The sequence below is a fragment of the Paenibacillus sp. 2KB_22 genome, from assembly GCF_052115745.1.
GTDB lineage: Bacteria > Bacillota > Bacilli > Paenibacillales > Paenibacillaceae > Paenibacillus.
Genome location: NZ_JBFRHG010000001.1, coordinates 749728 through 865070 on the forward strand (window position 1 = coordinate 749728; position 115343 = coordinate 865070).

84 protein-coding genes, 1 pseudogene and 1 riboswitch (2 of these 86 only partly in view) are annotated in these 115343 nt (G+C 46.0%); of the genes and pseudogenes, 20 read left to right on the forward strand and 65 right to left on the reverse strand.

The annotated features are described in order from the left end of the window. The 14 genes from AB4111_RS03085 to AB4111_RS03150 form a co-directional block, all read right to left on the reverse strand. Positions 1 to 1416 carry the 5' portion of a bifunctional aldolase/short-chain dehydrogenase gene (locus AB4111_RS03085; RefSeq protein WP_442030390.1) on the reverse strand. The gene continues 654 nt to the left of window position 1, outside the view, so the window shows 1416 of its 2070 coding nt (coding positions 1-1416); it begins with the start codon at positions 1414 to 1416; its stop codon lies off the left edge, out of view. Positions 1417 to 1594: 178 nt separating this feature from the next. Beyond that, a complete protein-coding gene (locus tag AB4111_RS03090) occupies positions 1595 to 2527 on the reverse strand; it encodes a glycoside hydrolase family 5 protein (RefSeq protein ID WP_442031565.1) in 933 nt (310 codons plus the stop codon). Positions 2528 to 2885: 358 nt separating this feature from the next. Then, positions 2886 to 5252, reverse strand: a complete 2367-nt coding sequence (locus AB4111_RS03095) for a beta-galactosidase (RefSeq protein ID WP_442030392.1) — start codon at positions 5250 to 5252, stop codon at positions 2886 to 2888. Between the two features lie 52 nt (positions 5253 to 5304). Next, entirely contained in the window at positions 5305 to 8643 is a 3339-nt protein-coding gene (locus AB4111_RS03100) for a DUF5107 domain-containing protein (protein ID WP_442030394.1), read from the reverse strand. A 173-nt stretch (positions 8644 to 8816) separates the two neighbouring features. After that, complete coding sequence (gene treR / locus AB4111_RS03105; protein ID WP_413409215.1) at positions 8817 to 9527, reverse strand: trehalose operon repressor; 711 nt, start codon at positions 9525 to 9527, stop codon at positions 8817 to 8819. Between the two features lie 127 nt (positions 9528 to 9654). Next, positions 9655 to 17163 (reverse strand): fibronectin type III domain-containing protein, encoded by a 7509-nt coding sequence (locus tag AB4111_RS03110; protein ID WP_442030397.1) that lies wholly within the window; start codon positions 17161 to 17163, stop codon positions 9655 to 9657. Positions 17164 to 17318: 155 nt separating this feature from the next. Then, positions 17319 to 18341: an SDR family oxidoreductase gene (locus tag AB4111_RS03115; protein WP_442030399.1), complete on the reverse strand. Its 1023-nt coding sequence runs from the start codon at positions 18339 to 18341 to the stop codon at positions 17319 to 17321. Positions 18342 to 18438: 97 nt separating this feature from the next. Further along, complete coding sequence (locus AB4111_RS03120; RefSeq protein WP_442030401.1) at positions 18439 to 18867, reverse strand: cupredoxin domain-containing protein; 429 nt, start codon at positions 18865 to 18867, stop codon at positions 18439 to 18441. Between the two features lie 205 nt (positions 18868 to 19072). Continuing rightward, positions 19073 to 20026 carry an EamA family transporter gene (locus AB4111_RS03125; protein ID WP_169481772.1) on the reverse strand — a complete coding sequence of 318 codons (954 nt, stop codon included), beginning with the start codon at positions 20024 to 20026 and terminating at the stop codon, positions 19073 to 19075. 107 nt (positions 20027 to 20133) lie between these two features. Next, positions 20134 to 20244: riboswitch (purine riboswitch) on the reverse strand. A gap of 83 nt (positions 20245 to 20327) precedes the next feature. Continuing rightward, complete coding sequence (locus tag AB4111_RS03130; RefSeq protein ID WP_442030403.1) at positions 20328 to 22541, reverse strand: DEAD/DEAH box helicase; 2214 nt, start codon at positions 22539 to 22541, stop codon at positions 20328 to 20330. Next, positions 22538 to 23881, reverse strand: coding sequence for an ATP-binding protein (locus AB4111_RS03135; protein ID WP_442030405.1), 1344 nt, complete (start codon positions 23879 to 23881; stop codon positions 22538 to 22540). The genes AB4111_RS03130 and AB4111_RS03135 overlap by 4 nt, the downstream gene beginning before the upstream one ends. A 6-nt stretch (positions 23882 to 23887) precedes the next feature. Next, on the reverse strand, positions 23888 to 25465 hold the full coding sequence (locus AB4111_RS03140; protein ID WP_442030407.1) for a TerB N-terminal domain-containing protein: 1578 nt from the start codon (positions 25463 to 25465) through the stop codon (positions 23888 to 23890). Between the two features lie 209 nt (positions 25466 to 25674). Further along, positions 25675 to 28215 carry a diguanylate cyclase domain-containing protein gene (locus tag AB4111_RS03145; RefSeq protein ID WP_442030409.1) on the reverse strand — a complete coding sequence of 847 codons (2541 nt, stop codon included), beginning with the start codon at positions 28213 to 28215 and terminating at the stop codon, positions 25675 to 25677. 229 nt (positions 28216 to 28444) lie between these two features. After that, positions 28445 to 29041, reverse strand: coding sequence for a biliverdin-producing heme oxygenase (locus tag AB4111_RS03150; protein ID WP_442030411.1), 597 nt, complete (start codon positions 29039 to 29041; stop codon positions 28445 to 28447). Positions 29042 to 29388: 347 nt separating this feature from the next. Here AB4111_RS03150 and AB4111_RS03155 point away from each other — a divergent pair, with 347 nt between their 5' ends. From AB4111_RS03155 to AB4111_RS03170, 4 genes are all read left to right on the forward strand, one after another. Continuing rightward, entirely contained in the window at positions 29389 to 30186 is a 798-nt protein-coding gene (locus AB4111_RS03155) for a Nif3-like dinuclear metal center hexameric protein (RefSeq protein WP_442030413.1), read from the forward strand. Positions 30187 to 30715: 529 nt separating this feature from the next. After that, on the forward strand, positions 30716 to 31141 hold the full coding sequence (locus tag AB4111_RS03160) for a DMT family transporter (RefSeq protein WP_442030415.1): 426 nt from the start codon (positions 30716 to 30718) through the stop codon (positions 31139 to 31141). Between the two features lie 34 nt (positions 31142 to 31175). Next, positions 31176 to 31874, forward strand: a complete 699-nt coding sequence (locus AB4111_RS03165) for a helix-turn-helix domain-containing protein (protein WP_442030417.1) — start codon at positions 31176 to 31178, stop codon at positions 31872 to 31874. 14 nt (positions 31875 to 31888) lie between these two features. Beyond that, the gene (locus tag AB4111_RS03170; protein WP_442030419.1) at positions 31889 to 32395 is read left to right on the forward strand and encodes a DMT family transporter; all 507 of its coding nucleotides are present in this window, start codon (positions 31889 to 31891) and stop codon (positions 32393 to 32395) included. 81 nt (positions 32396 to 32476) lie between these two features. Here the strand turns inward: AB4111_RS03170 and AB4111_RS03175 are convergent, their stop codons facing one another. The 4 genes from AB4111_RS03175 to AB4111_RS03190 all read right to left on the reverse strand — a co-directional run bounded on the left by AB4111_RS03175 (position 32477) and on the right by AB4111_RS03190 (position 37683). After that, complete coding sequence (locus AB4111_RS03175; RefSeq protein ID WP_442031566.1) at positions 32477 to 33196, reverse strand: YebC/PmpR family DNA-binding transcriptional regulator; 720 nt, start codon at positions 33194 to 33196, stop codon at positions 32477 to 32479. A gap of 278 nt (positions 33197 to 33474) precedes the next feature. Further along, a complete protein-coding gene (gene cysI, locus AB4111_RS03180; protein WP_442030421.1) occupies positions 33475 to 35196 on the reverse strand; it encodes an assimilatory sulfite reductase (NADPH) hemoprotein subunit in 1722 nt (573 codons plus the stop codon). 56 nt (positions 35197 to 35252) lie between these two features. Then, positions 35253 to 37088: an assimilatory sulfite reductase (NADPH) flavoprotein subunit gene (locus tag AB4111_RS03185; RefSeq protein WP_442030423.1), complete on the reverse strand. Its 1836-nt coding sequence runs from the start codon at positions 37086 to 37088 to the stop codon at positions 35253 to 35255. A 217-nt stretch (positions 37089 to 37305) separates the two neighbouring features. Next, the gene (locus tag AB4111_RS03190) at positions 37306 to 37683 is read right to left on the reverse strand and encodes a winged helix-turn-helix transcriptional regulator (RefSeq protein ID WP_442031567.1); all 378 of its coding nucleotides are present in this window, start codon (positions 37681 to 37683) and stop codon (positions 37306 to 37308) included. Between the two features lie 188 nt (positions 37684 to 37871). Between AB4111_RS03190 and AB4111_RS03195 the strand changes: the two genes are divergently transcribed. Then, on the forward strand, positions 37872 to 38432 hold the full coding sequence (locus AB4111_RS03195) for an NAD(P)H oxidoreductase (RefSeq protein ID WP_091016753.1): 561 nt from the start codon (positions 37872 to 37874) through the stop codon (positions 38430 to 38432). Between the two features lie 167 nt (positions 38433 to 38599). On the opposite strand, the gene AB4111_RS03200 is transcribed toward AB4111_RS03195, so the two are convergent. Then, a complete protein-coding gene (locus tag AB4111_RS03200) occupies positions 38600 to 43801 on the reverse strand; it encodes an S-layer homology domain-containing protein (protein WP_442030425.1) in 5202 nt (1733 codons plus the stop codon). Positions 43802 to 44224: 423 nt separating this feature from the next. Continuing rightward, positions 44225 to 45781, reverse strand: coding sequence for an ABC-F family ATP-binding cassette domain-containing protein (locus tag AB4111_RS03205; RefSeq protein WP_442030427.1), 1557 nt, complete (start codon positions 45779 to 45781; stop codon positions 44225 to 44227). A gap of 197 nt (positions 45782 to 45978) precedes the next feature. On the opposite strand from AB4111_RS03205, the gene AB4111_RS03210 reads away from it, so the two are divergent. Further along, a complete protein-coding gene (locus AB4111_RS03210; protein WP_339242197.1) occupies positions 45979 to 46452 on the forward strand; it encodes an SET domain-containing protein in 474 nt (157 codons plus the stop codon). 226 nt (positions 46453 to 46678) lie between these two features. On the opposite strand, the gene AB4111_RS03215 is transcribed toward AB4111_RS03210, so the two are convergent. From AB4111_RS03215 to AB4111_RS03230, 4 genes are read right to left on the reverse strand one after another with little or no spacing between them, the layout of a single operon-like run. After that, on the reverse strand, positions 46679 to 47299 hold the full coding sequence (locus AB4111_RS03215) for a DUF1349 domain-containing protein (protein WP_442030430.1): 621 nt from the start codon (positions 47297 to 47299) through the stop codon (positions 46679 to 46681). A 36-nt stretch (positions 47300 to 47335) separates the two neighbouring features. Further along, positions 47336 to 48682, reverse strand: coding sequence for a dihydrolipoyl dehydrogenase family protein (locus tag AB4111_RS03220; RefSeq protein ID WP_442030432.1), 1347 nt, complete (start codon positions 48680 to 48682; stop codon positions 47336 to 47338). A 50-nt stretch (positions 48683 to 48732) separates the two neighbouring features. Continuing rightward, entirely contained in the window at positions 48733 to 50247 is a 1515-nt protein-coding gene (gene opuFB, locus AB4111_RS03225) for an osmoprotectant update ABC transporter permease/substrate-binding subunit OpuFB (protein ID WP_442030434.1), read from the reverse strand. Beyond that, positions 50240 to 51214, reverse strand: a complete 975-nt coding sequence (locus tag AB4111_RS03230; RefSeq protein ID WP_442030436.1) for an ABC transporter ATP-binding protein — start codon at positions 51212 to 51214, stop codon at positions 50240 to 50242. Before AB4111_RS03230 ends, opuFB begins: the two co-directional genes overlap by 8 nt. 395 nt (positions 51215 to 51609) lie before the next feature. On the opposite strand from AB4111_RS03230, the gene AB4111_RS03235 reads away from it, so the two are divergent. Together AB4111_RS03235 and AB4111_RS03240 are read left to right on the forward strand one after the other, a co-directional pair. Next, the gene (locus tag AB4111_RS03235) at positions 51610 to 51972 is read left to right on the forward strand and encodes an iron-sulfur cluster biosynthesis family protein (RefSeq protein ID WP_339260815.1); all 363 of its coding nucleotides are present in this window, start codon (positions 51610 to 51612) and stop codon (positions 51970 to 51972) included. A 239-nt stretch (positions 51973 to 52211) separates the two neighbouring features. Further along, positions 52212 to 52985: a M15 family metallopeptidase gene (locus AB4111_RS03240; protein ID WP_442030439.1), complete on the forward strand. Its 774-nt coding sequence runs from the start codon at positions 52212 to 52214 to the stop codon at positions 52983 to 52985. Between the two features lie 133 nt (positions 52986 to 53118). Here the strand turns inward: AB4111_RS03240 and AB4111_RS03245 are convergent, their stop codons facing one another. Continuing rightward, positions 53119 to 53358, reverse strand: a complete 240-nt coding sequence (locus AB4111_RS03245) for a hypothetical protein (RefSeq protein ID WP_253434749.1) — start codon at positions 53356 to 53358, stop codon at positions 53119 to 53121. Between the two features lie 130 nt (positions 53359 to 53488). On the opposite strand from AB4111_RS03245, the gene AB4111_RS03250 reads away from it, so the two are divergent. Next, a complete protein-coding gene (locus AB4111_RS03250) occupies positions 53489 to 54121 on the forward strand; it encodes a nitroreductase family protein (protein WP_339242177.1) in 633 nt (210 codons plus the stop codon). A 50-nt stretch (positions 54122 to 54171) separates the two neighbouring features. On the opposite strand, the gene AB4111_RS03255 is transcribed toward AB4111_RS03250, so the two are convergent. Then, a complete protein-coding gene (locus AB4111_RS03255; RefSeq protein ID WP_442030442.1) occupies positions 54172 to 55332 on the reverse strand; it encodes a leucine-rich repeat domain-containing protein in 1161 nt (386 codons plus the stop codon). A 156-nt stretch (positions 55333 to 55488) separates the two neighbouring features. Here AB4111_RS03255 and AB4111_RS03260 point away from each other — a divergent pair, with 156 nt between their 5' ends. Continuing rightward, positions 55489 to 55947: an AraC family transcriptional regulator gene (locus AB4111_RS03260; RefSeq protein WP_442030444.1), complete on the forward strand. Its 459-nt coding sequence runs from the start codon at positions 55489 to 55491 to the stop codon at positions 55945 to 55947. A gap of 277 nt (positions 55948 to 56224) precedes the next feature. On the opposite strand, the gene AB4111_RS03265 is transcribed toward AB4111_RS03260, so the two are convergent. The 3 genes from AB4111_RS03265 to AB4111_RS03275 all read right to left on the reverse strand — a co-directional run bounded on the left by AB4111_RS03265 (position 56225) and on the right by AB4111_RS03275 (position 60433). Further along, positions 56225 to 57469, reverse strand: coding sequence for an aminopeptidase (locus tag AB4111_RS03265; protein WP_442030446.1), 1245 nt, complete (start codon positions 57467 to 57469; stop codon positions 56225 to 56227). Between the two features lie 115 nt (positions 57470 to 57584). After that, positions 57585 to 59177: an acyl-CoA synthetase MbcS gene (gene mbcS / locus AB4111_RS03270; protein WP_442030448.1), complete on the reverse strand. Its 1593-nt coding sequence runs from the start codon at positions 59175 to 59177 to the stop codon at positions 57585 to 57587. A 251-nt stretch (positions 59178 to 59428) separates the two neighbouring features. After that, complete coding sequence (locus tag AB4111_RS03275) at positions 59429 to 60433, reverse strand: aldo/keto reductase (protein ID WP_442030450.1); 1005 nt, start codon at positions 60431 to 60433, stop codon at positions 59429 to 59431. Between the two features lie 201 nt (positions 60434 to 60634). Here AB4111_RS03275 and AB4111_RS03280 point away from each other — a divergent pair, with 201 nt between their 5' ends. After that, the gene (locus AB4111_RS03280; RefSeq protein WP_442030452.1) at positions 60635 to 61480 is read left to right on the forward strand and encodes an AraC family ligand binding domain-containing protein; all 846 of its coding nucleotides are present in this window, start codon (positions 60635 to 60637) and stop codon (positions 61478 to 61480) included. A 61-nt stretch (positions 61481 to 61541) separates the two neighbouring features. On the opposite strand, the gene AB4111_RS03285 is transcribed toward AB4111_RS03280, so the two are convergent. The 13 genes from AB4111_RS03285 to AB4111_RS03345 all read right to left on the reverse strand — a co-directional run bounded on the left by AB4111_RS03285 (position 61542) and on the right by AB4111_RS03345 (position 77512). Next, positions 61542 to 61940, reverse strand: a complete 399-nt coding sequence (locus tag AB4111_RS03285; RefSeq protein ID WP_442030453.1) for an Asp23/Gls24 family envelope stress response protein — start codon at positions 61938 to 61940, stop codon at positions 61542 to 61544. A gap of 28 nt (positions 61941 to 61968) precedes the next feature. Continuing rightward, the gene (locus AB4111_RS03290; protein ID WP_105598509.1) at positions 61969 to 63048 is read right to left on the reverse strand and encodes an AI-2E family transporter; all 1080 of its coding nucleotides are present in this window, start codon (positions 63046 to 63048) and stop codon (positions 61969 to 61971) included. Between the two features lie 35 nt (positions 63049 to 63083). Beyond that, positions 63084 to 64541: a sensor histidine kinase gene (locus AB4111_RS03295; RefSeq protein WP_442030454.1), complete on the reverse strand. Its 1458-nt coding sequence runs from the start codon at positions 64539 to 64541 to the stop codon at positions 63084 to 63086. Beyond that, positions 64519 to 65226, reverse strand: coding sequence for a response regulator transcription factor (locus tag AB4111_RS03300; RefSeq protein ID WP_442030455.1), 708 nt, complete (start codon positions 65224 to 65226; stop codon positions 64519 to 64521). Before AB4111_RS03300 ends, AB4111_RS03295 begins: the two co-directional genes overlap by 23 nt. Positions 65227 to 65433: 207 nt before the next feature. Beyond that, positions 65434 to 66882, reverse strand: a complete 1449-nt coding sequence (locus AB4111_RS03305; RefSeq protein ID WP_442030456.1) for a 4-hydroxyphenylacetate 3-hydroxylase family protein — start codon at positions 66880 to 66882, stop codon at positions 65434 to 65436. Between the two features lie 173 nt (positions 66883 to 67055). Continuing rightward, the gene (locus tag AB4111_RS03310) at positions 67056 to 69014 is read right to left on the reverse strand and encodes an FtsX-like permease family protein (protein WP_442030457.1); all 1959 of its coding nucleotides are present in this window, start codon (positions 69012 to 69014) and stop codon (positions 67056 to 67058) included. After that, positions 68989 to 69759 carry an ABC transporter ATP-binding protein gene (locus AB4111_RS03315; protein WP_442030458.1) on the reverse strand — a complete coding sequence of 257 codons (771 nt, stop codon included), beginning with the start codon at positions 69757 to 69759 and terminating at the stop codon, positions 68989 to 68991. Before AB4111_RS03315 ends, AB4111_RS03310 begins: the two co-directional genes overlap by 26 nt. 304 nt (positions 69760 to 70063) lie before the next feature. Next, positions 70064 to 71047, reverse strand: a complete 984-nt coding sequence (locus AB4111_RS03320; RefSeq protein WP_442030459.1) for a sensor histidine kinase — start codon at positions 71045 to 71047, stop codon at positions 70064 to 70066. Continuing rightward, positions 71044 to 71748 carry a response regulator transcription factor gene (locus AB4111_RS03325; RefSeq protein WP_442030460.1) on the reverse strand — a complete coding sequence of 235 codons (705 nt, stop codon included), beginning with the start codon at positions 71746 to 71748 and terminating at the stop codon, positions 71044 to 71046. Before AB4111_RS03325 ends, AB4111_RS03320 begins: the two co-directional genes overlap by 4 nt. Before the next feature lie 41 nt (positions 71749 to 71789). After that, the gene (gene nagZ, locus AB4111_RS03330; RefSeq protein WP_442030461.1) at positions 71790 to 73118 is read right to left on the reverse strand and encodes a beta-N-acetylhexosaminidase; all 1329 of its coding nucleotides are present in this window, start codon (positions 73116 to 73118) and stop codon (positions 71790 to 71792) included. Between the two features lie 409 nt (positions 73119 to 73527). Beyond that, on the reverse strand, positions 73528 to 74631 hold the full coding sequence (locus AB4111_RS03335; protein ID WP_442030462.1) for an NADH:flavin oxidoreductase: 1104 nt from the start codon (positions 74629 to 74631) through the stop codon (positions 73528 to 73530). A 335-nt stretch (positions 74632 to 74966) separates the two neighbouring features. Further along, positions 74967 to 76280 carry a hypothetical protein gene (locus AB4111_RS03340; protein WP_442030463.1) on the reverse strand — a complete coding sequence of 438 codons (1314 nt, stop codon included), beginning with the start codon at positions 76278 to 76280 and terminating at the stop codon, positions 74967 to 74969. Between the two features lie 182 nt (positions 76281 to 76462). After that, entirely contained in the window at positions 76463 to 77512 is a 1050-nt protein-coding gene (locus tag AB4111_RS03345) for a 2,3-butanediol dehydrogenase (RefSeq protein ID WP_339242147.1), read from the reverse strand. 388 nt (positions 77513 to 77900) lie between these two features. Between AB4111_RS03345 and AB4111_RS03350 the strand changes: the two genes are divergently transcribed. After that, positions 77901 to 78938 (forward strand): LacI family DNA-binding transcriptional regulator, encoded by a 1038-nt coding sequence (locus AB4111_RS03350; protein WP_442030464.1) that lies wholly within the window; start codon positions 77901 to 77903, stop codon positions 78936 to 78938. Positions 78939 to 79119: 181 nt separating this feature from the next. On the opposite strand, the gene AB4111_RS03355 is transcribed toward AB4111_RS03350, so the two are convergent. Both AB4111_RS03355 and AB4111_RS03360 read right to left on the reverse strand, forming a co-directional pair. Next, complete coding sequence (locus AB4111_RS03355) at positions 79120 to 80088, reverse strand: D-2-hydroxyacid dehydrogenase family protein (protein WP_442030465.1); 969 nt, start codon at positions 80086 to 80088, stop codon at positions 79120 to 79122. 150 nt (positions 80089 to 80238) lie between these two features. Then, on the reverse strand, positions 80239 to 80829 hold the full coding sequence (locus AB4111_RS03360) for a TetR/AcrR family transcriptional regulator (RefSeq protein ID WP_442030466.1): 591 nt from the start codon (positions 80827 to 80829) through the stop codon (positions 80239 to 80241). Positions 80830 to 81057: 228 nt separating this feature from the next. Between AB4111_RS03360 and AB4111_RS03365 the strand changes: the two genes are divergently transcribed. Beyond that, the gene (locus tag AB4111_RS03365; RefSeq protein WP_442030467.1) at positions 81058 to 82278 is read left to right on the forward strand and encodes an MFS transporter; all 1221 of its coding nucleotides are present in this window, start codon (positions 81058 to 81060) and stop codon (positions 82276 to 82278) included. A gap of 1 nt (position 82279) precedes the next feature. On the opposite strand, the gene AB4111_RS03370 is transcribed toward AB4111_RS03365, so the two are convergent. The 13 genes from AB4111_RS03370 to AB4111_RS03430 all read right to left on the reverse strand — a co-directional run bounded on the left by AB4111_RS03370 (position 82280) and on the right by AB4111_RS03430 (position 97510). Next, positions 82280 to 82441, reverse strand: coding sequence for a hypothetical protein (locus AB4111_RS03370; RefSeq protein WP_442030468.1), 162 nt, complete (start codon positions 82439 to 82441; stop codon positions 82280 to 82282). Between the two features lie 23 nt (positions 82442 to 82464). Next, a complete protein-coding gene (locus tag AB4111_RS03375) occupies positions 82465 to 82929 on the reverse strand; it encodes an SRPBCC family protein (protein WP_442030469.1) in 465 nt (154 codons plus the stop codon). A 174-nt stretch (positions 82930 to 83103) separates the two neighbouring features. Continuing rightward, the gene (locus tag AB4111_RS03380) at positions 83104 to 84195 is read right to left on the reverse strand and encodes an HD-GYP domain-containing protein (RefSeq protein WP_442030470.1); all 1092 of its coding nucleotides are present in this window, start codon (positions 84193 to 84195) and stop codon (positions 83104 to 83106) included. A gap of 283 nt (positions 84196 to 84478) precedes the next feature. After that, positions 84479 to 86314: a UbiD family decarboxylase gene (locus tag AB4111_RS03385; protein WP_442030471.1), complete on the reverse strand. Its 1836-nt coding sequence runs from the start codon at positions 86312 to 86314 to the stop codon at positions 84479 to 84481. Between the two features lie 213 nt (positions 86315 to 86527). Next, positions 86528 to 87859: an ATP-binding protein gene (locus AB4111_RS03390; RefSeq protein ID WP_442030472.1), complete on the reverse strand. Its 1332-nt coding sequence runs from the start codon at positions 87857 to 87859 to the stop codon at positions 86528 to 86530. A gap of 2 nt (positions 87860 to 87861) precedes the next feature. Beyond that, entirely contained in the window at positions 87862 to 88530 is a 669-nt protein-coding gene (locus tag AB4111_RS03395) for a response regulator transcription factor (protein WP_210107957.1), read from the reverse strand. A 28-nt stretch (positions 88531 to 88558) separates the two neighbouring features. Then, the gene (locus AB4111_RS03400) at positions 88559 to 90523 is read right to left on the reverse strand and encodes an ABC transporter ATP-binding protein/permease (RefSeq protein WP_442030473.1); all 1965 of its coding nucleotides are present in this window, start codon (positions 90521 to 90523) and stop codon (positions 88559 to 88561) included. Positions 90524 to 90715: 192 nt separating this feature from the next. After that, positions 90716 to 92644, reverse strand: a complete 1929-nt coding sequence (locus AB4111_RS03405) for an S-layer homology domain-containing protein (protein WP_442030474.1) — start codon at positions 92642 to 92644, stop codon at positions 90716 to 90718. Between the two features lie 91 nt (positions 92645 to 92735). Continuing rightward, on the reverse strand, positions 92736 to 93785 hold the full coding sequence (locus AB4111_RS03410; protein ID WP_442030475.1) for a dockerin type I domain-containing protein: 1050 nt from the start codon (positions 93783 to 93785) through the stop codon (positions 92736 to 92738). 192 nt (positions 93786 to 93977) lie between these two features. Next, on the reverse strand, positions 93978 to 95270 hold the full coding sequence (locus tag AB4111_RS03415; RefSeq protein WP_442030476.1) for an amidohydrolase: 1293 nt from the start codon (positions 95268 to 95270) through the stop codon (positions 93978 to 93980). A 78-nt stretch (positions 95271 to 95348) separates the two neighbouring features. Further along, positions 95349 to 95642 carry a hypothetical protein gene (locus AB4111_RS03420; protein WP_076214685.1) on the reverse strand — a complete coding sequence of 98 codons (294 nt, stop codon included), beginning with the start codon at positions 95640 to 95642 and terminating at the stop codon, positions 95349 to 95351. A 73-nt stretch (positions 95643 to 95715) separates the two neighbouring features. Continuing rightward, the gene (locus tag AB4111_RS03425; RefSeq protein ID WP_442030477.1) at positions 95716 to 96819 is read right to left on the reverse strand and encodes a saccharopine dehydrogenase family protein; all 1104 of its coding nucleotides are present in this window, start codon (positions 96817 to 96819) and stop codon (positions 95716 to 95718) included. After that, positions 96803 to 97510 (reverse strand): class I SAM-dependent methyltransferase, encoded by a 708-nt coding sequence (locus tag AB4111_RS03430; RefSeq protein ID WP_442030478.1) that lies wholly within the window; start codon positions 97508 to 97510, stop codon positions 96803 to 96805. Before AB4111_RS03430 ends, AB4111_RS03425 begins: the two co-directional genes overlap by 17 nt. A gap of 129 nt (positions 97511 to 97639) precedes the next feature. Here AB4111_RS03430 and AB4111_RS03435 point away from each other — a divergent pair, with 129 nt between their 5' ends. After that, the gene (locus AB4111_RS03435; RefSeq protein ID WP_442030479.1) at positions 97640 to 98749 is read left to right on the forward strand and encodes a helix-turn-helix transcriptional regulator; all 1110 of its coding nucleotides are present in this window, start codon (positions 97640 to 97642) and stop codon (positions 98747 to 98749) included. A 176-nt stretch (positions 98750 to 98925) separates the two neighbouring features. On the opposite strand, the gene yidC is transcribed toward AB4111_RS03435, so the two are convergent. From yidC to AB4111_RS03450, 3 genes are all read right to left on the reverse strand, one after another. Further along, on the reverse strand, positions 98926 to 99813 hold the full coding sequence (gene yidC / locus AB4111_RS03440; protein ID WP_442030480.1) for a membrane protein insertase YidC: 888 nt from the start codon (positions 99811 to 99813) through the stop codon (positions 98926 to 98928). Continuing rightward, positions 99750 to 100100, reverse strand: a complete 351-nt coding sequence (locus AB4111_RS03445) for a hypothetical protein (RefSeq protein ID WP_210107946.1) — start codon at positions 100098 to 100100, stop codon at positions 99750 to 99752. Before AB4111_RS03445 ends, yidC begins: the two co-directional genes overlap by 64 nt. A gap of 92 nt (positions 100101 to 100192) precedes the next feature. Further along, on the reverse strand, positions 100193 to 101812 hold the full coding sequence (locus tag AB4111_RS03450; protein WP_442030481.1) for a DUF4153 domain-containing protein: 1620 nt from the start codon (positions 101810 to 101812) through the stop codon (positions 100193 to 100195). Between the two features lie 134 nt (positions 101813 to 101946). Here AB4111_RS03450 and AB4111_RS03455 point away from each other — a divergent pair, with 134 nt between their 5' ends. Continuing rightward, on the forward strand, positions 101947 to 103764 hold the full coding sequence (locus tag AB4111_RS03455) for an ABC transporter substrate-binding protein (RefSeq protein WP_442030482.1): 1818 nt from the start codon (positions 101947 to 101949) through the stop codon (positions 103762 to 103764). A 43-nt stretch (positions 103765 to 103807) separates the two neighbouring features. On the opposite strand, the gene AB4111_RS03460 is transcribed toward AB4111_RS03455, so the two are convergent. Both AB4111_RS03460 and AB4111_RS03465 read right to left on the reverse strand, forming a co-directional pair. Further along, the gene (locus tag AB4111_RS03460; RefSeq protein ID WP_442030483.1) at positions 103808 to 105145 is read right to left on the reverse strand and encodes an FtsW/RodA/SpoVE family cell cycle protein; all 1338 of its coding nucleotides are present in this window, start codon (positions 105143 to 105145) and stop codon (positions 103808 to 103810) included. Next, positions 105142 to 105477 (reverse strand): PadR family transcriptional regulator, encoded by a 336-nt coding sequence (locus AB4111_RS03465; RefSeq protein WP_167483549.1) that lies wholly within the window; start codon positions 105475 to 105477, stop codon positions 105142 to 105144. The genes AB4111_RS03460 and AB4111_RS03465 overlap by 4 nt, the downstream gene beginning before the upstream one ends. Before the next feature lie 245 nt (positions 105478 to 105722). Between AB4111_RS03465 and AB4111_RS03470 the strand changes: the two genes are divergently transcribed. From AB4111_RS03470 to AB4111_RS03490, 5 genes and pseudogenes are all read left to right on the forward strand, one after another. Further along, positions 105723 to 106307: an AAA family ATPase gene (locus AB4111_RS03470; protein WP_442030484.1), complete on the forward strand. Its 585-nt coding sequence runs from the start codon at positions 105723 to 105725 to the stop codon at positions 106305 to 106307. A 333-nt stretch (positions 106308 to 106640) separates the two neighbouring features. Continuing rightward, positions 106641 to 108677: a serine hydrolase gene (locus tag AB4111_RS03475; RefSeq protein WP_442030485.1), complete on the forward strand. Its 2037-nt coding sequence runs from the start codon at positions 106641 to 106643 to the stop codon at positions 108675 to 108677. Between the two features lie 386 nt (positions 108678 to 109063). Then, a complete protein-coding gene (locus tag AB4111_RS03480; protein WP_442030486.1) occupies positions 109064 to 111142 on the forward strand; it encodes a sensor histidine kinase in 2079 nt (692 codons plus the stop codon). Between the two features lie 47 nt (positions 111143 to 111189). Continuing rightward, positions 111190 to 111438 (forward strand): annotated as a pseudogene (locus AB4111_RS03485) (response regulator); the annotation flags it as partial. Between the two features lie 197 nt (positions 111439 to 111635). Then, a complete protein-coding gene (locus AB4111_RS03490) occupies positions 111636 to 111776 on the forward strand; it encodes a LuxR C-terminal-related transcriptional regulator (protein WP_442030487.1) in 141 nt (46 codons plus the stop codon). Positions 111777 to 111911: 135 nt separating this feature from the next. Here the strand turns inward: AB4111_RS03490 and AB4111_RS03495 are convergent, their stop codons facing one another. The 3 genes from AB4111_RS03495 to AB4111_RS03505 all read right to left on the reverse strand — a co-directional run. Next, positions 111912 to 112877: a sugar phosphate isomerase/epimerase family protein gene (locus tag AB4111_RS03495; RefSeq protein WP_442030488.1), complete on the reverse strand. Its 966-nt coding sequence runs from the start codon at positions 112875 to 112877 to the stop codon at positions 111912 to 111914. A gap of 288 nt (positions 112878 to 113165) precedes the next feature. Continuing rightward, positions 113166 to 114884, reverse strand: coding sequence for a hypothetical protein (locus tag AB4111_RS03500; RefSeq protein ID WP_442030489.1), 1719 nt, complete (start codon positions 114882 to 114884; stop codon positions 113166 to 113168). A 244-nt stretch (positions 114885 to 115128) separates the two neighbouring features. Next, on the reverse strand, positions 115129 to 115343 hold the end of the coding sequence (locus AB4111_RS03505; protein ID WP_253434624.1) for a carbohydrate ABC transporter permease. The gene runs 658 nt beyond the window's last position; 215 of the gene's 873 nt are visible here — the last part of the coding sequence; its start codon lies beyond the right edge, outside the window; the stop codon is at positions 115129 to 115131.

The following is a 115343-nucleotide window of genomic DNA, read 5'->3' on the forward strand; positions in this document are numbered from 1 at the left end:
ATTAATTTCCTGTGCTACCTTCTGTGCGCCTTCCAGATTAAGATCAGCGAGCACCACATGCGCGCCTTCGGATACCAATCTACGCGCTGTTTCACTACCGATACCACCTGCGCCGCCTGTAATAAACGCCACTTTGCGGGAGAATTCGGTTTCTGCCGGAGCGAGAGACAATTTGTATAGTTCCAGCGGCCAGTACTCCACATTGTAAGACTCGTTTGCACTGAGCGATACGAATTGACCCAAGCTAGTAGCTCCACGCATAACAGCAATCGCTCTATGATACAACGCTCCGCTTACTTGGGAAAGCGCCCAACTCTTGCCTGTGTTAATCATGCCCACACCAGGAATGAGAATAACACGTGGTGCCGCTTCGAACATGACATCACCTTCGTTTTTGTTGCTCTCAAAATACTGTTGATATTGCTCTTTGTAGGCAGCTACACCTTCTATCAGCTTGGCTTTTAAGCCTTCAATATCTTCCGCATCCGGTGTCCAATCGATGAACAGTGGTACCACTTTGGTATGTACCAGATGGTCCGGGCAAGCTGCACCCACCTGAGACAAATCCGGGGAATCTGCTCCGCCTACAAAAGCAATTACGTCCTCCTGATCATCAAAGGACAAAATCATTTTTTTGCTATCTGATACCGCTCCACGAATCGTTGGCATCACACGTGATACGATCTGACGACGAACATCAGCGGCAAGTGCCGGGTGCTTCACACCACCAAACAGACTTTCTTCGTTCACCCGTGCTTCGATGAAAGCTTCTGCTTCATTGATAATCTTGATCGTTTGAGCGTAACATTCCTCGGATGTTTCTCCCCAAGTCACAAGTCCGTGTTTTTCCATCAGTACGAGCTCTGCATTAGGATTCGAGAATACGCTTTCAGCAATCATTTTAGATAACGTAAACCCTGGACGTACGTAAGGCACCCACACAAAACGATCACCGTAGATCTCTTTCGCCAATTCCTTGCCGTTATCCGCACAGCACAGGCTGATAATCGCATCCGGATGAGTATGATCCACATGCTTATATGGAAGGAACGCATGCAGAAGAGTCTCGATAGAGGCGCGCGGGTGCTTGGCATCAATCATGCAATGTCCCAGATATTCAACCATCTCTTCATCCGACATGGATTCACGTTCAATTAATGGTCTGATATCTTCAAGCCCAAGTCCGGTAAAATGCTTCGCTTCCATGGAACCCAGATCTGAGCCGCTGCCTTTCACATACATTACTTCTACATCACGACCACGAAAATCCTTCACTGTCGTTTTGGTAGACGTATTACCACCGTATATGTTACATACACTGCGATCAGAACCAATGAGATTGGATCTGTAAACCAGCTGTTCAAGTCCTGTTGTTTTCTCAGAAGCCTGCGGTGCATTCCATAAACTCTGTACCATTTGTTTCCCTCCGATAATGTTTGTTTTATTCCTGATACGAGTTTAACATCTTTGTTTTATTTTGAAAACAAAATATTTTAAAACCAAACGGAAATATTCAAAAGTCATCAACGATTGAGCCATTTTATTAAAAAAACACCCTGACGTGAACGTCAGAGTGTTCTGTTTCATCGGGGGATTAGAAAATCCCCGCTTTTTGGGAAGTGTTTTTAATACCGTAGGTATCATTAACTACAGTGTTTCCAAAGCTCGTTAAGCTTCCATTCGGACCTGTGGCCATGTCCAGATAGTTCAGACCAGAACTGTTTCCGTACCAAGACCAGGCAAGCCAGCCTACCCCTTTTTCCTGACCATATCTCATGATGGCATACTCGTCCACATCACCGTTTGTGTGATAGCCGCCGAATTCACCAATGATCAGAGCCAATCCTTTGTTCAGCACATTCTCCATATTGGCTTTGACCGTTGCAGCATCTTTACCAGCATACTCATACATATGAATGGAGAAGACAGTATTTTTCTGAGAGTCAGCTGCAAATACACTTTGTCCATAATCCACGATGGATTGAGGGAACTGTCCCCATCCGGCTGCATCCACAATTAGCGTATTTTTGATTCCCGCATTTCTTAGTTTAGGAATGGCTTGTTTGTAACCATCAGCCCACGCACTTCCATTCCACGTTCCATACCATTCATTAGCGATATTAACGATTACCCGATCTTCTTTGCCAATCAAAGCTTCCTTAATGCTAATCCAGTAGTTCACCGCCGCATCCAAAGAATTATAATCATCCTTCCCTGTGGCGTCATGTACTTCGAGTACAGCAATCATTTTATTTTGGTTAACCACATTAATAATATTTTTAACTGCGTTCAGATCATCTTTGGTGTACAGGCTACCATTCGATAGAACAATACGTACTGTATTGGCCCCTGTTTTGGCGATTGCAGGGATAGCGGTATTCAAATCATTCTTGAACCAGGAATGTCCGTGATTAACACCTCTCATGACAAAAGGCTTGCCTGTGGAATCATATAACTTGTTTCCGCTTACATAAAATCCTGTTGCAGCAGATGCTTTAGGGGCTGCACTCCCCAATGCCATAAACATGAGAGCAGCAATAACCGTGAAGATTGTACACTTTTTCAGATTAACCATTCGTTTGGAACCTCCTGAATTTGATTTTTTTTATTTCAATTAACCCTGCTCTAGGCAATAAGTTAACTAAAATCATTGGTAATAGAGGTTTTAATGGGTAGAAAAAAAACAACAAATAACCTTATTTAGTTATATAACTTAATTAAAATAAACTTTATCGATAAGGTTATGAATTTATAATAAAATGAAAACACTTACTAAGCAAGTCTTTTTTACCATTGAATAGAAATCTTTTCTTTTTACACCACACATCAAAAAAGGCTCTTCCCCTCACAACCGTTCGGAGAAAGAACCCTCAGTATTATAAATGTCAGTTAACTCTTGTACTCTTTGGTTTCGATGAAGTGTCTTCCCTACCTGTTATTATCAGACCAACCCGGTAATGCGGTCTCACCCGGATCTCATTAAACTTCCCGATCTCCACACCCTCAAACCGCTCCACATAAGCCTGATTCACATAACTCTCAATCGTTCCTCTTCGAATTGGAGTTATGGACAGACGAAGCGCGTGATCGGCCAGCAAATGACGGGATTGCTTCAAACCAAGCATCCAGCTATGCCCATAGTGAATATGGTCTGTTAACATCTGATTATGAATATGTGCTGCTGCAACGTCTCCTTCATAATCAATCTCAACCCATACGTCATCTACTTGTTCCGGCCACGCTGTATCCAATCTCAATGTTGCTGCATACGCTTTGGGATAATCAACCTCAACAGCAGGCTCGTAAGGCGAAACTTGTAATGTGTACGTGACGAAAATTCCCTGCTTTGACTGGGATGACACAGCATATTTTGAAGGTGAAACATGCTCTGGAGCCGGATAGAAGGATACCTCAAACTCTGAATGCTCCAGGGAGTTGCATATAAGCATCTCATTCTGCACATACAGATGACTGCTGCTAATCACAAGCCTCTCTTCTCCGCCCACACGGAAACGGTAGGCATGCAATGCCTCTTCACGAGTCAATGTAATGATACGTATGACCATACCGTCCGATGTGGTGATTCGCAGATGATGGTCCTTGCCTGCCATCGGGTGAATAACAACTTCATTCCCCTGCTCGGTTACAGTACCTTCGGGCATATCCACATTCGTAACAGACGATATATCCATAACATACTCAGGTTTCATGCCTTCATGAGCATAAAAGACAGCCGTAAGCTCCTGATTTACCATAAACCGGGTCAGTGGCTGAACGGTAGCACTAATGATCTTCATTCCATTCAGATTCATATGGAAAGGCAGAATGGCTGCCATGCCGGATTTCAGCTGCATCGTTCCTTCTCTTGGATAATAAGCAGTCCCTTTGCCGGTATGCAGCTCCAATTGTATATCTCGATCAGGCAACACCACATGATCCTGATAATTATTCATGAACAGGAATCCTGAGCCATCTTGTTGACGAACAGACCAGCGCAGATCCATCGTGTTCTCTGGTGTTATCGAATGTTGCTCTTCCGGTATAACACTGCCCATTGGCGCAAGCAGCTCACCGTATGCTTCCAGAAACATCGACAAGGTTCGAATGCGGTCATACGATTCACCAATACGTCCAAACTCCCCGAGCGGGGCTTGGTAATCATACGTCATTTTGGGCAATGCCTGTTCATTCATATACGTTTTTTGCCCTACCGGATTGGTTCCACCGTGATACATATAATATCCAACCAGATTACTGCCATTCGCTAGTTTTACAATGGTCATTGCCTCAACACTATCCGCATCTACAACCGGCCGAGCGTGATAACTGACCTGCATGCCGCCAGCAAGTTCGCAATACGAAGCAGGATACTCCAGACTGGAATAATCCACTTCTTCAACAGGATTCATATGCAGATCCCGGAATAAATACTCTCGGCTTGGAGGCTGATTGGGAATCCATGGTGTGTACGCATACCCCGCGAGCATGGGCAACGTTCCTTCTTCAGGCACCGCAGCATTACCCCAGGCCGTGGCAGTATAGAACATGGGATGTATACCGACTTCTTCAGCAATACTGCGAAGCACCTTCAGATGTTCACGACCGTCCCGACCAGAGGAAATGTATTTGTCACGTGTATAACCCCAGGCATCCATGGGTGCCCCAGCGTGCATATACTCATTTTCCAACTGTACGGCTATTACGGGGCCACCCTCCTGATAGAAACAACCGTTAAGCTGACGAGCAATCTCACGATATAATCGCTTGGCGTAATACAGATACCCTTCATCATTCGATCTCATTTCAAATGGATAACTGAATAACCAATCTGGCATCCCTCCATTACGAACTTCCCCATGACAGAATGGACCAATCCGCACGATCAGTGGCAGCTCATGTTTGCCACACAGATCCACGAAGTGCCGCAAGTTCAGGTTTCCTGACCAATTAAACTCGCCTTCCTGCTCCTCGTGAAAATTCCAGAACACATACGAAGCGACGATGTTCACCCCGCCTGCCTTCATCTTCAGTAATTCTTCTTCCCACTGTAAGTAAGCGAATCTGGAGAAATGAAATTCACCTACCACGGGAATATGAGGTTTATCATTACGAAGCATATAATAGTTGGTAAAGTCATAAGACTCCCCTCGTGGATTCTTGCCGCCACTACCCGTCATGCGACCCGCACGAATCTCTTTATCTTTTGCATCCAGTATAAAACGAATCTGGCTTCCTGCTATACTATCGTTCATGGATTATATAACTCCTTTGGTATATATGGGATAGGGTTGAGTCGATTAGCAATTATCTATGGATGACTGCCCCTTGATGATTGGGGTTCTTCTCCAGAACCCGCTCCAACTCAAGTTCGGCTTCATTTGTCCGACCTAGGCCAAGAAGACCTAATGCTCGCATGTATCGGCAATGTTCTTCATTACGCTGGTTGAGATCATCGTCAAACACCAGGAAATCGGGCAGAGATACCGCAAAATAATCCATTCGGATGTGATCATGCATATGTCTTTCCGCATAGTCAATGAGTTTGTTAAAGCGTCGGTTGGCTTCCTTCACATTGCCAAGTTTCTGCCAGGCCAGACCCTGATAATAGATGGATTCCGGCGGTTGATCATTATAAAACATCGCGCTTGCCGGTTCATTAAGACCGATCGATGCTCTGTGGAAACTCTTCTCTGCAGCCTGATTATTCTTCAATTGCTGGTAGGCACAGCCAAGATAAAAGTAAACGGGATTGTCTCCGGCTCCCTCTAGCTTACCTTCACCTAAGTTCTCTGGGTAAACCAAAGCCTTCTGCAGCAGCTCCAATGCCAGCTCCGGTTGTTGTTTCCCCAGGTTTTGCTTCGCCAGTTCCGTCAGTGCCGTAACATACTGTCCTGTAACCTTGCCTTCTCCGCCCTCCCAAGGATGAAACCGCCGTGCCTGAAGAGCATCCCATGCTTCCTGATGACTACCCTGCATATTCAATAGAGTTACCCACTCGATATACAGATCATCACGGTGGTGAACCAACTCCATATGCTGTTCCAGCAATTTGATTCGACGCCCGCAAGAATACCCTATCTTCTTGTGCAATTGATCCAACTCGTAGAAGATTCGGGCATCCTGTGAATCCAATCGGAATGCTTCCTCTAATGAAGCCAGTGCAAGATCGGGGCGATTCAGCTTGTTATAATAAGCCAGTCCCAGATTCCGATGTACAGTCGAAAATGCAGCATTCTCCTCGCGTGAAGCTTCCCAATGGGTAATTGCTTCCTCATAGCGTTTATGATCATACAACCAATTTCCCAGGTAATAGTGAGCACGGGCATCATTCGAATCCACCGCTAATGCATCCTGAAGCACCATGAATTCAAATAACGTGTTAGGAAAGCAATAATCCGTTGGAGCAGCTTTCCCTTGTTTTTGACATTCCCGGGCCTGTTCCAGATCCCCCAGTTGACGATGCAGGTAGGCTTGAGCATAACCAACCATAGGATACGGCTGTAAATTTTCGGATTCAACATACGATAGTACCGTCAGTGCTTCTTCCCACAATCCACAATCCGCGTAATCTGCGGCTAGGTTTAGATAATTATGAACGTCTCCTCGCATCAGACGATGGAAATGCTCACGTGCTTGCTCCGCTTGCTCTCTCTCTGAAGGTGCAGTCGCTCTGTTATAGATCAGGGCTAATTCATGTGCGGCTCCAAATTCAACCGGGTCCAGTTCCAACGTTTCATACGCATATTGGATGGCCCGTTTATCTTGACCCAATCTGCGCAACAGAGCCACCTTCAGATGCCGAGCCTTGTAGTTTCGAGTGTTACGGATCAGCGAACGTTCGATATGATCCAGCGCTTCCATGTCCCGATGTAGCGCCGTATCGATCTGAGCTAGCATGTAATAACCCGTATCCTGAAACTGTACGGACCATACGGCTTTATACAGTGCTGTGTAGGCTTCTTCCTGTTTCCCCTGTAGTTTCAAGCTCAGACCGAGTTGGTAAAAAGCTTCACTATCATATGGATTCGTATTTTTCCATGTCAGCGATTGTACGGCCTGTCTGAAATGCTTCTCTGCATCTTGAAACAATCCTCTACGCAGAAGCAATGTGCCATACGCAATATTTAGACGAATATCCGTTGCATCACGCGTCAAGCCTTCCAGATAATAAGGTTCTGGTTCATACGTGGCATGCCGATATTGCTCCAAATGAAGACCAGCCAGATATAGTTGTTCATTCGTACGAATCTCGGATGGTAGCGGGAGTGGTGTGGCCGGGTCTGGGACTTCCTGAATCTCAGAACGTTCAGGCTGATAGGCCACAAGTACTTTTCCTTCCGCAGTTCGAACACTTAACTTTAATTGATGCCATTCATCTTGTCCGCTCCACGGGAATGAAGACTGATACAGTTGCGTAGGTGAGATATTGCATCTCTCATGGAGATATACCGTAGTTGGTCCAATCACTTCAATGGTCACTTGTTCAAAAACCGACGTCGCATATACCATAACGGTTACCGCTCCGTTCGTTTCGTCCATTTCCAGATTAACTGCGGCATCAATCGTTGCATTTTTGACCATGCCAATTCCTTTATACGGCATAAAATACTGCGAAAATGATTTGGCTTCATAGGGCTGCAACCACGTAAAATCAGGCTGATTATCAGTATAGATCCCGGTCATTAATTCAATATAAGGTCCATCCTCGTCCGTTAACTGGCGATCCCAGGCTTGCCCGAATTCCCCGTTACCCCAGGTCCATTGTTTCTTGCCCGGAGAAATATGATGATTGGCTACATGTAGCAGCCCTGCCTGAACCCCGTGGTCATAACCCCCTACAAAATTATAATCCGACTTATATGCCATATAGGATGTTGGAACCGGTATGTTTTTGTATCGCGAGATATCCACACCTTCGGAATAGTCCATCTTGTAATAGGTGCCGGTTGCGATAGGAAAGCGGGATACGTCCCGTTTTCCATGGTCCAGCACAGCCGTTACATCCGGTGGAAACACGGATTGTGTATGATCGTTGACGGCTACAGCCGGGTTGGCCCACCATAGAAAAGTTTGAGGTGCGCTGGTGCGATTGTATACCTCGGCATGGATTTCAAGATAGGCTTTGCCGGGATGTAATGTGAAGCCAGCGGTCATTTTGGTACCATACATGCGATCAATCTCACCCACCCACACGGTAGCGCTTCCATCTTCATTACTGCCAAATGTATAATCAACTGGACCAAATGTGTTGGGCCGATGATGCTGTGGCCAGTTGAATTCGATTCCCCCGGAAATCCATGGCCCTGCCAGACCCACAAGTGCAGGTTTAATGACCCGGTTATAATATACAAAATCGTAATTGTTGGTCCGATCCAGCGCACGATAGATTCGTCCACCCAGTTCTGGCATCATCTCGATACGTACATATTCATTTTCGAGAATAATTAAGCGATACGACTTCATTTTTGCCTCATCTTCAATGCTGTCGATCACAGGATGCGGGTACACTTTCCCCGAACTTCCCTGGTAGATTCTCTTTTCAAGGAACATCGGATTTTTGTCCGGTTTACCTGTACCATAAGTTGGAATATCTCTGGTCTCTTCCCATATGCGAACATTTGATTCCGCTGTCACGTAGTTCAACTCCCTCACTCCTCGGCCTCGTACTTATTGTGATCATACGCTCCGACTAGCAGGAAGAACATTAACATTAAGCGGTTCTTGATGGACGATCTTCGGATTCCTCCATAATCAAAGAGAGTACCTATCCACCCAATAAAGCAGTGAAAGGTACTCTCTGATCGATCTTGATTCACTTATCTACGGCGTGCAAAATCCACAAATCTGAACTTGTCCGGTCGATGCCTCGACTCCGTATACTGAAATTGACTGGCATCCTCCAGGTACACCTGGCTCCTCACCACAACCACATTATGGAACCCTTCAAGGTCAAGCAGTTCCCTGTCTTCTGCGGTGGGTTCTTCCACCAAAATCTCTTTTTTGGCAAACGAAATGGAAAGCCCCAGCTCTTGCTCAATGTACTCATAGATGGAATCATTACAGATCTCTTTGCTGAGTCCGGGAACAAGCCGCTGGCTGATGTAATCTTTGTCCAGTATGACATGCTCTCCATCCACTTTGCGCACACGTCTGATCTCCCAGACCTGTTCATTCAGACCAAAGTTAATTTTCTTGTGCAACGCCTGATCGACCTGTTGCTCTTCAAAAACCTTCACATACGTTTGAGCGCGATGTCCCATTTTTTTGGCTAGTTCCTTGAAGCTAACCAGACCTGAGATGGGAAAATCGATCTTGCGTATGTCCAGTACAATTGAGCCCTTGCCTTGAATCTTCTGAATATAACCTTCTTCGTACAACATTTTCAATGCTTTGCGAATAGTCTCTCGAGAAGTTTGATAACTTTCCGATAGATCCAGTTCCGATTGAAGCAGCGTGCCTGCCTCAATCTCTCCAGTCCGAATACGATCTGCAATATCTTCATATATCCGGATAAATTTATTATTCATTATTCATCACCATTGTTCATTACCCTTTTTTATCATATTGGCAACCTATTATAACATTAAAAACCACTCAAGCGGTAATGTCGTTACTGCCGATGATTACAGTATCACTTGTAAGAATCAATTCAATCTAGATATGATGATCGAACGCTGACGCTTTCTCCACTTGATCTGTATGCTTCTCATTCATAACTTGAATCAGCTTATTTAAACGGAAGATCAGCGCTGCAGCTTCGGATCTGCTTAAGTGCTGCATGGGACGGAAGCTTCCGTCTTCATATCCAGTAATCATGTACAAACCTGCAAGCTCCTGCACTTCTTCTTTGGCCCAATCGGATACATCAATCTGATCGGTAAATGCTCTTGGGGAAGTCAGCGGTTCCGGTCTGATTTTACGAACCACATTGGCTATGATCTTGGATGCCTGTTCACGTGTTACCAGCGCATGTGGAGCGAATTTCCTATTCCCCATACCTTGGACCATCTCATGCTGAACGGCTGCCTTAATCTCAGGAGCAAACCAATCATCGTCGTTTAAATCCTGAAATCCATGTTGTTGTTCATTAACCGTTGTATCCACACCCATCAGACGCACGATTAATGCAGTAAACTCTGCACGCGTGATTGGACGGCGTGGTTCGAAGCGAGTTTCACTTACACCTTGAATGATATTTTGTTCCGCCAGCCAGGTGATCTGATCCTTATTAAAAGTTTGGCTGATATCAATAAATTTGATATTTTTTTTCGCAGGTAACTCAGGTTGCTCATCAGAAGGTTCAGGTTGTGAACTCACCTCATCGGCTTTTACCGAAGTATCTGCTGGATTTGAAGCTGTACCACTACCGCTCCAGGCGGATGGTGGATACGGAAAAGTCATGGCTGCGGCCCGTTTGCTTTCACTTTTTTCACCTGCTGAATTCTCTGTCCATACTTCCACCTCATAATGTTGCTCGGCATTAAGTCCTGTCCAGACATAACTGCGCTGTGTGCCACGATAGATCTCCCTATCTTTATGCGTGATTACAATCACTTCATTTAATGATTCCAGTTCCCAAGTCAGCTTAATCGTGCTTGTGCCTTGCGCTACGGCTGCAACTGTCAGATCTTCGGAAGGCAACGTCTCGAATTCCGGAACCTGAAGTGCCTCACCTTCCCCTGCCTCATTGAATGGGATGATTGCAAAGTCGGTATAACGCTCTGCACTTTTCAACTCAGACACATGTATGGATGTCTCCGTGGTCGTTCCTACAAGCTCTTCATTTCGATAGACTCGATAACCCGCAGCACCCGGAATCAGTTCCCATACAATGTCTGCACCATGGATTGAACGTCCCTCGACTGCAGGAGGTGAGGCAGCACTACCGGGCAAAGTCATTGCATGAAGGTAATAACCCCCATCACTAGTTCCTGAGGCATTCATGGTCTTGACTGTATAGATATAGTTCACGCCCGGTTCAAGTTCCTTGTCGTCATAGAACAATTCGTCTGCAGGAACACGAGTAACCTCCACACCGTCACGCTCAATGATGAACTGCTCGGCACCTTCGACCCGGCTCTGTTCCAATAGAAGACGAATGTGGTCCTTCGCCGAATGATACTCCACTTTGACAGGCGCTGCTGGCTTGGTCAGGACAGAATACGCCTTCATCTCCGATGTATCTCCCTGATCATTCTCTGTGTAGATTTCAATCAGGTACTGCTTGCCTGCATCCAGTTGATCAACGATAAACTCTTTTTGTGTGCCGCGGTATACTTCTCTACCATCCAGCAATACAACGAATGTTTCGTTCCCATCAGGGAAGTCCCATTCCAGTTTGGCATGATCTGTCTCCGCGTATATCTTCATTTCCAGTGAATCAACATGAGGCAAGGTATAAAAAGGAGTCACGGTCACCAGGCTTCCTGAACCAGCCGTATTATAAGGAATAATCTGTACCTGATCATATCGGGTTGCACTCTCCAGATGAGTTAATCTCACCTCGGTGGTATCACCATCGTCAATAGTGGTGAACATCTGATCTCCGATCCGTATGGTATATCCCTCCGCACCTTGTACCTTTGGCCAAGAGATCAATCCCTCCTTTTCCCCAATCATACTTGCATGTAAAGGTTCAGTAATGGTCGCAGGCAACGTTCGCACGTGAACTTCGAAACCAGAGTCACTCTCACCCGTTGCATTCGATGTTTTGATGGTGTACAGGTAACGCTCTCCTGGTGTCAGTCCATGATCTTCAAATGAATCTTGATCTGCTGGAACCTTAGCGACTTCAACTCCATCCCGCATAATGATGAATTGCTCTGCTCCCCGTGTAGAGCTTCCAGTCAGATCCAGCACCGCAGTCTGATCTGTGATGAGTGTTATGCCTGCCGTCTGAGGGGATATAGGTTTCGTTAAAACCTGAATCTGAATAGACTCTGACCGATGACCCTCTTCATTAATCGCGATGAGTTCGAATTCATACGCTGTACCATCCAGCATACTATTGAGATGTACAGACGGTTCAGACACGCTCTGCACATCTCCCGTTACCCGATTGCGAATCTCATATGCAGCCGCTCCCTTAACAACTTCCCAAGCCAGATCCACCTTATGTGTTCCAGCGTTCACTCTGATCCCTTCTGCAACCAATGGCAAAGTTTGAGTCATTGTACTGAAAGTAAGCGGCGCACTCGTTCCACTCGCATTGACCGCCCGAATCACGTAAGTGTATTTCGTTCCTGGCGACAGATCCTTGTCTACGAATTGGGTTTCAGTTGAATCCATCTGAGCAATCTCTCTTCCATCCCGTTCAATGACGTACTGATCTGCCCCTTGGACACCTGTGTTGCTGAAATCTAGACCAAGGCTGTTTTTTGCCACATCATATACTGCAACCTTAGCGGGCTTCTCAGGCAAAGTCAGCAGGGATACATCCGTCGCTTCAGAACGAGTCCCCTGTCTGTTGACCGCCCATAGTTGATAGTGATGCCACGTTCCATCCTGAAGCCCTGTAATCGTTGCTTCATTCTCAATTCCCCTATAGACCTCCTTGCCATTCTGCTCAATCACATATTCAGCGGCACCTTCCACGACCGACCAGGAAACTTTTGCCCGATGTACTGCAGGATCTGCAAGTATCTCGTCAGGCGACACAGGTTTGGACAAACGGATGAGCTGCGCTGTCTCACCTGGACCAGAAGTATTCACAGCCTGAACTTCCAACGTGTACTCTGTACCTGGCAACAATTCCTCAGCTGTGTAGGTCAGTTCTGATGTTCTGCCCACTTCTGTTCCATTGATTTTCACAATATAGAGATTCGCCGTATCTACAGCTTGCCATGCAAGTCCCATACTTGTTTCACCAGTCCATGTGACATTCAGTCCTTCCGGCCTGCTAGGTAGCGTAAGAATCGAACTACGGGTGGATGCACCGTACCCGGCAGCATTGCCTGCCTGTACTTCATAGGTATACTCACGACTGTTTGACAGATGGTGAACTGCCAGTTGTGTATCTGATATTTCATGGCTCTGTCCATCGATGACCACCCGATATTTCGTTGCCCCAACTACAGGCTCCCAGCTCAAGATCGCTCCCTGTTCAGTTACTTGAACAATATGAAGTCCCGACGGGCTCTCGGGTAGCGTTGTTCCTGATACCGAACTGCGCATACCTTGTCCACTTTCGTTCACTGCTTGTACATCCAGTTGATAAGAGGTTCCTGAACTCAATCCCGCAAATACCCATTCTTGGGTTCCGGCAGGAACCGTTCCTGCCTTCTCTCCATCCAACCATAACTCATAGTGATCCGCTCCCCGGACTGCTTCCCAATTCAGATGAAGGCTCGCTGTGGAAACATCTGATACCTGTAATCCGGACACCTGCCCAGGTAACGTCTTGAGCAAAGGTAATTCTGCCAATGGCCCTGTTCCTGTCTCATTACCGGCAACCAACGCGTAGCTGTACTCTGTTCCGCTATCCAGACCTGAATCCAAATACTCTGTCTGTTCCCCTTCATATATGGCTGCTCCATCACGTGAAAGACCATAATACGTTGCAGAAGTCACTGTCTCCCATGTTAATGAAATATCATGCTCCCGAATTTGAACCGCCATGAATTCACCAGGCACTGCCGGCAGTGTGAGAAATCCGGTTCTACTGCTACCGCCTGCTCCACTTTCATTCATTGCCGTGACCGAGATGTTATGCATGGTCCCTGGGACGAGGTTGCTGATATAGGGAAGGTTGGCAGGGTCAGATACCGTCTGATCAAACACGGTGGACCCGTCCGAAGTAGCAGCGATGATGCGGTAAGCATCTGCTCCCCTTACTGAATCAAATTGAATTTCGGCCAAATGGGGCTGGGAATCTACTTCTCGAACGTGCAACGTTCCAGGAGCTGCCGGGATCGTTAATACTTGAGCGCTAACTGCATCACTTACTCCGGTGTGGTTTCTCACTCTAACTTCATATTCATAGACCTGACCACCGCTTAGGGAGTAATCGATTATACTGTGGTTAGGATAATCCAGTGTCCATGACTGTCCTGTCGTTTTATTCGTTATCTCATACTGATATCCATCGGTATATCTTTCCCCCGTTGGCAATTCCACTGTAAGTTCAGCTGATGTCTCAGCGATCTGTGTCATTCTCACATGTTTCGGTTGCTCGGGCTTGCGTTGAACATGGTAAGGTGATGATGTTGTCTCATATGTATTGCCTGCTCTGTCCATGGTTTTGGCATGGATGTACCATATGCCTTCCGATTCAATGGATATTTTATACTCGTCAGAGTGAGCTTCAAGCCAATGATCCGGTGATTCTGCACTGTTCGTAATTCGATAGAATCGTTCCAGTTCCTGAATGCCTGAGTGATCGTCGGCATACTGAACGGTAGTGGACATGTCCATGTCCGTCCAGTCATGTCCGTTCGGTGCAAATGTAATGGTTGGCGCCATCTGATCCACATAGGCGATTCGACTGACTTCCTTGCTCACATTGCCAACGGTATCCCTTGCTCTGGCCCGAATGGTGGTAGCCCCGTTTGCACTTACTGTACCTTTATTTCCTGTCATATAAGGGCCGTCATTCATGCTGTATTCATAGGATATCGCTCGTTCATCCACACTACCGGCGATTGTGAATTCAACATGTTCTTTGCTCCATCCAGCAGAACTTAAACTGATTACTGGCTCGGTTGGCGCCGTCGTGTCGATTCGAACCGTAGCTTGAGCAAGCGTGCTTATATTGCCTACATGGTCAAGTGAGCGTACATATACGATCGTTTCTCCCTCATCGGTAACCGTCACTTCGCCCGTGTAATCGATCCAGGGACCTTCTTCGCTCAGTCGATATTGGCTTTTGGCAAGCCCGCTGCCTGCATCTTCACCACTGGTTATTGCAAAAGTTACATGCTGATTCGTCCAATTCTCTTCACTTAACGTTATCGTCGGTTGCTCAGGCCCAGTCTTGTCGATTCTGGCTGTTGCCGAAGTGGAAGCACTGACATTGGCAGCCCGATCAACACTTCGTGCATAAATCTCGGTTATCCCTTCTCCACTGAGTGTAAAAGGGGTCCTGTAGTCGATCCATTCTCCCTCGCTTCCCAGCTTATACTGTGTCAGATCAATGCCGCTTGCTGCGTCCGTACCCTCTGTTAATGTCACCATTACTGCCGCTTTTGTCCATTCGGGCGGATTCAACGAGATGACAGGTGGCGTTGGTGCTGTCCGATCTACCCTGGCTGTCACAGTCGTTTCCTGCCCTGTATTACCAAATGCATCCATACTGCGTGCCATAACCGTTGTGTTGCCTTCGCTGCTTACGGTAAACGCAGCACTGTATTCACGCCATTCTCCTGCCAGACCGACTTTAACTTCAGTCTTTTGAGTTCCGCTCAAGGCATCTTTTCCCTCTTCAACCGTGACGAGAACATCTTCCTTGGTCCAGGAGGATGGCGTGAGTGTAACAGAAGGAGCAGTTGGGCCCGTCGTATCTTTCATCATCTCTCCAGCGGATATAAATGGGGTCTGTATCCCTTCTCCATTCAGTGCCGCAACAAATACTTCATATTTTCCATCCGCAAGTCCAGTCAGGGCAAACGCTGTACGAGTGGAAGTTGTTGTTCCCGTTGCGAGAACTTGCCCACCTGGACTGCGTATTTCGGTTTTGTACTGAGTGCCGTCAGGATTGCTATTATTACTCCAGCTCGCTGTAACAGAGTTGCCTGATTGTGTCACAGCCGCCGCAGCGGGTGGATTAGCCAGTGTATACTTGGAAGCTGGACTGGAGTAACCCGTGTAGGAACCACTTGAATTTTTGGCCCGTACCGCAAAAGAATAATTGGTATTCGGAGTGAGCCCTGTCACTTGTCGACTGTTTGTTGTACCTGTATCCACGATCTGATTCGTCGTCATATTCTTCAGTTCATACGTAACGGATGCATCATTCGCCTTCTTATCCCAGTTCACCGTCAAGTTATTAGAATTAACCAATGTATATGTCGGTGTTCCGGGCACAACAAAACTTCTTACCGTAAAGTTAACGGTGCCTGCTGAGGACACCCCACCTTTGTCATCCATGACCCATACTTGTAATGTGTGTGTGCCATCTGGCAGGGTGTCAGGCAATGTGTAATTGGTGTTAAAAGACTGATTTGAACCCGTTGCGGTCATCTGGGTCAGAATATTCTCAGCCCCACCATCAATGGACCATTTTACGGTCAACAGATCACCTATATCCGTATCTCGCGTTGTACCGGAGATCTGCAGTTGCTCGCCTTTGTAATAGGTTTGACCTGAAGAAGGTGCTGTTAAGGTAAACGAAGGTGGAGCATTTTTGGGGCCGATCCCCACAATGGTTGAAAATTTGCGTGAAGCCTGATTCGCTGTTGTCTTGGCGTCCCACCAAAATTGTGCAGCTGTATCACTCGCCGTTACGGTCTGGCCTGGAGTGAACGCTGAAGGTGAAGACCCTCCCGTGAGTTGGGCGCTGTCTGGGCTGCTGTACTGGCCCATATATATGCGATCTGCATTCACAACATTATACGTATTGGCATAAAAAGCGGTGACCTGAACTCCGCCGCTGTAGTTACGCCATCCATTCTCGATGACTTCAAATGGAGAAGCATCATTGCCATTCACCATCGTATCCCAATAAAATGTTCCACCCAAATTCAGTGCCGTTCCGCTACGGTTGATGGCTTCGAGTTCAACCTTCATGTACCCACCTTGTGAGGTAGCATTAACGATAGATACACGCAAAATATATTCCACATTGTCTTTTTGCCGTGACATTTCAATCACATTATTGTTAATTCGGTAATAATTCAGCGGCAATGTTTTGAAGTTCACGGGAGATCCGTTGTGGTCGATAATGGTGGATACATTCCCTGTATCGCCACCGTAAAATACATTCGTGTTTGGTAGTAATACAATTCTGTATTTACCGTCACTGTTCATCTCCACTTTCACCTTGGAGGACTGTACAGCCTTCATGCTGGACGTGTCGGATACAATCCCGATCGTTTCAACCGTTTCAGCCATTACCGTGGTTGCGCCCCATTCAAGCAACAGGGCTTGAGGTGATAATAATGCAAATGCCAGCACCACCTTGGTTAGCTGTTCCGCTTGTTTCTTCACACGTTTTCCTGATTTCTTCAACGTCTACTCTCCTTTTTGGCACACAAAAAAGGGAGGCACCCCAACAAAGGAACGATGTCCTAAGTTGGGGTGCCTCCCCTAACAAGTGTCATTTTTTCTTGATTATAACGATTCAGCTCATGAATGTAAACAGTTGATCATGAACGCCTTACTTTTCATTTCTCATCTCTGATCTTCAATAACGCTTCGTCCAACGCGCCAACGACCTTGTCACACCAACCATCAAATTCCGGATCTTCAGTCTGTAATTCAGGATGGGCCAGAATGTGCTCAATCGTACTTCGAATGCCCTGGTCGGCTCTTGTCGTTGCTACATATTCCGGAACAAGCCGTTTCAGCTTACTGTTGTCAAATACAACGGTGTTGGCTTTATCCCCCAGCAAACCGCCGCGAAGATCCTGGTCACTACATGCTGCCAAGAACTCGGAAGGTACATGTACCGCATGAAGCTTAACTCCCAACACGCCGGCAATAATTTCATGAATCTGATTCCAGGTGACGGATTCGTCCGAGGTGATATGTACCGATTCACCAATTGCATGGATATTTCCCATAAGCCCGATAAAACCTTTGGCAAAATCAGTATTGTGCGTAATGGTCCACAGTGAGGTACCATCTCCATGGATGATAACGGGTTTGCCTTCACGCATGCGCTTGAGAACCTGCCAGCTGCCTTGAGCACCATGAACACCGAGAGGTACCGATTTGTCGCCATATGTATGGCTTGGACGCACGATGGTCACAGGGAATCCAAGCTCGCGGTATTGTTTCATCAGATAGTCTTCACAGGCAATCTTGTTGCGAGAATACTCCCAATATGGATTCGATAAAGGCGTTCCTTCCGTGATCCGGTAATCAGCCAAAGGTGTCTGATACGCAGATGCTGAGCTTATAAAAATAAACTGCTTCGTTTTATCCTTGAATAAACGGTAATCTCTCTCCAATTGAGATGGTACAAAGGCGATAAAGTCTGCCACAACATCAAATTCCAGATCAGCTATCAGTTCCGCTACACGTGCCTCGTCATTAATGTCCGCTTGAAGTACGTTGATTTCCTTAGGTAAGTCATGGTTATGATTGCCTCGATTAATCAAATACAGTTCACAGCCTTGCTGTGCAAGCATCTCCGTAATGGCCGTGCTGATGGTGCCTGTCCCTCCAATAAATAGCGCTTTCATTTTCGCCACCTCCTGATCGATTTTACCCACTTTCCCATGATATCACGCACCAAAAAAAGGAGCAAAGCTCGGTGACCCGAAACCATGCTCCTTCTGCTTATACGACCTTAATCGTTGCATATATCATGTACATGCCACAATGGATCTCGTATTCTCCCTTTGGCAGATCTTTGTCGACCGTATAATAATTGGGTCCCTTTTGCATGTATAGATCCATGCCAAGCTTTTGTGATCCGACTGATTTGACATGTGTCACCGACCGGGTCAGAATAAAGTTGATTTTGGTCGGTACGCCAGCTTTCACCTCGATAACGTCTGGTCCAAAACCATCGTTACTTACGTCCACATCAATGACTTCATATCCCTTCAAATCCTCCGGTGTCTCGGCTTGTGCAGTTACAGCACTTCCTGATCCCGGGGATACGTCTTTGCCCATAAAATAAACCAAAAATGATCCAAGCAGTACAATAACGGTCAGACCCAGCGTTAACCAAGGCCAGGTTTTTCCAAACCAGCTTTTTTTCATATAAACACTCCTCATTCGATGTCCCATCAACAATCAATCAACAGACGGATGTATTCCTTAAGCATACCTGATTCGCGTGACAATGAAAATGCCCCCTCTGGGCTATTGTATTTGAGCAAGATTAACTCATTAAAAAAAGCCTGATTTCTCAGGCTTATCTACGGTTATTCCCGTTCATGCTTCGCAATATCCCTTTTGGTATAACTCAGGAATATATCGGTGTACTTCGACTTCGTCTCATACGTAATTTATACAACTCTGGCAAGGCTACACCAATGAGCACAATGATAACTCCGAACCATTGCAATCCGCTGACATGCTCATGGAGCACAATAGAGGATAGCAGTACTGCAATTGGAAGCTCCACTGCACCCAGAATTCCGGCCATGTCACCACCAATATGCGGAACGCCGATAGCGAACAGTACGGGTGGAATGAAAGCCCCGAAGAATCCGAGCAGCAATCCAAATACAAGCAACTGGCTCCAGATCAATCCGTTAAAGAGGAATGTTGGCGGGAACAAAATGCACAGCAGGATTAATCCGCCTGTAACCATCCATGCACTGCGGAACGCCGGATGCGCTGAAGGAACTGCTTTGCCGCTGAACAATACAAACAGGGAATAACTTACGGCTGCCATTAGTCCAAGAGCAATACCCAGACCGTTGAACTCACCCAGTCCCTGTTCCAGGAAACCCGCTGCCAGCAAAGTTCCGCCAAACAGAATGATCAACGTCAGGAACGTGACTTTGTCTGGACGTTGACGTTTGCTTATCGCCTGAATCAATACACTAATCCATGTGAACTGGAACAACAGGATAATGGCAAGTGAAGCCGGGATGTAACGCAAAGACTGATAATACACGAGACCCGTAATTACCGTTGGTGTTCCGGCAGCCATCAATAACAGACGTTGTTTCCACGTCAACCGCTTGAATACCTGTGCCACGGCTCCTGATGATTTGCCATTTGCCTGTGACTTGCGTTTTGTTCTAAATCTTGTGTATAGCGCCAGCATCCAGGAAAGAAGAAAACCCGTAATCAGCTGTGTTCCCACAACCTCTCCAAGTTTATATCCTTCGCCATACGCCAGAACCACAATCGTGGATAATATGCCATAGCTCATCGCTCCCGCGAGAACGGACAGATAATATTTCATTTGTGAATAGACCTCCTGATGATAAGAAAATACGCCTGCATGTTTAGTTCATGCCAAGGTCACAGACACCATACAAATGCAAAAAATCCTAACTACGAGCAAGGAATACATGGATTCCTTGGCATCGTAGTTAGGAAGTATAGGCTTCCCGTAGAGACCCTCGCCCTGTGTACACTTTCGGCCTGCGAGGTTATACGAAATGATATATGCAATTTGATGTAATTCGTGTGTGACGACTTTTCATATATTACATGGGAGGTGAGGTGGTGTCAACCCTATTCCGTATAAAAAAACGTCATGTTCAATTAGAGCCTGAGTAATTCCACTCCAATGTTTGCTGTAGACCTGCCTTCAACCCCTCCAGATCCAGACCATCCACAGCGAAAGCCTCACGGATCAAAGGCGGCGCGACAAATTCATCATACTTGCCCAGATAAGGAGCTTCATCTTCAGCCAGTAACGCAGATGCGTCTTCAGCCGTCCGACACTCACTCATAATCTCGGCTAACAATGTTCGTTCATCGACCTTGCCGGACACTACAAAATAATATGGCTCCATGGGCACAACGGACCGCAAGGCAAGTTTCTTGGACAAATTATGCTTCATCAGGCGCTCCAATGTACGGAATGATTTACTTCCTACCCAAGGAAGAACATACATCGAATCTCCCCCTGCCGGAATGACGACCTGCTTCAACAGTCCGCTTTCACGTGCTAGACGGCGTGCCCGTTCAAGTCGATTGACGGCTTGTGGTGACAGGTAGGGATAAATCACTGAGTCGGACAACACTTCACGCATTTTCTGTACCACCGACGTATGAATATCACCTCCCGCTCCAAGCCATAACGTATCTACTTTACCTTTTGCAGACTTCACATACACAGCCTTGTGCTTGTGATCGACCTCTTCCACTTTCCACAGTTTGCCTGCGAGCGAGAAGCAATAGCCAGGTGGGGGCACGGTTGTAATGGAACCAATCTCTTCCGAGCCGTTCAGTACTTTATGTTCCTCATCATCCTTAAACACCGCGTAGAAGCGATAATTGTTCACGATTTTCTCACCTGTCAGACCGATAATCAATGTTCGATCCTCTGTCCATTGCAGATGATCCGTCTCAATGAGGTAATTCAAGAAAGCCTGATATTGATCAGGTCTAATCAACGCAAAGGGGGCCAGCGACAGGATGGCTTCTGCAAGATCTCTCGGCTCCGCCTCCCCCATACTTTTCAGCATGCTCATCGTCTGATGGTAGAGCACACCTATGGGCATTTTGCGGGCTTCAAGCGGCTCGACCCACTTTGTTTTTACATATAGTTCGATAACAGCAATCGCACGCATCAACGTCCACGGCATACGTGCTGGCAATTGCGCTTCCTCATCCTCTTCCTCCGGACATACAAAAAGCATCTCTGATGCCATGTCCTCTCGTCTCCCCGAACGTCCCAGACGCTGTACAAAGCTGGACGCACTATACGGTGCACCGAGCTGAACCACACGTTCCAGTTCGCCAAGATCGATACCCAGTTCCAGCGTGACCGTTGCCGCAGCAACCGCGGGCCCCGATCCGGTGCGCAGGGCAGCTTCTGTTTCCTCCCTCAGCATGGCGGAGATACTTCCATGATGCACATGGAACACATCTCGCTCTTGCCTGCGAGCCGCTACCCGCCGCATCTCAAGAATAGTGACCTCAGCGTCCGTACGGCTGTTGGTGAAGATCAACGCTTTTTTACGATGTGTGCTCTCATAGATGAAGTCGTAGTATGCTTTGCGTGCGTTATGAAGCTGTTCCGCTTGCTCCTCGTCCTGTGCATCTGGAAAAGAGAAATGTTCCACCCGCAGTCGCAGCTTGCGACCACCTGGAGAAGAGACCACAGCCACTCCCTGCTGCGTTCCGGCAGCAAGCCAAGATGTAGCCGCATCATAGTCACTAAGTGTAGCCGACAATCCAACTCTTCGAGGTGCACAGCCAGCCATGCGCTCGATTCTGGCAAGCTCGCTGAGTACTTGAATCCCCCGATCCGCTCCCATGAAAGCATGCACCTCATCGATAATGACGTAGCGCAGATCATGAAACAGCGCAGGGATCGCATTCGGTCGATTCATGAGCAGACCTTCCAGTGATTCTGGCGTAATCTGAAGTACACCGGACGGATTTTTCATCAGTTTTGTTTTCTCCGCCTGAGGCACATCCCCATGCCAATGCCAAACCGGAATATTTCCTTCGGTTAACAGATCCTTAAGACGTTCGAATTGGTCGTTAATCAGGGCTTTCAGAGGTCCGATGTACAGAATGCCCACTGATTTGGAAGGCCGTTCATGCAGCTCGGTCAATGCAGGAAAAAAAGCCGCCTCCGTTTTGCCGGAGGCCGTGCCTGCCGCAATCAGCATATGATGCGGGGTATGAAAACAGATATTGCAGGCCTCAATCTGAGCAGGCCGAAGCGATTCCCATCTTTTTTTATAAATAAATTCCTGCACGAATGGCGCCAGCCGATAGAATGGATTATCACTCATAATTCAAACTCCGCCAGAAAGTCGTCCAGATCATCCGAATTTGCGGAAGCATCCGCCCCTTTGCCCGTTTCCTGAGGTTTGGCAGCCCGTTCACCAAGTAATTGAGTATAAGTCACTTCGGGATTCTGGTGGAGCGTATGCAGTACATCCATAAAGTCCCGTACCACTTCACGCGTTGTTAGCAATTCATCCGCCCCCAGTCGATTCACCGCCGTTTGCATAAAATCAACCAATTGTTCATCCGTCAGACTTGCACTGTATCCAAAATGTAGAGCATGAATCTGCCGCAGCTTCTGAAGTAGAATCAGAATCTCCTCATGTGATAACATTGCAAGTTTCAGGATCGGCCCCGTATAATTTGCATACGCTTTGGCTGCATAACGACCATCAATAAGCCTGGAGCGAAGCGCTTCATAGCTGTATAGTCCGCGTCGTTCATCCTCCACAAATTGCGGCGTACCACCTACAAATATGCCCAGGTGCTCCGCCTTGCCCTGCATTGTATCATTAAACATAGTCAGCAATTTCTCATAGTTGCTTTGACGGGAGACGCTGTTTGTAATTTTGTACAGATTCACCGCTTCATCAATGAACAACAGCAATCCTTTGTATCCAATGCGCGCTGTGAATTCAGACCACAATTTGAAGTAGTCATACCAGTTATCATCGTCAATGATAACACCAACAGCCAGTTCTTTTTTCGCTTCCGTTTTGGTTGCAAATTCTCCTCGAAGCCAGCGTAGTGCCGCCTGTTTGCGATCATCATCAGCGAGCTTGTACCCATTCCAGTAGGAAGCCAGTACCTTGGCAAAATCAAAGCCGTGAACCAGATTCTGCATCTCCCCCGTCACCGCATAGATTTGCTTCTCTACTTCCAGCGGCAGAGCGGGATCATCTGGGCGCAGGTTCTGACTCAGCATCGTAGATTGTTGCAGGCCGGCGATCCATTTTTGCAAAATCGGCTCCAAGGCTCCCCCATCCGGGCGTGTACGTGTAGACAGACGAGTCATTAGTTCGCGATATGTCGCAAGTCCCTGCCCTTTGGTCCCCACCAATCGTCGCTCTGGTGACAGATCGGCATCTGCCACAACAAAATCGCGATCCATGGCATAGTTACGAATCATTTGCAAAAGAAAGCTTTTACCACTGCCGTAACGGCCGGTAATGAGTTTGAACGCAGCGCCACCCTCGGCGATATTGTCCATATCCCGCAAGATGGCTTCCACTTCCGGTTTTCGGCCAACAGCAATCTGCTCCAGTCCTATGCGCGGGACAACACCCGCCGTTAATGAATTGACAAGTGCGGTGGTCAGCCGCTTCGGTATTTTAAGTTCTGTCACTACGTATCACCTCTTCACATGTTCGAACACATCTATATAATCAGGAACAATCCGATCACCATCGATCAGAAGATCACCGATCGTATCCATAGCCACATCATTAATCTCATCCAACAGAAGCGCAGGCATCGTTCCATATTGCTCAGCCAGACGTATCAGCTCCGTATCCGGATTTGCGCCAAGAAGAGCATGAATCGCATGCACCTGCTGAGGGGATAGTTCTTTGGCAAAAAGCAGCCATTCTTCATCCAAATCAGCCTCTGCACACGCGTCCCATTGTAACCCAATTGATTCGGCTGACCCTCCTGTTGCAATATCTACTACCGATGGGTCAGGCTGCATGGAATCTTCTGTTGGAATGATCTCATCCCTTGCTTCCAGTGCATCGACTCGATCGCTTGTAACATTTGCGTTATGAACCTCGTCATCCTTCTCTTCAGAAGGGTGATCATCCTCAATTGTAAGCGCCAATCGTACGTATTCACTTTCTTGCTGTAACGATGCCAATTTTTCCGTATCAATACGAATCACCGGTGGTTCCACCGTCTCGGCCTGCTCGGTCGCATATGCTTTGTCCAGGTAACGTTCAATCAGATTCGCAAGTTCAGGCTCTAATGCCTGTCCACGCAATCGGCCTCTGAATCCGAGCAGTTCACGAAGTTTATTTTCAGTACATCGATAGATCCGCGTAACCATCTGTACAAACTCAGCTTGTTCACCTATGGGCATATATCTGAATGATACTGATCTTCCGTAGATCGAATCATCATAGACCGCTTTGCGAAACAGTACGCGCTCCACCGTGCGTTCAACGTTGGGTTCAGTCTCAGACAACAGTCCAACTTGTCGCGTACGTTCCAGGTACGAATGAACCAAGGCCATGACCCGTGGGATATACTGCTCCATCACTTCTTTGCCGCCATCTCTATAGAACTTACTGAGTGTAATATCGTAATCATAGTATCTTTGCAGCATATTCAGCGAAATATCCGATACCTTATCCTGTAGAATACGTTGCAGCTCCCTATCCAGCATCTCTGCTGGCAGATAACCGCCCGAAAGGCCCATGACCTCGGATAAAAACATGTCCAGTTGATGGACCAGCACATAATCGACCATCCACTCTTGCATATATATATTTAATTGAGGAAGCCGTTCACGGTAGTTCACCCATAGCTGCTTTAATTGATCATAACCATCCTGAGCATTCTGCCAGCCAATGCCGTTAATCAACTCATATATATGAACAAATAGATAGGACAGATCAGTATCCGGGTACCTCCCCTGACGAACTTCCTTCCTCCAATACAAATACCACTTGCGTTGGGCTTCGTTCATTACCCCATACGTTGGCCAGTAGCTCATAAAGGGAACCCAGGGAGACACATCTCCTTCCATCTCTGACCACTGCTTTGCTTCCTCTACAAAACGTTTCTCCGAGGACAATATGACCCCACGATGCTGCATCGTATCATGTGCAGACTGCACAATGGTTGAACGATCAGGAACCGGAACCGATGCTGTTTCAGGTTCTTCGCTCAGATCTATCTCCATGAATTCCAATTGTCTAGAGTTGTCTTTCATAGAACGTTATCTCACCCTCCTCCAAGGCAGAATACGAACAAGTGTATCCATAGGGATCATTATAACACTAGTGCTGTGTCTGCGGTGATGAAATTAACACATTATTAAAACCAAAAAAAGAGAGCAGTTCTGCTCTCTTTTGGTTCATATTCATATGATATTGATAATCCAGGTGTATTCGTTAAGAAGTAAGGTTACATGCCCTAAAATCAGACTACAATTGCGCGATTCTTCCCTTCACTCTTGGCTTGGGCCAGCGCTTGAGTGGCTTTTTCAATCAGATCCGATACACTTGACTGCTCATCAGGTACCAGGACTGCACCCCCGACACTAACCGTGACGATTCCACTCGGACCCGATGATTCTCGCTGGATCTGAAGAGCCAGAACATGTTGTCTAATCTCTTCCGCAAGCTGCGCTGAATATTCAGGAGTTGTGCTCTTCATTTTCAACATGAATGTACCTCCGCGAAGACGGGAAATTAGTGCATTGTGCTGCTCACTTACCACGGTGAGTACCTCACCGATCCATTGCAGACACAGATCGCCTCCCTGAAGTCCGTATGCCGCGTTATATGACCGGAAATCATCGATATCTACAATGAGCAATCCCAGACTGCATTTCTCCTGCAAACAATCATCCCAGTCATCCTGAAGCTGAGACTTGAACACCGTTTGAATCGGCATATCTGTTAACGGATCTGTGTTCAAGTAATTTTGCAGCTGGCTCGTCGTTTCGGTGTAATTGTCATGTTCATGGTGAGACGCCCCGCTGTGCAGCAGGACCATAACAGATGGCTTACCCGCATGTGTAACAGAAGCAAGTGTAATTTCAAGCAACAATGAGGTACCTGCCGCTGTGGTGAAATACGACTGGCTGGTAATTAAACTTGTGTTATTGTGCTTTAATTCCTCGAAATTCTGTTGCAATGTGACTCTCGTTTTGTCAGGTATAAATTCTCTGAAGTCCTTGCCCATCAGGTTTTTGGAACTCTCGAACCCGAGCAGCTCAGCAGCCTTTGTATTACAATAGATAATCTGACCGTCAGTCAGAGTAAAGAATGCCACGGGCGAGTAATCCATTAACTGCAAATAACGCTGTTCATTTTGTCGCAAAATACGAGCATTCTGCAGCGCCTGTTCTTCAGCCTGAACCAACTGATTCTCCGTCTGCCGGCGTACAATGGTTTTGAGTAAAGGTAACACACTCAGCTCTTTCGTAGTCCATGGATACGAAGTTGACTTTACAACCTCACGCCATTTCTCGAATGATTTACGAGGCGACAATCGCATGCCGTCATCCGTCTTGAGCACCGCTTTGGCTGGGTCACCCGCCCAATCGACAACCTGCACAACCTCAGGTCGGAACCAGATCATGTAGTTATGCTGTCCAGGCGAAATGGCAACATAAATAACCCCAGAAGCCTTATCCGGATAAGCTTTGGCTGTTTCATACTCTGAACTCAGTTTCGAAGTATAGTAACTGTAATCCTCAGACTTTCCTGCAAGCCAACCTGCCAGTTCACGAATCTGGCCGCTGTTTGGCGTTTCACCATATAACAATAACTTGTCCTGGTAACAGATCGCTGCTCCGGCAGCATCCATCAGGTTTAACACCGTCTCTTCTTCTCCCTGTAATTCCTCAAGTACTCGGGCAGGACTTGTGTTTCCGATAAAAATGTTGGCAATTCGTGAAGCGGCTTCACGGGATTGAATCTCGGATTGATAATCATCGAGTTGCTGACGCTGAAACAATTCATTCGAGAAAAACGCGCCCAGGAAATTGCACAGATTCCGTACGCGATGGGGTACATATCTGGCCGAATAATGATGGCATGTAATGAGTCCCCACAGTTGATTGTTATGAATGAGCGAGATCGTTACAGTCGCACCTACACCCATATTATGCAAATATTCGATATGAAGTGGAGATACGCTGCGCAGGACCGAAAGACTCAGATTCAGCGGTTTGCCAGTGAGCGGTTGTAGCATAGGCACAATCTCGACGGGTTTATAATTTACATTTACAATAGTCCGCAGCCAATTGCGAAGATACAACTCCCGAGCCTGTTTCGGTATATCCGATGCCGGATAGTGATGTCCCAGGAATGGTTCGAGTTCTTGTTCACGCGCTTCAGCAATAACTTTACCATTCCATTGCTCATCAAACTCATAGATCATCACCCGGTCGTAACCGAGCATTTCCTTCACCTGTTCAGCTGCAATCTGACTTGCCTCCACGCGACTGTCTGTGCTTTTCATCCGGCCGAAAAATCGGGATATCCACTCAAAGTCAGTGGTCTCCACGTCCTCTTTTTCATAAAAAGGTTCGATCTCCAGAATGAGCAGACCTTCACTCTCATGAAGAACAGAAGAGAAGACCCGTTCCTCACCGGATACCTTAATGGTTAGATCCATGTAATGCAGGTCAGAGGTGACATCCGCATTGAAGCTGCTACCCAACAGTTTGCTTACTTCTTTCTCGCCAATCAGGTTCTCCAAAGGCATGCCCAGAATATCCTCATAGGCAATGCCCAGATGGTCCTCCGTATTTTGACTACACTGAACAATGGTTGGCGTAAGACTGGTATTGATGGCCAAAAGAACACCATGAGGTTGAATAAAGCCGGGGATATGAATCGGTTCTTTATCACAGTTATTCAGATCTATCGGATCATTTGTGTATGTTCCCTGATGAAGCAATGTGCGGTTCAACAAATTTTGTTCTTTCTTGGACTTCGGTTCGGCCATGGCCAGGAAAATCCCCTCTCATGATGTTATATAAGTTGAAATAATGATTATTTACATTGCACTACGATGACAGAATAACCTTCCAATCGCTGTTATCCCCAGATTTTATCGATTCCCTTTTCTAAAGGAAAAATCCGGTTATAAAGGCGAACGCTTCGCTTTTCCAGGTTTTTTCTGTCCTCTCCGTTAGGTGTAAATGATTAGTTCAACTTATATAGATTTCTTTTAATTACTTGTCCGTATTAATCCATTGATCCAGCAGTCGGAATGTCTCTGATGCACTGTGCACCATGTTGTCATGATCTTCTGGACTGCTGATGGACTGCTGCAGCAATGTCATAAACTCGCTCCATCTTGTTCTTGTCTCTGAGCCATAGGCGTTGAAATATTCCAATCCACGATCAGCTTCAATGGGTAGGAACTGCGACAAACGTTTGGTCATGATCTGTCCACCGTTCGTGGACCCCTCAATGACATACAGGTATCCAAACAAACGGGCAGGTGTCGAAATATCCGGCAGTTCTTTACAGCGCGGAAGTTGGCTAACTTCCTCTTCACTTGCACCAAGATTGTGCAGATCTTTCTCCAGTAGTCCAGCCTTGCCTCTAATCTCGATATCCAATCCCGTACTACCCCAGAAAGGCTGCTGTACAGCCTGATCTTCCAACGGTTTGAGGAATCCATAAAATTTCTCTAAATATGTTCTATATTCTTCTATAGTCACAGTTTGATTCATAATGGCTTTCGCATAAGGGTTCTGTTCTACTTGTCTGTGGTAATGAGCTGTCTCGCTCTTCAGACGTTCCATAATAGTTGTTGCTGTCATCGTAGTTATCCCCTTTCACAATCTGTTCTGTTGTTGCCAATGAGTGCTTATCATCAACTGAATCTCAGTATATATTGAAATAGAAACCGTGTTCGTTGCAAACAGCTCATTTAATGCAATAAAGACTCTATGTAAGTATACTTATTCTTGTTTGAGAAAACTATACGAATCCAACATCAGCACAGAGTTAACACCTTTCTTCGTTGTTATAGTAACTTACTGCAATCTGTATGATTTAGTATTAACCGAAAACAATAAAAATGACCCCCATAATCTGGAAGGTTGTAGATTTCAGATCTCAACATGCTACACTGTTTTTATATCCTGTCATTGGAGGAATGCATTCTATGGATCTTACTGTTCAAGACGTTGTACTTCATCTCTTAGATAACATTGAACTGCCAGAAAACACGGTGGATCAGCTCATTACCGGCTCACTTGATTGTAAGGTCACAGGTATTATCATTGCTTTTATGCCCACACAATATGTGATTGAACAAGCCATACAGCAAGGTGCTAACTTAATTATTGCGCATGAATCCCCGTTCTATAACCATCACAGTCATACGGATTGGCTTGTAAATGATTCGGTTTATACGGACAAAAGGACGTTGATCGACGAAGCAGGCATTTCCATCTATCGATGTCATGATATCATCCACCGCTTCCAACCGGATGGCATTACCGAAGGATTGATTCAGGCCTTGGGGTGGTCCTCTTATGTGGAGCAACGTCTACCGGAAGCAGACATCCTTTCTTTTTCGGAAGGAAGAACCGTCCAAGCTATTGCTCACCATGTGAAAAGTTGCCTTGGGATCGATTATGTACGCGTTGCAGGCAATCCGGAAATAGTCTGTAGACACGCAGCGGTATTGGTAGGTTTTCGTGGCAATGGCCCTGTGACGATTCCCTTGATTCATAACAAGCAATTGGATCTTGTCATCGCTGGAGAAGGATTCGAATGGGAGACACCGGAATATATCCGTGATGCTGTGCAACAAGGCAAGTCCAAGGCACTGATTATGATGGGACATGCCGAGAGCGAGGCTCCGGGAATGAATCTATTGGCAGACAGGTTGGCAGGACGTTTTCCTCAACTGCCTGTTCGTTTTGTAGGCGAGAAGCCTTTGTATACTATAATCTAATAATATGGATTTGATTTTGTACGGAGAGGATCTAGTTTTATACTCATTGCCCGGCGTACCCCGGAGCTTGTATACTTTCAACGTTTCGGGGCGAGTCGGCAGCCTCTCTTTTCATTTCTTGGATAATTTCTTGGATAGTTTCTTGGATAGCTAATGAACCTGACACACTCTATTTAACGAATATTTGCAGTTTTCACAACTAACGAATCATAGAAATCTTATTCCTCCATTTCCCCTGTTATTTAGCTACTTTCTACCCAACATAGTCCAATTAACGTGGCCGAGGTTCGTTAGATTTCTCAATACAATCGAATCAATATTATAGGGTGTCACTGGTTCGTTAGGATTATGATGTAAAATGAGTACTCCGCAACATATGCCGCGCATCTCTTTATGCCTATCTGCATTTCCCGGGTTCTTTATTGTACTCTAGATGCTGTGACTTCAAAGCTCAGGACATTTGTCCTTGGCGTTTGGGGTGAGTTTATCATTAAATAGAAGTCGAAGTAATTGAATAAGGAGCGTACATATGAGAGGAATTATTTTTGCTTTACTGGGCGGCGCGTGTATCACGCTCCAAGGTGTTGCCAATACTCGGATTAGCACCGACATGGGCACATGGCAGGCCGCTACGATTACACAACTGACAGGATTCATATTAGCGGCGCTGATCCTAGTGTTCGTTAGAGACACCAACCTTCAAGGACTAAAACAAGTAAAACCCATGTACCTGGCTGGAGGTGCTTTTGGCGCAGTCATTATATTCAGCGAAGTGACGGCCATTCAGCAAATTGGGGTTACGTTCACGATCTCGGCCCTGCTCATTGCTCAGCTGTTCCTGACTTTTCTGGTGGATAGCAACGGATGGTTCGGCGTGGTGAAACAAAAGATGAAACTACCCCAATTTCTGGGCATTGCCTTGATGATCACAGGCGTCATCATTATGAAACTGTAGCTTTTCGAGAATATAGTCGGGGGTGAACAACAGCGTGGAAGAGACCCATAACGAGCAACAATTAATATATTATCTGAAGCAATATCAACTCGAAAAGGTATTTCACGAGCCCCTGCGTCCCCATATGACGTTATGCCACTTCGAGAAGTGTGAACTGATTTGTCGTGAAGGGGAAGCCTCCGAATATTTATACGTGTTGGTCGAGGGTAAAATCAAGATTTTTACCACCTCCGCTCAGGACAAAACGCTCGTGCTTTGCTTCAAGACACCGCTTGAAGTCGTCGGTGACATTGAATATGTCCGTGAAAGCGATATTGTCAACACGGTTCAGGCCGTGTCACCTGTGGTGATGCTTCGTATTCATTATCAATGGCTCGCTGAGCTTGCCGGCGATTATGCACCTTTACTTAAATTTTTGCTCAAAATCATCTCACACAAATTCTACATTGACTCGAACTTCTCCAACTTCAACCTGATGTATCCAGTGGAGGTTCGTCTAGCCAGCTACCTGCTCTCCATTTCGACAGAAGAAGCTGGTAGCGTCGTTCACGAAGATCTGGACGCGTTCAATCTGACTGACATCGCGAATCTGATCGGCACCAGTTACAGACACCTGAACAGGGTCATCCAGAAACTCTGTGCAGACGGATTAATCGAACGACATCAAGGACTGATTATGATCAAAGATCGATCGGGTCTACGTGAAATAGCAGGTCACAATATTTATGAATAAGGAGTTCGACAACCATGTTAATTACAGGGATTTCGCTTGCGCTCTTGGCAGGTGCACTTGTCAGTCTGCAAACGATATTTAATAGCAAAGTCAATGAGCGCACCGGTTCATGGTCCACAACAACGCTGGTACTTTTCACCGGATTCATTGCTTCGTTCCTCATCTCTCTGCTCGTGGAGGGCAAGAATACATTCAGCTTTCAGCATATGCAACCCTGGTACTGGATCAGTGGAGCCATTGGTGTTGGTGTAGTGTTCTGTCTCGTGCAAGGCATGAAGTTGCTTGGTCCCACCTATGCCATCTCGATCGTGCTGACATCCCAACTGAGCTTTGCACTCCTATTCGATTCCATGGGGTGGCTAGGTCTGGAGCAAATTCCTTTCTCGTGGAATCAACTGCTCGGTGTGCTTGTCATTGTCGGCGGAATTGTGTTGTTTAAGTTCGGTGGGGCTAAATCGGAAAAATCAGATCCGTCAGATACATCCGACAAGTCGCCTGGCTCCCTGCAATCCAACTCCTAAAATAACCAAAAAAGAGTGTCTCCCAATCCCGCTGATTGGACAGACACTCTTTTTTTGCAATCAAACCACGTATCGTGCAGCTTACTCTGCAAACTCTACGTTATGGTACACCTGTTGAACATCTTCAAGGTCTTCAAGCGCATCAATCAGTTTCTCGAACTGAGCTTGTGCATCCTCTGGAAGTTCAATATGGTTCTGTGCAAGCATCGTCAGCTCGGCTACGGTGAACTCCGTAATACCGGCTGCTTTGAATGCTTCCTGTACAGCGTGGAATTGATCCGGTTCTGCATATACGATGACAGCTTCGTCTTCATCCACGATATCACGTACATCTACGTCTGCTTCAAGCAGAAGTTCAAGTACTTCCTCGGAATTCTTGCCTTCTACACCGATAACCGCTGTAGGATCAAACATGTAAGCAACAGAACCGCTGACACCCATGTTTCCAGCGTTTTTGTTAAACGCAGAGCGTACTTCCGGCGCTGTACGATTGACGTTGTTGGTAAGTGCATCCACGATGACCATCGCACCGTTCGGTCCGAAGCCTTCGTAACGCAACTCTTCATAGTTCTCATCCCCGCTGCCTTTTGCTTTTTCCATTGCACGATCAATAATGGCTTTGGGTACATTATACGTTTTGGCACGTTCCAGCACGACTTTCAGTGCACGGTTCGCTTCCGGGTCCGGTTCGCCCTTCTTGGCAGCTACATAGATCTCAACGCCGAATTTAGCGTAGACCCGGCTCGTATTTGCATCTTTTGAAGCTTTTTTTTCCTTGATATTATTCCACTTACGACCCATATCGTTTCCGCTCACTTTCAACATGTAATCTGCTTTCTACTATGCCATTATATCTTGTTGAGCGTACTTCAACAAGTTAATACCTACGAAAAACTGGGAGTAACTGCGGTGATTATCCATCTCCATTTGAAGATTAGCCTCAGTTTATCCTCTCATAATCTCTCAGCAACAACTAACATTACCTCTACTCACTCCATATATAACAAACAAGAAGCACCCCATAAGGAATGCTTCCGTCCCTAAATCAGTCCTAACTTCAGTTCATCTTACCCGGTCAATTAAGCGTGAAATTGTCGACCATCCAACACTTCAGGAACATAGCCTGCACGAATGACAAAGTCTCCGAAATGTTCACCTTCATAGCGCTCTTTGGCATATTGGTTCACCATTGGCGTCAACGTGTCCAGAATCTCGGTTTCGCCAATGTTTTCTTTGTACAGTTTATTCAGGCGATGGCCAGTGAAGCTGCCACCAAGATACATATTGTATTTGCCTGGTGCTTTACCGATAAATGAAATCTCGGCCAGCATCGGTCTTGCACATCCGTTCGGGCAGCCTGTCATGCGAATGACAATCTCTTCGTCTCTCAGCCCGGCTTCGTCCAGTACAGGCTCCAGTTTGTCGATTAGAGACGGCAAGTAACGTTCGGATTCAGCCATTGCAAGGCCACAGGTCGGAAGCGCAACACACGCCATCGAACTTCTGCGCAGCGCAGAGTAATGTGCCCCATCGGTCAGGTTATACTGCTGAATGAGTGCTTCAATCTTTTTCTTCTTCTGGCTGCTAACGTTACCAATGATCAGATTTTGATTGGCAGTCAGACGGAAATCACCCGTATGCACTTTGGCAATTTCACGTAAACCCGTCATGAGAGGATATCCATCCACATCCTTGACACGTCCATTTTGAATGAACAGCGTGTAGTGCCATCTGCCATTATTGCCTTTTACCCAACCATACCGGTCTCCGTTCGTCTCAAAATGATACGGACGTGCCGCATCCAATTTCCATCCCAGACGGCTGGTCAGTTCTTCGACAAACCACTCCACACCGCGATCATCCAGCGTATATTTGAAACGAGCGTGTTTACGAACGGCACGATCTCCATAATCACGCTGAATCATGACTGTTTTCTCAGCGACATCAATCATTTGCTCCGGAGTACAGAAACCAATGACTTTAGACACCTGAGGATAGGTTTTGGGGTCACCATGAGACATGCCCATGCCGCCGCCAACGGAAACGTTGAAGCCTTGCAGCTTGCCGTTCTCCACAATAGCAATAAAACCTAGATCCTGTGAATAGACATCCACATCATTGGATGGTGGTACAGCAATACCAATCTTGAACTTACGTGGCAAATACACTTTGCCATAGATGGGTTCAACTTCTTCGTCAGAGTCCTGGGAATCAATCACTTTCTCGCCATCCAGCCACAGCTCATGATAAGCCCGCGTGCGAGGGTCCAGATGATTGCTCACCTGACATGCCCACTCATACACTTCAGCATGCACATCGGATTGATTTGGATTCGGGTTACACATCACGTTACGGTTTACGTCACCACATGCAGCCAGTGTGCTTAGCAACGAATCGTTTACTTCGCGAATGGTGTTCTTAAGATCCCACTTCAGTACACCATGCAGTTGGAAAGACTGACGTGTGGTCAGACGAATGGTCTGATTCGCATATTTATGTGCCACTCTGTCCATCATCAACCACTGCTCAGGGGTTACAATCCCACCGGAAGCACGTACACGCAACATAAATTGATATGCAGGTTCCAGCTTGGACTTGTGACGCTCATTACGCAGGTCACGATCATCCTGCATATAACTGCCGTGGTGCTTCATCAGACGATTGTCGTCCTCTGGAATTGCACCCGTGATGCGATCAGCCAACGTTTCGGTCAGACTTCCGCGCAAGTAATCACTTTTGATCTTTATATCTTCCACATCGCTATTCATGCGCTGTGGGTTAAGTAAGTTATTATAAACCATGCTGCTTTCTCCTCTCGTCTCTGCGGGACGGTGCAATTCGGCTAAGCCGGTAATAATTAATAGACGTCCCGCTGATAACGTTTCTCCTGCTGCAACCGTGTCAGATATTCCGATGCCTGCTCAGGTGATAAGCCACCTTCTTGTTCAAGAATCGTGATGAGCGCAGCATGCACATCATGTGCCATTTTTTTCTCGTCACCACAGATATATACGCTTGCACCTTCCTGAAGCCACTGGTACAGTTCTTTGCTGTGTTCCAGCATACGATGCTGTACATATACTTTCTGTTCCGTATCACGTGAGAAGGCTACATCCATCTTCGTGAGTACACCATCTTTGAGCCAACGCTGCCATTCCGTCTGGTATAAGAAGTCGGTGGAGAAATGCTGATCTCCGTAGAACAGCCATGTCTTGCCCTCTGCTCCTGTTTCTTCACGCTCACCAAGGAAAGATCTGAACGGCGCTACACCTGTACCTGGGCCAACCATGATGATCGGCGTATCCGGATTCTCAGGAAGCTTGAAATTCGGGTTATGTTGTATATATACAGGCAGGGTGTCGCCAGCTTCGATTCGTTCAGCCAGATGTACCGAGCATACACCGTAACGTTCTCTGCCACGCGCTTCATAACGAACCGTACGAACGGTAAGATGAACTTCATCCGGGAAAGACTTCGAACTACTTGCTATCGAATACAGACGTGCCGGAATTTTGCGAAGAACAGCTACGAATTCTGCAGCAGGAATACCTTTCAAGTTATAATCCTGAACCAGATCCAGCAGATCACAGCTATTCATAACTGTGCGGAATTCGGATTCATCTGCGAGTAACGCAGTCAGGCCACTCCCAGGATTCAGTTTCGCAAGTTGTTCCACGACCGGTTTCGTCACCGCTGTAATTTCAAAATAACGCAGCAACGCTTCGTACACAGATGCCTGATCCCCGTTTTTATTCACGGTCACGCGCTCATCGGCATTCCAACCCATGGCCGCAATCAATTCATCGACAAGGCGCGGGTGATTCTCAGGGAATACTCCAAGGCTGTCACCGGGCTCGTAGTCCAGGCTGGAGCCTTCCAAAGACAATTCAATGTGGCGTGTTTCACGGTCCGATCCTCTGCCATTCAGATTGAGATTCTCCAGCACTTCAGCCTTGAATGGGTTCGTACGATCATATTCGGATTCCCCGCCGCTCACCGCAGCTGTAACAGCCTCAGTAGTTACCGTGCTCGCAGCGGCAGATGTACTGCTTAGGGATGCCAATACTTCATTCATCCACTCCGCAGCCGGTTCATCAAAATCAACATCACAGTCCACGCGTGGTACAAGAGCTGTACCTCCCAATTCCTGCAATCGTTTATCAAAGTCTTTACCTGTCTGACAAAAGAACTCGTAGGAGGTATCTCCCAGAGCCAACACCGAGTAACGAAGCCCTTCGAGCTTCGGAGCCCGTTTGCTGTTCAGGAATTCATGTAAAGGAATCGCATTATCCGGCGGTTCTCCCTCGCCATGCGTACTGACGATGATGAGGAGATTTTCAATTTTCTTGAGTCCGTTCGGTTTGAAATCTCCCATCGATGACAACGTTACCTGTAGGCCTTGCTCTTCAAGTTTCTTGGCCAGCTTCTTCGATAGGCCGCTGGAATTCCCGGTTTGTGAACCGAAAAGCACGGTAACTTCACGAGATACTGGCGCAGCACTGACTGGTGCAATACCTGTAGTTGGTGCAGCCTGTACCAGGTTAGCAGGAGCCGCTATTGTTGCGCTTGCCTGAATTGCTGCAATATATCCGCTCAACCAAGTCCGTTGTCCATCGGTTAATGTAGGAATAAGACGATTAAGCAGTTCAACTTGTTCTTGATTAAAAGGGCTATTTGTCACTTGAAGTTCCACTGTTTGCCACCTCGCGCATTGCTTCGATTTTAATTCCGACTAAAATCATCACATTAATTTAATTTCTTCTCTCTAAAACCTAACACACCGGGTGTTGAGGGTCAATTTCAATGATTTTATAGCATTTATCAGTTTCGCTGATAAAGGACAAAAAACAACAAAAACCCTCCTTTTCAATTCAAGGACGGTTTTGTTTTATTTTAATTGCACGGCCAGCTCAAGTTGAAGTTGAAAGTGGAATATAGTCACTAAAATGATCTCCCAGCACGCTGCTTTTATCTCCGTATACTCTGTCCAAATGATTTTCTCCCCACAGACATATGCGATCAATGATGTCCTGTAGTGTCAGGCCATATTCGGTCAGCTCATACTCTACCTTGGGCGGAATCTCAGGATGAATAATTCGATGGATGATTTCATTCTTTTCCAAATCACGAAGCTGCTGGGTAAGGACCTTCTGGGTAATGCCAGGAATGGCCCTGCGAAGTTCGCTTGTTCGTTTTTTACCTGATATCAGCTGATGCAGAATAAGAATCCTCCATTTTCCACCGACCAGTTCCAGCATCGCCTGCACACCACTCTCATATTTTTTCATTTCTTGTTCCACTTGTACTCCCCCATAATTCACATATATGTATACCTATTATTAAAAGTAACCGAAGAACCTCAAGGTATCTACAGCACTCGAAGGTGCGTACTTCTCAAGAAGATATCATGAATCTTATAATAACATTGGTCAGAATGTTTAACCAAAAAAAAAGAAAAAAGGATGGTTACTCCTACATGAAAGTTAAACTGGTCGTTACTCACCCAAGACAGGATTCCCTAACATTTGCCGTGATGAATCGTTTTATAGAAGGTATGCAGGAGAATTCCCATGAAATTGATATCCTCGATCTATATCATGACGGATTCGATCCATTATATGGCGTAGAAGATGAGCGAGACTGGCAAAATCCCGATAAACAGCATGCCCCTGTGATTCGCAAAGAGCTGGATCGTGTGCTTGCGGCTGATGCCATTGTATTTGTTTTCCCGATCTGGTGGTATAACGTTCCCTCCATGCTTAAAGCTTATCTGGACAAGGTATGGAATATGGGGCTGCTAAACAAGGCAAACTCCAAAAAGGCACTGTGGATTGCACTAGCCGGGGGAACGGAGGCTTCATTCCATAAATACGACTATTACAACATGATCTCCAATTATCTGAATAACGGGATCGCGGGTTATGCAAGAATGCAAGAATCCCGAGTCGAATTTCTCTATGAAACGATCTCAGAATCCAAAGAACATATCGAAGGCTTGCTGGAACAAGCCTATCAAATCGGCAAAAACTACAATTAACAAAGCACTGACATTACAATTAACTACTGCAAAAGCATAGGAAGTTACTCGTTCGTTGAGTAACCAACTCTCCCCATGGCAGGCGCATAATCAAGAAGGCTTACTCCAACCTGAGTTCTAGGTCAGAGTAAGCCTTCTTTTTCACACGCTACGATTCTGGTGTAACATCATTTATTCCATACCAGCTTGCTCATCATCGCATAAAGCAGCGTAGCCGATTCGGCTCGTGTCGCTTCATCAAGTGGTTTCACCTCACCGTTGTACCCATGGGCGATGCCCAGATCCACAAGTAAAGCTACACTATCCCGGGCATAGGAACGAATCTCGGAAGCATCACGGAAACGAGTGAGGTTATCCGTTGCAGTCGTCTCGGCGTCAACCAGACCAGCGGCTGCAAGCGCTCTAACTGTCAACGTCATCATCTCCTGACGAGTGATCGTGGACTCTGGCAGGAAGCGCCCGTCACCAGTACCACTAGTGATACCTAGTGAACGCGCAGCTGTAACTGCTTCGTAGTACGGAGCCTTTTCGTTTACATCAGTGAACGCATTCCCGGAAGAAGCATTCAAGCCGAGCGCAGTCATCAACCATTGCATGTATTGGCCTCGGGTCATCTCCTGTTTTGGATGCAACTCTGTGGAATCATCACTTGCCTTGGCATCAATCACACCTCGGACAGCCAATGCCTCCATCGCTTTCTTGGCCCACTCCACTTCTGCAAGATCTTTGAATGTCTGCTCCACTGATACAACAGCATAATTTCCTGTGGATGGCGTTACCGAAAATACAAGTTGCCCGCTGTTCGAATCGTAGTAACTTTGCGGTAATGGCGTTGCCACGCCGTTCGCGCCAATGGCAAATGCTACAATCCGATCCTGCTGAGCATTTGGCGTTAATTGGTAAGGCAGACGAAGGTTCAACTTGCTTTCCGATGGCCATGGTTGACCATCCAGTTGAAGTTCAAGCTGGACTCCATACTGCGTGCCAAGCTGATCTGCGACTGTTTTTGGTAACTCTGTTCTGACCAATCGGATGGATGCCATTCCATCACCAACGATGTCCTTCGTTAACAGTGTCGCAGGAAGCTCCAACATGCCCAGCTCTGTAGCTATGTTGAATACATGAGACTCATCCTGAGCTATCAACGCAGAGGTAGGGAGAGATACTTCATATGCCGTTGCTCCCGAAACCGGCTTCAACCGAAGTTCGACCAAGCGCTGACCCGCTACTGTTACGGGGGCAACTTTAAAAGCATCTTTAATCGTTGAAGCATCCACGTTGGACTGCACTACACCCTTCTGGTCAGAGTGTCCCTGCAACTCCAGAACAGAACGGTCTTTCTCCGGTTTAGGTTGTGGTACAGCATTCCCTGCACCGCCATTGTTGCTTGAACCAGAACTATTCCCTGAATTTCCACCGGAATTGCCGCCTGGGTTGCTACCCGAACCAGGGTCCGATCCTCCGGGGGAAGAAACAGACGCAGGCACCTTCACCGTCAAAGGTACAGTCAAGGCTCTTGTGTCGTCAGAACTTCGATTAATTTCCAACTCCAGTGTTACTGTTGTTTCCTTAGATGGTGGGACAATTGTTCCATCAGTCTGAATGACGGACGGTACCGAACTGGAAGCGATCTTCACCGTGAAACCTTGCGGTACGGATGGTAATTTCAGTTTTTTCGCACCTGCGGAAGGCTGTTCCAGTGCCGTAATGCTTGTAGCTACATCGGCAGCAGTCTGCTGAGCTGTATGCACCTGATAAGCGGAAGATATACCTCTCACGGAGTGCCCTGTCGCATCCAAAGCTTCCACTTTGTAATAATATTCACTGCCGGGGTTCAGTTCACTGTCCGTGTACTCCCGTCCATTGCCGTTATAGACCACCTTGTACTCACCTTGTTCGCGATCTGAGCGGTAGAGCTTGTAGCTTGCTGCACCAAGATGAGCATCCCAGTGAAGCGTTGCGCTCATTGAATCCACCGCATCCGCATTGAGACCAGCACTGTCATTAACAGGTGGTGTAGCATCTGGCTTAACGATCATAATCCAACTAATCATCGGGTCCTGCGATGCCGTATTGCGCACGGTCAACTCCAGTTTGTTGTCCGACACACTGATGCCTTTGTGGGCTCTAACACTGGCGGGTGTAAACGTAACGGCCCCGGTATTGGTGCCATTGATGATGAAATTGGCTCTGCGCGATGCATTCGTCCAAGGATCGTTGAATCCGGCGTACACATCATATGTTCCGTTCGGTACATCAAATCTGTAGGATAAGTCTGTGCCTTTAGGAGAATTGCTGATATTGCCACCGTTCAGATAACGTACGGTCGAGAATATATCCCCACCATTCGAACCGGATGGCAGTGCATCTGCGCTGACATAACCCCAATTACTTCCCTCAGCCGGAACGTACATCTGATCGGCCGCTCCCGGGTTCGCAAGTGTTCCCTTCATATAAGCACCTATGAGACTGTAATCAGCCGTTTCGTAACCCCCGCTGTTCACAAAATATAGTGTATTCTCCGGAATGACATTTACACGAACCGCCTGCTTTTTGTTGTTATATTCCGGTGTCGTTACCTGTAACGTGAGCGGTCCTGGCTTAGCAAAATCTTCTACCGTCATGGCCCGGTTATCAATCGTCCATACTGCTGGTGTTGACACCAGTTCACCACCGTCGCGTACGTTCAATGTCGTTGGCAAGGATGGTACTTTGTCAAGCGGCACGGCTTCTGGCAATGGATCAGCAATATCCACCTTGCCCATCGAATTCAGCAGATCCGGTGTCCAACTGTTATACCACTTGATCGCGATGTCGGAGCCTATTCCAAACTCAATGGGCAAGAACACGTATTTTGCAGCATCATTCGAGAAATTGCCACCATTCCACGTATCCCCCACGTAAATGAACTTGCCTTTTTCCGAATCGACCGGAATGACGGATGTGGTCTGTGTGCCAAATGCCTTGCCTGGATCGGGATCACTTGGCAATGTGCGCACGAACGGATTGGTCTGCGTTGACCACGGGCCAAAAATGTTATCCGCCACCGTCACTTTGTTTTCGTTAGGGGCCCAGCCGGAAGCTCCGGAAGTCAAAATATAATATTTCCCTTGATACTTGAACATCGCTGGTGCTTCGCGTTGCCCTCCCGGGAACACACGCACGTAATCTACGCCATACTCAGCCTGATAGGTCGAATCACGTACCGGATTGCCTTTATCATCCGTTCGTCCTTCCTTATGCCACCCTGTTACGTCACTATAGTCTTCGTTCAGTTTGGAGATATAGAGCGTCAGGTTTTCTTCGCTGGAGTAGATCAGATAACCGGTGCCGTCATCATCCTTGAACAACGTCATGTCACGTGCCATGCCCTTATCACTTGGGAAGTAATCCTTCTCCCCTTCCGGAGTTCTGTCCATCCGGTAACTCTTCTGATACACAAAAGGTCCAGTTGGAGAGTCGCTGATCGCATAACCGGCGCGCGCCTTACCGTAGTTCGCATTATCGTTATAAGGGTCCTTATCACCATCCATGTGAGCCCACATCACGTATTTCTTTGTTTTGTCGTTGTAGATGACCTTTGGTCGTTCAATGATCCGTCCTTTGCGAATATCTGCCCAGATATCCACGCGGTCCTCACGCCCCGCATACAATTTGGAGATCAAAGGGTCATTGTCAAAATCATCCATGGATTGAAGTGTCGATAGAGCCATGCCCTCATCTGTCCAGTTCATTAGATCCTTGGAAGAATACACACGCACACCAACCGCTGGCCAGCCGCCCTTATGATATTCGCCATACCAGTAATAGGTCTCCGTCTGTTCATCGTAGAAAAAGCCAGCACCATGCGCATCAATCGGCTTCCCATCCAGATCTGGCCACAATTGCCCTGGTGTAATGCTTGTGCGAACTGTGGCAACACCCAACGGTGCGGATGCTGGAGAAGTTACGCCGTCCACGGTCGCCTGAATGATGTAAAAATATCCTGTGCCCATCGTCAGACCACTATCGTTAAAGGTGCTTTCATTCCCACTGTAGACCTGCTGATACGTACCCGCAGCACTGGTAGACCTGGAGAGCGTATACGTTACATCAGATCCAGTAAGGGCATTCCACCCCAGAGAGATGGATGTATCCGTCACAGCTGTGACAGCGAACTCTGTGGGAGAATCAATGGAGTACGTAGTGGCTTCTGCAACGGTGGCAGCTGACTCACCAGCCGCATTGAAGGCTATTACGCGATAGCTGTAGCTGGTACCCGGCTCAAGCTCCTGATCTGTATAAGTGAGCCCCTTCCCTTCATAGATCTGCTCGTATTGCTCACTGCCAGCTTCGGCCCGAACCACACGATAACCAATTGACTTGTCCATGGCGGACCAAGATAACTTCACGCTCGTTGCGTTGAGTGCTTCGGCCTTCAATTCGCTCGGAGCTTGAGGGGCCGTCGCTGTAGTTCGTACTTCCAGCGGCGCAGACCACAAGGATTCAGTTAATCCTCCGTATTCATAGGCAAGCTTGTAATAGTAGACCGTATCCCCGCTTAATCCTTCATCTGTGTATCCCACAGTTCCGGTGTTGGTTACCAGGGAATAACCGTCTTCAGGCGTAGAGGAACGGTACAGGCGATAGCCTGATGCACCCACGAGTTCAGACCATTGCAAGGAAACTGAAGACGCCGTCTGCTCAGCAATAGAGAGCTGAATATCGTTCTCAGGCGGTCGCTCGGCAATGGTCACGTCATCTACATGTACCGATTGCCACTTATTCCGAATGCCCACGGTACCTGAACCGTATGTAGGATCGACCAGATCGAATATCAACCGGTCGGAGCCGTTTTCGGTGATATACCCTCGAATGGTGCTACCTGATAACACCACTTTGAGGGTATACCATGTATTTTTGGCAAATGCATAGTCCACCGTTTTCAAAGTTGTATCTGATCCGTTCACCCGTTTGGAGAAAACGAGTTTATTATTGGGAACCTGCATTTGAAAATAGTAAAAGTTGCTCTTATCCTGAAACCGCGGCAATATTCCCGGATACCCCTGACCGGCTCCCGTGTAAAAGCGCATGGACACGGTCATGTCCGACATGGAGTCTCCAGTAGAGATGATGCCTTCATTGGTATCGCTCTGGAAAAGCGTGGAGTTGGACGCATCTGTCGGGTCAGCGAACACTTCCCAGTTGCCTGAGCTTACGTTCCACGCAGGTGCTTCGGTGTATTCCCCATCCGAAAAATCGTCCTGCAGCAACGTGGCGGGTATACTACCCAGATCGGCATACGCTTTACTCGGCAGCATCAACGGTCCGGAAGACAGCGCAAGTGTTGCAGATAACATGAATATCATGGGTTTCCTGAGTTTATCCAATGTTCATTCTCTCCTTTGGCGTGAAAGATGAAAGCATGGTTCTTGTATGCGCGGTGTTGTTGTTCAACCTATCCTCAGCAGCCGGCGTTCAGTACAAAAGCGGGGTCCACCTCCTTATTTTAATGAAACCGGTTTCATTGAAGAGTAAAAAAAAGACCCGTCTTCCCTTCTAAGTGCAAAATGGTACCCATACGGAATACCGTGTCTTCTTCGCCCCTATGCAGTGAAACAGGTTTCTAATATATAAATGTAATCGCTTTCTTGGATTATATTATTGCCTTATTCAAGCTGTCAACTGTGAATTGGGCTCCAACATTTTTCGTTAAAACCACGCAAAAAAAGGCGCGAGTTCTGCCTGTTTTGCAAGCAAAATCCGCGCCTTTTCTCATGCTTCGAGCTTGTTCGCAAGCTCGCTCGCATTATTTAGAATACTTTGGTTGTCCATGACTCACAATTCCACGTCTCCGTAACTACATCACGGTAGAATTCCGGTTCGTGGGAAATCAGAAGAATACTGCCTTTGTAAGCCTTGAGCGCACGTTTCAACTCTTCCTTGGCATCAACGTCCAGATGGTTCGTCGGCTCATCGAGTACAAGCAGGTTGGTTTCGTTATTGATCAACTTACAGAGACGCACTTTGGCTTTCTCGCCACCACTTAGTACAGCTACTTTGCTCTCAATGTGTTTTGTTGTCAAACCACATTTTGCAAGTGCAGCACGCACTTCGAATTGGGTATACGAAGGGAACTCCTGCCAGATCTCTTCAATACACGTATTGTAGTTGGCATCCTTCATTTCTTGTTGGAAGTAACCAATCTCCAGATGTTCACCGCGTTGAACGGTTCCTTCCAGAGCCTGAATTTCACCCAGAATACTGCGCATCAGGGTTGTTTTACCGATTCCGTTCGCACCAACGAGGGCGATCTTCTGTCCCCGTTCCATACGCAGATCCAGTGGTCTGGACAATGGTTCGTTATAACCAATCACAAGACCTTTGGTTTCGAAAATGAGCTTGCCGGACGTTCTTGCATCACGGAAGTTGAACTGTGGTTTCGGTTTTTCCTTGGCAATCTCGATGACTTCCATCTTGTCGAGTTTCTTCTGTCTGGACATTGCCATGTTACGAGTTGCCACACTTGCTTTGTTTCGGGCTACAAAGTCCTTGAGGTCAGCAATTTCTTGTTGTTGGCGTTTGTACGCCGACTCCAGCTGCTGTTTTCTCATCTCATGCACTTCTTGGAAGTGATCATAATCGCCCACATAACGGGTCAGATCCTGATTCTCCATGTGGTAGATCAAGTTGATAACACTGTTCAGGAACGGAATATCGTGAGAGATCAGAATAAAAGCATTCTCATATTCTTGCAAATAACGTTTCAACCATTCAATATGCAATTCATCCAGATAGTTCGTAGGCTCATCAAGGAGCAGAATATCCGGTTTTTCCAGCAGCAGCTTGGCAAGCAGTACTTTGGTACGCTGTCCACCACTCAGGTCATTGACGTCTTTATCCAGACCAATATCCGTCAGACCCAGACCACGTGCGGTTTCATCCACTTTGGCATCGATCATGTAGAAATCCTGGTTTGTCAGCGTATCCTGAATCGTGCCCACGTCTTCAAGAAGTTGTTCAAGCTCCTCGGGAGTTACATCGCCCATTTTGCCATACATATCATTCATTTCCTGTTCCATGTCGAACAAATACTGGAACGCGCCGCGAAGAACGTCACGGATCGATTGACCTTTGTTCAATACAGCATGCTGGTCCAAGTAACCAACACGCATCCGTTTGGACCACTCCACCTTGCCTTCATCCGGCTGAAGCTTTCCTGTAATAATGTTCATGAAGGTGGATTTACCTTCACCATTAGCCCCGATCAGACCAATATGTTCGCCTTTCAACAGGCGGAATGAAACGTCGTTAAAGATAGCACGGTCACCAAAACCGTGACTTAATTTTTCTACATTTAATAAGCTCATTCATGACACCTTTTCTATATAGACTTAATTCTTTGTTTATTATAAGCGTTATATCCTGCACAACTCAACGCCCTATTAAAAAATATTGCACCTTTTTGTCTGAAATTTGCCTTATATGAAAGGATGGGTTAAAATTTTGCCTTAACGAATTACTACTATATAGAACGGAGCTCTTCGAAGAGCATCAGGTGAAGAATATGATTGAAGTGAAACAATCCAAGCTGGGTGATGGTGGTGAGTTTAACCGCGGGGTATTTGCTACTGTTGATATTGCGAAAGGAACCCTTATCCATCAGGCACCCGTTGTGCCTTACCCGAATGAAGATCATGAGCATGTCGAAAAAACGATTTTGGAAGATTACGTGTTCGAATATGGGGCGAATCATACCGCCATTCTGCTCGGCTACGGCAGTCTGATCAATCACTCCTATGAACCTAACGCTACCTATGATATCAATTTTGATAACCACACCTTTGACTTCTATGCGTATACAGACATCAAGGCTGGCGAAGAAATCGTAATCAATTACAACGGTGAGGAAGACAGCATGGACCCGTTATGGTTCCTGGATGATTACGAGGAGCGTATGCTGGAGTTCAATAAGTCCAATGATGATGAGGGTGAAAAAGAGACCAATCCCCAATCCCAGGATACGGATACGAGTAAATAAACGTTAAACTTAAAAGTTTGCATGGACCGTCGTTGTAAATGCGAAAAACTTGCGCCCCCCGGTGAATTGTAAAATGAGCACCTGGAATACTCTTCAGGGTGCAAAGTTTAAGCACGAAAATAAGCAAGCCCTCCGTTAACGGAAGACTTGCTTATTTGTGTTGTCTTTCTTTGTAACGAGATATACTTGCTCAAATTTCATTAATTATCGTGCATCTTAACTTGTTTTAATCCGTAATTGGAGGATCTGTGTGTAAGTCAGCATCGGGTGGCGTGGATTTCCACTTGGTAAAGGCTACCTCGAACCCTGCACGCTTCGGTGAACATAGAAATGGGCCTGCGTGTTTGTTCATCGGATAGGCAAACCGTGCAACCCGAATCGTACGCCAAGGATGCTCATCTGTACGAGCCCGAATGACAACAGCCTCATTACTGTAGGAGGCTCTGATCGTCACAATTCGTCCACCCCACTCAGGTACAGGAGATAGGGACCAATCCGAATATGTATCCGTCACGACAGCTCCAACATGAGCAACACCGTCATTAACCTCAACTCCGGCCTTGATCCATTGATCTTCTCCGTACCATAACATCAACCCCGCCTGATCATATAATTCGGTGAATGAGCTTAGATCAAACGATACCTCAATCGCTTCCGTTCCGTCCCATGGAGCAAGCATGGCGTGTCCATCCCGATGACAGAACCCGTAGAATGTGTTCTCCCAGAAGTCACTGCCTTCCCGAGCTTCCACAACGAAACGATCCCCATCCATCCGTGCAGCAACGGGTTCCTTCGTCCACTTGCCTTCATGAAGCCCAATAAAATCCGATGACATCGTTGTTTTCATCCTTCCTTCCGTCCCAAGAGGTGTTTATCAGCAATTCTACAATAGAGAACCCAGGTCCGATGCAGCAGTAGGATATGCAAAATTCATGGTGTTTAACTGATCGATAGTCAGATTGAACTGAATCGCCATTGCAAAAAGGTTGATCAATTCTTCTGTTTTGCTCCCGAGCACATGCGCGCCCAGAATACGCCCAGTTGATTTATCGATCACTACTTTGGCCATGGCAAATTTTTCATGAGTTCGCTTGTAAGTATACCATTTCGACATATCATTTACCTGCACCTCATAGCCCTCTTTCTTGGCTTGCTCCGTGCTCATACCTACAGCTCCAAGGGCAGGGACAGTAAACACAATGGAAGGCATCACTTTATAATTAGGTTTGTGTTGATTTCCCTCCAACAAATTGAACGATACAGCCCGGGATTCCTGACCTGCTAACGGGGTTAAAGACAACCCTTTTGTATCCGTTACATCGCCAGCAGCATACACTCTCGGATTACTTTCACTTTGCAAGTACTCGTTCACCGTGATCCCCTTTTTACTGTAGCTGACGTTGGCTTTCTCCAATTCCAGCCCATCCACATTAGGAACACGCCCGGCTCCATGAACGACAAGTCCGCACTGCCACTGGTGATCTGCACCATTACGTGTGCCATGAACGACATAGGCGTTCCCCTCTTGCCGTATGGACTTCACCTCCGCGTTCAAGTGAACATGAATGCCGATCTCTTTTGATTTATGCAACAAAGATTCGACCAGCTCCACATCAAACGATTTCAGAGGCTGTTCACTCCGATGCAGGATATGGACTTCCGTCCCGGCTCTGGCCGCAATATGCGCAAACTCAAATGCAATGTATCCACCGCCTACCAGAACTAATCGATCCGGCAGCTGTTCCAGATCCAGAAAGTCATCACTATATATCAGATGCTCTGAGCCCTCAATCTCAAGTGGCGCAGGTCTTGCACCAGTAGCAATCAGAATGTGTTTGCCATGGAGCACTTCTTCCCCCACTTGAATATGGTTTTCATCGACAAATGAAGCTTTACCATGGAACGTATCCATTCCGGCCTGTTTGAATTGATCTTCACTTGCTCTAGGTATGCTCTCGGTAAAGGTGCGCTTAAAGGCCATAAGTTCAGACCAGTTGATGGTCGCCTGTCCCTGAATTCCTTTCCCTTGCATACGCTCATTCCAGTCAATCAGCTCAGCCGCTCCGGCCAGCACTTTCTTGGGATCACAGCCGCGCAGTGCACAGGTTCCACCGAACTCACGTTCATCAATCACAGCGATTTTCCAGCCAGCTTCAGTGCAACGGGTGATTACAGAGCTTGCCGCGCTTCCTGTACCAATCGCAATCAAGTCATAGGTTTCTTGAGTCATTGTAGTTCCTCCTCATCCTTTTGTTACTTCTATTGTTGGGATACACAACGTTAGAGCAATCCAGCCTGTTTAAGGTACTCCGTAGCCACCTGCTCAGGATTCGCTCCATCCACGTTCACGTCATAGTTCATCTGACGCATCTCGTCATCCGTAATCTTTCCAGCAAGCTGATTCAGCACCTCAACCAGTTGTGGATATTGTTCTGCAGTTTCTTGACGAAGCATCGGCGCACCTTGGTACGGCGGGAACAATTCCTGATCATCTTCCAGCACAACGAGTTCATATTGTCTCAACTCACTATCGGTGGAGTAAGCATCTACGAGATTGATATCGCCTCGTTGAACAGCTCCATAGCGAAGCTTCGGTTCCATGGTTGCAACGTTCGGGAATTGAATTCCATACTTCTTCTGAATACCAAGGTAACCGTCTTCCCGATCAGAGAACTCCATCGTGAATCCTGCCTTCATCTGCTGTTCCACGGGCTTGAGATCCGAAATGGTCTTGAGATTGTATTGATCTGCGATGCTCTTTGGAACGGCCAACGTATACGTATTGTTATAATTCATAGGTTTCAGAAGCACCATGTTGAACTGGCTCAGCATTCCATCTCTGGCCTGTTCGTAGACCTCTGTCCGATCGGTGCTGACTGCCGTTTCCTTCATGAATTCGGAGATCGCTGTCCCGGTGAATTCGGGATAGATGTCAATATCACCTGAGTTGAGTGCGTTGAAAAGGAATGGCGTTTTACCTAATCCAGGCTTTAGTTCAACGGTCAGATCCGTCTCTTTTTCGATCAGTAATTTATACATGTTAATCAGAATCTCCGGTTCAGCTCCCAGTTTGCCAGCAATTACGAGATCCTTCTGCCCTCCACGTGCCAAGAAGGGAATGGTGATGACAAGTATCGCGATTATTGCCAGCGAACCTAGAGTAACCAGGGTTTTCTTGAAGGATAACCGCTGGAACTGACGCAATAATACATCAAACAAAATAGCCAGCAAGGCAGCCGGAATGGCTCCAAGGATGATCAGTGCCGTATCATTCCGATCAATGCCCAGCAAGATTAATGCACCCAAACCTCCTGCGCCGATCAAGGCAGCAAGTGTCGCCGTTCCTACAATCAGGACCATAGCCGTCCGAATTCCGGCCATAATGACAGGCATCGCCAGTGGCAGTTCTACTTTGATTAGACGTTGTCGACTATTCATGCCCATCGCATTCGCCGCTTCGACCATGGAAGGATCAACTTCGGATATGCCTGTGTACGTATTGCGGAGTACAGGAAGCAGCGCATACACCACCAGTGCAATGATTGCAGGAAGTGTGCCTATGCCGAATAACGGGATGAGCAATCCGAGAAGTGCCAAGGAAGGTATCGTCTGCAACACAGCCGTAACCCCGATAATTGGTTCAGCCACTCTTGGTTTGCGTGTCAGGTATATACCAAGCGGAATAGCGATGAGGACAGCAAAGAACAATGCGATAAATGAGATCTGAATATGTTCAAGAAGAGCAGACAATAACTGGCCTTTACGCTCGCTGAACACCTCCGTGAATCTACTCATGTGCCTCACCTCGTTCCTGTAACTGATCAGACCAGTATTTCATCAGATCTGCCCGATTGATCTCGCCAATAATCTGTCGGTTACGTTCAACCAGCAAATGCTCGTGAGAACTCATAATCTCAACCAACTCCGGTAAGGTAGTTGATACGGGAACAGCAGTTTTCGCAGATTTGGGCACATGACCAGGTGAGAGTGGTGACATGATGGATTCAAGATCGAATACGAATGGTGAACTCGTGTCCGCATCAGAACTTCCGACAAACTCACGTACGAAATCATTAGCTGGATTCTGGATCAGCTCTTCCGGGGTACCTACCTGCAATACTTCTCCATCCTTCATAATGCAGATGCGATCGCCCAGCTTCATCGCTTCCTGAATATCATGGGTGACAAACACAATTGTTTTTTTCATCTGGCGCTGGATATCCAGAATATCGTCCTGCAATTTCTCCCTGCTCATCGGATCGAGTGCACTGAATGGTTCATCCATCAATACAATCTCGGGATCGGCAGCGAGTGCACGCAACACACCAATTCTCTGCTGTTGTCCACCTGATAGTTCGGCAGGTTTGCGCTCGCTGTACGTATCTCCGTGCAAACCAACCATGTCCAGCAACGTATGTACGCGCTGCTTGATTTGATCTGACTTCCATTTTCGCAGTTCAGGAACAACCGCAATATTTTCGGCAATCGTCATATGCGGGAATAGTGCAATCTGTTGCAGCACATATCCGATATTCCAGCGCAACTCGTGAATGTTGTATTCATCAATTGAGCGTTCATTAATGAGCACTGCTCCATCTGTTCGCTCAATCAGACGATTGATCATTTTGAGCATGGTGGTTTTGCCACATCCACTCGGACCAATCATGACAAACAATTCTCCCTTGTTAATGTTGAGGTTAACCTGACGCAAAGCCGTAGTTCCATCAGGATATTGTTTTGATACATTTTCGAACTGAATCATCCGCTCTCTTCGCCCCTTTATCAAACATTCATTCTCATCTATTTCCCCAAAAGTGTGTTCGTATAATCACTGCTGTCCGTAGTGCCTATGATTATGCAGAGATCCATATTTCAATCAACGATGTTAACATGCTGGTAGACAGGCAAAAAGACGGGCACTAGGCACCGTCTTCTCTTTAAATACAATATGTTTCTTCCATTAATTCCATACTGCCCTATGATTTTGAACAAATTGCTCCATGGAGATTGGACCATTCCCCGTCAATTTCAGCACGATATCCATTACTTGAAAATAAATGCTTTGATTTTTCACAAAGTGGTATAATGAGAATAGAAGCGCAAAATTAATTCTTTTACCACTTACAACCTTGACCACATATAAAGGAGTGTACCCATATGTATATTCAAATTACAGATCTGGCTGCAAAACGATTGACGGAAAGCCTGAATGACCAACCCGGATATTTCAAAGTGATCTATGACTTGGAAGGTTGCGGATGTAACGGAGTTATTGCGATTATCATTGTTGATGAACTCGCGGCTCTTGACGCTCAGATTGAAACCAATCTGGTTCCGTTCTATGTCGATCCGAAACAGCAACTGAACCTGGAACAACACATGAAGCTGGATACAGAAGAAAATTATCCTTCTTTTAAATTAAGCAGTGACTCCGGTGTGCTCAGCGGTAATGTTCGCGTTCGTGATACACGTGCCGTAGCTGTGGGAAGCTCCGGTGGATCTGACGCCTGCATGTTGTAACCCAGTCTCCAGCATAATTACAGTAATCTAGTATTAACTCTCTTCTTTTCACAACACAAGCCGTTGCATCTTATGCAACGGCTTTTTAACGTCCTTTTCCTTATATGCCTCTACGAGAGTTGCAAAAAAGACTCTAGCAAACTTTGTTTACAACTCGGAAACAATTGGAGAACCTATGGATATAATCCTCTAGTATACTCGGTATATAGATTCATATATTCCGAGGAGGAACACACATCATGAAACCTTTTACTCGTAAATCCATCATATCTACAATTCTCATAGGCTCTGTTGTAGCAGGTTCTGCTTTTACTACGTTTCCCATCACTTCAAACCTGAATCCCATCGCGTCTGCTGCAAGCTCCAGCTTCACTCAATTTCTGCATGATAATGCACCTAGTCGTACGATCAAAACCATTAAAAATGTGGCAACCGTAACCAATGTGTCCAGTACAGTTGTACTTGTCAATAAAAAGAGAAATCTGCCTTCGACTTACGCACCTCAAGATTTGGTTATACCTAATATTCCTTTTAGCTTCTCAGGCTCAAGTCCGAAGAAACAGATGCGTAAAGTGGCTGCAACCGCTATTGAAAAGTTATTTGCTGCAGCCAAAAAAGACGGCATTGATATCAAAGCCGTGTCTGGTTATCGCTCTTATGCGACTCAGAAATCGATCTTTGACCGGAATGCCAGCATCAAAGGTGAAGCTGTTGCCAATAAAACAAGTGCTCGTCCAGGACAAAGCGAACATCAAACGGGTCTTGCAATGGATATCTCCAGCGCTTCCGCCGGTTATGATCTTCAGCAAAGCTTCGGCAACACCAAAGAAGGCAAATGGCTAAAAGCCAATGCCCACAAATACGGATTCATCATTCGTTATGGCAAAGACCAAGAGAAATTAACTGGTTATTCCTATGAGCCATGGCATGTACGTTATGTCGGAGTATATATTGCTGGTGAAATTACCAATCAGAAACTTACACTGGAGCAATATTTGGAACGAGCCAAATAAGGTAGCTAAACTCCTGCTTCGTCCGTTACCCGATCAGATAAAACAAGATTGACTATAGATAGCAAGGCTGAAGTAGAAGATGGGGCCGCTATTGCCCCTCTTCTGCTTCAATCTTTTTCATTTGAACACTTCATCACGTCCCTGCGATTCTCCTAAAGACAAGTGGCAGTCTCTTCAGACTTTCAGTTCCAGCCCAAGAGCCTGCGCCAGCAAGTAGTGCATTATGGCACAAATACAGTGCGACATTGTACACGATTGAACCCAAAATAATCTCCATAACGACAAAACGTTTTAACGTCGAAGATTGGATCACATATACCCGAAATTCATGCGGGTCATGTCTTCCCTTAAATCTTGTGATGAGAGCTTTCATGAATCACCTCTAGTGTTTTATTCTAGCGTATGGCAGGCAAACCTTGTCTTATTCAAAAATAACACTTACATAAAGTAACCAAGTGTGTTATAGTAATTTTATAAATCATACATAAGCGAGGGAAACCATCATGAGTGAGTTCGAGAATCTGGTTAAAAACCGCAGGTCGGCCGTTATTTTTGAAGAAGGAATTGAGATTTCGGAGTCTGAACTGCAAGAGATGTTTGCCCTGAACAAATTTGCACCATCTGCCTTTAACCTGCAACACACCCACTATCTTGTGATCAAAGACGAGGAACAGAAAGAGAAAGTCTATGAAGCTTCCCAGCAATATAAAGTAAAAACAGCTTCTGCGGTCATCGTGGTTCTGGGCGATGTCAACGCACACCATCATATCCGCACCATTAACGAAGGTTTGCTGAATCTGGGCGCCCTCACTCCGTTCCAATATGAGCAAGAATCCCAAAGTGTCACCGAATTTTACGAATCTCGCGGCAGATTCTTCCAACGTGAGGATGCGATTCGCAATGCCAGCCTGTCTGCCATGCAATTGATGCTGATCGCTCAAGATCGCGGTTGGGACACCTGTCCAATGATCGGCTTTGACGCAGAAGAATTACAACAAAGCTTGGATATCCCTAACCATTACGTTCCGGTCATGTTGATCACCATCGGCAAAAAGTCGGAAGCCAAACAACGTCCGCGCGGTTACCGTAAACCAATCAATGAATACGTTAGCTTCAACAAAATGCACGCTGAATAAACAGATAACCCGCCAAACTAACAAAGCAAAAAAGCCACGATCTCGTGGCTTTAATACGTTTCATAGATTAATGTGTCCAACATATGAAATTCATCATCAAACTCCGCGTATATGTACAATCGACCAGCAGGTGTATCCCCCGCATCATATCCCAATCGAAGGTAACGATCTCCCTGGAACTCTGCGTCAGCCAAAACCAATTCATTGATATCCTCGTCCGGATGGGCCTCGGCGATTGTTTTAAGCGCCTGCTCACCAAGCATGTCCCATCGATCCCACGTCGCTTCCATATATGGAGACAATACCTCCATCTCCGCCTTGGTTGAAACCTGTGCAGTAACTACAAGCTCATTGTCCTGAATCAGCAAGCTCATCTGATAGTTGGACATTGATGCGTCATACCGAAACACACCCATTCCATGAATTTCATGATTAGATTCAAATATCAGATTGTCCGTATACTGCAATCTTTCCAATTTAAGATTATGGCCATAATCCAACTCGGTCAATTTGTTCTCGGAACAATAAAGCTCTCTTAATTGCACGTTATGACGAAGATCCAGCTTGCCAATATGGTTGTTAAAACAACGGATACTCTCCAGAACCAGATTTGAAGTAAGATCCAGCTGTTTGATATGGTTGTGGTTGCATCGAAGTTCAAGCAAGTTTGGACAGCCGGATACATCGAGATCCAACATGTAATTGTTGGCGCAATCAAGTCGCCGCAGGTGTATATTGTGTTCAAGCTCAAGAGTGAAAAGAGCATTATAACTGCAACTCAGTTCCTCCAACTGCTCAAGGCGCTCCAAAGCTAGCTCCGACAACATATTCCAATGGCACTCAAGCGTGACAAGTTTGGAATTATGAGAAAGATCCAATTTGCGAAGTCGATTAAAGCTGCAATCGAGTACCTGCAATTCTGAATTGGAATGGAGGTCCAGAGTAAGAAGCTGATTCTCTCTGCAACGTAACGTCCTGAGCATGTGATTCTGAGCAAGATCCAGACCCGTCAATTGATTATAGGTACAATCCAACTCTTGAAGACCCTTGAAATACTCAATTCCATCAAGATTACTAATATTATGATTAGAAAGTTGCAATGTCTCAACCTCAAGAACGTCACTCTCCTGAATGAACCCCCTCTCATTACAAAAACGATCCATCACAACTTGCCTGAACCGTTCATCCGTGAAGGCATAGGTGATATCCATATCCCACTCTTCCCCTCCTGTTCTCTTAAAACGTCCTTTAACATATCCTTCCTATTCTACGAGTTTTGGTACAGGGAATCAATTCATTATGCAATATTTTTTATACCATGTTAGCATCCAACATGTAAGAGAAATCGTACAGAGAGGATGATTTTCATGGAAATGGTTATCGAAAACCTCCCGTCGTGTCGCCTTGCCTATGTTCGACAAGTGGGGCCTTACGGTCCGGCCAATGCCCAAGCGATGAATACACTAAAACAATGGGCAGACAGAAACCAATTGCTTCATGAATCAGCAACATTACTGGGTATCCCCCAAGATGACCCGACTACCACACCACCCGAAGAATGTAGATATGATGCCTGTATTATTATCACGGAATCTGAACGCCTGGAAGATGACATAGTTGAGATTGGCGAGCTATCAGGCGGAGACTATCTCATCTGTAAGGTGAGACATACGGCAGAAGATATTCAGCAGGCATGGCGTGTGATCATTCCTCATTTACAAACAAGTGGTTATCGGATGGACAGTAAGCCGGTTATAGAACGATATCGCTGGGAACTGCTCCATCAGCATTGGTGCGAAATATGTGTGCCTGTGAAATCTGTGTAATCCATGTTACGAAGAAACGAAAAAAGTGAATTCAAGTTGAAGTCACTTTCTCGATTAAATACTATTAATACTATATAAGTTGAACTAATCATTTACACGATAACGGAGAGGACAGAAAAAAACTGAAAAAGCGAAGCGTTCGCCTTTATCCCCGGATTTTCCTCTTCAGAAAAGGAATCAAAAAAATCTGGGGATAACAGCGATTGGAAGGTTATTCTGTCATCGTAGTGTCAGTGTAAATAATCTTTAGTTCAATTTATATAGCCAGATTAGAAAATTAAAATGCCCAGTTGCCTTTACGGAATACCGGCTCGATTGTGCCATCCTGTAACTCACCATCGATATCCAGCTCTGCGGAACCGATCATGAAATCGACGTGGGTCAGACTCACATTGCACTCATGCTTCAACAATTCATCGTTAGACATCGTTGTGCCATCTTTCATGTTGAATGGATACGCACTTCCCACAGCCAAATGGCAAGATGCATTTTCATCAATGCCCGTATTATAGAAAATACGATTCAAGTTGGAGATCGGGGAGTCATGAGGCACGAGTGCCACTTCACCCAGAAAACGTGCTCCTTCATCCGTGGCAAAGAGGTTCTTCAGATGCTCTTCACCAGATGCTGCCGTAAAGGCAACAACTTGTCCGTCCTTGAAGGTGATTCTCATCTGGTCAACCAGTTGCCCGTTCAGGTTCAGAGGCATGGTGCTGCTAACATAACCGTTCACCCCACTGCGCTTAGGCATGGTGAATACTTCTTCAGTCGGCATATTGGCGACCGTATATACGCCTTGTTTATTTTCGCTGCCGCCACCGCCCCAGATATGGTTATGGACTAGCTCAATTTTCAAGTCTGTACCTGGCGCACGGTAATGCAGGCTCTTATAGTTCTTTTGGTTCAGGAGATCACTCATGCTATTCAGGGTATCCAGATGCTCTCTCCAATTTTGTACGGCGTCTCCGCCATCAACACGGTTCATTTTGAAGATGGTTTCCCACATCACGTTGATTCGGTCTTCTTCCGGGATGTCGGCAAACACTTTGTTCGCCCAAGCCTTGGTAGGTGCTTTGATCAAACACCAGCTAATTTCATGATTACGTGTGTATTTGGCATATCCTTTACGTGCTTGAGCAGCAGCCTTAGTCGCACGGGAGACGTTGTCCGAATTAATCCCATTGTACAGATCCGGGTCAGGTACTTTGATCGTCAACGTTGCTCCGCCAGCTTCGGCGAACTTCTCCATCATGTCGCCTTTCCAGGATGGATAATAATCGAAGCTGTCATCCGAGCCATGCTCGAAGCGACTGCGGGTAATGTTGTCGTCATCGAATTCCACTTGCACGTACTTCGCTCCGGCTGCATACGCTTTTTGAACAATCAAACGTGTGAATTCAAGCGTTTCGATGGGGGCAGTGACGAGCAGATCCTGTCCTTTTTGAATATTTACACCGACTTTGACAACCAGTTCTGCGTATTGTTCCAATGACTTTTCAAAGGTTTGTTCAAATTGACTCATGGTTGTGTTCACTCCTGTTTCATATATTGTACGACCGCTTTCGCTTCTGCAGAAGCGATTCCTTCTCTTTCACTACGCATGATCAATTTGCAAAATTTCATCTATACAAAAGGATTTAACTATTTCGCTTCTCTTGTTCACGCAGTTCGATCCGGCGGATTTTACCTGAGTTGGTCTTCGGCAGATCCGTAACAAATTCGATCTTGCGTGGATACTTGTAAGGTGCTGTAATTTCTTTGACATGGTGCTGCAATTCACGCATCAGTTCTGGTGAAGCCAGTGAATCATCTCGCAGTACGACAAATGCTTTCACCACATTGCCACGGATCTCATCCGGACTCGCAACCACCGCGCATTCCTTCACACTGGCGTGTTTCATGAGTGCTTCTTCCACTTCAAATGGTCCAATCGTGTAACCCGAACTGATGATGATATCGTCACTTCGGCCTTCAAACCAGAAGTAACCTTCTTCATCTTTACGTGCACGGTCCCCTGTTACAAAATAATCGCCACGCTGACTCGCTTCCTTCCGTCCCTCATCCTGATAATAGGACCGGAATAGAGCTGGCATCTCTTTGTGCACCGCGATATCTCCTACTTCACCCGCAGGAACAGGTTGCCCCTCTTCGTCAATAATTTCAATCAATCCAGGTGTGATCGACTGACCCATGGAACCAATGCGTACAGGCGCATCTTTGAGACTGCCGATTAGCAACGTGCTCTCGGTCTGCCCATATCCGTCCCGAATTGTGAGGTCGAAATGCCGTTGGAAGATTTCAATGACTTCCTGATTGAGCGGTTCACCCGCAGACACGGCACTGCGCAGATGAGACAGGTCATAATGTCCAAGATCATCGGCTTTGGCCATCAACCGATATTCGGTTGGTGTACAGCAAAGGACATTAATTTGATGTTCCTGCATCAGTTCCAGGTAACGCTTGGGCTGGAATGATCCATTGTAGACCAGTCCGGTCGCGCCTCTTCCGAGCACCGACAGGAACGGACTCCAGATCCATTTTTGCCAGCCAGGTGCCGCTGTTGCCCATACGGTATCTGAAGGCTGAATATCCAGCCATAAGGAAGAAGCGATCCGCAGGTGGGCATATCCCCAACCGTGGCTATGTACAACTCCTTTGGGATTACCTGTTGTTCCTGAAGTATAAGCAAGAATAGCTGTATCATCACGGTGAGTTTCCACTGCAGCCATCTCATCGGGTTGATTTTGCATTAACTCATGCACATTGACCCAACCTTCAGCAGGTACGCCAACTTCTCCATTAGGAGATGCTACGATACGATGTGCCAATGACGGCAGATCCGCGTCCATCTTTTCCACTTCCGAGGTCGTCTCGGACCATACAATAACAGCCCGCGCCTCAGAGTGACGCAGACGATATTCCAGATCTTTAGCCCGTAACATCTCGGAGGAAGGAATAACGGCAATCCCCAATTTAAGACAAGCAATGTAAATGACATAGGCAATGATACGCCGTGGTACCATGACCAACACCCGATCGCCCTTCTCCAGTCCAAGTTCACGCAAACCTCCAGCAAGACGATTCGCCTGCTTGAATAAATCACCATATGTGATCTCTTCCAATTCTCGTTGATCGCTGAGCCATCTAAGTGCAATCCGGTCTGATGGATGATTCTCCATCTCGGATGTCAGGTTATAGCTTTCAGGCGAAATCCACTGTTCAAAGTTCAAATGGAGCCTCTCCTTCGTAGTTCAAATGTAAAGCTTCTATATATTATACCCTAAATCCTAGGACCAGGTGCTATGAACTAGGCTCATTCCAAAAAAATAAACATAGGTCAATTAATGAACTATTATAATAGATCTTATCCTATAAAGAAAATGACATATAAAAAAATGGCACCTTCCTGGTCATCAGGACGGAGCCATTTCATGTTTAATTTTTATATTACCATAATCTTTGTCTAACTATAATTTTTCGGTTACCACGGATAATTACCCATGCCGTCAAGAATGCTTTCGATCTCATTCAACTCTTCCGTTGTCAGGTCCGGTGCCTGGAGCGCAGCTACGTTTTCTTCGATCTGGGACACACGGCTTGCACCAATCAGTGCGGAGGTAACACGGTTACCACGCAAGATCCAGTTCAGAGCCAGTTGAGAGATCGTCTGTCCTCTTCTTTCCGCAACCGCCTGAAGCGCGTCAAACTTGGCAATCCGTTCGTCCGTATAAGCTTCTTTTTTCAAATTGCCTGTTGGATTGGCTCGTTCTTCCTTAATCTTGTCGACATATTTATTCGTCAACTGACCGCGACCAAGTGGACAGAATGCAATTGAACCTACACCTTGCTCATCCAGTACATCCTGCAAACCGTCTTCAATCCAACGATTCAACATGGAGTAATTCGGCTGATGAACCAGACATGGCGTACCCAGACGACGAAGAATACTTACCGCTTCTTGCGTCTGTTCTGCATTATAATTGGATAACCCCACATACAGTGCTTTACCTTGCCGCACAATATGATCCAGCGCTGTCATGGTCTCTTCCAAAGGTGTATCCGGATCTGGACGGTGATGATAGAAAATGTCTACATAGTCTAGTCCCATCCGGCCAAGGCTTTGATCCAGGCTTGCAATCAGGTTTTTGCGGGAACCCCATTCGCCATAAGGTCCATTCCACATGTGATAGCCAGCCTTTGACGAGATGAGCAGCTCATCCCGATAAGGACGCAGATGTTTTTTATAAATCACACCAAAGTTCTCTTCCGCTGATCCTGGAGGTGGACCATAGTTATTCGCCAGATCGAAATGGTTAATTCCGAGGTCAAAGGCACGCAAAATCATCTCTTCCTGAATATCCAACGTACGGTTACCACCGAAGTTCTGCCATAGACCCAGTGCAATTTGCGGCAGTCTGATTCCGGATTTACCAGAACGTACATATTTCATCTCATCATATCGTTGTTCACTCGCAGTATAGGGCATTGTTATTCTCACTTTCCTGTATGGTTTGCCTTGCTGCTTCTAATCTTAGTCATTTCTCGGGCAAAACGATATGGCATTTCACTATAACCATATGGAAAAATGACTGTTATCTATATTAACTAATCTTCAATGATTCATCTTTTACACTAATTAATATGTTAAAATGCAAGATGAGACGAAATCATACAGGAGTGAATACCCTTGATTACGTATATGTTTAAAAGCAATCATTTTCAGGAGCTTCAGCTCCTTCATTATGGCACGGAAGCCTGTACACCAGGTCATCACTTTGGCCCTGCCATGAGAGACTATTACAAAATTCATTATATTTTGAATGGCAAAGGCACCTTCGAAGTGGGAGGCAAAACGTACCCCTTGCACAAAGGTCAAGGTTTTTTAATTGTTCCGCATTCTGTTGTTCATTATGAAGCAGATCAGGATGACCCTTGGGAATACAGCTGGGTTGCTTTTCAAGGCAGCAATAGCCAAACCTTTTTACAGCAAGCTTGTCTGTCGGAGCATCACCCGATTTTTGAGCTGGGCAATGAGGATGACGAGATGCGATCCTGTCTGCATCGAATGATTAATTCGCGCCACACCCACAAAGGCTGGGAGATCAGTATGACTGGTTTGCTGTATCAATTCTTCTCCATTTTGATTGATCAGGCCAACTCCGAACATCTTCAACCCATGCCGGATTATTCGAAGGAAACGTACGTAACGCAGGTAATGGACTTCATTGAAATGAACTATGCCAATGCCATTACCGTTCAATCCATCGCGGCCCATGTCGGCTTGCAGCGGAGTTACTTGTGTTCTCTCTTCAAAGATCAGATGGGAAGCAGCATTCAGTCGTATCTGGTCCATTACCGGATGCGCAGGGCAGCCGAATTGACCCTTGATCCCGGTCTGACTATTGGTGATATTGCCCGTTCCGTGGGCTATACGGATCAATTGCTTTTCTCCAAAATGTTCAAAAAAGTGATGGGCGAAGCGCCCACCTATTACCGCAAACATAAAACAGCACCCTCCCAATTAAGTTGCTAACTTGGGAAGGTGCTGTTTTGCTCCATCGGTAATCCTGACATTCATTATTCCTTACATTCGGTTATACCGTCTCCTGCATGGATATGCCGACGACTTGCACTTTAATTTCATTGACCATAACACCCGCTAATTGCTCCACGGCCTGTTGAACGTTATGTTGAAGTTCACGGCAGACCTCGTGCATCTTGTTACCATATTGAATGTTGATGCGCAGCTGGATGGTTGCCTGATCGTCTTTGACGTGTACGTCAATCCCTTTTTGCAGACTCTTGCCGCTGATGCTCTTGGCAATCCCTTCAGTCAGCCCCACAGACATGGAGGATACGCCATTCGTGCTCTGCGCAGCCATCCCCACGATCTTGGACAGCACATCGTTCGAGATGTGAATGGTACCCATTTGAACAGATTGAGGTGCGATATATTCAGGTTCATTGTATTGTTTTTCGATAATTTCAGACATGTGCTCCACTCCTTCGAATAATTAAATTCTATGCATTCTGCCATTTGTCCTTGAAGAACATGTTATAGATTCGAACCAAAAGAATTTTAACGATCATATACACCGGGATAATAATCAGGATGGCAATAATTCCACCCAGGTCGCCTGCACCCAACACCAGAATGATGGTCGTGAGCGGGTGAATATCCAGCTTTTTGCCGAATACGTACGGTGCTACCAGGTTGTCCTGAATCTGCTGAGCGACAAGAATAATAATCAGAGACCAGATGGCAACTGATGGTGATACCACGAGACCCATGATCACAATAGGTACAGACGACACAATCGCTCCGATAAACGGAACAAAGTTCATGATGACCGCAATTACCGTGAGCAGTAATGCGTACGGCAGTCCAATAATCAGGAAACCAATATACATCAGTACACCCAATGCCAGATTGACCAAAACTCTTCCCACAATAAAACCACTCAACGCCTGATCAATCTCAATTACGACTTCACGGCTGTCATTTTGGAAACGTTTTGGAGCGATATGTGCCAATTTACGACCAAATTTCTCGCCTTGTAACAACATATAGAACAAAAGAATCGGTAGTGTAAACAAGATGATCGCAAAACTGGAAACGAGTGAGAAAAATCCACTTACGTAGTTGGTCACAAAGTTAAATCCTTTGTTGATATACTCCGTGATCTGGGAGAAAGGTGTCGAGCCCTCAGGGAACAAGGCCTGAATGGCACCATTTTGCTCCAGCTCTCTCAGCTGGTCACTTAATGAATTAATTAAACTTGGTGCGTTATCGACCAGATTGAACAGTTGCTCACGTAACGATGGCCATAAACCAATGATGAAGAACACTCCCAGAATAGCAATAACCAGATAGATTAGCAAAATACTTAGCGTGCGATTTATTTTCTTTTTCTCCATATAATTCACAAGCGGCCTTAGCAGATAATAAAAGAACACCGACAACATCATCGGCACGGTAATGACCGTGATCATGGTGACGAGCGGCTGAAAGATGAAGCTCACACGTGATAATAAATAGATATTAACCAATATCAGCGCCAGTGCAATACTGAACCGGACAAACGTATTTACTTTGAACAAAATATTTCCCTCCACATGGACATTTCTTCTCTTATTTAATTTGGAATCTCAATGGTAAACACGGTGGTCTCTCGCCCACGCCGGGAAAGGATCAGCCGTCCGCCCATTTTCTCCGTATTACGTCGTGCGATGGACAAACCAAGTCCGGTGCCTCCGGTCGCTGTCCGCGCCTCATCCCCTCGTACAAACGGGTCAAAGATCGTTGACCATAGTTCTTGAGGTATGCCCACTCCGTTATCTGCCACCTCTATCACCACATGGGTATGAAGCGGAATGAGTTCAACGCGTAGTTCGGTCCCGATTGGATTATAAGACAGAGCATTGGTAATTAGATTCTGGATGACTCTGGATAACAGCTCCGGATCGTACCTCGCGTAGATCACCTCATCCGGAACAAGTACATGAAGGACAAACTGTTTCTGTTCAATTTCTCCATACGTATCTGCCATAATCTCGCGCACGAACTCTCCAATTTCTCTTCTCTCAATCTGCATGTGGAAATCAGGCGAATCCACCTTGAGCAGCTCCAGCATATTCTGTATCATGCGCGCAACTTGAACAGACTTGTTATAGATGTATCCCAAAAATCTTTGCTGCCTGTCCTTGTCCTCTCCACGTCCTTCCACCAATGCCTGCGCATATCCCTGTATAGATGTTATCGGTGTCTTCAGATCATGGGATAAGTCTACAATTAGTCGCTGCTTGCTCTCTTCCGCATAACGTTTCTCCGCAGAGGTGTTCTCAATGACATCCGCCATGTAGTTGAAGGTCTCACCAATCTGGACAAACTCCCTCTCGGCAGAGATCGACATCCGTGTACTATAATTTCCCTGGATCATCTGTGTAAGACCAGAGGAGAGAATACTAAGTGGCTTTTTGATTCTCCGTGCGACCCAATAGCTATATACAAAGATCAACAACAAAACTAAACCAATGCCAATCATAATGTAAAAGGATAACGGGTGCTTCAGATTGGTAATCAACTGATTATCATTAATCCTTACGCTGACCAGATCACGCGGGATCTTGAGCAACACATACGTTGGCGGTCCTTCTGCCTTTAACGGAGTGATGGAGTAATAGTACAGTTGGTCGCTTCGGTTCTCCAGTCCTGCATACAGCTCGGCTTCACTGTATTGGGTGAATGAATCCTGCTTGTCTCCCACATGATGAATGACGTTACGATTCGCATCCAGAATCTCAATCCAACCCCCGCTGTCCTTGAGACGTTGAATCTCTGTATCTTTCCCTCTCGACACCGAACCTCCACCGGAGTAAAATTCGTTCTCCAGCTCTGCCACATACACGTGGGCTTCAACATTCAGATCTGGATCAACGACCTGATCCGAAATGCGGAAATCCACGACATCCAGTGACACTATAAGGTACACGATCAATACCAGTAACAGCAAAAAGAAGTTGAACAGCAAGAAATCCAGTGTCAGGGATGTCTGCAACAGTCGCTTTTCTCTAGCTTTCCATGGGCGCTTCAATTTTGTATCCCAGTCCCCTTATCGTTTTGAGATATTCCGGTTGTCTGGAATCACGCTCGATCTTCTCCCGAATGTTGCTGATATGTACCATGATGGTGCTGTCCTCGTGCGCATAATAATCGCCCCAGACTGCTTCGTATATTTTTTTACGGGTGAACACTCGGCCAGGTTGATCAAGCAACAATTCCATAATTTTATACTCTGTAGAGGTTAATGTTACAGGTGTTCCTGAACGAAAAAGCATACATTGGGATCGATCCAGCGTCAGATCACCCAATACCAGATTCTCTTCTTTGGCAGCGGGGATCTCCGCTGCATCAAATTGATTCACTCTTCTGAGCAAAGCCTCTACTCTGGCGACAATCTCAAGCGGGTTGAACGGCTTCGCTATATAATCATCTGCCCCAAGTCCGAGTCCAAGGATTTTATCGTGATCCTGACTTTTGGCGGATAGGAACAGTACAGGCATGTGATGTGTGGCCCTGATCTGCTTAATTAACTGCAACCCATCCATTACAGGCATCATGATGTCCAGTATGACCAGATCAATCTGTGTTGAACGTATACATTGTAGCGCCTCGGCTCCATTCACGGCAGTCTTAATGGTATAATCCTTCTCCAGATAGAGCTGAAGCAATTCCACAATCTCTGGTTCGTCATCTGCAATTAATACGGTGTATCTCATGTTATTCCTCTCATTTCCTATACTCTATGCCTATCTCTACATTATTACTATATACTACGTCTCTTAATTCAACCTAAATCATTTCTAAAGATAATCTAAATAAATAGAAATAGAGCCCTGGCAAAGGCCAAGGCTTTAACTAAAATAAGGCCGTTCTCATTCTACATTCAAGCTGTTCATTCTTCATTCAGACTATTCGTATTGAGATCATTCCTGAACTCCCGACCGGAGCCACGGTTCAACTTTGGTCAATAAGCGTTCCTTGTCATATTGCACATATTGGCTCGCCCGGTTGCGCACAGGATCACCTGCATAGAAACGTTCATACAGATCATGCCTTGCTCCGAGTGGACTTCCTGTCAGTTCCCATGCCAATTGAAAAAGACGAATCTTCTCCGAAGCTTGCATCGTTACTCCGCCAAGATATTTGCTCATCATGGTGCCTATCCTTTCATTGCCCTCAAACATACCCGAGGGGATCTGCATCAGACCACCCGCAGCAATCGTCTTCAAAATCTCCACTGCGCGCGGATAATAGCGATTGCCCAGATTACGTGCGGTTTCAATATATTTGAATTCCGGCAGCCAGTTGCCGTATGTGTCCGGTTTGGACTGTGCTTCAGCAGCAATAATCAGTCCCTCGATGGTCTGCATCTGACTGATCATCTCACCGAGTTGTTCCTGCACATTCAGGAAAGAGTCCACCCCGATCTCCTTGGCAATGGCGGAGGTCACGGCTGTAATGAACTCCAGTTTCGAGTTTAATCGAATGACGCTCTGGTGATAGGCTAGACTGGCTGAAGCTGTATTACAGCGAATCTGCCATACGGCTTCAGGATTATTGTGCAGTAATACACGTTCCCAGGGTACAAATACATCGTCAAAAAATAATACGGCATCCATCTCATCATACTGGGCACTTAGTGGATGTGATCCATCCGAATCTTTTGCCGCAAATGATTCTCGACACATCATATGCAAGCCCGGACTGTCCGCGGCTACAATTACCATATGGGCCAGCTCTGGCAGGTGCCCTGGAATTCGTTGAACGGGATAAGCAATGATATCATCGGCATACGGCGCAGCCGTTGCAACCATTTTGGCTCCGCGGATCACCACACCCTCCGTATTGCTATGGACAATTCGCAGCATGGCATCCTCATCTTCCCCAACAGGCAAGGATCGATTAATCTGAGGGTCCCGCTGGACAATCGTCAGGAAAGCATCTTTACGTTTGGCTTGTTCAAAGTAATCGGATATTTTACCCGCAAAAGCGGGGTCATGTGCTGTCATCTCATGCCGTGTTGCATACCAACCAGTCAGGCGGGATCGAGCATAATCAGACAATCGGCTCATTACCCCATACGTCCGATCAGCCCAGAGACGAAAAGCATCCGCCCTGCTGTTCACGTCAAGAACTGAACGAGGCACAAGAAAGGAGCGGTGCACGTAACTTCCCGTCTGTTCGTCCCAGTAGGCCACGGTTTCCCGCGTCTCCGGGTCATCCACCAGATTGAATAATCCTTCTATGGTTTGAAGTGTTCCCTGAAAGGCTTGATGTTGGGTTACCTGGACACGCTCTCCGTCCAGCCATACATTGCGCTCATCATTCAATCGTTGAATGTAAGCCTGTCCCCGAGACAGCGTGATGCTCATGATATGTCCTCCCTCTCAGGCACCAGCCTGACATTTCTGTAATCCCATTCATCTAACTGCTTGAGAAACTATGTAGTGATACATTCTGTATCTAATGAAATAGTACTGTGCCTTGGATAGAAAAGTCAACAGACACCGAGCCATGAGTTCGGTGTCTGTTGGGCCATTCATTTTTAGACTAACTTGGAATACATATGGCGCAGATACCGCCAGCGCACAAGTGCAAAATACAAGATCTGCATGGAAGCAAACACCATGAAGATACGCAGGCTGTATCCGAAGACCGAGAAATCAACTAGCTGCTGCAACGCTACAAAAGCGACCGAGCTGTGGATGACCGCCACCAGAATCGGTAGGAAGAACATCAGCAATAGTTGCCTTGTCACAATCTTACGAAGTTCGGGACGGCTGAGTCCCATTTTGCCAATCATGCGGTACTGCGCTTCATCCCGTTCAAGGTCTGCGTAGAGTCTGAAATAGGTGAAGCTTGCTGCAAAGGTGAAGAAAACAATACCAATCAGTCCGCTCAGGATCAGGATAATTCCGTTCGTTTGTTTCGAATTGAGCCAGTCCACCACAAGTGCACTCACCTGGAAGTAACCTCTATTGGAATGATTCTGTTGAATGGATTCGATCAATTCAGGAGCAAAGCTGCGTGTACCCATCCAATCTTTAACGATAAATTGTATCGTTCGACTCGAATAGAAACCTTCAGGCATGCCTACTTCCTCGTTGTACGCTGGTCTCATCTTATTAAACAATTCGTCGGTTACGACGTAGAGATAAATTTCATATTGAAAAGGAATCACAATCTCAGTACCAGGTGTCGATAGCTGGACAGGTACACGCTGATTATCAACCTCCAGATTGACCTTTCCTCCCGAGACTCCTTGTTCAACCTGTTCACGGTACTCCTTGCGAATCGCCAAATTGCTTGGTGTCATAAATGACTCATCGATCTGTTTCAACGTACGTTCTTTATACCCCAGTGCCTTCGCAAGACGGTTATAATCACTAAGTTTGATAATCATCCCATTATTATTTTCACCTATAGGAGCATAACTGCCCTTCACGTAGGGAACTTGATTATCAATCAACGTTTCTTCAATCTGACGAATATGTCGATCTGAGTCGGGAGTATCCCATGAATTCGTATAACTGAATGCGTATGGATTCGACATGGATGACAAGCCTGGATCAGCAATTGCGAGCATGGTACCTATTCCCGTAAATGAAGATGCAGAGATAATACTTACCATGAAAAACATGATGGCGTTATCTTTCATTCGATAGGTAAGTTCCGATAGGAAGAGCAGATTGGTTTTACGGAAAAACAACCGTGAATTGCCTTTGAGTGCCCGGATAACGTACACACTGAGCTGTGTGAACAGTAAATACGTACCTGCAATCACGACCACGACACTTGCCAGTAATAACGGAAACGAGAAGCTTACCCACACAAATGTGAATACCCCTGCATAGCCACCGCCAATGAACAGTACAGATAGCAAGGCGAGCAAACGCGATGCTTTGGGTTCCGGTTTTGGCTTTTCTTCCGATTTCACAAGATCAATAAGTGAACCTTTGCGTATGAGCAAGGATGACGACATGGCGATGACAACGAACAACAGCAGAAATGCACCAACCGTCAGGGCAATGCCTTTCAGCGGAAAATAGAACCGAAGACTGTTCTCAACAGCCAGCATGGAGCCACAGATGAGCAGAATCAATTTGCCGAAAATGAGACCGAGTCCGATGCCCGTAATGATCGAAGCTAATCCGATACACATATTCTCCATAAACAGGAGCCGGTTCATCTGTTTGCGTGTCATGCCAAGGATCAGGAAAATACCAAATTCTTTCTTGCGTGTCTTCAGAAACGAACCTACCGAGTAGAGCAGGAACAAGAATGAAAAGATGAATATAATGATTTCTGCAATCATGAATCCCTGGTTGGCCAACAAAGTAACCGTTCCATTGGAACCCTTTAACCCTTCTTTCAGATCGGGATGGAACAGGAGCAATGCGTAGATAAAGAAGATCATGACGGAAAATGTACTGCTCAGAAAATGAGCCAGATAAATTCGTTTGTTGCGAACAACGTTATTAATGGCGAACTGGCGAAAATTCATGTCCGGACCCTCCCATTAGGGATAATACATTAATAATCTTCTGGTAAAAGGCTGCACGATTATCGCCGTAATGAATTTCGTTGTAGAGTTTGCCATCCTTGATAAAGACGACCCGACTGCAATAACTTGCGGCAACTGCATCATGGGTAACCAGCAACATCGTTGCCTGGTCTTCCTGATTGCGGGTTTCCAGAATCTCCATCACATCTCTTGCCGCCTTCGAATCCAGATTGCCTGTTGGTTCATCAGCCAGAATCAGCTTGGGTGAATGAATCAGCGCTCTCGCAATAGCCGTACGTTGTGCCTGTCCACCGGAGATCTCATATGTCCGCTTGTTCAAAATGCTTTCGATGCCGAGCTTGCCTGCAAGTCGTTCCACACGTGTGTTCATCTCTGTCAGTGAAACGCCGTCAAGCGTAAGGGGTAATACGATGTTTTCCTTGACCGTCAGTGTGTTCAACAGATTGAAGGACTGAAAAACAAATCCCAGTTCTTTACGCCGGAACAGCGCGAGTTCATCCTGATTCAATTCAAACGGATTCTTTCCTGCAATCCGTATTTCTCCTGATGTTGGATGATCAATGGTAGAGATCATATTCAGAAGTGTCGTTTTACCACTACCGGATGGTCCCATAATACCGACAAACTCTCCTTCCTGAATACTGAGGTCAATACCTGATAATGCTTCATACGATACGATGCCTTTATAGATTTTGCTGATCTGTTTGACAGAACAAATCTCCATAGTCACAACTCCTTAGTCATGTATAAAATTTAAATCAAGAGACAATCATGCTGTGTGCATGCGGTTTATGCGTGGCCTTTCCTTTGATCTTCTGACTACAGTTTATCGAAACTTCGGCCATTCTCCTATGGTTTAACCTTTCATCAACATGACAATGTTGTAAGGTTGCATCATGGTGAGCAAAAAAAAGACGTCTTTGCCCAACTGGGCAACTGACGTCTTTACTTTCACTTCAACTCATATTCAGACTTCTTTCGTTTCACAATACAATTCCACTCTTGTCTGTAATCTGTCACCTGATACTTCAGGAGTTGAATGTAATTCGGACAGTCGTTCCTTCGCCGTACACGGATTCCAGATCGATCCGATGGTTCATTCGCGTTAACACTTCTTTGGCAATATACAGTCCCATGCCTGTGGACTCCTTGAAATGCCGCCCGTTCTCCCCGGTGAAGAACGGTTGGAAGACTCGATTCAGATCAGACTTCGGAATTCCGATGCCTTGATCCTGTACTTCCAGCACGATGGAGCGTTCCGCTTCATATGCACGCATATGGATCTTTTGCCCGCTACCCGCAGAGTACTTGATTGCGTTCGACAGTAACTGTACCAAGACAAAACGAATCCACTTGGCATCGGACTGCACAACCAGCGCAGAATCAATATGCATCTCTGGATAGACGTGATTGCGGATGAAAAATCGCTTCAGCTCATGGATCGCCTCTTCTCCAGCAGTTTTCAGTATAACGGGTTCAACACTGAAATCCTGCTCGAAGGTATCCAAGCGTGCCACATACAACACCGTTTCCAATCCCCGTCTCATCTGATCCGCTTCCTCCCGAATGCTTATAAGCCTGGGATCGTCATCTTCCTGATCTTCCACGGTCAACTCAATGACCGACAATGGTGTCTTCATCTGGTGTACCCACTGATTCATAAACGTCAGATATTCTTGCTGTCGCTGTTCCAGTCGATGCAGGTGAGCATGATACTGTCCGTATTGTGAATCAAGCAGCTTCTCCAATGCCTGTGATAATGGACTTGTTTCGTTCAAGGGTACAAATTCCTTCAACGAATCCATCGATCTGGATATCCGGGCATAAAACGAGCGATGTGAATAATAACGATAGATCAAATAGCCAACATACAAAAATAATCCCAACGCTACAGCATAAGCAGCCGTAGTCCAATCGTTGTAACCGTCATACCAGAACACGGCAACAACGGTGAACAAGATGGCAACAACCCAGCACGTTAAAGCGAGATGTTCTCGTATAAACAGTCTCATGAAGAAGAAGTCGCCTTCCAGTTGTTGTTCAACCGGTAACCCGAACCTCTGACCGTTTCCAATGCATCCGTAATGCCAAGCTCGGCTAGTCGCTTACGCACCCTTGTTACATTAACGCTAAGTGTGTTGTCATCCACAAAAGAGTCGTCCCACAGCTTCTCCAGGATGGTCTCCCTGCTCACTAGTTTGGGACTGCGGCGCAATAATGTTTCCAACAGAATCGTTTCCTTCTTCGTCAACTGCACTTTGCGATCACCCAGCTGAATCTCCAGTCTTTCCAGGTAAACGACCAAGCCATTCAGCTCTACCTTGCGTTCTTCGTCACGTGCAGCATAATCCCCATACACTCTGCGCAGCTGACTACGGATTTTGGCAATGACAATCTCATGTTCGAACGGCTTCGTAATATAATCATCCGCTCCGTTCTCCAGTGCCATGACCTGATCCATCTTTCCGCTCCGGGCGGAGATAAACAGTATCGGGCAGGTAGACAGTGTACGAATCTGGCGGCACCAATAGAAACCATCGTAACTGGGCAAGTTGATATCCAGAAGTACAACATGCGGCTGTACCTGCTCAAACTGTTGTACAACCATCTCAAAATCCTCGGCCAAAACGGCCTTGTCTCCATAACGCTCAATATGTGACTTCAATAATCCCGCAATCTTGGGATCGTCCTCTACAATCATAATGGTATACATGGTTGGGTCTCACCTCTGCCAAAATCATAACACAGGATCTGTTATCGAGCATCGATTTGCTGACGCCAATCCACAATATCTGCGTTCAACTGCTTCAGGTCACCGGAGGCTTTCTGGTCATCTGATAACTTGTACTGCTGCTTCAATGCCAGGATTCGATATACACTTTCATCTATTCTAGATTCGGAGATGTCGCCTGACTTCACTGCACTTATTAATGTATCAAAAATCGTTTTGGCACTCTCATAACTATGAGCTACCAAAAGAATGTCACTACCTGCTTTAACAGTTGCTAGTGCAACTTCATTCAACTTAAAGTTCTTCGTAATTGCTCCCATACTCAAGTCATCTGTAATGACCACACCGTCATACTTGAACTTCCCGCGCAAATGCTCACCAATGATGACATCAGATAAGGAAGCCGGATGATCGGGATCAAGCTTCGGAAACAGAATATGTGCCACCATGACTGCTTCCACTTGCTCCTTCACTGCGGCCTGGAACGGAATCCATTCAAGCTTGGCCAGTTGTTTTTCCGTTTTATTCACGACGGGCAGATCGAGATGGGAGTCCACGGACGTATCACCATGTCCCGGAAAATGCTTCACGACTGGAATAATGCCTTCACTCCGCAGACCTTTCATCTCAGCAATCCCCATACGCGATACCAGGTCTGCCGAACTGCCGAATGAACGATCTCCGATCACCGGGTTCTTCGGATTACTGTTCACATCCAGCACGGGAGCGAAGTCTACATTAAAACCTGCAAGCTGGACTTGTCTGGCCAGCAATTTCCCCATCGTTTCAGCGAGCGCGCTATCTTTTGTCTGGCCTACCTTTTTGTTGGAAGGAATGGTTTCCACCGTCTTCGGCATACGGCTGACTTTACCACCCTCCTGATCCACACTCATGAAGATGGGTACCGGATTGGACTGATTCGCTTCCTTGATGGATTGCACAAACTTGGCTGTTCCCTCGAGTGTCGATACATTATTGGCATAGAAAATAATGCCCCCTACCTTCTGATCCTTAATCATCTGTTTGGCCTGATCATCCAGCGTTGTACCCTGAACACCAGCGAGTATCATCTGTCCAATCTTCTCTTCTAACGTCAATGAACGGAGCTGCTCCTGAACTGGATCGGTTTCCTCTTGCACTTCTTCCTTAGGTGGAACGGTACTTTGCTCCGGAGATGAGGAAGTTTGTCCTGTGTTTGAGCCGGTATTTGAATGGGTATTCGAGCCTGTTTCGGAAGATGGTTTCTGAGCTTGGCCACATGCCGATAATAGTAGAACGATGCCAAGCAGAAGACACAGCATCTTTAGTGATTTTCTCCATGGATTGTTTGGGTTGAAACTATAGTTGTTCAAGGAAATTTATCCTCCTTATGTAATCTCGTCTTGGTAATTCAAAGGTTCAGGCCTAACCTTATCACAAGGTGAATGATTTTCAAAATGAGCGCTTCTGAGGATTGAATCGTTGTGCTGACATATATGCAGCGAAAAAAAAGGTTGCTATAGAACCTGAGATGTGGAACTTCAATGGTGTTGTGACTATGCGCGTGTGTGATGTATGGGAGTAATAAACAGGTGCAGCGGTGTGGAAAATGTTTTTCTATTGTGAATTTTTCATATGTTGAAATTATTGTATAGGTAGGTGAAAAAGCCGCCCAAAGGCGGCCTATTTGTTCGTTTTTGTTTCGTTGTTGTTTCATTTTCCGTTGTAAATCGTCGCCATTTGGCGTTGGTTCACTTTTTGCGAAACGTTCTTAGCCTTCAATTAATGAAGTGTTTGCAACACTTCCGTTGTAAATGGAATGATTTCGGATATGCGACCTTCCCGAACTTTGGCAGGCCATTCTGGATCACTAAGCAGAACGCGACCCAAGGCAATCAGGTCAAACTCATTATTCTCCAGCTTCTCATTCAATAGATCCAAGTGGGCATCTCCTGTTCCCTGGTTCTCAGTCGCTCTGTCCACAAATTCAGCTTCAAGCCCTACCGATCCAACCGAAATGGCTGGTTTGCCAGTGATCTTCTGTGTCCAACCCGCGAGATTCAGCTCAGATCCTTCGAATTCAGGTAACCAGAAACGTCGTGTAGAGCAATGGAATATATCCACGCCAGCAGCACTGAGTGGTGCCAGGAATTGCTCCAATTGTTCCGGCGTTTCCACCAGACGTGCTTCATAATTCCCCATCTTCCATTGGGAGAACCGGAGCACAATTGGGAAATCAGGGCCAACCGCAGCACGACAAGCTTCAATCACTTCAACGGCAAATTGGGTTCGACGTACCAAATCACCACCATAATTGTCGGTTCGTCGATTCGTCTGCTCCCAGAAGAATTGGTCAATCAGGTATCCATGGGCTCCGTGCAGTTCAATTCCGTCAAACCCGATTCGCTGTGCATCCGCTGCTGCTTGGGCATATGCCTGCACAAGCTCTTGAATCTCCTCTTCCGTTAATGGTTCACGTGATGGTTCACCTGCCATGCTAACCCCTGACGGACTTACAGGCTCAGCTTCTGCGTTAGGCAAGTCACCGGAACGTCGTGCTGTACCCACATGCCACAATTGTGGCATGATTTTGCCACCCGCTTCATGCACTGCTTTCACTACATTAGCCCATCCTTGCAACGAATCTTCACCATGGAACAATGGTATACTCGCTCCGCTGACCGAAGAAGGATGATTAATGCCTGTACCTTCCGTGATGATAAGCCCCACTCCGCCTGCTGCTCTTCGACGGTAGTATTCAGCAACTTCGGGTCCAGGTACGCCCTCTGGTGAGAATCCGCGAGTCATAGGGGCCATAACGATTCGATTAGACAAGGTTAGCTTGTCCGAGGTAAAAGGTTTAAATAATGCTGAAGGTACGTTCATCGTATATTGCTCCTTTGCAATTGGAAGTATGGAACTTTCGCATTCATGTGAAATGCGACATGCTTTTGTATATCTTAACATTTGTAATCCAGTTGACTGGTATAGGGTTATTTCTCTATCCATTTTATAGTTTCTTAATTTTATTTTCAAATTTTCGAAGTTAGTCGTTCAAACTAATCTTTTAGATAAAAAAAGAAAGCTACCTTAACGGCAGCCTCTGTCTGATCACACTACCGAAGCGGTCTGACATGCACTCTACTGTATCTTAAGGTATTTTCCCGGTCACCAATAATGTGGATGTAGCATAGTATATAATCCATAATCTTCCTTCCAATTTAATTAGCATTTACGGGGATATCATTGCGATTCACTCGAAGCAATTTCCCTGACGAAGTCGATAACACATCGGGATCAGTACCAAGACCAAAGTAGAAGTCACCCTCGTTCTCTTCGAATGACTTGGCATACGTGTCCTGATTAAAACGTAAAATCTCATTCCATGTTGTCAGATCCGTGGATTGGTAGACCCGATTGATATACAGATTGGCACTTTGACGGGTGTACGTAAGCACATACACCTTGTCATCACGTAATAGCACATCGGTCGGGAGCGCCTTGGCATCTGGCAGATTAACTCGTCTTACCTGATTAATATCTGTCATGACATTCAAGGATTTGGGCAGCAGTTGTCCATCATTGAACACGCCCCCAGCTATATAGAGCAACTTGTTATTAAAGTTAACATTTTTCCCTATCTTATTATAAGGAATCGTGCCCGTTTGATAGGTTAGTCCAGGCAGCATTTTGCTGCCATAGATGACAACATCCCGTTTCTCAAGCTTTTCATTAATCTCCAGGATATTGGTTTTGTCATTCCATATTTTATTGGCAGGATACATCATGCCAGATGCATATAATTTGCCATTCAGATGGAACATGGTATAGGCGCGGAAGCCAAACGTATTGATCGTCGCATATTTCTGCCAAGTTTCACCTTCATTATGAGAGATTAATATCGTTGGTTTGGACTCTGTACCTAGCGCGGCAAACATCTTGCCCTGATACGAAGCCAAATCGTATACGTGTACACCGAGTGGAAGATTACGATATTTGGTCCATACCTCTCCATCCAGACGATAGAAATTGCCCAGTTCCCACTTCTCACTATCCGAATCATTGCCAGGAATATATAACTTGTCGTTCAGCACTCTGTAAATGTCAATCTGTTCCTCATCCACATACATCTTCGTCGATGGCAGAATGCCCGGATTGCTGTTGGTTACCGTCTGGGTCTTGAATTTCGCATTTGCTGTATCATAATAAACGACTGGAATAGGACCTGAATTCGGCGCTATACCCAGATTACTGCTGTTCCCATGACCCAAATATATCTTGCCGTTGTACAATTGCATGTCCCAGACGTTATTGGCATATGGCGTTTTGCTAAAAGGTCTCCCCAGCAGTTCAATCTTCGATGTTACATCCGCTGAACTGATCGGTGCATTCGACACCTTGGCAAGCCCACGTTCAGTCACCGCTGGCTGACTCGTTGACGTGTTGCCTTTCAGCTTGGAGCTCCCCATAAGCATCCAGCTCACTCCAGCGACGATGGTCAAAATCATCGCTGTCCATTTCGCATGTCTCTGCATGTCCGCTTCCTCCTTCATAGTTTCACAATATTTACCTTCACACCAAGATGATACAAATTGTATCTTTTTATACTATGTAATTCGACCGGTACATGCAACAAATTCCGCCCGATCTATACAAAAAAAAGTAGACAATCACATCTGATGATGTGTTGTCTACTCGCTCTTACTATCTGTGGATTTTATTCTGCTTTCACCAAAATTTTAACCTGGTTTTTCTCTTTCAACAATGCTTCAAATCCATGTTCCACCACTTCATCCAACGAGATTCGTTTGGTTACCAGCTTGTCTGCGGGGAAGAAACCTTTATCCATTAGACTGATGACTGCCGGGAACACATCGCGATAACCGATAATGCCGTTGACCGTACGCTCTTTCATAACAATAGAGTTCGGGTGAATCGGTGCTTCCTGTTCAAAAATGCTGACGATCATTAATTCACCGCCAATACGTGTGGAATCGATCGCTTGTTGCAGTACACGTGGCACACCTGTTACTTCATAGGCTACGTTAACGCCACCTTGTGTACGCTGATGGATCTCTTCTACCACATTGAACTGCGTTGGGTCAATCACAATCGCACCCAGTTCTTCCGCTTTGGCTTTCCGTTCGTCCGATAACTCCACAACATATATATCAGAAGCTCCCGATGCTTTAAGAGCTTCAATAACTAATAATCCAATCGGGCCTGCACCAAACACGGCTGCGGTATCGCCCACTTTCAGCTTGCTTTGGCGCACGGCGTGAAGTGCTACAGCCGAAGGTTCAACCAGTGCACCTTGCTCATACGAGATTGAATCCGGTATGGCATGGACCATGTATTCTTCAGCAGTTACATATTCGGAGAATCCGCCTCCGCCACCAGCGAGTCCTAGGAAACCCATTTTATCGCACAGATTGTATTTGCCTTGTTTACAAGCTTCGCAGTGTCCACATGCATAGATCGGTTCTACAACTACACGATCGCCCGCCTTGAAACGTGTAACGCCTTCCCCTACTTCAACCACCTGTCCTGAGAATTCATGCCCCATGACTACAGGCGCTTGTTCCCCTGTTAGCGGATGTGGTGCTTGAGCCGGAATGAAAATAGGACCCGCTGTGTACTCATGCAAGTCACTGCCGCAAATGCCGCACCATTCCACTTTTATTTTGACCTTACCTTCTTCAGGGTGAGGTTCATTAATATTTTCCAGACGTAAATCTTTGACTCCGTGCCAACGTAATGCTTTCATTCATTTCATCTCCCAGATCATAATTTATAGTATAATCGGAAACGTTTCCGTAAATTAAATATGTCACATTTTAGATACGCTGTCAAACATATTTCTCCACTAATATGTCTATTTCGTGATCAAATCAAGTTCACTTTAGAGCGCTTACACGTTTATTAAAGTTATTTTAGCGGTATTGTGTAACCGATGTAATCCAAGTTATTAAGATATACCACGGCAAATAATAGTGCAGACGGAATGAAATATAATCATACCTCGGCATAAATCTGATCCATTCACGGGATACTTCATGGCTCAAATGTTATAATTAAGTTATATAACTATCGCGAATTGCATACATATTCCTAAATATTCGGAATCGTTTCCGATAAAGTGAGGTAACCGTACATTGAGGAAAGAAGAGAAACTTACGATCAAGGACGTGGCTGAGCGTGCCGGCGTGGGCATCGCTACCGTATCCCGGGCCATCAACAATTCAGAAGGTATAAGTACTAAAACACGAGATAAGGTGATGAAAGCCATAGAAGAACTGGGATTTGTACCCAACACCTCCGCACAGAGTCTGAAAATCCGGCAAACGCACCAGATCGCGCTCGTTGTACCCGATATACGTAACGCCATCATTCCGGAAATTGCCTGGTCTGTAGAGCAAACGGCGAAGCAGCACGGGTACCATGTCGTGCAAATCAATACGGCGGGCAATGCCCGAACCGAGCTGGAAACAATTCGTAATGTGAAAAAATTGCATGTGGATGGATTGATCTTCATGCCTCTGGCATATCCCAAAACGTTACCTGGACTGATTGATAAAGCGCCGCTCCCTATCTCTATGATTAACTACGGCAAGAAACTGGAACCGGGAATGAGGGCAGATATCGTCTCTCTGTCTCAACCCGAAGGCAAACTGGTGATGGAGCATCTGTTCAAAATCGGCCGGACTCGAATCGCATATGCCGGTGCACCCAAAGACATTATTGAAGAGCGCTTCCGTGCTTATGAGCAAGCTGTAGGCCATGTGGACATTTCTCTCGTCTACTTTGGTGAGGATTTTTCATTGAACACAGGTGCCAATGCTGCAGATTATTTCTATGGGCTTACGCATATGCCAGATGCAGTCTATGCCATTAATGATATGGTTGCCATCGGATTGGTTAATCGGTTCAAGGAGTTAGGGGTTCGTGTACCTGAAGATGTGGCTGTAGTGGGTGTAGATAACAATCAATGGACCACTGTCTCGTCTCCGCAGATTAGTTCTGTGTCCATTATGGGTGAAGAAGTTGCCAGACTTGCTACCGAACTGTTGTTAAAACGAATTCGGGAGATGAACACGACCGAGTACGAACACATCCAATTTGAACCGCGCTTAATCGTTCGTGAATCAAGCGTCGCCATGATTCATTCTTCCCAGCGAGGACCACACAGTTAAATTTGGTTTGGTGAGGGGATGGGTCGGTAGGAAAGAATATATTTTACGGCTCTCCCTTATTTGTTTTGCTAAACAGATATCCTAAAAAAGGTGTTGCTCAGGTCTAACTCTTTCCTGGCAGCACCTTTTTTGTTTATAATCCCATATATCTAAAGCTGCGCCTTATTCAGCACCGTTCATTCTAAGGAAGCATTTGCCTGATCGGTGTTCCGTTCAGGAACATCGCTATGTTCTCTACCGTTTGCTTATAATAGATCTCATAATTGCCACGAGTCACATAACCCAGATGCGGTGTGGCCAGGACATTGGGCAATGTTCGCATAATATGGTTAACCGGCAGCGGTTCCTGCTCATATACATCCAGACCTGCACCAGCAATCAAACCACGCTGTAATGCATCTACCATAGCTTCCTGATCGACAATACCCGCTCGCGACGTATTAATGAATAGCGCACTCGATTTCATTTGTTGAAATTCGGCTTGTCCAATCAGATTGCGCGTACGATCACTTAATACCAGATGAATGGATACAATGTCGCTCTGTGCAAGCAGTTGCTCCTTGGTCCCGGACCAGATCACACCATGTTTTCCGGCTTTCTCTCGTGTCAGATTCTCGCTCCAGGCCATCACATTCATGCCAAATGCTTGTGCGATCTCCGCCATGCGAGTGCCTATTTTGCCCAAACCGAGCAATCCAAGTGTTCTCCCATGCAGATCCAACCCTACAGTGCTCTGCCAGTTTCGATTGGAGCGAAGTGCATTATTCTCCGTAACCAGCTGTCTGGACAGTCCCAGTATTAGCGCCCACGTAAGTTCCGTTGGTGGATTAGAGCTTCCCTCGGTTCCACACACAATGATCCTTTTTTGCTCCGCAGCCTTAAGGTCTATGGACGCATTGCGCATACCACTTGTAATCAGAAGTTTTAGCTTAGGTAGCTGCGAAATAACCCTCTCCGGAAATGGTGTACGTTCCCGCATCAGGACCACAATATCGAAATCTTGCAGTTCCTGGATGACTTTTTCTTCGGAGCCCATATAGTTGTTAAATGTCTGGATCTCCACCCGATCCATCAACGAACTCCAGTCTGCCGACATCAGTGCAACGTTCTGATAATCATCCAAAACGGCACAGCGCAACTTCGTATCCATTCCTGATCTCCTCCTATATCTGCTCAAGTCTTAACTATATTGTAGCAACTTCGGCCTGATCTGCCCAATGCCCTCAGACACAGATAAGAGAAGGGAAACAACTTCCATCATCCCTGTAAAATGAGGTACTCTGCATCACGTTAATAAGTATCATTCCGATTGCTGTAACAAAGAGAGTGTGATCTGGATGGTCTGCTCTACAAACAAGCGGTCCGGTCCTGATTTCATCAATACAGTTAGTCCAATCATGGATACAACCAAAGACTGTGCTACCGCACTCGCATTCAAGTGAGCGGATAATTCCCCGCTCTGTTGGCCTCTTTCTATCGTTTCCTTGAAAAGAACACCCAGATACATCTGATGCTCCCGTGTAAGGACAGCGAATTTGTGGTCATGGGGAGCCAGTTCAACCATCGTATTAATACAAAAACAGCCATGACTAGGCTCGGTCACACTCCCCTCAGCTCCAATATGTTCAAACAGCCCACGAAAGGCCTCTCGCACCGTGGAGCCCTGTTGAAGTCTGGCTCTGACTTGAGCCGCATGCTGCGTGGTATACCTGCGAAGTGCGGTTTCGAATAATTCCTTTTTATCGCCAAAAGCCGCGTAAAGACTGGGACGTTGAATGCCCATTGCAGTCGTCAAATCACTCAAAGATGCCGCTTCGAATCCCTTGTCCCAAAATGTATGCATCGCAGCATCAAGTGCTTTATCCGTATCAAATTCCCGTTGTCTAACCATACAATTCACCTCTTTATGTATCGATCAGTATATTTATATTTTAAACTCATAACAATAAATAAGTCAAAGATCACTCATTTGAAATGAAATAAGTCCAGCTAAAAAGCGTTTTTAACTACTTTGAAACTCTCGTCCAATTCTCTGTTGACAGTGTTCATGCAAATAAAGTATGGTTATCCCGAAACATATAATACCGATCAGTACATAATAGAAAGGTGATTGCCATTCATGCTAACTTCTACTCCAGATGCACAATTATCCAATAAGGATCGCCCTGCCATGTCACGCTTAGTCGCTCTTCTCTTTGCCGTGTGCAGTGGACTTGCGGTCGCCAATATTTATTATGCTCAGCCTTTGCTGGACTCGATTGCTCATGAATTCAGCCTCTCTCCATCATCCATAGGAATTGTCATCACAGTGACTCAAATATGTTATGCCCTGGGGCTGTTTCTTCTCGTTCCACTTGGTGACCTCTTGAACCGCCGCAAGCTGATAATCATGCAAATGCTCTTATCCGTACTTGCACTGGTTATCGTAGGAACCGCACAGTCCAGCTCACTTTTATTCACGGGCATGGCTGTCGTAGGTCTGCTCGCGGTCATTACACAAACATTGGTTGCCTATGCTGCACACTTGGCTGCCCCTTCCGAACGTGGTCGCATTGTCGGACAGGTAACCAGCGGAATTGTCATTGGCATTTTACTTGCACGAACGGTTGCAGGTACGCTGAACGATTGGCTCGGGTGGAGATCGGTATATCTCTTCTCTGCCAGCCTTACTTTACTCGGAATTGTCGCCTTATTTCTTGTTCTCCCAAGGCTACAATCTCCACAAGTGAAACAAAGCTATATCCAATTACTCGGTTCCGTCTTGCAACTGTACCGTGAGTTGCGTGTGTTACGAGTACGAGGTGTGCTGGCCATGCTGATTTTTACAGCCTTCAGCATCTTGTGGACGTCCATGGTTCTGCCACTAAGCAGCCCTCCACTGTCCCTGTCTCATACGCTTATAGGTGCATTCGGTCTCGCAGGAGCGGCTGGAGCCATGGCCGCTGCCCGTGCAGGTCAACTCGCCGATCGGGGCCTTGGGCAAAAAACAACCGGTATCTCTCTTGTCATTCTGCTCTTGTCCTGGCTACCCATCGGTTATGTCCATCACTCGTTGTGGTTCCTGATCCTGGGCGTTATCCTGCTCGATCTCGCCGTGCAAGCCGTACATGTTACCAACCAGAGCCTGATCTACGAAGTTCGCCCCGAAGCACAGAGCCGCCTGACGGCAGCGTATATGATCTTTTACTCCATCGGCAGTGCAACCGGCTCCATCGTTTCTACCCAGGTGTATGCATGGGCGGGTTGGACAGCGGTTTGCTGGTTAGGTGCAGGTGTTAGTGCAGCCGCACTTCTGTTCTGGATGATCGATCGTCATATGTATCGGAATCTCGATCGTTGAATTAGTCCAGTTTATTCCACACCACAATAAAGAGGGTTGCCAACGGACCAAATAACAGGGAAATCAGAAACCAGTTCCGACCACTTCTGTTTTTCCCCTGTGCCAGTCCGGCATTAATCAAGGCAAGGGTGCCCCAACCTACATAATATTCATTGTCAAACAAACGTCATCTCTCCTTTATCCATTTCATTCTGGATGCTGTTCAAGCATCGCTTTGAGTTTACGATTACGACTCTCCAGAAATGCTTGCATGTATCTTTTTAGTACAAGGCGCTCCGCTGCCCAACCCAGTATTCCAAGTGGCGCTTCAAACCGTAGTGTGTCTCTCATGCAAGTCTTCTGATCTCCAATCGCGCTGAAATGATGTTCATGTCGCATGCTCTTGAAAGCCCCCGTCTCCATCTGATCCACAAATAGAAACGGTCGTTCAAACTGCACAATTCGGGACTTCAACTGCTGTCTAACCCCAAAATGAGTAGCCTGAAATGTAACGGTATCCCCCGCTCCAATTCTTCCTGTGGTTACTCCTGCGACGGCTCGTTCTCGCGTATGTTTCCAGACTGTCTGTGTATGTAAGTCAATATCTCGGGCATAGTCAAAGCACCGTTCAATTGAGGCATGTATCGTAATCTCGGTAGTCACTTCAATCATAGCGATCGCTCCTTGGCAGGAAAAATAAGGTCTTTGCAAAGTATACGCTTGCTACCTTGGTCGAACAACACATCTAGGATGATATAACAAAAAACGGGTCCCCTGTCTTAGTACAGGAGGCCCGTCTTTCAAAAAAATAGAATGGCAATGATGGAGTAACGATAACCATCGATATTAAATAAGCAATTCATCAATGGCAAGCGTACGCTCTTTGGAGAGATCACGATATTCTTCAGATTCCACTTTGATGAGCGGTTTGAAAATATCAGACGTATTGTTCATGACAATTACACCTTTTTCACCATTGCTGAGTAGGACTTGTTTCCCGATGAAATTAGGAAGTAAATGTTGCATCAATGCCTGAACCGGCTTTTCATTCAATTTACCAAATCCCATTCCATAAATATCTCTAAGGTTGTTGATCAGGTTTGGATTGCTTCCACCGTGACTCCCGGATCTCATGCCTATATAGATATCAGCTACAGATACGATCTGGGTATAGGGATGAATTTCACTTTTATCAAGTTGCATCGGATAACCCGACCCATCTTCCCGCTCGTGATGTTGTAGAGCAACCAGTGCTGTCGCTTCATCCGTCATCGAATTTTTGATGATTTCATGTCCATATATCGTGTGACGCTGCATTTCAAGGTGCTCGTCCGCTGTCAATGGTTCCGTTTTGTTCCGAATACGGTGGGATACTTTGCACTTTCCAATGTCATGCAGATAACCACCGCGACTAATCTGATAACTTTCTTTCTGAGAATATCCAAGCCAGTTCGCGAGGTAGAAGGACAACAACCCGACTTGAATGGAATGTGTATAGTTATTGACGTCATCCCGCTCCAGCATCATCAGGAGATGAACGACATCTTTCTGCTCATCCAGTCCCTCAACCATCGGTTGCAGTGCATCATCCACCATGGTGGCGTTGAACTTGCCAACAGTCAGAGCTTCGAGAAAAGCATTTTGATAATTATGTACAGTCTGAATAAATTGGGACTTCATCTCTTCTTCAGGCGGCTCTTCCTTCGTACTTGTACTTAACCCGGAAGCATGCTTGGCGGCTGCAGCAAAAAATTCTGCCTCCGTAATTTCCTCTTCACGTGATTCAATATCTACATAATCTACACGGTGCTGCATAAGCAAGGTAATATCCTCACCTTTGATCACAGTTCCCTTCCCGAGAACGTGTAATCCTGCATCACTGAATGTATCCGCAGTCAGACGGTCTCCGTCTTGCAGGTTCATAATATGGATTCTCAAATCGGTATTCCCCCTGAACAATTCATTATAGTAACAGCACCCAATGGAACGGGGCCACAAAAATACCTATACTTCTTTATATCGTTATAATTCTTCATTTCATACATAGTTCAAACGACCTTAATCGCAAAGGTAAATACGAACATGTAAGACTTTATCCTCACTCCAACATCCAAATTAGTCCCGGTTTTAAACTTTTACACACTTTTGTGTCTTATCGCTATATCAGAGCAAGCCAAAGAAGTTCAAACGGTGAGTTTGAACTTCTTTAAGACATCTCATATTAGATTTTGATTGAACCCAGACTTGCTCCTTTAACAAATAAACGTTCAATGCTCTTCTCTACCGAAGCATCGGGAATCAGCGGCGGTGCTTGGTGAGGTTTGGTGCGCGCATCAATAATCACCTGATCACAGCCCCAATGCTTGTGGTCATATCCACTATTAACTCCATACATATCATGCGAAGGGTTGCTCCTAGTAAAAGTTGCCCATAAGAAGTTGCTGAGGTTAGCACTCAGGAACGAACTGTCGTCACATAGAATGATCATCGGGCAAGAGTCCAAACCACCCTGTTCTTTCAAAAGAGACGTGAATGCTTGCATTTCCTGTGCTGTATCCGCATAACTCGTGAAGGCAGATGTCTGAATCGAAACAATGCCTGGCATGATGAGCTGCGGATTCTCATAACCACGAATGTTTTTCAAAGACTCCGGAACTTCCGTGCACAGATCCCGAACCTTGTCGCCATATGCTGCAAACACGACCTTGCTTCCGCTGTTCAGTCCTGTACCTGAGTAATCCAGCGTATCAATCGTCGTATGGGTGTGAAAATGAATATCCCGCTGCATGTTCATACGCTCCAAGATATAGGTCAGGAATTCGACTTCCTTATGAGTATCCAGAGGCTGCTGATCCTCAGCGGTTATAAACAGGTACTTCGCCAGACTGAGCTGACCCGTTCCCAAAATACGGTTAGCAATCGTAAGCAACTCTGTTGGCTGTTTCACCGCCTGATACGGCGTGTAACGTTCACTACCAATGGCGAACAGCAATGGATGGACCCCTGCCGCATCGACCGCATGTACTTCTTTAACGCCCGGAATCTCCTGTTTAATCGCATCCCCTGTAATCTCATGTATCAAATCACCAAACGCCGTATCCTCTTGAGGCGGACGACCAACAACCGTAAATGGCCAGATGGCATTAGGTTTGGCATAGACTTTATGCACACGCATTAACGGGAATTCATGCGTCAGACTGTAATAACCCAAATGATCGCCGAACGGACCTTCGGGCTTCGTCTCGCCTGGGTAGATATCACCCGTGATGACAAAATCAGCATCATTACTGATGCAATATCCGTCCTTGTAACTGTACCGGAAGCGACGTCCAGCGAGTAAACCGGCAAATGTCATCTCACTAAGTCCTTCAGGCAAAGGCATAACGGCTGAAAGTGTATGTGCTGGTGGACCACCGATGAAAATACTCACTTTCAGTGGTTCTCCTTTTTTGACCGCTTTGGCTTGATGTATACCAATTCCGCGATGAATCTGATAGTGTAATCCAATTTCCTTGTTCATTTCAAAATCATTGCCATTCAACTGGACCCGGTACATCCCCAGATTGGAATTCATGATGCCTGGTTTATCCGGATCTTCCGAATATACCTGCGGCAGTGTCACGAATGCCCCACCATCCATTGGCCAATGCTTGATGAGCGGCAGGTCCGAGATTTGAATCTCTTGTGCAGACACCGGGAGGCTGATAGACTTCTGTTTCGGCAGCGCCTGCCACGCAGCAAGACCTGTACGGACATGCTGAAATGGCGTCTTAAGCGCCTTCATGGGATCGTCACGAACTGCCATGACCCGTTGTACGCCTTCAAGCGTACCGCGGAACATGAATTTGCTTCGTTCCACCGTGCCGAACAGATTCGATACAGCCTGGAACTTCGAGCCTTTTACATTTTCGAATAACAATGCCGGGCCTTTAGCCTCGTGCACTTTCATATGGATGGCTGCCATTTCCAGATGAGGATCAACCTCTTCTTTGACCCGAATCAAATGACCGTGCTGCTCCAGATCGTTAATACAATCTTCCATATTGCGATATTTCATTGAATGGCTCCATTCTGTGTATGATAAATTGATTAAGTTCATAGATTCACATAACGCCTCTTCTATTTTATCAAATGATTCACTGCTAAACAAAACTATATATGAAATTTTGTCGAGTATCCTAATATCAAAAAAAGCAATATGAAGCAATCTGAATCCTGAATGCACAGGAGCCGATTGTTTTCATATTGCCGCTTTCTATTCTGGCTTGCCTTAAGATGTAATAACCGATCTGGGAATTGTGACAATAAACTGCGTACCTTTTCCCACTTCGCTCTCTACATCAATTGTACATTGATGCAATTTCAATATTCTAATCACAATGGACAACCCTAATCCATTGCCTCGAAGCGAGCTGCTTCGCGCTTTGTCCACCATATAGAATCGATCAAAGATATACGGGAGGGCTTCCTCAGGTATTCCTTGTCCAGAATCTCTAATCAATACCTTCACGAATGAAGATGACGTCTCAATCTCGACATGAATGGTACCCTTAGGGCCGGTGTATTTGATCGCATTGTTTATTAAATTCTGCCAGACTTGATCAAACAAATCTTTGTCCACAGTGATCTCGCAGGGCAACAAGTCCAATTCGATCTGTATATCCTTCTGGGACCACTGCGGCTCCGCCAGTAGAATCGCCCTTCTTAATTGTTCATCGACCTGGAACGTGGTGAAATGAACCGGATGATGCTCCGAATCCAGCGAGGCTAGCCGAAGCAGATTATCACTGAGCCTCGATAAGCGCAGCGTTTCCTCATAGATAATATCCAAATGTTCTTTCTGCTCTTCTAAAGGAATAACACCATCCTGTAGCGCTCTGGTAAATCCCCTGATCGAAGTGAGCGGAGACTGCATTTCATGAGAGACGTTGCTGACAAAGTCATCACGAACAGAATCGATTTTTTGCAACTCACTGGCCATATGATTAAAGCTCTCCATCAGTTCCCCAAACTCATCCTGATTGTTATGCTTCAACCGAACCGACAGATCACCTGATGACATCTCCTTCGCAGCGACCGTTAACCTCTTAATCGGTTTCACAATGTACCCGGACATGAACAGGATTAGTAGGCTACCAATGACCAGTACCGTTAATAGGGAGGTTAAGAGCGTGTTTCGCAGTGTGTGAAAAAGAGAAGAGAAATCGCTTTGTATCAGGAAAGTGCCGATCCCCTCGTTTGTTCCGGGAACACCTATGGTCGCAATTCCATCTTTACTGGACATGAACATTGCATCGGTTGTCCCCGCCTCAAATAACGAATGAACTTTATCCTCTGGCAAGGAAGACAACACTTCACTTTGTTGATTCACGGGCGTGATATTCAAGCCGTAGCGGGCAAAGATACCCAAGCTAGATTTCACTTTTTCCGGATCATCAATCAGGTTAATCATTGTAGCGATGTCTTCAGCAAAGGTAACCATAAAACGATTCGGCGCCTTTTCGCGGGACCCGTTATTGATCATAAAGGAGAGAATTAAACTCACCAGAACAATCCCGATAAACGTAGCTACAATTCGAAGTCGCAGGCTCTTCCTCAACATGTTCATGTCCGCTCCAGACGATATCCAAGTCCTCTTATCGTTGAAATCACTAGCTCAGGTACAGGTTCAAGCCGTTCCCTTAAGCGCTTGATATGCACGTCGACCGTACGCTCATCGCCTTCGTAATCGATGCCCCATAGATCATCTATAAGCTGTGTACGTGTGAATATTTTCCCTGGCGAACTCGCCAGAGAAAATAACAATTCACATTCCTTCTTTTTCAATTCGATGGTTTGACCATCTGCAACGACCATCAGATTGCCCAAATCAATCGTTACACCGCTGATCTGAATGATATTCGATGAACTTTTGTTATATCGTTTCAATAATGATTTCACACGCAGGATTAACTCCACAGGATCAAAAGGTTTAACCAGGTAATCGTCTGACCCGGCATTAAATCCTCTGACTTTGTCCTTGGATTCTCCCTTGGCCGTCACCATCAGGATCGGAATATCCAGATAAGATCGGATATCTTCTGTCAGTTCAATGCCGTCGATTCGCGGCATCATTACATCCACAATTGCCAAGTCAACTTTCGTATGAGATAGCATATCTAACGCCTCTTGACCGTCTGCTGCTTCCAGCACGGAAAATTGATTCTTTTCAAGATAGATTCGGATTAATTTGCGGATATGGGAATCGTCGTCCACCACCAGAATCGTGTTCATGTAGCCATTATCCTTTCCGCCATTCGTTTTATTCGTATCGCAAGGATTCCATCGGGTCCAGCTTCGCCGCTTTTGATGATGGCATCAAACCAGCCACGATACTAATCGCTGTACTTACCACGAGACCAAACAAGATGTAATATCCCGAGAGATTAATCAGTTTTGCTCCAAACGCATTGTCCAGAAGTATGTTTAACACATAACTTATGATCACTGCAAAGATTACCGCAATAATACCACTAAATACGCCTAATAAAGCAGATTCCGAGAAGAATATTCGTTTGATATCCTTCTTTCTTGCTCCAATCGCCCGCAGTATTCCGATCTCTTTCGTGCGTTCCACGACACTAATATAGAGCACTACCAATATCATGATACCGGATACGATCAACGAAATGCCTGCAATACCCGCAAGTACAATGGAAGCCATACTTACGTAAGTCGTAATATTCTCCATGACCTTGGCCATCTGGGAGCCTGCGAAGCCAGCGTCAACAGCAGCTTCATTGATATCATTTACATATTTCATATCGGTTGCATAGGCGTTAACCTGAATCGGTCCAATCGTTATTCCTTTGTCCGAGTACATTTGCTCTAAAGTCTCTGATGAAATGTATCCCGGGGATTGTTGCATTGGAGATCGTTGATCTGCCGCTTCATAGATCCCTGAGATCGTTATTTCCTTCTCCAACGTTACTGGTTTATTATTGCTATCCATCTCATTGATATATAGAAGCACGGACTTGCCGATCATGGAATCAGCTTGGTCATTTCCGCTTAATTGTTTCGCGGTATCGAGGGGTAACAATATCTCATTTTCTGCCGGGAGAACCCCCGTTGTCATCAGTGCTGGATCAAAAGCATCCGTTAACGTCGTTAACTGCGTAAGTCCCACACTTTGTTTTTCATTCACCATTGTCGATTGGCCTGTAATGGTCGTAATTGTCTCTACATGATCCACATTAGGGAAATTGCGAATCGTCTCAATATCAGCTTCGGTGAACGGTTCACCTGTTGCCATCAAGGCTTCGGGGCCTTGCATGTCTTTGGCTTCTTCACTCGGCTTGGTTATATCCACAAGCAAAGGGTCCATACTTGAATTGATTTCGTCGTTCATATACGTCGTTATCCCATTCCCCAAGGAAAGCATCAGGAGTACACTTAATATACCTATAGATCCACCCAAAGCTACCAGGACATTACGCTTGGCGTTTAGTTTCATATTTTTGAGTGCCATCTTGAACGAAGCAAGCAAGCCCAGGCTCCGGGAAGTACCCTGACCACTTTCGTAGACAACCGTAGAAGGATCTTTGAGATGAATATCATCACTGATGCGCCCCTCTTCTACCTTCACAATACGTGTACCGGAGTCAGCGACTTTCTGCGAGTGAGTTACGGCTATCACCAGCATTCCCTTTTGGGCTATACTATCGAGCAAAGCCAGGATTTGATCTCCGTTTTCTCGATCCAGCGCACCTGTCGGTTCATCTGCAAGAATAATGTCCGGATTGTTGGATAAAGCCCGTGCGATGGACACCCGTTGTTTCTGACCTCCAGATAATTGGTTGGGACGTTTGTTCAGATGATCCTTCAGTCCAACCTCTGTTAATATATCAACAGCACGTTGGTTCCGCTCCTTCTCATTGGTGTCCGTCATTTGCATCGCAATCGTCACATTTTCGAGGACAGACAGATGCGGGATCAGATTAAAGTTTTGAAAGACAAAGCCGATATTATTCTTCCGATAATCATCCATTTCCTTCTCTGTCATGGCACTTAAGTTCTTGCCACGAACAATGACTTCCCCTTCATAATCGGAGTCCATGCCACCAATAATATTCATCAGTGTCGACTTACCGCAGCCAGATTCACCGAGGATGGAGACGAATTCACCTGTCTCAAAACTCAGGTTCAAACCGTGGAGTACCGGAACTTTTTCTTTTCCATATAAGGTGTATGACTTCTTCACATTTTTAACTTCGAGTATTTTCATATGGATCTCTTCCTCTCCTGATCAAGCACAATATCTATCTATTTGATGTTCATATCGTAACAAATCAGTGTGAACTGATAATGAACTGGAGCATTGGCCTGTAGGAGGTTGTTCAAAAGAACGATATGTAAAAAAACCTATACTTCCTTGAAGCAAATCATTTCAAGGAAGTATAGGTTTATCGAATTATTATTAGATCAATCCGGCTTTTTGCAGCAATCTTTTCACAATCGCCGCTGACTGCGCACGACTAATGTCTGCCTCTGTCATCAGCTTGCCATCAGCACCTTCTACCAGATCTTGTTTAATCGCCGATGCAACCGACTCTGCTGCCCATGCTTGTACTTTAGCACTGTCGCTGTATGAACTTATCAGACTGGTTGTCTCTGAAGCATCAGCCTGTGCCAGACCGACCAGTTTCATCGCACGTGACACAATGGTCAGCGCTTCAGCACGAGAGATTTCACTGTTTGGACGGAAGCTGTCATCAGCATAACCCGAGATCAATCCGTAGGACACGGCCGTCTGAACCTCATCCTCATACCATGCGCCTGTCTTCACATCCGTGAACGATGCTGTTTCTGTGTTATTCGGGGAGTGCAGGCCCAAACCTCTTAAGAGAACAGCCGTGAACTCTGCTCGTGTAATACTCTGATCCGGCGCAAACACGTCATCACCAGTACCTTGTACGATCAAACGCGATGCCAGATCTTGTACGTCATCACGACTCCAGTGATTCGTTACATCGCTGAATGTTGCCGGATGATAGATCAGGGCATAAGTGCTGTTGGTCAAGCTGTTAATAATAGCAGAATCTTGTCCATTTCCTTTGATAACCTTGGTCGGCACATGCAGAAGGCTGCCATCAGGCTGAAGTACAACTCCAGTCGTGATCTTAGAACCACCCACACCCTCTGGCAATGTGATGGAACGCTCTACATAAGCGTTGAAGCGATCCACATTAACTTGCTGTCCATTCCAGATGGCTTTTACTTCAAAATCAACCGGAGCTGCAACCACCGTAGTGTTCTGCATCTTGTCCGCTGCGGACTGAATGGCTGTTTGCTTGGATGCAGCGCTAGGTACAATAGCAATCTGAATCGTGACATCTTCCATTGGAACGGCGCTTCCGAATTTGTTCATAACCTGATCAATCTGAATCTGATTTGCCGGGAGGGTATACGTACCACTGTCTGTCTGAATGACAACTTCGGCACTGCTTCCTTGCATCGTTTTGACCAGTTTGCCATTCAGTTCACCAACGACCGCACCCTTGCCAGTACCTGTCATCGGCAGCAGAAGCGTTCTAAGTCCACTACCAATCTGATTGATGACTTTGTCATTATCCACGTGAATCGTGGTAGTCACCTGATTGTTTACTGTTGCTGTAGTAGCCGTTGCAGATTGTTCCTGTTTTTGTCCGTTCACATAGATGTCTACACCTTTGGTTGCCGCTGGAGTGGATGGAACAGGAGTAACGACGGGTGATACACTTCCTCCCGAAGATGAACCTGGATTCGGTGTAGAACCCGAGTTGCCACCACCTGAGTTGGCTGCTGTAATTGTGATTGCTCCACCGGACAATTGAGTGTAGCTCTCATGTTCTACATTCGTAAAATGCCAATGCTCTGAATCCGTTTGATCTACAGAGAGCTGTTTCGTTCCAGGCGTCGCATTGTTTTTGGCTTTGATCTCGATATCAAACATTTGTTGTTCATCTACAATCGGATTGTTCCCTCCAGAAAAATCAACCCAAATAATCCGTACCCAGCCTTCCGCATTTCTGATTTCATACTGGAAGTCTGCTACACCCTCTTCATTTGGTGATGTGGTGATGGCGTTGATCGATTTAGGCGTGATCCGAACAATTTCCAGCGCAGACGTATCATAATCAATCTGCATATTATAAGCTTTCACCCCGAAATAGGACTTTTTCAATACAACAGGTACATGAACGGTCTCCCCTGCCTGTACGCTTACATTTGCAAATTGTACTTGTGATGGTTCTACCGGTTCTGCCCCAGCTACATTGGGCAAAATAAGTGAAGAGAGTAATGTCAGTGCGATCAGACCCGACATTGTTTTTCTGATTCTAGGACGTTTCTTTTTCGGTTGAAACATGTAATAGCCTCCATGTCTGTATCAAATGATAGATCGTATGGTAAAAATAGAAAAAGTGTTGTTATTCGTTAACTAAAATAAAGAATATGAATTAATCAGGAAGTTGTATTTTTTCTTTTCCAACAATGAATGTTCGTCTAGGCTCCGTATTTGGGTTTGAAGTGGAGTGGGTAATAACTTCAAGCACAAGATAATGATTCTCGTCCTCAGATGTAACACTATGCTGTTCTCGTGTCTCCCCTACGATTGGCACCCTATCTTCTCCTAAAGCGTCTGTTGCGCGGTACCACTGATAAGAAGGAGTATTAAGGGTATCATCATAATCAATATCCATTAAATAGTAATCAACAGCAACTGCACTCTCCATGTAATCCTTCAATTGACCATTCAGTACATACGGGGCATCATCCACTTGCTTAAAGGTCAACACATAGTCATTGTTTTTCCCGCCAAGTGTTTTGCCATTATATCCTTTTAGCAAAGCATCCATGTCCCCCAGAGTGGTTTCCGTATTACGATCCACATCCATTCGGTTCATCTCTACATAAGAAAAGCTGCGGCGAGTCATCATGTTACGAAGATAATTGAAAAGGTCAGATGCATCCAAAGAATTCACTTTTCCGTCTGCATTTACATCCCCTTTTTTACTAATGTAAAGTTCAATGTTATCCGTAACAGTCTCTGGTGCACCAGAGATCATATAATTCGCTTTCAATTCGATGTTGATTTTGCCGCTTTGGCGAGGAATAACCACCAATGTGCTCTCAGGCGTTGGCATATTCTCATCTTGTCTCGTTTCTACATACACCTCAGCGATGCTGTTATCACTTGAGCTGGCTGTAGGCGAGCTATACTCATCGGATCGAAATTGTGTACTTAGATTGATTCTGATGATATTATTGATGGTCACCTCGATGGGCACATCGCGTAAAGAAGGATCATTTGGTTTCGATGAATAATTTAACCAGTTGATGCCATCATTAAGAACAGGTTGTGAAATGTTTATTACCGGACCAATTGCACCTGCGTCAGCCTGCGGAAGCGTTCCACCTATAGGCAATGCAATGCCCAATCCGAGCGCAGTCAACATGCTTTTTTTCAATATTGGCTTAAGCCGTTTTTTGTTTTGTTTCCCCTTCAATTCATGTTCCTCCTCGTGTACATTTCAAATTTGAACAACTACATGCTCAGTATAACGAGTCATTCTGATCCAATTCTGAACAGGACCATAGAACTATTCCCAGTTATAATTCGACAAAAAACGCCATGGAGTAAGCCTCCATAGCGTTTTGAGCACAAATATTTTTCCAGTTTGGATTAAATTCACTAAAAATTAAATTCCCTCAACAATTCTTTTTGCTCTAACCTTCACCTCACGGTAGAGTTCATCCTCATCAATCGTTAACAACTTCCTGCCTTGCATGAGGATCTGACCGTTCACAATCGTGGTATCCACATCCGCCCCATTTACACTGTAAGCCAGTAGCGACTCTACCTCATGTACTGGTTGAAGATGTGGTTTCACCAGATCGATCAGGATCAGATCCGCTTTGTGCCCCACCTCAAGTACACCCACTTCATCCTGTAGGCCCAGCAGACTAGCACTTCCGCGTGTAGCCATGTGTAGAACGTTTTTGGCTGGCAAGCGCGTGGGATCGCCATAATCCAGCTTTTGCAACCAGGTCGCCGCTTTGATCTCCTCGAACATATCCACGGTTGTGGCACTTCCCGCTCCATCGGTTCCGATCCCCACGTTAATCCCCTGGGCCAACATCTCGGTAATCGGAGCAATTCCACACCCCAGCTTCAGATTGCTGACCGGATTGTGTGCTACACCACCGCGCATACCCTTCAATCTGCTGATGTCCCTTCGATTAAGGTGTACGCCATGCGCAAGTAGGACATGTGCCTGTTCGAACATCCCTGCTTCTTCCAAATATTCTGTCGGTGTCATGCCATAACGCTCTCGAATCTTCACGACTTCTTCCTTTGTCTCAGCCAGATGAATATGCAGCGGGATATCCTCCGCGACAGCCATGGCAATGACTTCACGGAGCGGCTCCATGGGACAAGTGTAGGGAGAGTGCGGTCCATACATGGTTGTAATTCGCCCATCGGCGGCTCCAGACCAGCGCTCTACAAGATCGATCGCTTCCTGCAACCTGCGTCCCCCATCGTCCTCCATGAATACCATTCCTCGTGTCAACGATGCCCGGATACCTGTTTGCTTCACCACTTCGGCAATCTCGTTCATATGAATGTACATATCGGCAAAGGCAGTGGTACCCGAACGGATCATCTCGGCGATGGATAACTTGGCTCCCCAAAAGATATCTTCCGGGTTCATCTGCGCTTCGGCAGGCAACATTTTGCGTTCGAGCCAGTCCATCAGCTTCAGATCATCCGAGAATCCCCGGAGCAGGCTCATTGGCGTATGTTGGTGGGCATTAATCAGACCCGGCATGGCGATCTTATGGCGGCCATCGATAATCTCATCTTGCGGTTGAGGCAAAATGTGGTCAGCAATCTGCGTAATGCAATCTCCTTCAACACGAATATCCCCCGTAAAGGGGGCATCGGCATCTTTCATTGTTAGGATCGTAGCTTGCTGGATCAGTATACTCATTACATTCACGGCTCCTCTGGATTAGTTATCGTTCCTTCCATATCCGAGGTTAAGCCTTCACGTAACGGCAAGGTCAAGTCATTTTAATTTTTGAATCGTCATCTTTCTGAAACTTTGTATAAAAGGTTTGGGATCGATTTCGACCATATATGGATATACTCCAGTGCTCGTGTGCAGATAGAAAAATCCACCTTCATCACCCATACGGCGAAATGACATATCAAACACTTCCGTAATGTTGAACTCGCGGTATTTGGTCACGATTTTATCTGAATACAGAATCATCGAACGGGCATTCATCTCAATCTCTTGGGCGAGACCCGTCACTTCTCTCTGCACTTTGTAATAAGGTAATACAGCAACGCAGTTCATGATCTCCCTCCATTCATGCCATGATTATTGTTCCATCATAGCAGATCGGAGGGTACCAGCAAAAGAATTGAAACTAGGTGATCTGGGTCGTCACCTGTAGAGGCGTATGAAGCGCATCCTGAATGTCCTGTAAAGAGAGGACCTGTTCAATATGAAACACACCATGTGGCAACGCTGACTCTGTTTTATATACGTGTTCGGCCACGGCTGCTGCCACGGCGGCTGTCGCATCTGCTTCTTTATCGCCAACAAGCAATTGTTCGACGCGGACTTGTTCCCCATTTTCCCATCCTACGGCATCGACCTTGACCGCATACATCGGCTCTCCTCCAGGAATAAGACCAAAGGCTTTCACTGTTCCATTACGAATAGACGGGATACGCAGCAGGGAAAACAACCCTGCACGTTTGGAAATTGCCATGGATGTTGTGATCCAGCGGGAATCCAGGCATAGTCTGGTCGATACGGTTGGAATACGTAAGGTTCGAGCAACCACGTGTTGGTCCGAAAAATTAAATCGATACGCCTTCCGGTTCCCCAATTCCGCTCCAAAATCGATCCTTTTGCCATCCCCGAAACTTTGCACCTCCGTAGGCTTGCCCTTTTGCATCACTTGGTAGGTGGCATTCATCTGATCAACCGTCCACTCCACGGCTGCTTTTCCGTGTTTCTCTCCAAGTCCCAACATCACGGTAATGTCTGCTTCCTCCACCTGATCCATATGCATGGTCGCTTCGCGTACAAGCAAGTTCGTTACTCCCGGTGATAGTCCAACGCTGAGGATCGCGGTCGATTGGGAACGTTGCATTGTGGTGTGCAGCTGTTCAACCTGAGCGAGAAAATCGTACTTTGCAGAAATATCAATATAATCGGTTCCGGCTTGTGCACAGGATTCAACAAACCGGGTATCACTCTGATCGACACACATGATGACCAGCTTCACAGACCGTAACATGGACGGCTCCACAGGTTTGGTCACATCCAGTTGTAGCGGCAGTACCGCACCACCAGTAGACCTGCTGAATTCTTCCGCACGGTTCATGCGTGTACCTGCTGCCCATACTTTACCCGGGAACAATTTCCCCAGTTGAGAACATATCATCTGCCCTACTTGACCATAACCGCCAACGACCCAGATCTGATCTTTCATAGGCTTCACGTTAGTTTCGAATTGCATAATACCCCTCCACCCAGAACGCCCCGAAGTAACTTGTAATATGTGAGAAACCGCATTCGGTCAGTAGCTGAGTCATCTCTTCAGAGCATATTGGATCGGATTCACGGCCCAAGGAAGCAGCAAAACGCTCCCACTCTTCAGGAAGCACACCTGCACTCAACATGTGATCCTTCCAAGCTTGCATCATGACTGAATGTGCAGGTGAACGAAGATCGGCATTTACAGCCGCAATGATTAGGGGTGCACCCGGTTTAAGTCTCGCTGCAAGGTCGGTCAGAAACGTTCTTTTGGCCTCCATCCCTTGAAGGAAATGCAACATGAGCATACTTGTCGCCCCATCATATAAAATATCCTCCGGCAATGCTTCAACCGTGACAGGTTGCAGCGTCACTCTGGAGCCAATACCCGCTTCCGCGACTCGTTTCTCAGCAAGTTGCAGCATCGGCAGCGAAGGATCTACTCCCGTGAACATCCAGTTGGAATGGCGTGAACCCATCAGAGCTAATTCTTTTCCCCCTCCAGCTCCAGCAACAAGTATATGAATTTCGTTGTTATCCGCAAAATATGCTGCAAGCAGCCGTTCCATTAGATCATGCATATGAGAATAACCCGGAATTTTCAAGGCTATCGATTGTTCGTAACGATGAACATCTGCTGTTTCCCAGCTCATCGGTGATGGATTGTGATTCATGGGCACCGCGCTCCTCTTGAATTGAAGTTAGACTTGACTCGTTGTTCGTCTAATTTCATTATAGAAGGATACGCTGAGCCTACAATCCCAGAACATTGGGATATTCACATAGAGAGAGGAGAAACCTTGTTGACATCACCTATTGACCGGAGCCACAGACTTATCACTTCTCTTGAAAAAGGAACCTGGACCTCACGTACCTACCGGGAAGCTGTTCTCAAACAGATCCAATCGCTTGTACCGTACGACGCATACTGTTTCACCACCGTTGATCCTTTGACTCTTCTCACCACTGGAGCTGTGACAGAAGAAGGCATTGAAGCTATTCATGATCGGTTATTCATCAATGAATACATGGAAGAAGATATACATAAATACGCTGAGTTAATTCGCAGCGGTGAACATACAGCTACACTTCACACGGCCATGAACGCACAGTATGAACAAAGCCCACGTTATATCAACATTCTTCAGCCAGCGGGGTTCGGTGATGAACTGCGCGCCGTATTCGTCAGTGGAGACGCTTGTTGGGGATATCTGACGCTGTATCGCAAGACTGAGAATTCTTTTTTTACAGAAGAAGAACGGTTGCTGATTCAGACCTGGACTGCTTCGATTGCATCGATGTTGCGGTCCACAAGTCTGACCCTTGTGGAGGAAATCACGAGTGGAAGTCCTGAGGAACCCGGGATTATGATCACCTCGGATACGTTCCAGCTCTTATCCCTGAACGCCCCGGCAGAGTATTGGCTGTCCCAATTGCGTATGCTGGAACATATAGGGCCGGATGTTCTGCCCCGTCCGGTACGTGCAGTGAGTTCGCACTTGCAGCGCAAGAATCGGGTAGAACAGGCTGACGATACTCAACTCACTCCCAAATCGCCCTCCAAAGTCTGTATCCAGCTTCCGGATGGCCGTTACCTCATACTTCATGCCAGTCTTATGCAACAACTCGTGGGACCGGATCAGATTGCCATCCGTTTGGAGCAGGCGATGCCGCAGGATTTGCTGCCCTTGCTTGCCGAGAGCCATGGATTATCCAGTCGAGAACGGGAACTGCTGGGTTATGTGCTTCGCAGCTATTCGTCCAAAGAGATTGCTGCAGCGATGCATATTTCTGTCTACACCGTTCAGGATCATTTGAAATCGATTTTCGCCAAAACCAAGGTATCCTCACGTCGCGAGCTCATCTGGTATTTCGTTTCCCGTTTCCAACTGTCGAATGAACCGGCAATATGACGTGACAGAACAGAGGAATAGCTGCTCAATAGAATGCGAGTACATTTAATCTACTTCGTTTCTTGAATACAAAGAAGCCGATCCTAAAGGATCGGCTTCTTTCTTAGGCTTTTGCAACGTATAACACGTTCGTACTAAATATCTTGACGATGCAATGATTACGTCCATATCTTTTCCTACGACTTTGCAGGTTTCCGAGTAGATTTGGATGAACCAGATTTTTTATTCTTTTTCTGACTCACTTCCACTATTACAGGCTCCTGCGGGTGTTCTACAGGGTACATCTTGCGGAATAATAACGTCTGTAGTACCAGGAACGAACCCCCAACCGTCCAATAGAGCGGCATGGCTGCAGGGGCTGTTAGAGAAAAGAATGCCATCATTAATGGGGAGAGATATCCCATAATGGCAAACTGTTTTCGCTGTTCAGGCGCCATATTAGCTTGGGATACCTTCGCTTGAATCAGATAAATGACCGCGACCACCACAGCGAGCACGTAATCCGGCGCACCGAGTTTGAACCAAAGGAACGAGTGGGAGGACAACTCCGGTGTAAGACGGATCGCAGTGTATATACCGGACAGAATAGGTAACTGAATGAGCATCGGCAAGCAACCGATATTCAGCGGATTGAAGTTATGCTTCTTGTATAGCTCCATCGTTTCCTGAGACAGCTTTTGCTTATCAGCAGGGTCATTTTTGCCTTCATATTTTTTCTTGAGTGCATCCATCTCGGGTTTCATGGCATTCATGATGACTCGTGTTCCCTGCTGGGACTTCGCTTGACGCATCATCAACGGCAACAGTGCTAGACGAATGACCAGCGTAATCACGATAATCGCGACCCCATAGCTTCCATTAAATATGGTGGCAATATGCTGAATCAGATACGACAGTGGAAACACAATGTAGTGGTTAAAAAATCCCGGTGTCGATGAAGTAATCTCCGACACGTTGTTGCTGCATCCGGCAAGCAGCATGACTGCAAACAAAATTGCAATCAGGCCATAGATCCGTCCCTTGCCCGATGTAAAAGTGAACCCCTTGTTCGTCTTATGTTCCATATATATCCTCCTCGTTGATTTGTTGACCAATCGTTCAACGAGGAATGACAATCTGGTTCATCTTCATCGGGCGCTTCTCTTCGTCTAATCATGCGGCTCCAGTCTTCCTGTCTGTGCTGTCTGTCCAAACACAGGGCGGGAAGTACAGGTTCAAGTCCACCACCGACGCCACCTTCCACCCAGTACTCGGTCATGCCACAATGAAGATGGGCAATGTAGGCATAACTGACGGTGAAGATGAGTCCAATCGAGAATAAATATGGTAATAACTCGTGCAGTTCAAACAAGGGATTCACCCCCTTTATAGGTTAGTTTTTATATTATAACACTTACATATTGTTTTTGCATAAATCCGTACGTGAAACCAACTATTATTCAGTTATTCCGTTCTCAATTTGGACAACTCTAGCTCAGCTCTGTGTCTTGCTACGTTATAAGAAGGCCAGGAGCGATCTGATCTATCCATGTCCAGGTAATCTTGACGTTCCAGCATTTCCCTCTTGAGATCCGGGTACTCCTGCAATGCAAACTCTCGAAGTAACGGGACTGCATCTGCCGACAGACTCGCCAGGTAGGTTGCATCAATATTGCCAGTCTGATGATAACGTTCAATATTCAGTGCTGCAATCCGATTATCCATGCCCACATAGTTGACTGCAACATATGCAGTGAGTGCAAGCACAATATACCAGCGGATCAGCGGTATGGACGTGTAGCGTATACGAAGGCCAGCAATCAGCAACAGGAGTGCGAGGAAAATCATGAATGCGTGTACCAGGAAGCGAATGTACGTATATCCATATGCCTGCTCATAAAGATTTAGCCGCATAAACGCGGAATACAACATAATTGCTGAACAGCTGACCAGAATCAGAAGCAGTACCTGATGCACGATGGAACCCGCTTTGCCACTCGAACGGGTGTATTGCAACGCAACAATAAGGATTAAAAAGTTAATACCGGTGACGAGAATCAGCTCCACAAACCCACTTCTCGCATACTCTGCGTAAGACAGATCTACCGGAAGATGTCCTTCTCCCGCACCAAACAGATACGAAAATTGTACAAGCACAAACAGAACGTACACACAGTTAATAACGATTAGCATCGTCCCCACAATGATAGGGTCCAATCTGAATGGTTCCCGATGAACCGGATTGCGTTCGGGCTCGGGTGTAATCTTATTCGTAAACGGACCTTCAGTAGTCGCGTTCACAGGAGAGACTTCCTGCATATGATCACGCGTATTCGACGCGGATGCTGCGCCATTTTTCCAATGTGCGTTCGCCCTCTTCTCTGCCTCATATTGCATTGGCTGTACAAATCCCCATACATAACTGAACAGAACTACACCTGCAATGACAATCCAGATGATTCTCGGTATCCCTGGGGTAAAAGCCAGCTGATTCAACCACTCCGGAAAACCGGCTAAATACTGGTCGAAGACCCCGTCAGCAGAAGACAGTAACGCGATGACGACAACAAGAATAGGCAAGGATGCCACAAGGCCGATGAGCACTTTGAAAACAACCGTTTTCTGTGATTTGCCCATGCCACGCCCGCCCGCTCTCACAGCAAGGGCCGCAACAGTCCCCCAATGACGTATAGCTTGAGGCAGCAGATGGTCAATTGCCGTACCGATTAACCCGATCTCCCACCACTGCTTCCGTTTTCTGCCCATTAGATAGGTCATATGTAAGATAATTACGCCGGGTACAACCAGGAAATTAAGAACACGGAACAGTTCATTGTCATAAAACAGGAACGTTAGCGACAATAACAGCACAACACCCGCTACAAATGCATCAATCCACTGGAAAGACCTCATACGGTCCCGTGCAAACAGATACATAAACACATAAAAGAGAATGACAAAGATCGGATACGATACGCCCAAATCATTACCATAGAATAAATACTGGTGAATGATAGCAAGTATCCATGCTGACAGTAGCGTGATTAGAGCGCGTTGCGGTGAAGCCATTATTTTATCAATCATGGGAAAAACCTCCATTAACCTTTCTATGCTATATTCTAGATGATAAAATAGGAATATAAATAGAAATTAAAATCGATAAAACTTCTTATTTTAGAGGAATACATCAGAGTTCACCTCCAGGAGGGAATCAACACTTGAAATTACATCAGCAATACCTGCTGTTGCATCGTCATTACGGTCACCATACAGAACATGAACTTACACTCGCCAATCTCGCTGAATTGCTCGAATGCACGCATCGTAATACATTAACGATTGTCAAAAAGATGGTTGCCCATGACTGGATAAGTTGGGTATCCCAGCGTGGCCGCGGTCGGCGTTCTTCACTGACCTTACTCATCCCGGCTGACCAAATCGCTGCTGAATACATGATGCAGGCCATGAATCGCCGTGAATTGCAGGAAGCTGCCGAGCAGGTGAGTGCATTCTCCAGTTCAACAACCATGCAGGATTATCTAAACCAGTGGTTGCTTGGGTATTCGGGACATCATACAGAAGCCGGCACCAATAATGAGCAGATTGATACGCTTCGGTTGCCCCTGCGCCAACAGCTTCATGCGCTTGATCCGCTGTACATTAATCTGTTGGCTGAATCCTTTGTTACTAGCCATGTCTTTGACGGGTTGGTTCAACGTGGTGAAAAAGGCGGGATTCTCCCCTGTCTCGCTCATACTTGGGATGTCAGTGCAGACCGACAGACCTGGACGTTTTATTTACGAAAAGGCATTACATTTCACAATGGTCAGATGCTGACGTCTCATGATATTGTGCATACATTTGAACGGCTGCAATCTACAGATCGTCGGACATTGTACCGTGATGTGAGTAAACAGATTCTATCTATTGAAGCGGTCAGTCCCTTAACCGTGTGTTTCCGGCTTAAAAAACCTCACGAATTGTTTTTGTCCTTTCTTACAACAAGTCGTGCGGCGATTGTCCCCTCACCGGGAACACACGAACAGAAGATGAATCATGCGGGTGATCCACATGGAATGCAAAAACCTGTCGGGACGGGACCGTTCAAGGTCATTGCCTGGGATGATCACTTGTGCAGACTTGAAGCTTTTTCATCGTATTTTCAGGGTAGAGCACATATGGACCGGGTAGATATCCTGCAAATTCCGTGGAGTGCCTCGGCCAAAATGGATGATAGTCAAGATATCGAAACTCCGTTCTTCCATCTTGTTCATAATCCGTCTTCTTCTACGGGTGCAGACTGGACACAGATTAGTGCAGGGGTGATGGTTCATAAATTACTCACGTGTAATACGCAAAAAACCGGACCGTTAAACGATCCGGTAGTAAGAGCACACATCCAGTCATGCCTTGCTGAAATGTATAAAGATGACCGACATGCAGATGAGTCTAAGGTCGTGGTACCTGATTTTAGTAAAGTGAGTACCCAGATGGTCCAGGTACATTCGGAGGGATGTAACCATATATCTCAACGACTCAGTGCCACTCGAGCCGTATCCCTGCACATTGCAACCATTCCACAATATCGCAGGGATGCCCAACAACTGGCATCTATATTGGAGCAGTGCGGTTACTCCTGTACCGTCCGCACAGGCACGATGGAGCAGTTCAAAGGAGATCTGCGGCTGGAATCTGATCTGATTCTCTTTTCTCTGATTCGGGACAGAGACGAAGAACTGCGCAGATATGATCTTTATTCCACGTTGTCTGAGCATCTGGAAGATTCTGCTCGTATAACGATTCATGAGATGTTGCAAACCATTATCGCCTCTCCGATTGCAGCAGATCGAACTTCTGAATTAGACCGAATTGAACAATTCTTGGTTGATCAGAATTTACTGTTCCATTTATCCGAAAAGCCAGTAGAAACCGCTTATTTGCCTTCGGTTCGTGGCCTATCTTTCAACAGCCAGGGCTGGGTGAACCTGCGTCATATCTGGTTTCCTTCTGACGAACGATCACATCCGTTAGATTAAACATCGTATTATATTACTTATACCATCCGATCACGTGTCTATTTTATTTTGATATGGTCGTGATCGGCTGTCTCGGTTGGCTTCTTAATGAAATGGTATCTTTACGTCGATATACTCCAAGCAGTAAACCCATCATGGCGTATTCTAAGATCAGATGAGAACCAAATCCAATAAAAGGGAATGTAACGCTAACAATCGGAACCTTTCCGGTAGTCATCGCCAGCGAGTAAAACATTTGCAATACAAACATCATTGTAATACTGAACACGATCATACGACCAAATTCATCGAGTACACGAGGTAACATTTTCAGCATACTAGCAAGAAACCATACGATTCCAAGCAAAAGCACTATGCCTGCTAGCCAACCAAATACATCAATAAGCATTACACCGGGATAGTCCATATAAAATCCTTTAAAGTGGTCAAAAGACGTGTCAGAACCGTTTCCCCACCATCCGGCGGAATGAAGAATACTCATAATTGATTGGTTATAGCTACCATGTCCTAGCGGGTCATTTTGGAGATTAAACACGGCAGTGAGTCTCTCAAACCGCCTGTACTCACCACTCAAAAACAATTGCATCATAGTGACAAGTCCCGCAATTGCAGCCCCTACAAATGTATAAAGCCATTTTTGTGTAATCCAGGCAAACAAGATAATAGTTGCCGTTCCGAATGGAAACAATCGTACCCAATCTGAAGCTTGTAACAGGCTAAAAGACGGCAAAGCCACAAGAAGAATATAAGTTGAGACGGATTGTACGTCACACTTAGTACGCAGCTTATCCAGCATAATCGCGCCTATGGCGAGGGGCAATACCCACATGGATATCGTCGTGAGATCAATGGTTAACCCAAATATGCTCCAGAACCGTTGTACACCATGATCAAACGGTGATACCAGCGGATTAATCCACAACATACCACTTAACAAAATATAGATCCACCAAGCAGCTTTTTTCCATTTCCGATAATCAAAATACATCAAAAACACCATCAGTACTAAACCAAAAATAGTGTAGATCAAATGACTTTTATACAAGAACTGAAAGGTTTCAACAGAGATATTTGTCGTATAAATCCACGTCAGCAGCAGACTTATGATTAGCAAACTGGAAAGTCCCGTTAACAGCCCCCAATGCATTCGATGACGATGTAACCGATGCATACTCTTGCCTACAACAGCTGGATCGCCCATCTGTTCAATGGCGTATGCAATTGCTTCTTCTTCTGAATAACCTTCTTGTTCTTTGTCCAAAATCATCTCTTCCATGTGGTTTCCCAACTCATCACGCAGGTCGTTATGTACTTCGCGAGCTTTAACCTGAACACACATGTGATCAAGATAATGCTGAATTCGTTCATCTCGATTCGTCATGTCAGGCCTCCTTCCCCAAGCACCCGATCCACAGCTCTACGGAACAAATTCCACTCCGCTTTTTTACTTTCTAAGGCCTCCATGCCCTTGTCACGAATCGAATAATATTTACGTTTACGGCCTTCAACCTCCATCCAGTACGACTCTACCCATCCTTCAATCTCCATAGCATGCAAAATAGGATATAACGTGCCCTCTTTCAGATTAAACACACCCTCAGATTGACGATGTAATTCCTTAATTAATTCATAACCGTACAACGGTCGTTCCTTCAATAAAGTTAGGATTAGTGTCTCGGTACTACCCTTAATCATTTGTTTGTTAACCTGCAACGCGCTCACTCCTTCCTTTTCATACTTTTAAATCTCTTCTGATCATATACATCGGAAACCTATGCATAGAACAACTAGGTATGATATTACCTTATCCTTCCTTTTCTGTCTAGCTAACATGCTTCTTTATTTATGTTAAAATAAACAAGTCCTTTCATTCACGTACTCTAATGATGAATCTATCTATTCGTATAACTCAATTACATATCTTATTTTTTGAATCTAGCTAAGGAGGCATTACATTCATGAGCAAACTAATCTTCTTTCTCGGCGGGGCCGGAAGTGGCAAGACCACCCTTGCCAAAACCCTTTCCCGTAAACATAAAGCGGCTTTCTTCGATATGGATATTCTGCTTCGTCCTGCGGCTGAGGCAATCATGACCCTTCAGGGACTTGATCCATCCGACCGAGATTCGCCTGAATACAAGAAGTTGTGCCGTGATCTTGGATATCGTATTACCATGGACGCCGCTCTGGATAACGTTCAGTTGGGTATCGATACGATCGTTGTGGGGCCATTTACTAAAGAAATCGGTACCCCGGATTGGATTGCTCAAGAACTTGCACGAATTGCACGTTCTCTGGAAGATACGGATGTGCGGGTGGCTTATATTTATTTGGAGAATGAAGCATTGTATCACAAACGGATCACAGCAAGACAATCTCCATTGGATGAATGGAAACTTGCAAACTGGGATGCCTTTAAAGCTTCTCTCGTCCGAAAAGAAGTAGCATGGCCCCTCCAAGCTTCATCCGTCGCTTATATTGACAATTCCAGTGATGATCCTGCGATTGCCTATGCCGAACTTGAACGACGGATGTACGAGTAGCTTTATAAAATTCACATCACAATTCCTTTGCAATATGTCGCTTCACATGGAAAATAAAAAGACGAAACAAAAAGAGGTATTTGTCGAGACCCCCATTGGGTCCATCATGACAAATACCTCTTTTTCATATATTCAAGATCATCTTTTCATATGTTCAAGATCATTCGCAACTCGCTATTCACCTTCTGCGATTGCGGGATCACGCAAAAAGGTTTGCGGAAGTCCTGCCATAATAAGTGCGTACTACGGAATCGCAATAACATTCGAACTGATAGATTATAGATGTACTTAAATGTAAGAGAGCCAACATCTCTCAACTCAAAGGAGAATTTCATGAAATCTTACGTAGCAACATGTCCAGCTCAACAACAACAGAACTACAAATCGAATCACAAGTGGAAACGTACTTTAGCCAACATCCTCCTGGTTGCATCTCTAAGTTTCACCACAATAACCAGTGTATCGGCAGAGAATAGTCTCCCCCTTCACCAGGTAACCCCTCAGGAAACGGAATCGTTCATCAATCAGTTCTTCTCCCAGCCTGAAATGAAGTCTGCTCTGAAAGGGGCTGTCGTCACCGTTGTTCACGATCAACAGATTGTGTTGAATAAAGGATATGGTTATGCCAATGTGGCAAAACAAATCCCAGTCGATGCCGACTCCACTCTATTTCGTGTAGCCTCCATATCCAAAACGCTGACAGCAACCGCCATTATGCAATTAGTTGAGCAAGGAAAATTAAAGCTTAATGAGGATGTCAGCACATACACAGATGGTCTTGATCTGACCAACCATACCGGAACAGCGTTAACATTGGAACATCTGATGACCCACACCAGCGGGTTTGATTTCACAGATGCAGCAGCTACAGACAGAGAGCTGGGAAGTTCTTATCCGCTTGAGCAATTCATCAAAGACCACCAACCGTCCGTTGTCCGCACGCCAGGAGAAGTTTTCCGTTACGACAACTACGGCTATGCACTCTTGGGCTACATTGTTCAGAAACAGTCCAAACTTCCGTTTGAGACTTATGTACAACAGCATATTTTCCAGCCACTCGGTATGTCGGATAGCCATTTTACACTAAGCAAAGACTCGCTCAGTAAACTCGCGACTCCTTATGGCGCTGAAGGGCAGGCATTACCGCAATATCCCAATGTACCCGATAGCTCACCTGAGGGTGGATTAATTACGACTGGACGGGATATGGCTCATTTTATGCTTGCGCAGCTCAATCAAGGTTCATACCAGGGTGCACGTATACTCGAACCTGCATCCGTCCAGGACATGCAAACGTTGGATGTCTCCATACACCCTGATATACCCGGCACAGGTTATGGATTCGAATCCACCTATTCGCAATATAATCATGGACGGAAAGTCGTGAGTAAAGCAGGCGATCTTGCGGGCTTCCACTCCAATCTATGGCTGTTGCCTAACGAGAAGACCGGACTATTTGTCGTCTCCAACAGTGATGGATCTGATCTGCGAGAAGCGCTTTTTCAAGCATTTATGGATCATTTTTATCCAAACAACGAAACACATTATGCCGATTATATTGTACCCGAGTCTTCACTCCGTACCTACGAGGGACTGTATCGGGATATCCGCTTGCCCGCATGGTTGTATGATGTTTCAGCAACAGAGACAGGACTTCAGGTGATAGACGCTTATGGCACTCACAACTTAACCCCCGTTAAGGACATGCTGTTCATGGATGATGACGGTAAACTCGCTGGTTTCAAAAAAAATCAGTCAGGTGAAATCTCTTATTTCTATTACAACAAGTCAGATAGCTGGTCCGAAAAATTGGCTGAAGCCAAGCCCTATGAAGATGTGCCAGAAGACCATCCTTATGCTCCGTACATCTATCGCTTAACACAGATTGGCCTGTATCCACAGGATCAATCCCGATTTGAACCTGAGAAGCCTGTAAGTCGTGGAGAGTTTGTAACACAGGTCGTAGGCATAAGCGGGATGTCGATTTCGACTCAATCACCAAAATTTAAAGACACCCAATCAAGTCCTTATGCCGCCTACATTCAAACCGCCCTTGAACTGGGTATTGTGCAAGGAAATACCCGTGGATTGTTCCATCCTGACCAAGCTATAACAAGGCAAGAGGCCGCGGTGATTATTTCGAGAACGGCTCAACAACTACTTGGTGCACCTGCCGTAACTGCCAATCTTGCCGGTTCACAGGATCGTTGGGCTAAAGAAGGTGTTCAATTTGTAGTCGCTTTAGGTCTCTACGGTCCAGAAGTATCCATATCCAGCAGCGGTGCTGTGGATTATAGATCGAAGCAGCCTATGCTCAGACAGGAATCATCAGTTTTGATGTACAAAATGTTAGGCACTCTGCTACATTAACATAGAGTGATGCACGGCAAGCCATGACATTGCTTCATGGCTTGCTTTTTCACATCATATACCAATGATACACATCATAAGAACGGATGATTACTCGCATGGAATTAAGAAATTCATTACATAGAGTCACCACATATAAATTTAGTTCTGTTTGGTTTGTCACGATGTTGTGCTTTATACTGACAGCCACGTATATACATATCTCTTCATTTTTTAATCCTTATATCGGTCTTTCGTTAACACCAAATGCCTCTAATTCTTGGGCAGTACATGATGTAGATCCTCAAGGTTTAGCATATACATCCGGGATTAGATCGGGTGACACTGTTATCTCGTTGGAATCCAAAGGAGAAGTCCGATTACTCCATCAAAAAGGTGAATTCTTAGTGACTGAAGCCTATACCATTAGCGTTGAGAATTCTAGCGGTCAGGCATCCGCACATACAATGAAGCCTGGACCACGTGAATGGTTTAACATCGGATTCTCATCCATTTTGGAATTATTGCTATTGCTGACAGGAAACTACGCCTTGTTTAACCAACCCGGTTCACGAGTGATGCGTCTGTTCTACCTGCTTAACCTATCCATGTCCATATGTATACTGACGATATACACATCCCAGTTACCTTTATCCAATTATATTCTGGCCTTTTGTGCTGCATGGTTACCTTACTGCTTAACCGCATTTTATGTTTCTTTTGTATTTCGTACCCGGTTGCATCGGTTCCGATGGTTATTATTCATTAGCAGAGGTATTGCCATTGCCTATTCTACAAGCCTGGCATTTCTATACATCAAGCAGTGGATGATGACCGATGTTCAGTTTATTCAAGGCGTTACCACCGTCAGTACTCCTGTTACACCGTCTGGTCCAACCAATCTGCTTAACTTTATTCTTTGCGCAACCCTTCTGATCTTAATCTGGATGACATGGGTTCATCGTAAAAGCTACAATCGTAAGGAGCAGAACCAGCTATTGCTCTTGTTAACAGGAATCATGGTTAGCCTGGTTCCCTTCATCATCTGTTTTGCCATTCCAACCCTGCTGCAAGGAGAACCGTTGTTGCCTGTTGAGTACACATTGATTGGATTTCTGCCTTTATCATGGATATTTACATATGTACTTGTACAACGGAGTATGCTTGATTTCAAACTGGTTATGCCAAGATTGATGATTCATGTACTATATATGCTGATCGTATTTTTACTATTTCTGGCTGCTTCTCACCTGGAAACATTAATTCATATCAGCTTGCTGTTCGTCTCGTTTATGCTGATCACTTGGGCGTATCAGTACACGCTCACCCGCTCACGTAAGAAAAACAAACTCAATAAGGACTGGCTGGAACACCAGCAACTACGGTTGACTGTGCGAATGGCTGAGCAGCAAAACATGCGGGACATGATTCACGTGTTTGCCGAGATGTTCCACAAGATGCTGGATATTGAAGGCGTCATTGTCATATGGATTGATGATAAGCACAGATATTCTCAGGAAGGTACAGGGGTTTTTGCTTCCATTCAGAATATCGATAACGAGGCGTTGGATATTGAAGTTTTACGACAGAAATATGACTTGGCACAGGTTTGGGAGCTTTCAGGTGAACCAACGACGGAGATGATAGGATTTCTAGGCATTGGTCACAAAGAAAATCGCACCTTTTTTTCAGCAGAAGAGCAGGAGATCATTGATAAAGGCAGGCTGGAAGCGATTCGAATGCTCATCAGTGGCAAACTCTTATCTGATCTGCAGAAGCGATATGAACACCGTGTAGATCAGACAGCTCTTCATGAACACCAGATACGCCGTCATCGGCAGTTCAATGATATTATGATGGAAGCCCAACAGGCAGAGCGTATGAAAACCTCTTATTTCCTTCATGACCAACTGCTACAAAACCTGATTTTCCTGTCTCGTGATTTGGAGGAATTACACGATACCGGAGAAACGCATAAGGACCAAACGGCTGTTTGGCTGGAGTGCCTGTATGCTTCCCAGAGAGATATACGTCAATTGTGTGATGATCTCTACCCTCATATTATGGATCGAAGTGACCTGGAGGGAGCGTTGCAATGGCTCATCCGTACACTTCAAATACAAAGTGGTATCAGAATGGAACTAAACTATAACGCCCTCTCTGAAGAGTTAAAGCACGAACCTCTGAAATCCACCGTCTTTCGGACGATCCGTGAACTTATTATGAATGTGATGAAGCATGCACAGGCATCATTTTGCTCCATTCAGGTACATAGAAGGGATGATGACTTAATTCTCCAAGTATACGATGACGGCTCGGGGTTCAACGTTCATACCACATTTGATCCTGCAACAGGGCACTTCGGTCTGATATCCATACAAAGCAGCATTCAGCATCTCGGTGGAGAATTCACCATACATTCCAGCCTTGGCAAAGGAACCTCAATCAACATTCGTTTGCCTCTAAAGAAAGGAGCTACTGAATAATGAGCGAACCCATTACAGTCGTATTGCTTGATGATCACCCTCTGGTTATGGAAGGTCTCAACAACCGCTTAAACCGCGAACCCGGCATACAGGTAATGAAGACTTTCAGCGATCCTTTGCTTTTCTTATCCGAAGTAGAGGCGTTGCGACCAGATGTTGTCGTCATGGATATCCGCATGCCCCAGCTTGATGGTTTTGAGGTTGTAAGAAGATTGAAAGATCAATACGGGTTATCCGTCAAAATTATATTGTTATCCGGGTACAACTATCACGAATTCCAGTTGAAGGCTTATGATCTGGGCGTCCATGCCTACTTGTCAAAACAAGCAACATATGGACAGATTATCAACGCCATTCACCAAAGTATGTTGGGTCATGTGCTTGTTCCAGAGACCATGTTGTCCTCTAATCTAGAGGAATCACTCACTGCAACAGAACGCGAAGTGCTTAACCGTATTGCACTGGAGATGACCAATAAGAAATTGCACAGGATATGGCGCTCAGCCAACGTACAGTGGAGTATCATATCACCTCTATTACACAGAAATTTGGTGTTAAATCCAGAATCGGGGCTGTTGTCAAAGGCTATCAGGCAGGTATTCTCGGTGACGTAACACTCCCTGAGAAGCGCTAAAAACATTCACCACTTTAAAAGAACAACAAAAGAGCGGCAGAACACCCTTGTAATGCAACCTGAGGTTGGTTCTTAACCGCTCTATTTGTTAATTACTTTCCTATAAGGGGCATTCATGCTTGGTGCGTGTGCTCCCTATCCGCGCTGACGTGCCGCTTGACGCTCAGCAATACGAGCCGTGATTAGCCCATGACTCTTATCGATCTCTTCCGGTGTACACGCGGCTTTTAACTCATATACTTTCACCGGCGAACGATCAATAATATCCAAAAATGAATCAAAAAAGGTCATGTCTTTACTATGAATGTATGGACACCAATGATCTGCCAACCCTACGGTTTCATGAATATGCACGCCAACCACGTGATCAATCAACGCGTTAGCCTCACGTACATTATCGTACAGCCCCATTCGATCCATCATCATGCCGTGACCAATATCGTACCAGAGACCAAGCGGCGCGCCCTTCATGCGTCCAATAATCGTTCCCGCTTCGTGCAAAGTCGGCATCTGATAACAGCGCGAACGGGTCTCAATACCAAAATTCACTCCATATCCTCGCTGCTCCGACAAATCACATACCTCTTCCAGACTCTCCTGAATCCGGCTCAGGTAATGTGCGCTGCCATCTTCCCGCTTCTCCAGCATCTCTTGCCATAAAGATTGATACGCCGGGGAGTCCGGCCCCTGATCGTGGTATATCTTTTTCAACGCTTTATCTATATTGTATTCAAACGGCACCTCACCCGGATGTACAACAACAGCCTTGGCGCCATAACGATGTGCGTACTCGGCTGAGCGAAGTAACAGTTCAATCGCTCGTTTACGGCGCGGCTCATCATCGAATCCGAGCAGGACGGAATCCGTCCCATAATCCGGATCAGCCACATGCGGGAATGTATTATGCACACTGGATACACCGATTTCTCCCCGTTCAATCATCGGTTCTATCGTCTGCAGCATCTCTTCCGTAACGTTATAATTCAATTCCACCTGTCTGAATCCAAGAGACTTGATCTCTTCAATCATGCCTTGTCCGGTCGTATGACGTTTGATGTTCCAACATGTTGAAAACGAATATTCCTGCTTGTCCGTGTACATGATTGGTCCTCCTGTCTCTCATTTCATTCCTATTCATATTCCATTTAGCTCTATCTATATAAGTTGAACCAATAAACTTTAGACTAGATCACTCCAATTGCAGTACCATCTTCCGATCGCTGTTATCCCCAGATTTTTTTGATCTCCTTCTCCAAAGGGAAAAATCCGGAGATAGCTTATGCTTCCGATGCAGCTTTCTTGCAGAAAGCTTTCAGGCGAACGCTTCGCTTCTTCAGATCGGTTCTGCACTCTTCGTTCTCGTGTAAATGTTCAGTTCATCTTATATATCTATTCATTCCTCTGTCCATTGTTTTCACGGAGAGTCAATTCAAATCTCATCTGGTTAGCAGTCTGCCCAGGCACATAACGATAGATGATCTCCGCATGATTCACATACATTAATACGGATGGTTCAGGGGCTTCAGCCTTCACGGTACACGTAAGCCCAGGGAACTGCCATAATGCTGGTGTAATGTCCTGCTGACGAAGGGATGGCCCCCTGATTTCAAAATAAACATCGATCTCTTCCGCCGTATCCAGCTCCACATCAATGGTTAACGAATCCGGCGTGAGATCCGCATCGAACGTCACTCCGTGCAGATGACTGTTCCAATCCTCTCCTACCTCACGGCGGATCAAGCGGAGATAATAACGCTCCCCCGTCTCCGTCTGCCAGTGAATTGTGGCGGGATGCATCTGGCCGTTGGTATTCACACTTCCCGACATGGCCCCGATCATCCGGTCCTCACCAATCCATGCTTTGGCAGTACATAGATTCCGATTGGACGTTGGATCATTGCGCTCACACAGTTCCATGAACTGTTTCTGCACAAGCCGATCCGCTTGATGAGCCTTGAAATACGGCACGGCTTCCGCGGGTACATCCACCCCAAGGAGCGCAATCAGTGGATCATGACCTGACTCACAGTTGATTCCTGCCAGATATTCATAGCCTTCACCGAGCAAAAGATAGATAAATACACCGATCGAACTATGCTCTCGCATCTCCATGTCGTACGCCCGAGAGAATGGGCCGGAGAGATTCTCCAGGTTGGCATTGTAATATAGCGCAATGTTATTCCACAGCCCGTGTTCAATCCGGTGTCCAATTTCAACTAAACGTTGGGTGAGTCCATACTTTCGATACATGCCAAGCACGGAGAGATCCACCCCGTAATACGTTGTCGTATTGAATTCAGCGAATGTACCGTCGTACTGTTCAAACTCCTTCATCATTCCCTCTGCCTGTTCGTCCGAATGCTGAATCCATTCTGTTCGGTTCAAGCGATGGCCGTAGTAGTGGGTGATGAAAATATGCATTAACTCAATATTGGTGTTCATTGGGATTACGTCGGATAACCTTCGCTCTATTGACCCTTGAACAGCCAATTCCATTGCATGGTCCATTCGTTTCATGAGTGTATCTGGCATAAGTTCGGAGAATTCGGCAGTTACGACCACACAGACACAAGCGATAAACTCGCGCCAGTTGGGATCATAGCTGATCCAGACCGGTGGCAGGACCTGATTCACTGCCGAATGAAACAGGCGTTTCAGTTGTTTGGAATCTGCCGTCTCTGTGAGCAGAGATCCATCTTCCTGTAGTTTATGGATAAACTGCGCAGACACCTTCTCAAAGGTGCGTTCCAGGAAATAGGACGTGCCTGGCGCAAAAGATTTCCAAGCATAGTGACCCGCTGGTGGATGCGCATCATTTGGCCGGGTCGCGAAGGTTCCGTGATAGATCTCATCCGGAGCGTCATATTGAACATCGAGCACCTTGTGGAACACTCGTATCGCGCGTTCCACATCACCAGGCTCACTTCGAATCAACAACCCTAGCGCATAATGTGCGCTGGCTCGTGTGCTGTGCTGCGATGAATCCTCCTCTTCAAAACTCCGAAGCAGATCCAATTCTTTATCATAGAAGCTATCCATCATCAACATGGACTGATTTACAAGATACTGCTGCTCTTTTGACATCTTCTCTACTATTCGTTGTGTCATGTCATGCAACCTCCCGAGACTATAGGTGCGTGTTCAAAAAGATCAGTTTTCAGTACCAAGAAGATGGAATTAAGCTAGAAATGGAGTAGCGGAGCGTAGGACAACTACGTGAGCAACTACAATGTTTCCGAAGGAAACATACTTCGTAAGCCTCCCGCTTATTTCGGCTGAATTTCATATTCGATGCTGATGATGCCACTAGGCATCATTCGTAATCAAAAGTGAACTTTTTGAACAACCTCTATTAACCTTTTACAGCACCTACCATTACGCCACTGATAAAGTACCGCTGCAACCACGGATACACCAGCAGGATCGGTAACGTGGAGAATATAACGCTGGCTGCTTTCAGACTCTCAGGCAGGACCTTAACGGCACCAATGCCTTCATTCTGCATCAATTCTGTAATCTGGTTTTGCTGAATCATCTGATACAATTTCAATTGCAAAGGATATAGTT

Excerpts from the sequence above, each read along its gene's own strand:
- AB4111_RS03090 (WP_442031565.1), bottom strand. The coding sequence starts at position 2,527 with ATGTTTATGGCATTGGGGAGTGCAGCCCCTAAAGCATCTGCTGCAACA.
- AB4111_RS03095 (WP_442030392.1), bottom strand. The coding sequence starts at position 5,252 with ATGAACGATAGTATAGCAGGAAGCCAGATTCGTTTTATACTGGATGCA.
- treR (WP_413409215.1), bottom strand. The coding sequence starts at position 9,527 with ATGAATAATAAATTTATCCGGATATATGAAGATATTGCAGATCGTATT.
- AB4111_RS03115 (WP_442030399.1), bottom strand. The coding sequence starts at position 18,341 with ATGAAAGCGCTATTTATTGGAGGGACAGGCACCATCAGCACGGCCATT.
- AB4111_RS03120 (WP_442030401.1), bottom strand. The coding sequence starts at position 18,867 with ATGAAAAAAAGCTGGTTTGGAAAAACCTGGCCTTGGTTAACGCTGGGT.
- AB4111_RS03125 (WP_169481772.1), bottom strand. The coding sequence starts at position 20,026 with ATGAAATATTATCTGTCCGTTCTCGCGGGAGCGATGAGCTATGGCATA.
- AB4111_RS03130 (WP_442030403.1), bottom strand. The coding sequence starts at position 22,541 with ATGAGTGATAATCCATTCTATCGGCTGGCGCCATTCGTGCAGGAATTT.
- AB4111_RS03140 (WP_442030407.1), bottom strand. The coding sequence starts at position 25,465 with ATGAAAGACAACTCTAGACAATTGGAATTCATGGAGATAGATCTGAGC.
- AB4111_RS03145 (WP_442030409.1), bottom strand. The coding sequence starts at position 28,215 with ATGGCCGAACCGAAGTCCAAGAAAGAACAAAATTTGTTGAACCGCACA.
- AB4111_RS03150 (WP_442030411.1), bottom strand. The coding sequence starts at position 29,041 with ATGACAGCAACAACTATTATGGAACGTCTGAAGAGCGAGACAGCTCAT.
- AB4111_RS03155 (WP_442030413.1), top strand. The coding sequence starts at position 29,389 with ATGGATCTTACTGTTCAAGACGTTGTACTTCATCTCTTAGATAACATT.
- AB4111_RS03160 (WP_442030415.1), top strand. The coding sequence starts at position 30,716 with ATGAGAGGAATTATTTTTGCTTTACTGGGCGGCGCGTGTATCACGCTC.
- AB4111_RS03170 (WP_442030419.1), top strand. The coding sequence starts at position 31,889 with ATGTTAATTACAGGGATTTCGCTTGCGCTCTTGGCAGGTGCACTTGTC.
- AB4111_RS03175 (WP_442031566.1), bottom strand. The coding sequence starts at position 33,196 with ATGGGTCGTAAGTGGAATAATATCAAGGAAAAAAAAGCTTCAAAAGAT.
- cysI (WP_442030421.1), bottom strand. The coding sequence starts at position 35,196 with ATGGTTTATAATAACTTACTTAACCCACAGCGCATGAATAGCGATGTG.
- AB4111_RS03190 (WP_442031567.1), bottom strand. The coding sequence starts at position 37,683 with ATGAAAAAATATGAGAGTGGTGTGCAGGCGATGCTGGAACTGGTCGGT.
- AB4111_RS03195 (WP_091016753.1), top strand. The coding sequence starts at position 37,872 with ATGAAAGTTAAACTGGTCGTTACTCACCCAAGACAGGATTCCCTAACA.
- AB4111_RS03205 (WP_442030427.1), bottom strand. The coding sequence starts at position 45,781 with ATGAGCTTATTAAATGTAGAAAAATTAAGTCACGGTTTTGGTGACCGT.
- AB4111_RS03210 (WP_339242197.1), top strand. The coding sequence starts at position 45,979 with ATGATTGAAGTGAAACAATCCAAGCTGGGTGATGGTGGTGAGTTTAAC.
- AB4111_RS03215 (WP_442030430.1), bottom strand. The coding sequence starts at position 47,299 with ATGAAAACAACGATGTCATCGGATTTTATTGGGCTTCATGAAGGCAAG.
- AB4111_RS03220 (WP_442030432.1), bottom strand. The coding sequence starts at position 48,682 with ATGACTCAAGAAACCTATGACTTGATTGCGATTGGTACAGGAAGCGCG.
- opuFB (WP_442030434.1), bottom strand. The coding sequence starts at position 50,247 with ATGAGTAGATTCACGGAGGTGTTCAGCGAGCGTAAAGGCCAGTTATTG.
- AB4111_RS03230 (WP_442030436.1), bottom strand. The coding sequence starts at position 51,214 with ATGATTCAGTTCGAAAATGTATCAAAACAATATCCTGATGGAACTACG.
- AB4111_RS03235 (WP_339260815.1), top strand. The coding sequence starts at position 51,610 with ATGTATATTCAAATTACAGATCTGGCTGCAAAACGATTGACGGAAAGC.
- AB4111_RS03240 (WP_442030439.1), top strand. The coding sequence starts at position 52,212 with ATGAAACCTTTTACTCGTAAATCCATCATATCTACAATTCTCATAGGC.
- AB4111_RS03245 (WP_253434749.1), bottom strand. The coding sequence starts at position 53,358 with ATGAAAGCTCTCATCACAAGATTTAAGGGAAGACATGACCCGCATGAA.
- AB4111_RS03250 (WP_339242177.1), top strand. The coding sequence starts at position 53,489 with ATGAGTGAGTTCGAGAATCTGGTTAAAAACCGCAGGTCGGCCGTTATT.
- AB4111_RS03255 (WP_442030442.1), bottom strand. The coding sequence starts at position 55,332 with ATGGATATCACCTATGCCTTCACGGATGAACGGTTCAGGCAAGTTGTG.
- AB4111_RS03260 (WP_442030444.1), top strand. The coding sequence starts at position 55,489 with ATGGAAATGGTTATCGAAAACCTCCCGTCGTGTCGCCTTGCCTATGTT.
- AB4111_RS03265 (WP_442030446.1), bottom strand. The coding sequence starts at position 57,469 with ATGAGTCAATTTGAACAAACCTTTGAAAAGTCATTGGAACAATACGCA.
- AB4111_RS03275 (WP_442030450.1), bottom strand. The coding sequence starts at position 60,433 with ATGCCCTATACTGCGAGTGAACAACGATATGATGAGATGAAATATGTA.
- AB4111_RS03285 (WP_442030453.1), bottom strand. The coding sequence starts at position 61,940 with ATGTCTGAAATTATCGAAAAACAATACAATGAACCTGAATATATCGCA.
- AB4111_RS03300 (WP_442030455.1), bottom strand. The coding sequence starts at position 65,226 with ATGAGATACACCGTATTAATTGCAGATGACGAACCAGAGATTGTGGAA.
- AB4111_RS03305 (WP_442030456.1), bottom strand. The coding sequence starts at position 66,882 with ATGAGCATCACGCTGTCTCGGGGACAGGCTTACATTCAACGATTGAAT.
- AB4111_RS03310 (WP_442030457.1), bottom strand. The coding sequence starts at position 69,014 with ATGAATTTTCGCCAGTTCGCCATTAATAACGTTGTTCGCAACAAACGA.
- AB4111_RS03315 (WP_442030458.1), bottom strand. The coding sequence starts at position 69,759 with ATGGAGATTTGTTCTGTCAAACAGATCAGCAAAATCTATAAAGGCATC.
- AB4111_RS03320 (WP_442030459.1), bottom strand. The coding sequence starts at position 71,047 with ATGAGACTGTTTATACGAGAACATCTCGCTTTAACGTGCTGGGTTGTT.
- AB4111_RS03325 (WP_442030460.1), bottom strand. The coding sequence starts at position 71,748 with ATGTATACCATTATGATTGTAGAGGACGATCCCAAGATTGCGGGATTA.
- AB4111_RS03335 (WP_442030462.1), bottom strand. The coding sequence starts at position 74,631 with ATGAACGTACCTTCAGCATTATTTAAACCTTTTACCTCGGACAAGCTA.
- AB4111_RS03340 (WP_442030463.1), bottom strand. The coding sequence starts at position 76,280 with ATGCAGAGACATGCGAAATGGACAGCGATGATTTTGACCATCGTCGCT.
- AB4111_RS03345 (WP_339242147.1), bottom strand. The coding sequence starts at position 77,512 with ATGAAAGCATTACGTTGGCACGGAGTCAAAGATTTACGTCTGGAAAAT.
- AB4111_RS03355 (WP_442030465.1), bottom strand. The coding sequence starts at position 80,088 with ATGGATACGAAGTTGCGCTGTGCCGTTTTGGATGATTATCAGAACGTT.
- AB4111_RS03360 (WP_442030466.1), bottom strand. The coding sequence starts at position 80,829 with ATGGTTAGACAACGGGAATTTGATACGGATAAAGCACTTGATGCTGCG.
- AB4111_RS03365 (WP_442030467.1), top strand. The coding sequence starts at position 81,058 with ATGCTAACTTCTACTCCAGATGCACAATTATCCAATAAGGATCGCCCT.
- AB4111_RS03375 (WP_442030469.1), bottom strand. The coding sequence starts at position 82,929 with ATGATTGAAGTGACTACCGAGATTACGATACATGCCTCAATTGAACGG.
- AB4111_RS03385 (WP_442030471.1), bottom strand. The coding sequence starts at position 86,314 with ATGAAATATCGCAATATGGAAGATTGTATTAACGATCTGGAGCAGCAC.
- AB4111_RS03390 (WP_442030472.1), bottom strand. The coding sequence starts at position 87,859 with ATGTTGAGGAAGAGCCTGCGACTTCGAATTGTAGCTACGTTTATCGGG.
- AB4111_RS03395 (WP_210107957.1), bottom strand. The coding sequence starts at position 88,530 with ATGAACACGATTCTGGTGGTGGACGACGATTCCCATATCCGCAAATTA.
- AB4111_RS03400 (WP_442030473.1), bottom strand. The coding sequence starts at position 90,523 with ATGAAAATACTCGAAGTTAAAAATGTGAAGAAGTCATACACCTTATAT.
- AB4111_RS03405 (WP_442030474.1), bottom strand. The coding sequence starts at position 92,644 with ATGTTTCAACCGAAAAAGAAACGTCCTAGAATCAGAAAAACAATGTCG.
- AB4111_RS03415 (WP_442030476.1), bottom strand. The coding sequence starts at position 95,270 with ATGAGTATACTGATCCAGCAAGCTACGATCCTAACAATGAAAGATGCC.
- AB4111_RS03420 (WP_076214685.1), bottom strand. The coding sequence starts at position 95,642 with ATGAACTGCGTTGCTGTATTACCTTATTACAAAGTGCAGAGAGAAGTG.
- AB4111_RS03425 (WP_442030477.1), bottom strand. The coding sequence starts at position 96,819 with ATGCAATTCGAAACTAACGTGAAGCCTATGAAAGATCAGATCTGGGTC.
- AB4111_RS03430 (WP_442030478.1), bottom strand. The coding sequence starts at position 97,510 with ATGAATCACAATCCATCACCGATGAGCTGGGAAACAGCAGATGTTCAT.
- yidC (WP_442030480.1), bottom strand. The coding sequence starts at position 99,813 with ATGGAACATAAGACGAACAAGGGGTTCACTTTTACATCGGGCAAGGGA.
- AB4111_RS03450 (WP_442030481.1), bottom strand. The coding sequence starts at position 101,812 with ATGATTGATAAAATAATGGCTTCACCGCAACGCGCTCTAATCACGCTA.
- AB4111_RS03460 (WP_442030483.1), bottom strand. The coding sequence starts at position 105,145 with ATGACGAATCGAGATGAACGAATTCAGCATTATCTTGATCACATGTGT.
- AB4111_RS03470 (WP_442030484.1), top strand. The coding sequence starts at position 105,723 with ATGAGCAAACTAATCTTCTTTCTCGGCGGGGCCGGAAGTGGCAAGACC.
- AB4111_RS03475 (WP_442030485.1), top strand. The coding sequence starts at position 106,641 with ATGAAATCTTACGTAGCAACATGTCCAGCTCAACAACAACAGAACTAC.
- AB4111_RS03490 (WP_442030487.1), top strand. The coding sequence starts at position 111,636 with ATGGCGCTCAGCCAACGTACAGTGGAGTATCATATCACCTCTATTACA.
- AB4111_RS03495 (WP_442030488.1), bottom strand. The coding sequence starts at position 112,877 with ATGTACACGGACAAGCAGGAATATTCGTTTTCAACATGTTGGAACATC.
- AB4111_RS03500 (WP_442030489.1), bottom strand. The coding sequence starts at position 114,884 with ATGACACAACGAATAGTAGAGAAGATGTCAAAAGAGCAGCAGTATCTT.